Genomic DNA, 115,343 nt, shown 5'->3' on the forward strand with positions numbered 1-115,343 from the left:
AAGCGCCACTCCCTGTTTCCGCCCTGACGGCTACAGGTCTGGCCGCTTTCACTAGCCCAGAAATAGAGCAGTTACCCAAGGCCGTTTTGATCAGTAATTACTTGGGAAGACCCGGTTTTTAAGCCCATTTTGGCTTGGACGCCCCATGTCTTTTTTGTATCTTTAAAGGAATAGGAAGCAGCTTATTTTGCTTCGTAACCCCTTATTAATCAAGCTATGTCAGCAGGAGTGAACAAAGTAATCTTAGTTGGAAATCTGGGTAAAGACCCGGAAGTGCGCCACTTGGAAGGCGGCGTAAGCGTGGCCAATTTTACACTGGCCACCAATGAGTATCACAAGGATAAAAGCGGGGCCCGTATTGAGCGTACTGAGTGGCATAACATCACTGCTTGGCGCGGCCTGGCGGAGGTGGCCGAGAAGTATCTGCGCAAAGGCCACCAGGTATATATCGAAGGTCGCATTCGGACGCGCCAGTATCAGGACAAAGACAATCAGACCCGTTACATCACGGAAATCGTGGCTGATGAGATGACCATGCTGGGTGGTAAGCCCCACACCGATGGAGCCGCAAACCAAGTCACACCAGCTCCTGAGCCGCAATCCTTCCGTCAGGAGCCAGAATTAGACCAGTTACCATTTTAAAAATGCCCCCAGCGGGTGATACTACCCGAAAGCCCCGGCTTCGTGCCGGGGCTTTTGCGTTTCTAGGCTTCCGGATCGGACCGGTAGATTAAGACAACATCTTCATTTCCGCCTACCTTTGATTATCATCTTTGCATTGTTTCAAATGCCTGTTTTTCGACTTTACCACGGTTTGAGTGCGGTTCTGCTTTTTGTGGGGGCCATATTTACTTCCTGCACCTCTTCCGGGGGCGACTATACGCCTAAGCCTAAGGGGTATAATCGTATTGATTTGCCGCCCCATAGCTACCAGCAGCTCCCGGCGGGCCGCCCCTACACTTTCGAATACTCGCAGCACGCCCGCGTACTACGCGACTCGTCATATCTGGCGCAGCCCAACTGGATTAACATTTATTATCCAAAACTGGGCGCTAACGTGCAGATCACTTACACCAATGTGCAGCAGAATCCGAAGCTGTTTAATAAGATGATGGAGGATGCGCGTAAGCTCACCAGCAAGCACCAAATAAAGGCATCGGCCATCGACGAGAGCATCATGCGAACGCCGAGCGGAATGAAGGTGGCCGTATTTGAGCTAGCTGGTGACGTGCCCAGCCAGTTTCAGTTTTACACCACTGATAGCACCAAGCATTTTTTCCGCGGAGCGCTTTACTTTCCCATCGCGACGGCCAATGATTCACTTGCCCCGATCATTGACTATGTCAAGAAGGATATCGTTCAGATGCTTAATACCTTAAAATATCAATAACGTTTTGCTTAGTGAGCAATGCAGGGACCAAGGACGCAGTCATCTTACCTCGGCATTGCTCATTCCCATGAATGAGCAATTTCTTCAACACCAAAATAGAATATTTGCGGGGGTAGGTACCCAGCGGGCTCAACTTCTGCAAAAGGAGTTGAACCTCTTTACCTACGGCGACCTCATTCAGCGCTACCCTTTCCGCTACCTCGACCGCACTCAATTCTATAACATCGTCGATCTGCACGATGACCTGCCTTATGTGCAGGTGAAGGGTGTATTGCGCAACCGTGAAGTGTTAGGCGAAGGCCCTAAGCAGCGCTTGGTAGCCAAAATTGCCGACGAGAGTGGCGAGTTGGAGCTGGTATGGTTTAAGGGCGTAAAATACCTACAAAACGTCGTCAAGAATCATCAGGAATACATTGTTTTCGGTAAGCCGACGATGTTCAATGGCAAGCCGCAAATGGCCCACCCAGAACTGGAGGAAGTCACGGAAGCAAAGCCGGGTCAGAGCTTTTTGCAGCCCGTTTACAATACCACCGAAAAGCTCAAGAATTACCATCGCATTGATAGCAAGGCACTGGCCCGCATCGTGGCCGACTTGCTCAAAATTGCCCCCCGCACATTTCGGAGTCCTTATCGCCGGCCCTGATTCAGCACTATGCGCTTATGGGGAAGGCAGATGCGTTGCAGCAAATTCACTTCCCGCAGAGCCCTGAGTTGTTGCAGGCAGCACGGTTTAGGCTCAAGTTTGAGGAGTTGTTCTACGTTCAGCTCAAGCTGCTACGCCAGCGCGACCAACGCAAAGTAGAGCTAGCGGGCCAGATTTTTCGAGAAGTGCCGTCGTTGGTTGATTTCTATAAGAACCATCTACCCTTCGACCTCACTGGTGCCCAGAAACGTGTTATTCACGACATCTACAAGGATTTTTGCGCCGGCAAGCAGATGAACCGCCTCTTGCAGGGCGACGTGGGCTCGGGCAAAACCATCGTGGCCTTCATAGCCATGCTCATGGCCGCCGACAACGGCGCCCAAAGCTGCCTGATGGCGCCCACTGAAATTCTGGCCGACCAGCACTATGTGGGCCTTAAGGCTTACGCCGACCAGTTGGGTATAAGCATTGGCAAGCTTACGGGCAGCACGCGTACTGCTGAGCGACGGGTACTGCATGAAGCATTGCGGGCAGGCCAGATGCACATGTTAGTGGGCACTCATGCCTTGCTGGAAGACGTCGTGCAGTTCCGTAACCTAGGTCTGACCATTATGGATGAGCAGCACCGCTTCGGTGTGGCCCAGCGCTCGAAGCTATGGCAAAAGAACCCGCACGTTATTCCGCACGTGCTGGTGATGACGGCCACACCTATTCCGCGTACGCTGGCCATGACGCTTTATGGTGACCTCGATGTATCGGTGATTGATGAGTTGCCCGCCGGTCGCAAGCCCATCGTGACGGTGCATCGCTATGATGCTAATCGGTTGAAGGTGTTTCAATTTTTGCGCGACCAGATTAACCTGGGCCGGCAGGTATATATCGTGTATCCGCTGATTGAGGAATCGGAGACGCTGGACTATAAAGATCTTACGGACGGCTACGAAAGTGTAGCGCGTGCCTTCCCTGAGTTTCAAATCAGCATTGTGCACGGCCGCATGCGGGCTGAAGAGAAAGACTTCGAAATGCAGCGCTTTATTAAAAAGGAAACGCAGATCATGGTGGCGACCACCGTTATTGAGGTGGGCGTAAACGTGCCAAACGCCTCCGTGATGGTGATTGAAAGCTCTGAGCGGTTTGGCTTATCGCAACTGCACCAGCTGCGGGGTCGGGTAGGCCGCGGCGCTGACCAGAGCTACTGCATATTGATGTCGGGCTATAAGCTCAGCAAAGACTCGCGCACTCGCCTCGAAACGATGGTGCGCACCAACAACGGCTTCGAAATCGCTGATATTGACTTGAAGCTGCGCGGCCCTGGCGACCTGATGGGCACCCAACAGAGTGGCGTGCTCGATCTGCTTATCGCTGATTTAGCGAAAGATGGCCGCATTCTGAGCGAATCGCGGGCAGCAGCCCAGCAACTCCTCAGCGAAGACCCCAGTCTGAGCCGGCCCCAAAACCTCAACATCCGCCGACATATTGAGTCGTTGCCCGCAACGGCAGTAAACTGGAGCCGGATTAGTTAAAGCACTTTTAGCTAAGAAGCATAAAAAAAGCAACTAATGAGTTGCTTATCAAATAATTACCTTAATTATTGCTTACCTGTGCTGGTTCTTGCAACCACCACTGCTTGCCATCTTCCTGGGCAGCACCACCTTGCAGGGTAGCCTGACGCGAGAAGAAAGAGATCATATGCACAGGCAGTTCGTTAGCAGCAGCATCCTTAGCAGCAATATCTCCGGTAATGGGCTCTTTCACCAACTTACCAATAATGATGAGACTAAACAGTAATAAAAACTTTAGTAATGCTTTCATAATGAAGGTAATCTAATAAACGACTGCCGTAGAGGCGCACAAAGTTAAAGCCAAAGTTGGCAAAGAGGCAAGGAAACAAATGGGGAATAGTAGCAAACGTGATTTAGGAGGCTCAAAAGCGTTTTTTAATTTTTATTAATGCTTTTGTCCACCGTTTTTAAGGCAGCTAGCAGGAAGCGCTTATCGGTAATTTCATATTTACATACATTCCATCCACAAAGTAAGCATACTCGAATCCTGATACTGAACACCAGAATATTAAGGCTTCATCAAGAAATGATTACCTACTGTGTAGGTTACCCGACTGGTAGCGGCGCCATATACGAGATGCGGCTGGAGTTGGATACCTTTGATCCTATTTTTTTCTGATAACTATCATTTTTCCAACTTAACTGCCTTTCAACGTGCGATTTGCATTTCTTCATACCTACTGCCTTATCTGTGTTCTTAGTCTGAGCTTGACTGTACCGGCGCTAGGGCAACGAGTTAAATCAGTTGCTTTTAGCTATTTACCAGAAAAATCGGACGACCGCTATAACCAAAGGGTAGCCAAAAAGACGCTTCCTATGGCTGATGGCAGCTTTGTTATTCTGGCACACCGCACGGCTACCGAATACGCCGTGGAGCGTTATGACAAAGAGCTAAAGCGCTTATGGTCAACGCCGCTGCCGCTCACTGCCGAAGAGAGCATTGATGGTTTTGGGCAGAGCAGCCAGCAAATCACGGTGCTTATCTACCGCAAGGATGGGGCAACTCAAAGCTTAGCAGGGCAAGCCTTTGAGCTGGCCACCGGCAAAATTGCCCCCCAGAAAAAGCTTACCGAAACTGCTGCCCGCAACCGTAGACCCGGCGCCGCATTCTCCCTTGATGGGACCAAAATCGTGGCGTGGCAATACGTCACCCGCGACCAGCAGATTCGGTCTATCAGCGCCAGCGTGTACAATGAGAAGCTAACCAAGCTGAAGGACCGTGTCTACAATTTTCAGGATCTGGGGGGCTTTTTCTCGACTACTATTCACATCGACAACGAGGGCACGCAGTATGTAACGCTGCTGAGCGACGATATGAAGAAGCTCACCGTGCGTCGTTACCGCAATGATAACGCGGACATCAAAGTTATGTCGGTGGCATTAGGCGGCTCCTTTGAGGGCAAGGCCGTAATGGTATTCGACGCCAAATTTGCCCTTCGGCCAGACACTACACTTTACGCCGCCGCTATTTGCACCGAGCGCCTGACGGGCCTTTACTACAGCCTGAAAGTAGTAAAGTTCGATTTCAAGGGCGAGGGCACGATGAAATTTGTCCCCGAGTTTCGCTTCAAGCCCGAATACCTGGCCGAAGTCAACAAGGCGACGCAATCCACGGCCAAGCGCCTGGAAGACGTGTACCTGACCGACTTGCTATTCACGGAGGAAAAGCAGATGATAATCGTGGCGGAGAAAAAGTATGAGGAGGGCGGCGACGCTTCGCCGGTTCATGCCCGCGAGCTACACCTGTTTGGCTACAATGAGTTTCAGCTACCGGAGTGGCACAGCATCATCGATAAAAAGCAGGTGGCCTCGCCTGCCGAAGCCTTTGCTGGTATCGGCTACCGCGTGGGCGTTTTTGGCCCCGAGATTCATATCCTAACGCAGGAAAAACTGAAAGGCAAATCGGACCTGTACCTGCGCCGGGTGAACGCGCAAACCGGCGTAGTGCAGCCAGCTAAAGGCTTGGGCCTCAACGTAGCGAATGATCAGCAGCTGGCTTATGTAAAAGATTTTACGGCTTGGCTCGACCCCAAAACTATCGTAGGGGTGAGCCGGCCCAGCAAGAAATCAGCCGCCCTGCAACTCAATAAAATCGCGGTGAAGTAGATACAGATATATTGAATAAAAAAGCCCCCAGAATGTATCTGGGGGCTTTTTTATGCTTAACAATCTCTGTCAACTAGTACACGTACTCGTTTGCCTCAATCATCGCGGCGGCGATGCGACGGCGGGCTTCTTTGGTATTGAATAGCTCCGCTTTAGTGAAGCGCTTGAGGCCGGTAGCCAGCAGGCGCTGCTCGTCGCCTTCGGTCATGGCGGCAATAGCATCTTTTGCCGCTTTGGTTACGGAGTCAATCGTGTCGGCCAGATACACACGGGCAATATCGATCTGGTTGGCCAGAGCAGCTTCGTTGCTCAGACTGATTTCCTTCTCAACCCGTAGCAGCGTGCTCTCGGCCGTGTACACCTTGATCGACATGTCGGCGATGTTCATCAGCACTTCCTGCTCTTTGGCCAGGGAGTTCATGTACTTCTGAACGGCCGTACCGGCTACCATCAGGATTGCTTTCTTGAGGTTGGCAATGATCTTCTTCTCGGCGCCAAACAGCGAATCGTCAGCTTCGGCGAAGTCCGGGATGGCCAGCAGTTCCTGCTGCACCGCTTGAGCGGGGCCCATCAAGTCGAGCTCACCTTTCAGCCCCTTTTTCAGGATCATATCAACGGCCAGCATGCGGTTGATTTCGTTGGTGCCCTCAAAAATGCGGTTGATGCGGGAGTCGCGGTAAGCGCGGTCCATGGGATAGTCGGCTGAGAAGCCGTAGCCACCGAAGATCTGTACGCCCTCGTCGCACACATAATCCAGCACTTCCGAGCCTTCTACCTTTAGCATCGCGCACTCCACGGCAAATTCACGAGCGGCACCTAGCAGCGCTTCGTTCGTTGATTTGCCCTGGCTTAGCAGCTCCTGCTCCATACGGTAGATGTCCATGCCGGCGCGGTAGATAGCCGATTCGGCAGCGTACACGCGGATAGCCTGCTGGGCCAGCTTGTGGCGAATAGCGCCGAATTTAGAGATGGGCAGCTTAAACTGCACCCGCTCATTAGCATACTTAATGCTCAGGTTAAGCGCCATTTTGCTGGCGCCCAAGCAGGCAGCAGCCAGCTTAATACGGCCAATGTTCAGGATATTGAAGGCAATTAGGTGGCCTTTGCCAACCTCACCCAGCACGTTCTCCTTTGGCACCGTTACGTCCGACAGGAATACCTGGCGAGTGGACGAGCCGCGAATACCCATCTTGTGCTCCTCCGGTCCGAACGTCAGCCCGGGTGTGTTGCGCTCGATGATGAAGCCGGTGAATTTGTCGCCGTCAACCTGGGCGAAAACGATGAATACCTCCGCAAAACCAGCATTGGTAATCCACATCTTCTGACCATTCAGCACGTAGCTCTGGCCGTCTTCAGTCAGGATGGCCTTAGTTTTGGCCCCCAGCGCATCAGAGCCCGAGCCAGGCTCGGTGAGGCAGTAGGCACCAGCCCACTCGCCGCTCGTCAGTTTGGGCAAATACTTCGTTTTCTGCTCCTCGTTGCCGAAGTACAGAATAGGCAGCATAGCAATGCCCGTGTGCGCCGCAAAGGCTACCGGGAAAGAATGCCCCCACCCACGCCTTCCGTCACGCGCAGAGCCGTATTAAAGTCCATGTCGTAGCCGCCGTACTCGGCGGGCATCGACACGCCGAACAAGCCTAGCTCACCGGCTTTCTTCATCAATCCAGCCATCAGGCCTTCCTCGTGGTTGTCGAGGCGGTCCAGCAGCGGGTACACTTCACTAGTCACGAAGTCCAGACAGGTCTGGTACATCATATTTTGCTCCTCGGTGAATTCAGCGGGCGTAAACACATCTTGCGCATCCGTCTCTTTGATGATGAATTCACCGCCTTTTCTGAGTTTGTTTGATACTTCCATGACTATGTGAGGTTGAGAGTTGAGGTTAATTCAATGAGGGTAAACAGCAATGAAACTATTAGGCTTGCCGAGCATTAGGGGCAACACATCCCTTTGATTTCACTACCGAAATATACAAAAATATGTTAGGCTTGCCGAGTACTTAGCGGAAAGAAAACCCCGTTCGGTTTGGGGCTTTCCTTCCACTTATAGAAACAGGATATCTTCCTGTCAAGTTCTGATTCTGGGCTACTTCAGCAGCTCGTAAATACCAGCTACGCCTTGACCACCGCCTACGCATGCAGTCACCATGCCGTACTTCTTGCCCCGCTCGCGCAGTTCGTCGAAAAGCTGAATGCTGAGCTTGGCGCCAGAGCAGCCCAGCGGGTGACCCAAAGCAATAGCTCCACCGTTCACGTTCAGCTTGTTTTCATCGATACCAAGTTCCCGAACCACCGCGATAGACTGAGAAGCGAAGGCCTCGTTCAGCTCAATCAGATCTATGTCATCGAGCTTCATGCCGGCTTGCTTAAGCGCTTTTGGCACGGCCTTGATGGGGCCCATACCCATGATGCGCGGGTCAACGCCTTCGGCGGCGTACGTGATCATGCGGGCAATCGGCTCCAAGTTCAACTCCTTCACCATGCGCTCCGACATGACGATAACGAAAGCAGCGCCATCGGAAGTTTGGGATGAGTTGCCGGCTGTAACGCTGCCACCCGCCGCGAATACTGGACGAAGACGGGCCAGTGCTTCCACCGAGGTATCGGCCCGAGGGCCTTCGTCGGTGTCTACTACGTAAGAGCGCGTTTTCTTCTTGCCTGAAGCTTGATCGAGATAAGTCTCTTCGACCGTGATGGGCACGATTTGCTTTTTGAATTTGCCCTCCTTAATGGCTTTGATGGCCTTCTGATGGGAATTGTAAGCAAACATATCCTGGTCTTCCCGGCTGATGCTGTAGTCTTTCGCTACCGCTTCAGCCGTGAGGCCCATACCCAGATAGTAGTCCGGGTTTTTCTTTACCAAGTTGTAGTTAGGCACTGTTTTCCAGCCCACGGTCGGTACCTGCGACATATTCTCAGCGCCACCGGCGATGATGCAGTCGGCCATGCCGGCGGTGATTTTACTGGCGGCCATGGCAATGGTCTCGATGCCTGAGCCGCAATAGCGGTTCACTACCAACCCCGGTACGTTTATGGGCAAAGCCAACAGCGAAATCATCCGGCCGATTTGCAGGCCTTGCTCGGCTTCAGGTACCGCGTTGCCCACAATCACGTCATCGACGCGAGTGGGATCAAGCGCGGGCACGGAGGCCATCAGGTGTTTGATAACTTCAGCGGCGAGGTCATCGGTACGGGTGAAGCGGAAGCCGCCGCGGGGGGCTTTTCCCACGGCCGTACGGTAACCAGCTACGATATATGCAGTCATTAGTGTAAGTCTTGAGGAAAGTGATAGAGTTGAAACCAGCTTCCGGCGCTAGTTTCTCAAAGGCTTGCCAGTAGTGAGGATGCTCTGAATACGCTCCAGCGTTTTCCGCTCGCCAGTCAGCGACAGAAAAGCTTCACGCTCCAGATCCAGCAGGTACTGCTCACTGACTTCCGTGGGCTGCGACAAGTCGCCGCCGCACATGATGTATGCCAGCTTATTGGCAATTTTCACGTCGTGCTCCGAGATGTAGTTGCCTTCCTTCATGGCATATACACCACTCATAAACATGCCCAGCGCGCCTTTACCGTGTACCTTGATGTTGGTTTTCTGAACGGGCATGGTATAACCAGCATCAGCCAAATCAAGCGCCTCGGCTTTTGCTTGGGCAATAAGCCGCTGGCTGTTTACCACAATTTCGTCGCCACGACGCAGGAAACCCAGGTCGAATGCTTCGGCAGCAGAGGTAGATACTTTGGCCGTGCTTACCGTTACAAACGTGTTGCGCAGCAAATTAAATTCCGGCTCGCCTTCCTCGTATTTGGCTGCGGTGCGCAGAGTCATTTCTTTAGTGCCGCCACCGGCCGGAATCACACCTACCCCGAATTCTACCAAGCCCATGTACGTCTCAGCGGAAGCTACCACCTTATCGGCATGCAGGCAGATTTCGCAGCCGCCGCCCAACGACAAGCCGTGCGGCGCCGTCACGACGGGAATGCTAGAATAGCGCATCCGCATCATGGCGTTCTGGAACTGCTTGATCATCAGGTTCACCTCGTCGAACTCCTGCTCGATGGCATACATGTAGAGCAGGGCCAAATTGGCCCCCGCCGAGAAGTTAGGCGCGTCGTTGCCTACTACCAAGGCGCGGTAGCCAGCTTCGGCCATATCCACCCCTTTCATCAGGCCCTGAATAACATCGGAGCCGAGGGTGTTCATCTTGGAATGAAACTCAACGCCTAGCACCCCGTCGCCGAGGTCGTGGACGCTAGCACCGGCGTTTTTCCAGAGCACTTTGCCCGTTGCCCGCAGGTTGTCGAGAATAATGAAGTTCTCGACGCCCGGAATGGGCTGGTAGCTCTTGCTTTCGAGGTCGTAGTACTGCTTGGCGCCGGCTTCAGAAACTTTGTAGAAGGAAGTATGGCCAGCGGCCAGCATCTCCTGCACCCAGGCGGCGGGCTGCTTGCTTTCAGCCTGCATCAACTCCAGGCCCTGCTGCACACCTAGCGCATCCCAGGTTTCAAACGGACCCATGTCCCAGCCGAAGCCAGCCCGGAGCGCGTCGTCAATCTTGTACAGCGAATCGGTGATTTCGGGAATGCGGTTGGTGACGTAGGCAAACAGGCCCGCGAACATCTTGCGATAAAACTCGCCCGCTTTGTCTTTGCCGCTGGCTAGCACCTTGAAGCGAGGAGCTAACTGCTCGATGGTTTTGGTCAGCTCCAGCGTGGCGAACTTCACCTTCTGGCTGGGCTGGTACTCCATGGTGTTCAGGTCGAGAGCCTGAATCTCAGATTTGCCCCCGCGCCTTTTACTTTCTTGTAGAAGCCCTGACCGGTCTTGTCGCCGAGCCATTTCTTCTCGCCCATCTGCTTCAGGAAGTCGGGCAACTCGAATACGGCTTTGGCTTCGTCATTCGGCAGGCCTTGGGCGAGGCCGTTGGCTACGTTAATCAGCGTATCAAGCCCTACCACATCGGAAGTGCGGAACGTAGCCGACTTGGCGTGGCCGATAACCGGACCAGTAAGCTTATCGACTTCCTCCACCGTCAGGCCCAGCTGCTGCATGATTTGCAGCACATCCATGATGGCGAACACGCCCACGCGGTTGGCAATGAAGGCAGGCGTGTCTTTGGCTAGTACCGTGGTTTTGCCCAGGTACAGGTCGCCGTAGTGCACCAGAAAGTCAACCACGGCCGGGTCGGTGGCCGACGTCGGAATTATCTCGAGTAGCTTCAGGTAGCGGGGTGGGTTGAAGAAGTGCGTGCCGCAGAAGTGCTTCTGAAAATCATCGGAGCGACCTTCGGCCAGCAGATGAATGGGAATACCCGACGTGTTCGACGTGATAAGCGTGCCGGGCTTACGCACTTTTTCTACCTTTTCGTAGAGGCTCTGCTTGATATCAAGCCGCTCCACTACTACCTCAATAGTCCAGTCGCAAGTGGCAATATCCTTCAGGTTATCATCGAAGTTACCGGTCTTGATGCGCGAGGCGTCCTGCTTGCGGTACAAGGGCGACGGGTTGGAAGCCACCGCCGCCTGCAACGAGGCATTCACAATGCGGTTGCGCACGGCGGGGTTTTCCAGTGTCAAACCCTTGGCTTGCTCCTCGGGCGTTAGCTCGCGGGGCACGATGTCGAGCAGCAATACCTGAGCACCGATGTTGGCGAAATGGCAGGCAATGCGCGAGCCCATCACGCCGGAGCCGAGCACGGCCACTTTCTTGATAGTTCGATTCATAAAGCTGAAACAGGTAATCTGTTGGCAAAAAATAGAATAGGTAGAAGGCAAAACGCCCCAAAAAAGCCCCCTAGGCGGAGGTAGTTTCGGGGCGAAGCGGCTTAGGTGTGAAGTCGTCGAACAGGGATTTGCTTTCAATCATGGCGTTGATCTGGCCTATCACCTTGAAAAGCGTGTCCAGCTGCGCCTGCGGAATTTTCTCCCGCACCTTCTGATTGAAGTGGCGCACCGTCTGGCGCGAAATCTCCTTGCCGCGCAGGCCTTCTTCAGTCAGGAAGATGCGCACGGAGCGCTTGTCCTGAGTGTCGGCTTGCTTGTAGATGAGGCCACGCTCTTCCATGCTGCGCAGAATACGCGTGAGGCTGCGCGTCTCCAACCCCAGCAGGGGGCAATTTTGGTGGCGGGAGTGCCATTTTCCTGATCAATATTCAGGAGCACGAAACCGATGCTGGTCGTGATGTCGTGCTTGGCAGCCTGCGTATTATACATGCGCGAAATGGCATGCCAGCAGACTTTAACGTTATAATCGACGGTTTCTTCGGGTTTCATCGGGGAGAGGATGTCCGGTAAACATACAAAGAATATGTTAGGCTTGCATACTACTTTGCGATAAAAAAGTTGTGCCCCGTTGTGTTCAGTAATGCGCCCAAGCAAAACGGCCCCGCTATTTTATTAGCGGGGCCGTTTCGGTTAGCGAAGCGCGTTCTGATGATATAAGCTCTCAATCAAATCCCGATTATTCTCGGTAATGGCTTTGCGCTTCACCTTCATCGTGGGCGTCATCTCGCCGGTTTCCACGGTCCAGAGATGATCCATGAGACAGATTTTTTTGACCTGCTCCCACTGCGCGAATCCTTTGTTATAGCCCTTCACTAGGTCGTCATACATATCCACGATTTTAGGGTCCTTCACAATCTCTTGGTTAGAGGTAAAGGGGACATCGTGGCGCTTACACCAGTTCTTGAGCTCATCAAACGAGGGCACCACCAGCGCCGACGGAAACTTCTGGTCGGCGCCCACGACCATGGCCTGCTCAATCAGCGGCGACTCTTTCAGCTTGTTTTCGATGACCTGAGGGGCAATATATTTGCCCCCGAGGTCTTGAACATCTCCTTTTTGCGGTCCGTTATCTTGAGGAAACGACCATTCACAAACTCGCCAATGTCGCCGGTATGAAACCAGCCGTCTTCGTCGATTACTTCTTTAGTTAATTCGGGCTTGTTGTAGTAGCCTTTCATCACCGAAGCCGACTTGGTAAGGATTTCACCGTCAGCAGCAATTTTCACTTCCGTATTGTCAATCACGGGGCCTACGGCGCCGATGAAGTTATTCTCCCGCTCGAAGCCGCTCACGGCAATTACGGGGGAGGTTTCGGTGAGGCCGTAGCCTTCCATCACCGGAATGCCCGCTGCCCAGAACACGCGGGCCAGCCGCGGTTGCAACGCCCCACCGCCCGACACGATGCACTTCAAATTGCCCCCAGCGCCTCGCGCCACTTGTTGAAGATGAGCTTATTAGCCAGTGCTAGCTGGGTGTTGTAGAAGAAGCCCTGATTTTTCTGGGTGTCGAACTTCAAGCCCAGATCAAGGGCCCAGAAGAACAGATTTTTCTTCACGCCTTCCAGATCGTGGCCCTTGGCAACTATCTTATCATATACCTTCTCCAGCAGGCGCGGCACGGTGGTAAAAATCTGCGGCTTTACCTCGCGCAGGTTGTCGGCAATGACTTCCATACTCTCGGCGTAGTAAATGCTCACGCCGTTGATCATGTACAGATACGTCACCATACGCTCAAAAATGTGGCAGAGCGGCAGGAAGCTCAGGGCTGTATCATCCTTGGTAACGGGCACCGAGGGCTGCGAATTGCGGCAGTTGCTGAGCAGGTTGTCGTGGCTGAGCATCACCCCTTTCGGGTTGCCGGTAGTGCCTGAGGTGTAGATGATGGTCATCAGGTCGTCGGGCTGCACGGCGGCTTTCAGCGGCTCCAGATCGGCGGGGTTGCCCTTCTTACCCATAGCCAGCAGCTCATCGAAATGCCGGGCACCTTCTACTTTGTCGAAGGTGAAAATGTGCTGTACTCCAGGCAAGGCAGCTGTGGCCTCTTTCACCTTGGCGTACAGACCTTTATCGGACACAAACACGGCCTTTACGCCGGCATCGGTGAAGATGTACTTATAATCTTCAACGGTAATGCTGGGGTACATGGGCACACTCACGGCCCCAATTTGGGAAATACCAAAGTCGGCCAGCATCCATTCCGGACGGTTCATGGAGATGATGGCAACCTTGTCATCTTTTCCGATTCCCAGCTGCTGCAGCCCCAGGCTTACCTGATTGGCCGCTTCACTTACTTGCTGGGTGCTCATCTTTTGCCATTCGCCATTGACTTTGGCGGCCAGGCAATCAGATTTCGGATATTTCGCAAGCTGGTGAGGCAGAATATCAAACGCGCGACGAACTTCCATTTAATAAGAGCGAAAGGGTGGGAAATACTGGTTAAATAACTGGATTTTTTCGCGGAAAGCCAACTACTGTAGTGTGATTGAAACGCTGGGGGGCAAATGTGGTGGATGGCTGACACGATTTGCGTAATTTCGCCGGCCTGCCTTGCTTTTGCCCGATGAATCTGGCTATCTTCTTTGATCCGCTCCCTGAGGAGCTAGTACCCCCGCTCATTGCCCCTACCACGCTCGGGGCACATCTCACCTGCTTTCTGGATACGTTTCCGGATTGGCGGGATGCTGACATGGCCATTATCGGCCTGAACGAGTGGCGGGGCAGTACGGCCGGCGCTCCTGCCAGGCACGGAGCCAACGCCGTGCGCCAACGTTTCTACCAGTTGCAGAAGGGCGCGGCTCCGCTTCGCCTCACCGACCTGGGCAACCTGCGCCCCGGCCTTACCCTCGAAGATACCTACCGACGCCTGTGCGAGATAGTGGCCACGCTGCTCGAACACAACACGGTGCCCATCCTGTTGGGCGGCAGCCACGATCTGGATTACGGGCAATTTCTGGCTTACGAAACCCTCGATAGGGCCGTCAGCTTTGCCACCGTGGATGCCCGCGTGGACATGGCCGAGCACGACTCGGCCGCCGCGGAGGACTCGCATCTGCGGCGTATGCTCATGCACGAGCCTAGCTTTCTGTTCAACTTCGCCCAGCTGGCGCACCAGCAATATCTGGCGACGCCGGAAGTATTGGCGGCGCTGGAAAAGCTGCATTTCGAAACGTTGCGGTTGGGCGCTGTGCGTACGGATGTGCGCCAGGCCGAGCCGTTACTGCGGCAGGCCGATTTTGTGAGCTTTGATGTAGCCGCGTTGCGCTGGCAGGATGCGCCGGCTTATTCGCCGGCCAACCCTTTCGGCTTGACCAGCGAGGAAGCAGCACAGCTTGCCTGGTACGCCGGCCACAACGACCAACTCAGCAGCTTCGGCCTCTACGGCTACCGCCCCGACCACGACCCCCACGGCCTGGGCGCCGCCACCCTGGCCACCATGCTGTGGTATTTTGTGGAAGGATTTTATCATCGGCGCGGCGAAACTGATTTCCAAAGCACCCGCTTCAAGCGCTACGCCGTGGGGCTGCCCGGCACACCGGCCAAGCTGGTTTTCTACAAAGCCAAACGCACCGAAAAGTGGTGGCTGGAAGTGGAAAGTCTGGCCGATAGTGCCATTAAGCGAGTGGTGCCGTGCAGCTACGAAGACTACGTGTACGCCGCGCAAGGCGACTTGCCCAACCGCTGGATTCTGACGCAAGCGCTATTAGGCTAATCCTATTGGGGTATTGTCACCGCTTGATTAATATTATACCTCCCTATTGCTCTGCATGCATCCTATTTTGCCCTCAACAACCCAACATGACAGCTTACCAGAGTACACAAAAGCTCAGCTAGCGCTGCGTAATGGTCAAGACCGGGACGAAATATGGGTTTGTTATGAGGGGTTGATTTACGATGTTGGTCGGTCCCGGCTCTGGACGCGCGGCAACCACTACGGCCACTGGGCCGGCCAAGACTTAACTGACGAGCTGCACCGCGACGCTCCTCATACGGCCCATGTTTTTGATAAATTCCAGGTGATTGGGCGCCTAAAAATGCCCCCCAACCTCGTCACTGCCAACCAGACTGGCCGGTAACCGTAAGCGCCGTCATTCCACCCACCTATTCTGCCCTCTGCCATGAACTCCACCGAAAGCGCCTCCCTTTTCAACAACCTTGAAACCCTTTCCACGCACGATTTGCTAGCTGGCATGAACAGCGTCGACCAGACCGTGCCACAGGCCGTCGCTAAGTCGTTGCCCCAGATTGAGGCGTTGGTAGATGCTACTGTGGCTTGTATGCAGCGTGGGGGGCGTTTATTTTATATCGGTGCGGGCACGAGTGGGCGGCTGGGTATTCTGGATGCGTCTGAGTGCCCGCCTACTTTCGGGGTACCGCAGGGGTTGGTTATCGGCATCATTGCCGGTGGCGACACGGCTATTCGCCAAGCGGTAGAAAATGCCGAAGATGACCCTGAGCAAGCCTGGAAGGACTTGCAGAAGCACAGTATCAACCAGAACGATATGCTGGTAGGCATTGCTGCCTCGGGCCGCACACCCTATGTTATAGGAGGCTTGGAGCAGGCCCGGCGTCAGGGTATTGCCACGGGTTGTATTGTCTGCAATGCGGGCTCTTTGGTAGCCGCCGCTGCCGAGTTTCCAGTGGAAGTCGTGACGGGGCCGGAGTTCGTGACCGGTAGCACGCGCCTGAAAGCGGGTACGGCGCAGAAGCTGGTGCTCAACATGCTCACCACTGCTACCATGATTCGGCTGGGCAAAGTGAAAGGCAATAAAATGGTGGATATGCAGCTCAGCAACTATAAGTTGGTAGACCGCGGTGAGCGCATGCTTATGGATGAGCTTGGCATCGAACAGCCTGAAGCTGCGGCGCTTCTGCAACAGCACGGTTCGGTACGGGCAGCGCTGGCGGCTCATGCCAATCAATAACGGGAGTTAGTAGCGCTGAGCTCTGCTTTATACCTGGCCAATATTTTTGAGCGGTGTATGGAACAGAACGTCCGGTGGCACGTTTCTATCAAAAAACAGCCGCCTTCCCGTGCATACCATCGAGCCGCATTATAATTGGATTGAGCAGTATTCGGCCTCCGAAGACCCCCGCTCGCCCCTGTTCGAGGCCGAAAACAGCCTTGATTCCTTCACCAATACGATTTATGGCTATTACATTCACCCTCAATGGGATAGCCTGGAGTCGGACACCTTATTCCTCAAAATCCTCTTCGTAGATTATGAGCAGGGTATTGCGGTTATCGAGTTTATTGGTGAGTGGAATGACGCCATTGAGAACGATGTGATGCAGCTCAAGCGCAACATCATTGATCTGATGGTGCACGAGGGTATCCGCAAGTTCATCCTCATCGGGGAAAACGTGTTCAATTTCCACGGCTCCGACGACTCTTACTACGAGGAATGGTTTGAGGATGTAGAAGATGGCTGGATTGCCGGCGTCAACTTTCAGGAACACGTGCTGCGCGAGATGCGCCAGTACAACATCGACAACTACGTAAACTTCGGCGGCCAGCTTGATGAGCTGCCGTGGCGCACCTATGAGCCGCGCCGCCTTTTTGAAGTAGTAGACAGCATGTTGCAGCGCCGGCTCAATTGAAAAAGTATAACCAATAAAAAAGCCCCCAGAACAAGTCTGGGGGCTTTTTTTGCGCTTGTGCGCTACTCGAACTAGTGAGTAGTGGTAGCAGCAGGAGTAGTAGTAGAAGGCGTTGCGTCAGCAGCATCTTCCATAGCATCAGCCGAGTTCTCAGCAGCGTCGCGGGTCGAGTCAGCAGCCTCTTCCATAGCGTCAGCCTTCATTTCGCCAGACTCTTCTACGTTCTCAGCAGCATTCTCAGTAGCGTTTTCAGTCTTCGTGTCGCAAGAAGCGAAAGTGAACGAAGCAGCAGCAAGGGCGAGGAACAATACTTTTTTCATGATCAGGATAAATTAGAGAGGGGGGTTGAAAAATCAATTTTGGGTGAATCTCACTTCCTTCCGCAAGCGGCTTATTAGGAGATTCACAGCTTTATACCTCAACCAGCAATAGGTAACCCAACGGGACCAAGAATTTAATTAATTATTCATAGACGATGGTACTTTTAATCATTACACCACATAAAAAAAGCCCCCAGATATACTCTGGGGGCTTTTTTCGTGTGATCAGCCAACTCAATAAAATTGATAATTGCTTACCATTTAACCTTAGAATATAACTGATCTGGTTGGATAGGTGATTATTTCTTGCGGAAAATAATACCGATTGGCACACCCGTAAAGTCGAAATGCTCGCGCAGACGATTTTCGAGGTAGCGGCTGTAGCTGTCCTTCACGTACTGCGGCAGGTTGCAGAAGAAGGCAAATACCGGGTTGTGCGTGGGCAACTGAGTCACGTACTTGATACGCACCATTTTACCCTTCACCGACGGCGGCTGGTGGGCCTCAATCTCCCGTAGCATCACTTCATTCAGCTGGGAAGTGGGCACCTTCTTAGTCTTGTTATGATACACCTGCACGGCCGTTTCGATGGCCTTATGCACGCGCTGCTTGGTAAGCACCGACGTAAAGATGATAGGTGGATAGCTGATCGGAGCAATTTTCTCCTTAATCAGATCCTCAAACTCCTTTACGGTATTCGTCTGCTTATCCTCAATCAGGTCCCACTTGTTTACCACAATCACAATTCCCTTGCGGTTGCGGTCAGCCAAGCCGATGATGTTCACATCCTGCGCCTCAATGCCACGGGTGGCGTCGAGCATCACGATGCACACGTCCGACTCCTCCATGGCCCGAATAGAGCGCAATACGGAATAGAACTCAATGTCTTCGTGTACCTTATTTTTACGGCGCAAACCGGCCGTATCTACCAGAATAAAGTCGTTACCGAAGGCATTGTAGCGGGTCTGAATAGCGTCGCGGGTAGTACCGGCAATATCGGTCACGATGGTCCGCTCCTCACCGAGCAGCAAGTTGAACAGGCTGGATTTGCCCACGTTGGGCCGCCCCAGAACCGCAATTTTCGGCAGACCAGCATCAGGCTCCTCTTCCCATGGATCGTCGAAGTGGCTTACGATAGCATCGAGCAAATCACCAGTACCGGAGCCGTTTTGGCTGGAAATGGTGAAGATGTCGCCGTCGCCAATGCCCAAGGAATAAAATTCACCTGCCGCGTGCGCCCGAGCGTTGGTATCTGCCTTGTTAGCAACCAGATAGATTGGTTTTTTGCCCTGATAACGACGCATCACGTTGGCAAACTCCTCATCTAGGCCGTGCAAACCAGCGTCTACATCTACCATGAACAGGATTACGTCGGCCTCGTCAATGGCCAGCTTCACCTGCTTGCGAATCTCTTCCTCAAATACGTCGTCGGAGCCGTGCACGTAGCCGCCCGTGTCGATAACGGAGTAGTACTTGCCGGTCCAGTCGCCGTAGCCGTAGTGCCGGTCGCGGGTTACGCCGCTTTCGTTGTCCATGATGGCCTTACGCTGGCCAACTAAGCGATTAAAAAGTGTGGATTTGCCCACGTTGGGCCGCCCCACAATAGCGATGGTATTCTTCATGATACGATGCCCCAGCCGCCAGTCCGACCTACGTCTGGCAGTGCCCGGGGATATTAAGTGAAAGATGGTCGGACTTGATTTTAGAGGTGAGCAGTGTGAAACTGCTTCCTCTTACTTATTTATTGATAGCCAAACCGGCTCAACGCTTTCGGGTCGGTGCGCCAGTTTTCGTTGACTTTTACGTGGGTTTCTAGGAACACCTGCTTGCCGAAGAACTTCTCCATTTCTTCCCGCGCCCAGGTGCCTACTTTTTTTAAAGCTTCGCCTTTGTGCCCAATAATAATTCCCTTCTGACTCGCCCGCTCCACATAAATCGTGGCCCGGATGCGAATAATTTTCTCGTCTTCTTTGAACTCCTCTACACCCACTTCGCAGCTGTAAGGGACTTCTTTTTTATAGAGCTTGAAGATTTTTTCCCGAATCATCTCGGCGGCAAAAAAGCGCTCCGGCTTATCGGTTAGCTCGTCTTTGGGGTAATATGGCGGGTGCTCAGGCAAACGCTCCAATACCAGTTCCAGAACACGCTCGGTGCCTAAAGCATTCAATGCTGATATAGCTAATACTTCGGCGGCGTTGGGCAGCTGCTCGCGCCAGTAGGCAAGTTTGGCTTCCACTTCCACCTGCTCGGCCTGGTCAATCTTATTAACCAACACGATTACCGGCGTTTCGGCCCGGCGCAGGCGCTCCACTACGGGCTCTTCGTCATGCTTTTCATAGATATCCGTGACGAACAGAATCACGTCGGCATCTTCCAGCGATGAATACACGAAGCTCATCATGGCGTTGTGCAGCTCGTATTTGGGCTGAATAATGCCGGGCGTATCGGAGTAGACGAGCTGAAAATCGTCGCCGTTCAGGATGCCCATGATGCGGTGGCGCGTCGTCTGGGCTTTGCTGGTAATAATGCTGAGCCGCTCGCCCACGAGCACATTCATAAGCGTGGATTTGCCCACATTGGGCTTGCCAATGATGCTTACAAAGCCGGCGCGGTGCGGTTTAGGTTCGGGATTCACGAGGATGCTGCTGAAAATGAGGCTGCAAAGGTACGGCTTTCGTACGAGTGAACCGTGGTGTCCAATAGGTTAGGTATCAGAATCAGGCTGCCAGACTTTTAGTCCGATTATCTGTTCCTACTTTACGCCTTCCTAGTTAGCGCAAACCATTGGGGTTCTACCTTTGTATTGCGTCCGACGTTCTGTACTGTTTATGCCTGAAAATGCCCCCAGCGCCGTATCGGCGTTTTACTCGTCAATCTTGGTACGCCCGACTCGCCCCAAACCAGCGATGTACGCCGTTACCTCAACGAATTTCTCACTGATGGCCGCGTAGTAGATATGCCGGCCGCTGTGCGCTACCCCTTGTTTCAGGGGTTGGTAGTGCCGTTGCGAGCCCCGAAATCGGCCAAAATATACCAGCAGCTCTGGACCGAGCGCGGCTCTCCCCTGCTCTTCCACGGCCTCGATTTGCAGAAACTGGTGCAAGAGAAGCTGGGCTCACAATACGTGGTGGCCTTCGGGATGCGCTACCAGAACCCCAGCATCGAAAAGGCGCTGGAAGAGCTGCGCGAGGCGGCCGTCGACCGCATTATTGTGCTGCCGCTGTTTCCGCAGTATGCTTCGGCCAGTACGGGCTCAGTGCAGCAGAAGGTGATGGATATTGTGCGCAAGTGGTGGATAGTGCCGAGCATCAGCTTCATCAGCTCCTTCGCCGATGACCCAGGCTTTATCGACACCATTGTGGCCTTAGGCAAGGCTGAAATGGCTAAGCGCGACTACGACCATATCGTGTTCAGCTACCACGGAATTCCGGAGCGCCACGTGCTGAAAGGCAGTTTCAACGGCTACTGCCAGCTGGGCAAATGCTGCAATACGTATAATAAAAACAACCGCTACTGCTACCGCGCCCAGTGCTTCGCTACCTCGCGCCTAGTGGCAAAAGGCCTAGGATTAAGCCCTGACCAATATACTGTGGCGTTCCAGAGCCGCCTGCAAAGCCGCCTCCGCGACCCGTGGCTACAGCCCTACACCGATGAGGTTCTGAAACCGCTGCCCGCCAAAGGCTTCAAGAACGTACTGGCTTTTAGTCCCGCATTCGTGGCCGACTGTCTGGAAACCACTATCGAAGTTGGGGAAGAATTTAAGGAGCTGTTTGAGGAAGCTGGCGGCGAGCATTGGCAGTTGGTACCGTCCCTGAATACCCACCCGCTTTGGGTAAACGCTGTGACGGAAATGATTCGCCATAATTAACCTACTCTACTGCTTAAAGACCTAACCTCTATGCCCGAATAGCCAGTAATTATTCGGGCATAGAGGTTTTTAGCGCCTTAATCAAGCACCAACAGGACGTTTGCGATACTATTGAGTATGATTGGGTTGACGCTAGCTATTTCCTGGGAGCAGATATGGGAAGTGGTGAGCAGTGCCCAGACGTTCTACCTATTTGTGGCTATTGGGTTCGTGGCCCAGCTCCTTGATGGGCTACTAGGTATGGGCTATGGCGTGGTCACGGCTATCAGCCTGATGTCGTTGAATATGTCGCCGGCGACGGTGAGCGCGAGCATTCATACGGCTGAGATGTTTGCCAGTGGCGCTTCCGGCTACAGTCATTACCGGCGGGGCAACGTTAATCGGCGACTGTTCAAGGCGTTGCTGGTGCCGGGAGTGCTGGGGGCCGTAAGCGGGGCCTTGCTGCTTTCTTATTTTGGTCAGCATTTCTCCGCTTGGGTAAAGCCCACGTTAGCAGCGTATCTATTACTTCTTGGATTGCGCATTTTGCGACAGGCTTTTCAGCAGCCGGGCCCTTCTCGTCCCGTAAAGCATATTGGCTGGCTGGCCGGCGCGGGGGGCTTTTTAGACTCGTTTGGCGGTGGCGGCTGGGGCCCCTTGGTTACCAGCACGCTGCTTATGCGAGGGCGCGCTCCCCAATATGTCATTGGCTCCGTCAGCCTCACCGAGTTCTTTGTCACCTTCGCCAGTGCGCTTACCTTTTTTACTACTCTTGGCTTTTCGCACTGGCAGGTAGTACTGGGGCTGATTGTGGGAGGTATTGCGGCGGCTCCTTTGGCGGCGCGCCTTGCCGGGAATCTGCCCGTTCGTTGGATGCTCGCGGGTGTGGGCCTGATGGTTATCGTCTGGAGCCTTTGGACTCTTTACAAGGCCTTTGGCTAATCAACGCTTACGCCACCTAAAAAAGCCCCCCAGAGTCAGCTAAACAATGTTTCCGTGCTGGTCGCGCTTACGGAAGGCATTTAACTCAGCAGGCCGCCGATTCTGGTAGAAGCGCTGCTCATCGTAGGAAGGCTGATTGTAAAAAGCCGCAGAGCCGGCTTCAGGCAAAGGCAGCTTCAGGGCCCGTAGCATGGCCTCTTCGTAGTCGCGGCTAATTTGAATCTCGGAATAAGGCGGGTACTCCATTACCGATTCCATCGTCAGGGCTGGTACAAACACGTTATCACCCTCTTCGTCTAGGGCAGCCACGCCAATGGGCAGTAGAATATGGCGCTCGTTTTTGTTTAAGCGCAAATTGCTGCTCAGCTCAATATCGAGGTAGCGCACCTTCAACGCATCTTCCTCAACTATTAGCTCTGCTACTTCGCCAAATTTCTGTCCGTCGGCGCCGCGCACGCTCCAGCCGCGCACATCGGGGCTGCTATCTGCTACTTCAAACTCAGTTAAGTCGCGCAGACGCCGCAGGTGCATACCCTCAGCGGGTGGAATTGGGGCAGAAGTTGTTTCCATGGTTAAGCGAATGAAAGTCAGATAGATAAACAACGGTGATCCTGGGAAAACCCGTTGGACTACACTGGAAATGAAATCAGGAAGCAGGCTTACTTAATGTGCCAACCACATCGGCGGCCCGCACCAGAAACTCCTGTACCGCGGGCACTTCCGCCTCGGTAATCTGATTGGGCAACTCGTCAGCGCGCTGTACCAGTTCTGCAACAGGGCGCGCCAGGGCGGGATAAGCTTTTTGCTGCATTGCCTGCATTAAAGCAGCCGCTGCCACCAAACCCGGCCGTATACCGGCCTGGGAGGTCTCGCTCAAGCGGCTGGTGGCACTGGTCAGGTCGTTGCGCTTCTCCGTAATGTTGCTGTCGCGCAAGTCGTTGCGGTCAGTTAAGTCAACGAGGGTAGCTGTGAGCAGTTGGAGGCCACGACGCGCGTAATCGGGAGTATCATCCTCATCAGCCGCAAACCGAGCCAGCTCTTCGGCTGATGCCGGCGTTTCTTCAGCGGCCATATCCGTTACGGCTTGCGTGCCGCCATCGGCGGGCGGAGGCGTAGCGCGCGCTTGTGCCTCGGCCTCAGCATCTGTTGGGGCAACGGCGCCAGTTGCAGGCGGAGCAGTAGCGGTGGGCTCCGAATCGGCGCGCAGCAGGAAGTAAGCTCCTACGGCCAACGCCGCCAGCACCAGCAACACCAGCAGCCACGGGCTGAACGAGTTCTTTTTGCGTTGAATATTTATCTCAGCCATAAGTCAGGTTAAAGCAAGTCTGTGGAAAGCAGTACGGACGGCAGCCAAAATAGGTACTGAATGCAGCTGGCAGCCATATGCAGGGGCGTTAAAGGCACGTATTAAAACATTGTAATACATAGCTTTAACGCACCGTTTAGTTATTATTACAGAAGCAAAATAGCCCCCAGACTGGCCTGGGGGGCTATTTTATTTATATAGAACGCGCCACACTTAAGCCGGCACTTTCCGGTACATCTTGGCTAATTGCTCCACGGCAAATTTTACTTCCTCTGCCGTATTGTACTTACTCATGGATAAGCGGATAGCCCCACGCTTGGGGTCACAGTTTAGCGCGCTTAATACGTGCGAACCCGCGTTGGCGCCGCTCGAACATGCCGATCCTCCCGATACCGACACCCGATTAATATCGAGATTGAAGAGCAGCATCTCGTTGATGTCCGAAGGCGGCAGGCTTACATTCAATACCGTATACAGGCTCTGATCGGCGTCGGCGGAGGTGCCATTGAACTGCACATCCTCAATTTCAGCTCTTAGTGAGGTTATGAATAAGTCTTTCAAGCCCTGAATATGACGCTGGTGGTCCGCCATGTCCCGATAGGCAATTTCCATAGCCTTGGCCAGACCCACAATGCCATATACGTTCTCCGTGCCAGCCCGTACGTTGCGCTCCTGAGCGCCGCCATGAATAAGCGGCGTAACCTGCGTACCGGAACGGGTATAGAGGAAGCCGACTCCTTTCGGGCCGTGAAACTTATGCGCCGAACCGACCAGGAAGTGCGTTTTTAGCTGCTGCACGTCATGGCGATAATGGCCCATGGTCTGCACCGTATCCGTATGAAAAACCGCGTCGTGCTGCTGACATAGCTCAGCAATAGCCTCGACGTCGTTGATGTTGCCTATCTCATTATTGGCGTGCATCAGACTCACAAAGGAGCGCGGGTGCGCGGCCAAAAGCTCAGCCAGATGCTCCATATCAAACCGGCCGCGCTCATCGTGGCGCAGGTAGCTCAACTGTATATCACCGCTTTTTTCCAGCGCCTGCAATGTATGCAACACGGCATGGTGCTCTAAGGGCGAAGTAATTGCATGACGCAGCCCCAGCGTACGAATACTCCCGAAGGCAGCATAATTATCGGCCTCAGTGCCACCCGAGGTGAAGGAAATCTCTGCCGGCGCCGCATTTATCAGATGTGCAATGGTTTTGCGCGCATTCTCGATAGCTGCCCGCACCTGTCGCCCATGACCATGAATGCTGCTTGGGTTGCCGAAATGGTTTTGCAGAAAGGGCATCATAGCCTCCAGCACCTCGGGGTCGAGAGACGTGGTAGCGGCATTATCGAAATAAACGGCTTGCTGAGACATGAGGGCTAAGAGGTGAGTGCGGAAAGGGGAGAAGTGAGACTCGTCGGAGGCTCATACAAAGCCATAAAGTACAGAGAGTCTCACTTCTCACCTCTCCGTACTCATGTCTACTTTTATGCTTTCGTTGAGAGAATCTCTTTGATGTCTCCGATGATCTTGTTGGCCAGATGGTCGGCGGTAGCATTCGACTCAGACTCCGCGTAAATGCGGATAATGGGCTCCGTATTGGATTTACGCAGATGCACCCACTCTTTATCAAACTCTATCTTGACGCCGTCGATGGTATTGATGGGCTGCTTGGCGTAGCGCTGCTGCACCTGCTCCAGAATCTTGTCGGTGTTGATGTCGGGCGTCAGCTCGATTTTGTTTTTTGAGATGTGATAATTCGGATAGGACGCCCGCAAGCGCGTCATCGTCAACCCAGATTTCGCCAGGTGAGTCAAGAATAAAGCAATGCCCACCAACGCGTCGCGGCCGTAGTGCAACTCAGGGAAAATGATACCCCCGTTGCCTTCGCCCCCAATAATGGCGTTGGTTTGCTTCATCATATTCACCACGTTTACCTCGCCTACGGCAGCGGCGGCATAATTGCCCCCAGGCGCTCCGTCACGTCGCGCAGGGCGCGGGTACTGCTCAGGTTACTTACGGTGTTACCGCCACCGTTCTGCTTGAGCACATAATCGGCCACGGCTACCAAGGTGTACTCTTCGCCGAACATTTCGCCGTTTTCGCTTACCAGCGCCAGGCGGTCCACATCGGGGTCAACCACAATACCAAGGTCATAGCTGCCTTTTTCGAGCGCCCGTGCAATATCGCGCAGGTTTTCGGGCAATGGCTCGGGGTTGTGGGCGAAATCACCGGTAGGCTCACAGTGCAGCTTCTCAATTTTTTCAACACCCAGCGCCTCCAGCAACATAGGCACAGCCAAACCGCCGCTGGAGTTGACGCAGTCAATTACCACCCGAAAGTTTTTGGCGCGGATAGCCTCTGCGTCTACCAGGGGCAAGGCCAGCACGGCTTTTACGTGCTTTTTAAGAAAGCTGGAATCAGTGCTGTATTGCCCGAGCTTATTTACCGGCGCAAAATTAAATTGCTCTGCATCGGCTAAGGCTAATACTTGCTGACCATCCTGTTCAGAAATAAACTCGCCTTTGTCGTTGAGCAGCTTCAGCGCGTTCCACTGCTTAGGGTTGTGGGAGGCAGTCAGAATAATACCGCCACCGGCTTTTTTGGCGGGTACCGCCAGCTCTACGGTAGGCGTTGTACTCAGGCCTAGATCTATTACGTGAATACCTAAGCCCTGCAAAGTGGCTGCTACCAGCTTGCTCACCATTTCGCCCGAAATGCGGGCATCGCGGCCAATAATGATGGTGTTGTTCTGCGTAGTGTCCAGTACCCACGTTCCGAAAGCGGCAGCGTATTTTACTACATCGATAGGCGTAAGCCCGTCTCCTGCTGCGCCTCCGATAGTGCCCCGAATACCCGAAATTGATTTTATTAGTGCCACAAGCAATGATTATTTTAAGTCGCAAAAGTAGACAAACGCGCTGCTTTCTCTATGAAAGTAGTTTTAGGACAACGACAATTTTTAGTCCTTAAATCTTTTTTCAACGTTGATGACCGAGCGTTCTTGCCTGCGCCATCACTACTCTATGCAGAAAGAGACCGTATATTTGATTTAATGGAAATGTCTTCTCCTTCACGTCGTCCCGAGCAGTTAGCTGCCTTTAGCCGTCTACTGGACGTGCTTGAACGGCTACGCGCTGAGTGCCCCTGGGACCGTAAGCAAACCATGCATAGCTTACGGCACCTCACTATTGAAGAAACTTATGAGCTCTCTGATGCCATCCTGCGCGATGACTTAGCGGATGTGCAAAAGGAACTTGGCGATGTATTTCTGCATTTGGCCTTCTATGCAAAAATCGCCTCCGAAAGTGGCCGTTTTGATATTGCCGACGTTTTGAATACCCAATGCGAAAAACTAATTTTTCGTCATCCGCACATTTATGGCGACACGCAAGTGGCGGATGAGGAGGAGGTGAAGCGCAACTGGGAGCAATTAAAGCTGAAAGAAAAAGGAAACACCTCGGTGCTGGGTGGAGTACCCGTATCATTGCCAGCGCTGGTAAAAGCCATGCGCATCCAGGAAAAAGCACGCGGGGCGGGCTTCGATTGGGAAGAGCCGGCTCAAGTATGGGAGAAGGTACAGGAAGAATTAGGCGAGTTCGGAGCCGAATTTGCCCCCAGAACGCTGACTCTATTGATTCGGAGCGTGCGGCGAGCGAGTTTGGCGACTTATTATTTTCGCTTGTAAACTTTGCCCGCTTCGCTGGAATTAACCCTGAAGAGGCTTTAGAACGTACCAACCGTAAGTTTATTCAGCGTTTTCAATACCTTGAAACAGAAGCCGCCCGCGACGGACACCAACTCACCGATTTAACCCTGGCAGAGATGGATACGTACTGGGAAAGGGCCAAAAAACTACCTGCGTCAACTACCTCCAAGAGCGGTGGGAAATAGCTTTTTTTTAAGTTGCACACCGTTTTAAACCGTTTAAACCCATATTTCATTTGGCGGCGCGCTCGTTTTTATTTAGGTTTGCCAAGCATAGACCTTCTGAGAAACTAGGCCCGCGCACGAGCAGACCCATATTTTATCTCCATTATTGGGGGCCAAATATGAGGGTGAGCGGGGCCGCCGTCGTCTTTAGGCTATTCTTTTTTCACCAAATACCCCATTCATTTTCTCCTTTACCTCTCAACCTTTCACTACCAACCCCCTAATCCTCCGGCACAATGGAACAGAAGAATGCCATGAACAAGAACGTGCGGCCTGCCGCCGCTACCGCTGCTCCTAAGGACGACGCGAAAGGCGGATCAGCGTTCGCCGCCATCGTAATTCCGTTGGCACTTATAGTATCGATCATCATCTACCAGTTCGTATTCGGAAACGGTGCTAACTTCCAAGGCGGTAATAACGAGAACCACCCACTTGAGGGCAACTACCTTGGCATCGTGTACAAGGGGGGCTTTATTGTACCCATCCTGCTCACTTTGTTCTTGCTCGTTATTACGTTCTCCATCGAGCGTTACCTGACCATCGGTAAGGCCCGTGGCACGAAGAGCATCGAGAGCTTTGTACGCTCTATCCGTCAAAAGCTGAACGTGAATGACATCACGGGTGCATTGGCCGTTTGCGACCAGCAGAAAGGTTCAGTAGCTAACGTGGTAAAAGCTGGTTTGCTGAAGTACCAGGAAATGTCGCGTGAGCGTGGCATGGACAAAGACCAGAAGATCCTGTCAATCCAGAAAGAGATTGAAGAATCTACTGCCTTGGAATTGCCTATGCTGGAGAAAAACCTGGTTATTATCTCTACTATCGCCTCGGTTGCTACTCTGGTAGGTCTGTTGGGTACGGTAGCTGGTATGATCAAAGCCTTCTCGGCTCTGGCACAAGCCGGTAACCCTGATGCTACTGCACTTGCTAACGGTATTTCGGAAGCTTTGATCAACACGGCTTTGGGTATCCTTGGCTCGGCGCTGGCTATTATTGCCTACAACTACTTTACGAGCAAAATTGACGAGTTGACGTACAGCATCGACGAGGCTGGCTTCAGCATTATTCAGACGTTTGCCGCTCAGCACGGCGAAAAGGAAACTTACACGGCATAAGTTGCGGTTAACGCACTAAAGCTTAGGCTTCCTACGTTTCTGAATTCAAACTAACTAAGCCAGAAATGCCTAAAGTAAAGCCCCATAGAACGTCCCCCTCGTTGGATATGACCCCGATGGTGGACCTGGCATTCCTGCTGGTGACATTCTTTATGCTCACCACCAAGTTTGCCCCCGAGGAAGTAGTGATGGTGGACACACCATCCTCTACTTCAGATCTTAAGTTGCCGGAAACCAACCTTATTACCCTCTCGGTAGATAAGGACGGCAAAACCTATTTCGCACTGGACAGCGAGCCTGCCAAAATCTTGATGCTGGAAAAAGTAGGTGCCAAATATGGTGTCTCCTTTACTCCTCAGCAAAAGAAGCGCTTCGGCCAAATGACCAGTTTTGGTGTACCAATCCAGCAGCTTGGCTCTTTGCTCGACCGTAGTAAGGAAGAGATAAAGACTGTCAAGCAGCCCGGTATCCCAACTGACTCTACGAACAATCAAATTATTGATTGGGTGATACAGGGAAGAGCTGCCAACCAACAGCTCTTCAAGAAGCCGGTTTATATCGCCATCAAGGGTGATAATAACGCGGATGTACCGACGGTTCGCAAACTTATCAAGTACATGCAGGATAAGGACATCAATCGCTTCAACCTGATTACTGATTTGGAGATGAAGCCTAAAACAGTAGCCGGAAACTAACTGATCGTAGCGAAATGGCAGAAATACAACAACAAGCCGACTCCGGCGGAGGTGGGAAGAAACGGGCTAAGAAAATGTCGACCAAAATCGACATGACACCCATGGTTGACTTGGCCTTTCTTCTTCTTACCTTCTTCATGCTCACGACTACGTTCAATAAGCCGAACGTAATGCAGGTAACGATGCCGGTAAAACCAAAAGAGGGTGATCCACCGTCCGAGATTAAATCGTCGAACGCGATGACTATAATCTTAGGTGAAGCAAACAAGGTGTATTACTACGAAGGCCTATTGGCTGACGACGTAAAACCTGAGTTGCAGGTCACTAACTACGGTGCTACCGGTGTTCGTAAGGTGTTACTTGATCGGATGCGCCGCAATCCGAATACTGTAGTGCTGATTAAACCAGCCAGAAAATCAGTATACAAGAACATGGTTGATATTCTGGACGAGATGAATATCACGAACCAGAAGAAATACGCACTGGTGGATATTTCGCCAGCTGATACTGTACTTATAACGAAGTCAGGGCTATGATGGATAATGCGCAATTGGCCCGTGCTTCCTTCGACGATATCGTCTTTGAAGGTCGCAACAAGGCCTACGGAGCGTTTGTGCTCCGTCGCTTGTATAGCAAGCACCTAACCCGTGCCCTTCTCATTGGCATCGCAATCTTTGCAGTTTTAGTAAGCTTCCCCATTGTTGCCCGCATGTTTGAGAACAGTCGGGAAGTTGAGGATGCGAAGAACTTGAAGGTGAATGAGCTAATGGAAGCGCCGCCGCTTGATAAAGCGGTACCGCCACCACCACCACCACCGCCACCAGAGGCGCCACCACCGCCACCGCCAAAGCTCTCCACAATTAAGTTTACTCCTCCCGTCATCAAAAAGGATGAGGAAGTAGTAAAGGAGGAAGAAATTCCGGATCAGGAAGAGCTGAAGGATAAGGTGGTTGCCACTGAAACCGTAAAAGGAAACACCGATGAGGTGGACCTAAGCGGTCTGGAAGGCGACGGAGATGCAGCAGTAGCTGAAGTAGTAGACACGAAAGTGTATACCTACGTAGAGCAAATGCCGCAATTTCCTGGTGGTAATGATGCTATTGTTGGTGCCATTCAAAAGGCCATTAAGTATCCAGCATTGGCACTGCGCAACCAAGTAGAGGGCAAGGTTTTCGTAAACTTTACCGTAAACCCACAAGGTGAGGTAACGGATGTGAAAATCACCAAAGGCATTGGAGCCGGCTGCGACGAAGAAACCGTTCGCGCCGTGAAAACACTGCCAAGGTTCGCTCCTGGTAAGCAGAATGGCCGTGCAGTAAGTGTATCATTTACTGTTCCGGTAACCTTCGCTATCAAGTAAATTTCTTGCTTTCCGAAGCTTAAAACCCCAAGTAACCGCTGTGTTGCTTGGGGTTTTTATTTGTGAAAATATATTGATCGGCATGCATACTAGTTGAAATATATAGAGCGTTGAGGGTTTGAAAGCCAGAGCGGCAGTAATGGGAAGTGGATATTATATGGCTTGGGTAATGCGCGTTGCAGCCTCCTTTCACCTTTTAGCCTATACAACCCATGAAAACCCTCAATCTCCTCACTGCTACCCTCGACGATATCGTCTTCGATGGTCGCAACCAAGCGTATGGCGCCTATGTACTGCGTCGTCTATACAATCGGCACTTGGCGACGGCCTTAGCTGCCACATTGGCCCTTTGCTTAGCGCTGCTTAGCATTCCAATCCTGGTGCAACGCTTAGCTCCGGCTATTGCATACGCTACGCTTCCAACCGAGCCCGGGATCATCGAGCTTGAGCGCGTTATTTTGCCCCCCACTCCACCTCAACCAATCGCTCCCGTAGTTACGCCCCCCCCAACACGCGCAGTAGTCGTGGAGGCTAATCCAGCTGATGTAATCGCAAGAGTGGTACCGGATGAGCTGGTTACGAATCCCATCCTGATGGAAGAGGTTGTTGGTGAAACTACTCCTCCCGGAGCTATCGTTGGTCCGGTGCCTATTTCTGGCAGTAATACTGGCCTCATAACCGATATCCCAAGTATAGGCACTGATTCGGGCCAGACTGCCGCTGGATCAGTTACTAAGCCCTTCCTAACGGCAGAAGTAATGCCCGACTTTGTAGGTGGCCCGGAGGCGTTGCGCCGCTATATGCAGCGCAATCTGCGCTTTCCGAGTCAGGCGGCAAGTGCTGCGGTTTCCGGTCGTGTGTATATTTCCTTTACAGTAAATGCCGATGGCACCATCTCAGATATAGCCGTGATTAAAGGCTTAGGCTATGGGACGGACGAAGAGGCAGTGCGCGTAATAAGTAAAATGCCCCCCTGGACGCCCGGACGCCAAAACGATCATGCTGTCCCCGTGCGCTACACAATGCCTATTACCTTCCAGTATCAGTAAAGAGGTTCCTGAGCGACGAGCAAGCTTAGATCAGTAAGAAATGCAGCTTTTTTAACACGCAGCAAATCCAGGGGGCAAATCAGTGCTTCCTGGATTTTCTATATCTATCTGGCCTTAAAATATCCAGGATGATATATATTTTGGGCTGAGAGGCGAACAATCTACCTACTTTTATACGTTAAGGCACTAACTGAATAATTTTTCCCGTTAGATCACGCTTATGTTGAATCGCGAAACCACAGATGAACGCTTAGGAAAGCGCGGCGCTAATAATGTAATGCGCTACTTTTCTCTGTTCATGGCCTTAGCTTACATTAGCTTGGGCATCTTTCTTTGGTTTGCCTCGCCTGAGGCATTTTCGTTGTCGCCGGCCGTACAACGCACCCTGGGGGGCATTTTTGTCCTCTACGGAATTATTAGATTTGTCCGCACCTATCAGCAACATTTCAAGAAATCCAATGATACTTCTGCGCGCTAATTGGCGAGCAGCCGGCACCTTGCTTCTGCTCTCCGGCTTACTCACAACAGGTTGTAATCAAGGCAATCCGGCTGATAGAGATACACCTACCAGTGGCCGTCTCAATATCAGTGTAGATGAAACGTTTGAGCCTATCATGCGCTCACAGGTTGATACGTTTCAGAAACTGTATAAATCGGCTACTGTCACGGCGGTTTATAAGCCGGAAGAAGCCGTCATGCAGGATTTGCTAGCGGATAAGGTACGTGCCGTAATTGTTTCGCGGCCGCTGACAGATGCTGAAAAAGCAACATTTAAGCAGCAAACCATTACGCCTCGCGTAACCAAAATTGCTACTGATGGCCTGGCTATTATTGTGCACCCAAGCAACCCTGACTCGCTGCTGACACTAACCCAGCTTCGGGCTATTTTCACGGGTCAAACCCTGAAATGGACGCAGGTGAGCGGCAAAAAAGGACTAGGGGATATTAATGTGGTATTTGATGCGAACCGTTCCAGCACCACCCGCTATGTTCAGGACTCAATAACTCAGGGAACCCCTTTAACGAAACGGGTGTTCGCGGCAAAATCGAACCCTGAACTCCTCGATTACGTTGCTACGCATCCCGACGCAATCGGCGTGGTGGGTGCCAACTGGATAAGCGACCGTGACGACTCGTCGGTGCAGAGCTTTTTGCAAAAGGTGCGTGTAGTGGGCATCAGTGCTCTCGACAATCCTAAGTCACCTGACGATTACGTACAGCCATACCAGGCTTATCTGGCGCTCAAAACATATCCTTTGCGACGCGAGCTGTTTGTTATCAACCGAGAGGCAAGGACGGGACTCGGCAGCGGATTTGCTTCTTTTGTAGCTGGCACTAAAGGCCAATTGATTATTTTGAAGTCGGGACTGATGCCGGCCACAGGCCAAACGCGTATCGTGACAACTTCAACCAAGTAGACTTTAAACTCTTTTACTCACTCTTCTCCACTAACCCTTTTGCTCATGAACTTCAAGCCCTGGAAGCTTTCGTTCCTCGCTGCTTTGTCGGTTTCCGGCTCTGCCGCTTTCGCTCAGAGTGCGCAGACCGCCCAAAAGTCACTCGAACTGGAGCGCTATAGTGAAGCCCGTGCGGCGCTGACCCGTCAAGGCCAATCGCCTGAAGCAATGTATGAGTTGGGTCGCCTGTACCAAATGCGGGAAATGCCCGATTCAGCTGCTTTTTACTTCAGCAAAATCACCCCTAATGCCGATTCTCCGATGTCGTTGGTAGCCGCTGGTCGTGCTGCGCTGGCAAAAGGGAATGAGGCAGAAGCGGCAAGTCAGTTTGATAAAGCTGTGAAAGCCACCAAGAAAAAGGAGGCATTCAATACGCTGAAAATGATTGCCCAAGCTTATGCCGAATCTGACGTTAAGGATACGGCCAAGGCCATAGCCTATGTAAATGCTGCTCAGGCTGCCAACAAAGGCAAGGACGATTTGGGGCTTATGATTGCCCGTGGCGACATTTATCAGAAGTCTGAGAATGGCGGCGGTGAGGCAATGGGTAGCTACGACCGTGCATTGATCGTAGATCCGAACTCGGTGATGGCTAACTACCGCAAGGGCCAGCTGTATGTGCGCTCACGCAACTTCAACGAAGCCCGTACTTCTTTTGAGAAGGCAATCAGCCTCGATGCGAACTTCGCTCCTGCTTACCGCGACCTAGCTGAAATGTATTACTTCGCTAAGCAATATGACTTAGCGCTTTCTACCTTCCAGAAGTACATGTCGATAGCGGAGAAGACACCTAGCACGAACGCTAAGTACGCTTCTTTCCTGTACCTGACTGGCAAATACCCAGAGGCCCTGACCGAGATACAAAACGTATTGAAGACGGACCCGAACAACCTGACAATGAATCGTTTGCTGGCTTATTCTCTTTATGAGAACAAGCAGAACGACCTAGCCTTGCCAGCGATGGAGAAGTACATGAAGATGGCTCCTGCCAACAAGATTATCCCCGAGGATAACGTGTACTATGGCAAAATGCTGATGGGTGCTGGCCGTACGGATGAAGGCGTTGCCATTATCGAGAAGGCTATCCAAGCCAACCCAGATAAAGCTGGTGACCTTCAGAATGACTTAGCGCAGGCTTATATCGCGAAGAAGGACTACGCGAAGGCTATCGCTACGTATCAGGCTAAAATTGCCGCTCAAGGTGATAAGCCTGAGCTAGCTGACCAGATCTATCTGGCTCGTGCTTATGAGCAGAACAAGCAGTTCGCTGAGGCTGACAAGCTGTATAGCGCTGTAGCTACGGCTCGCCCGACCTACGTGCCTGTCTATCTGATGCGTGCTCGCGCTAACTTTGGTCTGGATCCAGATTCCAAGCAAGGTACTGCCAAGCCTCACTATGAGAAGTTTATTGAGGTAGCCAAAGCAAACGACCCGACCAAATACAAGGAAGGCTTGGTTGAGGCTAACAAGTACCTGGGCTACTACTATTATCAGAAAGGTGAGAAGGCCACTTCACTGCCCTACTGGAAGGAAGTAATCGCTCTTGATCCTAATGACACGCAGGCTAGCACCGCTATCAGCGAAATCACGAAGCGTAAGAAGTAACTCGTTTCAACGATCAACAAAAAAGCCCCCCAGCATATGCTGGGGGCTTTTTTGTTGATCGTTGAAGTGCAGCAGCTTGATTAGACCTGCTCATCGGCAGCAAACTTTTCCCACTTATCCAGCACCGCAGCAAAATCGGCCGGCAACTCCGACTCGAAGTGTAGGTGCTGACCCGTATCTGGGTGCTCGAAGCCCAAAGATTTGGCGTGTAGGGCTTGGCGGGGCATTAGGGCAAAGGCTTTCTCAACAAAGGCTTTATAAGCGCCCGTACGCTGTCCATACAGTATTTTATCGCCGCCGTAAGTGGCATCCGAGAACAGCGGATGACCAATGTGCTTCATGTGCACCCGAATCTGGTGCGTTCGACCGGTTTCGAGATTGCATTGCAATAGGGCTACGTGCCGAAAGGTTTTGAGCACCTTATAATGCGTAACAGCAGGCTTTCCCTGTTCACCATCCGGAAATACGGCCTGTACCTTGCGGTCTTTTACGCTGCGGCCTACATGGCCCCTTATCGTACCTTCCATCTCCTTCGGAACACCCCACACCAGCGCCAGGTATGTGCGTTCAATGGTATGATGAAAGAACTGCTGCGAGAGGTGCGTCATTGCCCACTCCGATTTGCCTATTACCAGCAAACCCGATGTGTCTTTGTCAATGCGATGCACAAGGCCCGGACGTATCTCGCCGTTGCGGCCTGTAGGCAGGTTTTGCAGGTGGTGCGCCAGTCCGTTTACTAATGTGCCCTGCCAGTTACCGAAAGCCGGATGCACTACCAACCCGGCGGGCTTATTTACAATTAGCAGCGCCGAGTCCTCGTAAGGAATATCCAGTTCCATCGGTTCGGGCACCACCTTGAACTCGCGCGGAGGCTCCGGCAGCGTGATAGTAATAACATCGTGCGGCTTGATCCGATAGCTGGCCTTTACGACCTTTTCGTTCACTTGCACCGCTTCAGCCAGAATAGCATTCTGAATCTTGGTGCGGGAGGTATGCGAAAGCCGATTCAGCAAGAACTTGTCTATGCGCAGCATTTCCTGTCCCCGATCTACCTGAATGCGGTGGTGTTCATAGAGTTCATCGCCGCCTTCGCTGAGTTCTTCGTCAGTTAAATCATCGGGGGCAAATTTTCAGTAAGCATAAGCTGATAGAATACTGGTGATTGCAAGCTTCAAAAAACAAGAAAGCCGGAACAACATGTTGTTCCGGCTTTCAAGATGAAAAGATGTTGAAGCCTTACTTCTTCTTGCCTTTTTTGGCTGGGGTAGTAGCCGGAGCAGCAGGCGTTGCCTTTGCAGGAGCCGGAGCAGCTTGTGCCGAGGCTTGGTTTGCACCAGGCGTTACGCCCATCTTCTTCAGGATCATGTCGGAAATGTCACCTTCTTTCGGACCGTGCAACAGCACTGGGCTAGCACCATCCGAATTCAGTACATATGTGTAGCCGTTTTCAGTAGCTACCGCGTCAATCGTCTTTTGCAGCTTATCCAAAGCTGGCTTCAGCAACGTTTGCTGCTTCTGCTGGAGTGAGTTGTCGGCGCTGCGCTGAAACTCCTGAATAGAGCCCTGCAGGCCAGTCAATTCCTTCTCCTTGTCAGCGCGTACCACATCAGTCATAGCACTGGCACCTTTCTGATAAGCCTCAGCCTTCGTCTGATAATCAGCAATCTTGCTCTTTAGCTGAGCTTCCAACTGCGAGCTGTATGCTTTCAGATCTGACTCGATCTGCTTGCTTTCAGGCATCTGGCTGAGCACATAGTCCACGCTAGTGTATCCGATCTTTAGCGAAGCCTGCTGCGCTAGGGTAGCCGTAGAAGTAGTGAAAATGAGGGCGGCCGCGGCCAAAGCAAAGCGGATTTTGTTCATGGTGGTCATTAAAAGGGAAGTTGCAAGTTAGAAAGTCAAAGTTAATTTTTTCGTTTTACCGGCTGAGCCGGTTGCCGGGTGCGGGGAGCCGGACGAGTAGTTGCCGGCACGTCGGTAGCTTCAGCATCTACTCCATCGGTGGGCGTAGCAGGTGTTTCTACCGTCTGGATTGAACCCTTAGTACCAGGTTGGTTTTTCTCTTCAGATGCCAAACCCAACTCCTCCAACACGAATTCAGTGTAGTCATGCACTGGATTTGTGTAAAGCATGGTTAAATCACCAGCCTTATCAAATACAATCGCCAACTGTTTTTTCTTAGCCACCCGTTCAATAGCTTCAAATACTTGGTCCTGAACAGGTTTGGTTAATTCTTGACGCTTTTTAAACAGCTGCCCTTCAAAACCAAAAATCTTATTTTGATAAGCTTTAATATCCTGTTCCTTTTTCAGAATTTCATCTTGCCGCTTCTTTTTTGCGGCTTCTGTTAGTAACACCTCTTCCGCCTGATAAGTGCGATATAGCTTATCAAGATCCTTCTTTTGATTCTCGATATCCTTCTGCCAGTTGCCAGACAGCGTATTCAACTCCTGCTGGGCAGCAGCATAGGCCGGCAATTTTCCCATCACGAATTCAGAATCTACATACCCGAATTTTTGCGCCTGAGCTGTAGAAGCCGTTAGCAGTACTGCTAGTGAAAGAACAAAAGAACAAAGTAGCTTTTTCATGGCGACGACTTTAGGAACCTAGCTAACTGGCTAATGAATTAGCGAATCTGCTGACCAATTATAAAGTGGAAAATACCTTCCTTTTTAGTCTGGCCAGGCACCGTATCAAGTGGCAGACCGTAGTCGAAACCGAGCAAACCGAATGCCGACATGAATATGCGGGCACCAACACCTACCGAACGATACAGCTTATAAGGATTGTAGTTGGTGTACTGGTCAAAAGAATTACCTGCTTCCGCAAAGCTCAAGACATATACAGTAGCCGCCGGATTAAGCGACACTGGATAACGCAGTTCCATTACGTATTTATTGTAAGCCACGCCCCCACTGGATGACTGCCGAGCCGTGGGAATTGCGGTGGCATCGCCGGGGTCACCATAGCCCCGCAAACCAATAAACTCGGTACCAACTAAGAAGTTGGCTGCTCCGCCGAAGCCCAATCCGGCACCACCCATCTTGAAACGCTCGAAAGGTCCTATCTGTCGGTCGGAGTAGGAGCCAATATAGCCGAAGTGCGCTCGTGAGTTTAATACCAGCTTGCCTACAATAGGCGTAAACCACGAAGCATCAAACATCCACTTATGAAACTCAACCCATTCATTCACGGAAGGGTGTGCTCCTTTGAACACCGAATAAGGAGGAGTCAGGTTGAGACTTAGTGACAGCGACGAACCGCGACGAGTGTACGTTGGATTGTCGATGCTATTGCGTGATAGGGTGGTATTCAGCGTGATATTGTTGGCATTACCCGTACCGTTCTGGAAAAACTCAGTGCCAAAAGCAGAGTAATTATTCAGCTTATATTGGCTAATGGAGAGCGAGTTAGTCAGCGTGAAGTAATCATCAGGAAAGCGTAACTGCCGTCCTAAGCCGATGGATGCACTATTTACTTTTATAAATCGATCTGAACTGGCATCTAACGCTTGACCCAGACGCTGAATGCTTTTATTCAAGCTAAAGGTGAGCGAATTACGCTTTCGGCCACCCAGCCAAGGCTCCGTGAAGGAAAAGGAATAAGCTTGGTACTGTAATCCATTGGCCTGAATATTCAGCGCTAGTCGCTGTCCATCACCGGCTGGCACAGGCTTCCAGTTGCTGAAATCCCCTGCTTTACGAAGCGAAAAATTGTTGAAAACCAAGCCTACTGTACCAATGAAGCCGGCAAAGCCACCCCAACCGCCCGAAAGCGTAATTTGGTCGGAAGGCTTCTCAACTACTGTGTAGTTAATATCTACGGTGCCTTCAGCAGGATTAGGGACAGGATTAATGCCGACTTTTTCTGGGTCAAAATAGCCAAGTGTAGAAATCTCCCGCTGTGAACGAATCAATAACTCCCGATTGAATTTATCACCCGGCAGCGTACGCAGTTCACGGCGCAATACATGGTCGCTGGTTTTGGTGTTACCAGCAATGTTCACTTCTTTAATACGAGCCTGAACACCTTCACTTATGCGCATCTCTAAGTCAATAGAGTCGCCTTCAATCTTGGTTTCAACCGCATCAATATTGAAAAACAGGTAACCGTCATTCATGTAGAGCGACTGCACATCCTGCCCAGTAGGGTTATAGCTGATGCGCTTCTCAAGCTCTTCCTTATTGTAAATGCTTCCCTTCTTGATACCTAGAACAGAGGCTAGCGTCTTATCATCGTACAGATAGTTACCGTTCCAAGTGATATTGCGGAAGTAATACTTTGGTCCTTCATCCACAGTAATCCGCAAGGCCAGACCGTCCTCCTGCCGAATTAAAGTATCCGAAACGATAACAGCGTCCCGGTAGCCTTCAGCATTATAGAATTCCAACAGTTTCAGCTTATCCTCTTCATATTCAGCGCGCTGGAATTTACCAGCCGTCAGCAGCTTATATGACTTCTTAGCCTTCGTTTTCTTTAGCTTCTTTTGGAGCTTGCCATCAGAAAACGCCTCGTTACCTTCGAAAGCAATGTCACGAATGCGGATTTTATCGCCTTTATCTACTTTAATTTTCAGTACTACACTATTCGACAAGCTCGAATCAGGTACCTGCGTGATGTTCACTTTGGCATCCAGAAAACCCTTATTCGTGTAGAATTTGCGGACCTGAGTGCGAGTGTTATTTAATAATGCGTCCGTAACCACCTTGCCCCGGATGAGCTTGATCTTGTCGCGTAGCTCATCACCCTGGCTCTTGCTGATGCCTACAAAATCGAACTTAGAAAGTCGAGGACGCTCACTCAGGAAAAAGTCGAGGAAAATACGCTGTCCGTCTATGCGGGTAATAGACACGCTCACATCACCGAGAATGCCCTGCTCCCATAAGCGGCGAATGGCTTTACCAATCTCCTCTCCTGGAATAGTTACCGGGTCGCCTACCCGTAATCCTGTTATTCCAATCAGCGTATTTGCATCCAGATAGCGCGCTCCACTAATAGTAATGCCCCCAGCTCGTAACGCTGAGGCTCGGCAGGTGCTGATGCAGGTGCAGGCGTTTGGGCACGCAATTGTCCAACGCCAACTAATCCGAGCGACAATGTGAGGGCTAACACTAACAGCCTGATAAATTTATTGAGAGAAGCAATCATTCTAAAAACTTACGAAACGGTTAGTTGCTCACTGGTTTTGCCAAAACGGCGCTCGCGCCGTTGATAGGACTGAATGGCATCATAAAAATGTTCACGCCGAAAGTCAGGCCATAACAAATCAGTGATATAAAGTTCAGTATAAGCCAGTTGCCAAAGCAAAAAGTTACTGATACGCTGCTCTCCGCTAGTCCGAATAAGCAATTCGGGGTCAGGAATGCCCCCCGTAGCAAGGTATTGGGCTATGGTGGCCTCATTTACAGCGGCAGGCTCCAATCGGCCAGCGGCTACCTCTTCGCTAATGCGGCGCATGGCCTGCGTTAGGTCCCAGCGCCCGCTATAGCTTAAAGCCAGTACAAGCGTCATACGGGTGCCAGCGCGGGTCAATTCCTTCGCTTCGGCTAGTTCACGCTGACAGGATGCTGGCAAACTATCAATCTGCCCAATAGACTCGAGCCGAATACCATTTTTAAGTAAAGTCGGTGTTTCTTGGCGAATGGTATGTACCAGCAACTGCATAAGAGCCGTCACCTCATAGGCTGGCCGAGCCCAGTTCTCAGTTGAAAAGGCGTAAAGCGTTAGGTACGCGATGCCCAGTTCGGCGGCAGCCTCCACGGTATCCCGCACAGCTGTAATGGCGCTCTGGTGACCAAAAATGCGTAGGCCACCTTTTTGCTTAGCCCAGCGGCCATTACCATCCATGATAACGGCTACGTGGGCGGGTAAATTCTGAGAGTCAATTTCGGACCGAGAGGCCATTGCTATTTTTTGCGTAAAGAGGCTGCAAGTTACGCAAATGGTTGCATTTGCCTTCCGTCGGTATGAGCGCTACTCCTCTGCGCTTTAGTCGGGGCAATAAATTTTATAGAAAGTATATGATATGCTTACACCATTATAGAAATACCAGTCTTTGGTATTTCTATTCGCTATGAATGCGTTTTCGTTGCTTAGATGATCTAACTTATCCGTAAAGGTTTTGCGGGCTCCAGCTTCCAGCCCCAGGTTCCACCTAGGTGATAAGGCATATTTTATTCCCGCACCGACTGGAATAGCAACGCCTAACATACCTCCGCTGGTGTTAGGAATATTAAAGTTTTGTCCCTCAAAAGTGGTTTTTGTGTTGGCATAAAATCCTGCAACTCCAATAAACACATAGGGCGTGAAGTGAATCTTATCCTTGCGGTTATGATAATTGAAAAAGTTGTATTCCAGTACGCCCGACACCTCAGCCAAGCCGCCCTTCATTGTAGCCTGACGATAACTATTTAACGGTGCCGTCGCGTCATTTACGCCTTGTACATTTTCGTCGTTCGCTTGGATCATGCCGCCCGTAAAAGCCCCCCGGAGCGTAATTGGCACTGAGATATCCTTTCGATAAAAAATAGTCAGCGCTGGTCTGTTATTCTCGAATTGATAATTGGGTGAGAGTTCACCTTTATAATTTAGCCCCCAATACCAATACCTAACTCGCTGGTATTTTGAGCGTTAGCGGAAGCAATAAAAAAAACACTCCCTACTTGCACAAAGCAAGTAAGGAGTGTTATGCGGAGAATCAAATGCAGCATCAGACTGACTCTTGAGTGGAATAGACAGCCAGATATGATCGGCTATCGGAATTTAGGGCTCTTCACGCGTGGCTGAAGAATGTAGTTGAGCGTGATACCCGTAACGATGTACCAATCATCTTCATTGCTCTTGCCACGCATAATTCCCGGATCATTGAAGCCAGCAAATTCACCATCGGTACGCAGAGTGATATCACGACCGAAGTACTCGGCGGCAGGGCTACGCAGATCAGCGTCGGCAGCAAAGTTACCGCTTACATCATCGAGGTAGTCGGTGAACGTCTTGCGCCAGCCTATTTCCAAGCCGATATCAAAGTCCTTATTGATTTTGTAACGAACACCACCGCCAAATGGAATAGAGATCTGGGTTTTGCTGTAGCCTTCTGTCTGGCCTTCTGTATTCAGGGGCTGAAGCTCTACATAATCACCAGGCGTCAAAGTCGTTGCATTATCCTTTACCAAACCCTTGGGATTATGATAGAAAGCAGCAACACCAGCAAACACATAAGGCACAAAATCAGGGCGCTTAACGTAGGTATTACGGTTTTCAATCAAATCGAAAACTCCGATAGCTGACAATTCAACTATGTCGTTGCGGAAAGCGAAGTTACGGTTGTAACGATACTTAGCATCCGAATCGTTTTGGTTAGCAGCTTTCGTGTCATCGCCGGTGATACGGCCATAAGATAAACCAGCACGACCAGATATGCGGGGGGCAAAACGGCGTGTGAAAGTCAGGCCTATGTTAGGCCGGGTAGCAGCAAAACGGAAGCTGGGAACACTGGCTTTCGGTACTATATCACCGAAATAGTTCATAGCGTTCAGGCTTACTCCTACGGAATTATACTGTTTCCGTCTGTTAAACTGCTGGGCGCTTGCCTCATTGGCTACCAGTGCAAGCACGAGCAACACAGCTAAGGTGTGGGTAAAGAAATGCTTCATAATCAAACCAGGGTTAGTAATATCAGATTTTGAGAAAGCGAGGTAGCCAATAGGCACAGGTAGCAGTCAGCGACAAAAGTAGGGTTTGTAAGGAACTTTAAAAACAAATATTACAAATAGCCTTTCACTTATACGGGGGCTCCGGCGGGGTTACGCCGATCTAGGCCCCAATTTAACTTACTACGCAGGGTGGTCAGAAAATTAACGTGGTTCAATTTGACCAGTCGTGCCCCAAAGTTTTCACGTCTTACAGCAATCTGCACATTAGCTTCTACCGGAACTGAGCGCGAGTCGAGCGACAGCAAGAAATTATTGCTTCTACCTTCTATTTCAAAGGAAATAACGCTACGATCCGACACGATAAGAGGACGCACATTAAGATTGTGTGGGCATACGGGCGCGATAATAAAGTTGTTGGTTTGTGGCAACATAACAGGTCCTCCACAGCTCAAAGAATAGCCTGTAGAGCCAGTAGGGGTAGCTACAATCAGGCCATCTGCCCAATAAGAATTCAAATATTCGCCGTCGATATAAGTATGCACCACAATCATTGACGACGTGTCACGCTTGAGAATGGAGAATTCGTTGAGACCAAAGTTGATCTTTCCAAAAACATCCGGATCGGTTTCTACGCGGATCAAACTTCGTTCCTCAATTACGAAATGTCCTTTATATAAGGCATCAATAGCCTGAGCTATACGCTCTGGCGTGATGGTAGCCAAAAAACCAAGCCGACCGGTGTTAATACCTAAAATTGGGATTTGCAGGCTTCCAACGTAGGTAACAGTGTCGAGGAGAGTGCCATCGCCACCAATGCTAAGAACGAATTGTACGCCTCGCAAAGAATCACCGCGCTGAAAAATCGTAATTTTTTCAGGCAAGCGAAGTCGAGATGAGAGGGACGAGTGAAATGACTCCGCAATGAGAATTTCGGTTTGCCGGGATACCAAATCATCTAGCAAAGCCTGAACAAAAGGCAAGGTAGAGTCGTCGAGAGGCTTACCAATTATGGCGATTTTCATAACAAAATAGTAACCTGCGGTAAACCGCCGGGGTAGAGTTTAGATAGGAAAATCGGTGCGGAAGAAGAACCCGCCTTCTCCTCGACCATTGCGGGTGTACTCCACCGTTAGCACCCGATCGTAGTAGGTGACGAAATGCAGCCCGACCCCGGCGGCCCCCAATAGTTGGTTGGGCAATCTGTTTTCTGGGAAAGTAGTACGGGCTAGCACATACCCGGCGTCGGTAAAGGTATTCAAATAAATAACCAAGGGTAAGCTGTTTATCTTGGAATTAGTTATGCCTTGCAGCTTGATTTTACCAGCATCGAACAGTCGGTAAGACACACTTTGCCGTGCTAATCCATAATGACGACCGTCTATAACATAGGCATCATAACCCCGCACATGCGCCTCGTAGCCAAGAGCTCGGTTATCGGCGTAGCTTATCCGCTGGGCAAGCCGCAGTTGGCCCTGCAAATTGAAATTGTAGTAAAAATTGCCCCCCAGCGCGAAATATTGAGAATACCGGCCTACGAGGGTGGTAAAATCGGCGTTGCCCGATGTTAGGAAGATGCGATGTGACAAGGCTACTTGAGCAAATCGGCCGGTAAGGGGATAGGCAAATGTATTCCGTTGATTCAGGGTGCTGGTGAGTTTAAGCTCCAGATACTCCCGCCGCGACCCATTCAGAAAATATACAGGATTGAGTTCGACAACCGAATCGGAAACCTGCTCTTTATAATAAGCCACATCGAAAGCAGAAAAACGCTGCACCGATTGGCGCCAGCGCAGCCCCAATGAGCCGTACTGGCGCATAAGCGGTAAGCCATCTTCGGGGCGAAACGTGACGAGTCGGTCGCGAACGGTGGCATAGTCGAGAGCACGGCTGCGGGCGTATGAGATGCCCGCTCCAAAACCGATGCGCCGACGCGGACCATAGCCAGGCGCTTCGTAAAACAACTCGTAGCGACGGTTGAAGCCTAACTGCACATTAGCGCGCACTTCCTCATTACGACCCCGGAAGTTCTTGCGCACAATGTATAGCCCATAGTTAACCCGGCGCCATCGGTCGGGGCGGTCAAGCCATGCGTTAAAATTGCGCTCAGCAAACGAAAGCGTTGGAATAGGAAAGGTGTACCATCGCTCTTGCACCGCAAACAGCACAGTAATTTCGCCGTCGCGACAAACTGTTTGCTGAATAACGCTGTGGAACAGCCGCAGGTTGAATAGTCGCAAGCGGTTACTTTCCAGCCGAGCAGCCAACGTAGCAGCATCAAGGGTATCTCCTTCTTGTAAATCCAGCTCAGCGCGCAGTACTACTTCCTTGGTGACCTCATTGCCCGCAAACAAGATAGTACCCACGCGCACCACGGCATACTGCGGACACTGCGCCTGCATCAAGCTATCAGCTGGAGCGAGTTTTAGAGAATCCGGAACCGGCCTGGGGGGCAAAATGCTGCTGCCCAGCAGTAAGGAAAGCAAACAGGCGAGCAGGCTCAAGTAAGTAGCATTAAGAATGGAGAATCGGGCGAAACGCAATTCTTGTTCCGCAACGCCAAGAATAGCTTAGAGCTTACAGCAGTGTACCGCTGAGCTATTATTCTTTGCGAATACAACTCTCTTACCCGAAAGAGGTTAGGCTTACAAACTCAAATACTTCAGCAGAGCATCGAAGCGGTCCTGCTCGCCTTCGCCTACATCGGTAGCGCCGCTAAACTGCGCGGTGATGACGTACCCAAACCGCTCCAGCGTAGCCACGATGCGGGTGAGCGAAGGCGTATTGAGCTTCAGCGTCAGCCGAATTTTATATGGGTCGCTTTCATCCTGCGCAACGTGGGCGCTCAGAATTTTGGCGTTGTTTTCCTCTACGTACCGGCTGATTTGGGTAAGGGAATAATCGCGCTCATCCATAGAAAGCACCAAAATGCCCCCCTGCCCTACGGCAATGGGCATTTGGCCAAGTGCGGCCAGCGTGTCACCTACCGTTACTACACCCATGTATTCGCGCTGCTCGTCGAGGACGGGTACTAGCTGAATTTTATTCTGGATAGCTATTTCCATGATGCTATAGAAATGTTGATCGTGCTGCACGTGCACATCGGCGTAGCCCAGCGTCAGTTGGCTGAGCAATTCCTCCGTCTGGTCGTAGTCCAGCAGATCAGATTCGGTAATAAGACCGCGGTACTGGCGGTTATCGACGACGGGCAGCTGCCCCACGTGAAACTCCTCCAGCCATTTGGCAGCCTTCCCGGTCGAGTCCGTCACCTGTAGCGCCGGAATCATGTGGTTGAGCAATTCTTCGGCAAGCATAGAATGCATGTGTAGGCTGAGAAACGGAAGTAAACGTGGATAAGCTACAAACCAAAAGGCAAACAAGCGCCAAGGAGCAAACTTTGTTTAGGTTTGTTAGCTCCGAGTTGCAAACAGAAATGCGATTTGCCTTCTATGATACGGAACTAACGACTGACTGACGCTTAGTGCTATGCAGAAACTGGCGGAGCCGGGCATTAAAAGCCGCAGGGCGCTCCATCATAGGCGCGTGACAACAGTGATCCAGAAAATGAAGCTCGGAGTTGGTGATGAGGCGGTGAAACTCGTGCGCTACTATCGGGGGGGTAATGGTGTCGTTCAGCCCCCAGACTAAAAGCGTGGGTACCTGAATACGGCCTAGGTCTTTCGCTAAATTATGGCGCTGAGCTGAGCGAGCTATGTTGATGATCCGCAGAACCTTGATGTTCGAGTTCGTAACGTTAAACACTTCATCAACTAAATCTTTGGTAGCTAATGTAGGGTCGTAAAATGTGTAGGCTACCCGCTGCTGCACGAAGCCGTAGTTGCCTCGCTTCGGAAAGGAGCTACCCATCGAGTCTTCAAACAAACCACTGCTGCCCGTGAGCACTAGGCGCTCTACCTGCTGCGGGTTGTGCAGCGTATAAACCAGTGCCACGTGCCCGCCCAATGAGTTGCCAAGCAAGGTAAATGGCTGGTGCAAACCCATTTCGGCAACGAATTCCTCTACGTACCCTACCAAGCCAGGCACGCCGGCTTTGGTGAGAGGCATCTCATAAATCGGCAGCATCGGAATGATAACGCGGTAGTCGCGCGCGAAATCACTTATGACGTCCTGCCAGTTGCTCAGGGCGCCAAACAAGCCGTGCAGGAGCAGCAGCACCTCGCCGGTGCCTTCCTCCACATACTGAAATTCTTTCTTTTCCTTAATCTGCAATTCCATCATCTCGGCTTCTCAGCGGGCAGACGCGGGCACGGCGGTTACCGACCGAGCGTCCTTTGCAATGATACAACACTTGACCCAATTGCCGAGCAACGCCAAGCCGTGGCTTGTCAGCAGCGCTTCGGGATGAAACTGTACGCCGTAGAGCGGCAATGAGTGGTGACGCAAGGCCATTATTTCCTGAAATTCATCTGTAGTGTAGGCCAGCGGCACCAGCACTTCGGGCAAGTGGCTGATTACTAACGAGTGATAGCGCGTAACCAGCAGCCTGGGGGGCAAATTTTCGAATAATGGCTCCTGGGGGGCAATTTCGATTTCTGAAACTTTGCCATGCATGGGCCGCACGGCACGCTGGAGCTTTGCCCCAAAAAAATCGCCCAGCGCCTGATGTCCTAAGCACACGCCCAGCATCGGTACCCGCTGATGATACGCTTGTATGACGTCGGGCATTACTCCTGCTCTGGCCGGTGTGCCGGGCCCCGGCGACAATACGATTCCATCAAAGTCGAGTTCCTGGATGACCGTCAGGGGAACATCATTGCGCACAACCTGCACCTGTACCTCCAACTGCTGAAAGTAGTCCAGCAGGTTGTAACTAAAGGAATCGAAGTTGTCGAGCAGAAGAAGCCGCACAGGTTGATGAGCTGGTTGAATAACTAAGAAACGGAGCTGTTCAGGAATTGAAAGGTTGCAAGACTAAAGCCTCAGCTGTTCACCTTATAAACGATCAACAACTCAGCCCCAGTAATAGCTCAGGTATTCAACGCTAAAATACCCCCCGCAAACGGGTTAGAAGCGTACTGGCGAATGGCATTACGAAACCTACTACTTCTAAGGCTACCGGAGTAGCCTGACGCACAACGGGCAGCACCTGCGAGTCGCCGGTCAGGGCGGGCGTGAGCAGATTTACACCCGCCAGGCCCAAGCCGTGCAGGAGCAGACTTAAGCCCAGTATCCACTTTAAGGCCCCAGCCGCGCCGCCCAGCAGGTTGTCGAGCAGCCCCAGCGGCGTCAGATGCACGGCGCTCTTCACGAAGCTGCCTAACAGATGAACTCCCCAGGCAATGAGCACGCACACCAGCAGGAATGACACGATGGGGAGCAGTCCGAAGGCCTCGCCTACATAATGCCGAACCAGCGGAATAGCATCATTGAGCAAGCTGAGCCCGCCCACCACGCCCAGCACAAAGGCCAGCAACGACGCTACTTCCAACACCAAGCCCCGCCGAAACCCCTTCACCGCGCCCACGCCCACTACCAAAAGCAGAAAGAGGTCGAAACCAGACATTTTGGAGGGGGCTAAAAAATCAGCAGTTGGGAGCTCGAAATAGGTTCAGGCAACTTCTAGCTCCCAACTCCTTAAAAATTACACGTTTGTATTATTCAGCAAGTGGCCCACAACCTGCGAAATCATGCGTCCGTCTGCTTGGCCACCTAACTCGCGAGCTGCTACCCCCATTACTTTGCCTAGGTCGGAAGGGCCGGTAGCGCCTACTCGCTGAATAATTTCGACCAGGCGCTCAACCAAATCAGCCTCGGAGAGTTGCTGAGGCAGGTATTCTTCGATGATAGCCAGCTCGGCCAGCTCAATTTCTTCGAGGTCAGAGCGAAACTGCTTCTGATACATTTCGGCGGCTTCGCGGCGCTGCTTGGCCTGCTTGGTGAGCAGCTTGATTTCGGCTTCGGGCGTGAGGGCTGCGCCGTGGGCGCCTTCGGCGGTTTCGGCCAGCAAAATCTGCGATTTGATGCTGCGCAGCGCAGTGAGGCGTACTTTATCTTTGGCAAGCATTGCTTGCTTGATAGCAGCGTCGATGGTTTCTTTCAGGGCCATAATAGAGGAATTGTAAAGTAAAAAAAGCCGCCTGTGACGAACGGGCGGCGAGCCAACGAACCAAAAAAGCTCCCGTAAAATCGGCGTACTTTCGCGGTGCGCTGGCTTCAGATCAAAGCCAATTTTCGCTTTCTAAAGAGATGACAAAACTAAGCGTAAACATAAACAAAATCGCTACCCTGCGGAATGCCCGCGGCCACAACCGCCCCGATGTGCTGCAAGTGGCCCGCGACTGTGAGCGGTTCGGAGCCCAGGGTATTACGGTGCATCCGCGGCCCGATGAGCGCCACATCCGCTACCAGGACGTGCGCGATCTTAAGCGGATTGTGACCACGGAGCTGAACGTGGAAGGCAATCCGACACCCGATTTTATCAATCTGGTGCGGGAAGTGCGCCCCGAGCAGGTCACGCTCGTGCCCGATGCGCCCGATGCTATTACCTCCAATGCGGGCTGGGACACTATTGAGCATCAGATTTATCTGCTGGGCGTCGTGACGGAGCTGAAGGCGCTGGGGTGCCGGGTTTCGATTTTTCTCGACCCCAATCCAGCCATGGTGAAAGCGGCCGTAGGTACCGGCACCGACCGTATTGAGTTATATACAGAGGCGTACGCCCAACAATTTCATGCTGATCCGGCCGCTGCTATTGCTCCTTATCGTACCGCGGCTATTCTGGCGCAGGAACTCGGTATCGGCTTAAATGCCGGCCACGATCTGGACATGGACAACCTAGCTTACCTAAAGCAGAATTTACCTGGCCTGGCAGAAGTGAGCATCGGACACGCGCTCATCTGTGATGCGCTCTATTTCGGGTTGGAAAACACAATTCAGCTGTACCGCCGGCAATTGCTGTAGGAACGCATCGCGCCCGCTATGGCGTTAGGCCTTGCGCTTTCGGCTTACTTTATCAGGCAGCGTTTCTACCAAATTCTACTACATGCCTCGTCTTTCTCTCTCCGATTTTCTGCAAGGCCCGCCCGACGTGCCCATTCTGGATGTGCGGGCACCGATAGAATATTCCCACGGCCACATTCCGGGAGCTGTGAGTTTGCCGCTGTTTACGGACGAGGAACGGGCCCGCATTGGCACTGCTTACAAGCAGGTTAGTCAGGAGAAAGCCATCCATATCGGTCTGGATTTCTTTGGCCCGAAGATGAGCAAGATGGTGAAGCTAGCGCAGAAAATTGCCCCCCAGAAGGAGGTACGCCTGCATTGCTGGCGGGGCGGCATGCGCAGCGGAGCCGTGCTGTGGCTGCTGGAGCTGGCCGGCTTTAAAGTGCATCTGCTGGACAAAGGCTACAAAGATTACCGCCGCTGGGCACTTGCTCAATTTGCCCAGCCGCGTCCCTTATTCGTGCTTGGCGGCCTGACGGGCAGCGGCAAAACCGACGTGCTGCACGAGCTAGCCCGTCAGGGTGAGCCTATTGTTGATCTGGAAGGCTTAGCCAGCCACAAAGGCTCGTCGTTTGGCAGCATTGGCTTGGCGCCTCAGCCTACGGCGGAGCAATTTGAGAATGACTTGGCTCTTGAGTTGGCAAATTTGCCCCCCAATGCCGTGCCGTGGTTTGAAGACGAGAGCCTGTCTATCGGTCGCGTGACGATTCCGAAGCCACTTTTCGAGCAGATGCGCCTTGCTCCGCTCGTGGTGCTCGACATCCCGCGGGCGGTGCGCACCCGCAAGCTAGCGGCCGAGTACGGTCGCGAGGACCCCGCCGAGCTAGCCGACGCTATTGAGCGCATTAGCAAGCGCTTGGGCGGTTTGGCAACGAAGGAAGCTTTGGCGGCCATTGAAGCGGGCGACATGGAGAAAATGGTGGATATCGCCCTCGATTATTATGACAAAACCTACGGCCATGGGTTAAACACCAAAATCAATAGCACTATCGTGCGCGTTCCTTCCAACACCTGTGACCCGATAGTGAACGCGGAACTGGTGCGGGCCGCAGCCAAAACAGTAGTCGCACAGTCTCTTTTTGCTTCCCGGGGCGTGGCCTAATTCCAGGGCCCACATCAAGCTGCGAAGCGCCACGGTAACCTTCTCATTGAATTTATGATCTCCGAAGAAATCGACCAGATTCGCCTTACTCAGTATAGCCACGGGGCAGGCTGCGGGTGCAAAATTGCGCCTAAAGTGCTCGACCAAATCCTGCACACCAGCATTCCTCAGCCCCAAAACGATAAGCTGCTGGTGGGCAACAGCTCCCGCGACGACGCGGCCGTGTTTGATATCGGCGGCGGTCAGGCCATTATCAGCACCACCGACTTTTTCATGCCTATCGTAGATGACGCCTACGACTTTGGGCGCATTGCTTCGGCCAACGCCATCAGCGACGTGTATGCCATGGGTGGGCGGCCGGTGATGGCCATTGCCGTGCTGGGTTGGCCCATCGACAAATTGCCCCCCGAGGTGGCGCGCCGCGTTATTGAAGGCAGCCGCAGCATTTGCGCCGAGGCGGGCATTCCGCTGGCGGGCGGCCACAGCATCGACTCGCCGGAGCCTATTTTCGGTCTGGCCGTGACTGGTATGCTCGATATTGCCAACCTCAAGCGCAACGATACGGCTACGGCTGGCTGCGAGCTTTATCTCACCAAACCTTTGGGCGTGGGCATGATGACGACAGCACAAAAACGCGCCATTCTGCGGCCTGAGCACGAGCAAATTGCCCCCAGCAAATGATGCAGCTCAACAAAATCGGCTACGAGCTGGGGCAGCTTGCCGCCGTGCACGCCATGACCGACGTGACTGGTTTTGGTCTGCTTGGGCACTTAGCGGAGGTATGCGAGGGCAGCAACGTGACGGCAGAAATTGAATTCGAGAAAGTGCCTTTGCTGAAGGAAGCAGAAGAATATCGTCAGCAAAAAGCAGTGCCCGGCGGCACCGTACGCAACTGGGACAGCTACGGCCATAAAATTGGGCCGGTCACGGATGAGCAGCGGCAGTGGCTCTGCGACCCCCAAACGTCGGGCGGCTTGCTGGTCTGCGTAGCGCCGGAAGGACGCGAGGCGGTGGGGGGCATTTTTGCCCAGTACGGCCTTGACCTGCAACCCTTTGGCACGTTGCGGCCACATACGCCGGGTGAGCCCTGGATTCAGGTTCGGTAAGCGGTGAAGATATTCCAGATACTACGGCCCTTGCTGGAAATTGGGGTGGTCGTGTTTGCTATTGTCTTCGGACTGCGCTTTATCACCAGCTTTTTCTCCCAGAAAAGCAAGGTTTACCGGCCTACCTTTCTGCGGCAATTCTACCTGCTGTTCTGGCCGTTGCTGTGCTTGGGCGTGGGCTTGCCTAATCTGGGCTTTTACTTTTACACAACTCACCTGGCTCCCCACGAAGCGGTGTTGCTGCTGGCCCTGGCGGCCGTACTGCTGGGCTTTTCGATGCCTGCGCTGCTATTGCATGCGCAGTATTACGCCCGCAACCTGCACACAACGCTGGTTTTCGACCCGAAGGAAAACAAGCTGGAAGTGTACGAGGGCCGGGTGCGTATTCCGTTTCGGCAAAGCGAGCTGGTGCGCGTGGAGCGCGTAACCTGCAAGTCGAACCGGCTGTTCTGGAGCAACTACGATTTTCTGCGCCTGCACTTGCAGACAGGCGAAGTACTCACGCTTACGTCCTTGCTGCTCAACCTCGCCCCCTCACGGAGTTCCTGCGCAGTACGCCGCTGGAGCACCGGCAGCGCTGGTTTTGCTGGACCTGAGTTACCGAATTTGCAACGCAACAGCCCCGAACGCGTTTGCTTATCTGAAGATTTGAACCTCGCTCCCTATGCTATTACACTACCGCGAACAAGGCCAGGGCGCACCGCTGGTTATTCTGCACGGCCTTTTTGGCACCCTCGACAATTGGCACACCCTGGCGAAGCGCTGGGCGGAGCACCACCGGGTTATTGCCGTAGATCTGCGCAATCATGGCCGGTCCCCCCACACGGAAGAGCACACCTATGAGTTGATGAGTGAGGATGTGCGGGAGCTTTTCGTCCAGCTTCAGTTGGATGCGCCTACCTTGCTTGGCCACAGCATGGGGGGCAAAGTAGCCATGCGCTTCGCCCTCGACTACCCCGATTTGCTGGCCCGCTTGGTAGTTCTGGATATCGCGCCCAGCTTCTCGGACATGCTCCACCAAGACAATATTTTGGCGGGCCTCCACGCTGTAGACCTGCCCCTTGTAGAGAACCGGCAGCAGGCTGATGAGATGATGGCCCAGCATATTAAGCAAGATGCGGTGCGGCAGTTTCTGCTAAAAAACCTTTACCGCCGCGAAGACCATTCGTTTGCCTGGCGCCTCAACCTGGATGCGCTCACTTCGCACATGGCACACGTAGGCGCTGAGATAAAAGCCCCCCAGCCTTTCCTGAAACCCGCCTTATTCGTTCGGGGGGCAAATCGGACTATATCACGACGGAAGATAAGCTCCATGTCATTCCGGCGCTTTTCCCCAATTCTCAGGTTGAAACCATCCCTGATGTAGGCCACTGGCTCCACGCCGAAGCTCCGGACAAGGTGTTTGAGTTGGTGAATGCCTTTATGCAGGGTTAAGTTAAGAGCCTCTTGCACCCTACCTTAATCTAGCATCTCTTGTCCGGCGTTCTCTACCTTATTCCCACCATTCTGGCCGATGATACGGCCGCGCAGGTGCTGCCAGCCCAGGTTGCTACGCACGTAGCTACGCTTTCCTATTTTTTGGTAGAAAACGCCCGCACTGCCCGTCGTTTTGTGAAAAGTGTAGCCCCAGCGCACGTCATCGAAGATCTGCGCTTTACGGTGATTGATAAAGACTCGTCGGAAGCGGAAATCAGAGCGGCTTTGAAGCCTGTAGCTGCCGGCCAGGATGCGGGCATACTTTCAGAAGCCGGCTGTCCGGGCGTGGCCGATCCGGGCGCAGAGTTGGCGCGGGTGGCACATCAGCTAAGTATCCGAGTGGTGCCATTGGTAGGACCTTCGTCCCTGCTTCTCGCTTTGATGGCTTCGGGTATGAATGGGCAGAGCTTTGCTTTTCACGGCTATTTGCCCATTGAAAAAGCCAAGCGAATCGCGGCGCTAAAGCAGTTGGAAAGGACAGCTATTACGCAGCATCAAACCCAGCTTTTTATCGAAACACCTTACCGCAATATGCTGCTGCTGGATGATCTGCTGGCGCATTTGCAGCCTGGTACCCGCCTGTGTATTGCTGCCAGCCTTACGGCGCCCAACGAGTTTGTGCAAACTCATACCGTAGCCGATTGGAAGGGCAAACTACCCGAGATTCACAAGCAGCCAGCCGTCTTTCTACTTGGGAAGTGACAGATAGTAAAATCTGACTCTACTTCTGATTCTACTTGAATACCTGATACACAATCAGCGACGACACATAGGCCAGGCCTGTCATGTATAGCAGCTGCATCAGGGGCCATTTCCATCCTTTGGTTTCGCGGTACACAACGGCCAGCGTACTCATGCACTGCATGGCAAATACATAGAACACCAGCAAAGAAAATGCGCGGGCCGGCGTGAAAAATGGCTGGCCATTTTCGTCTTTCTCAGCGGCCAGCTTCTGTTGCACCGTGCGCATATCCGCGTCTTGGCCTACGCTGTAAATCGTAGAAATGGTCCCCACGAATACCTCACGGGCAGCAAAAGACGTGATGAGGGCAATACCGATTTTCCAGTCGAAACCCAGCGGGCGAATAGCTGGCTCCAATGTTCGGCCAAACAATCCGGCATAAGAGTTTTCGAGCTTCTCGGACGCAATACGATTATCTGTTTCCTCCGGCGTAAGTTGCTGCTGAACGGCTGTAACGCGTGCCTGCTGCTCAGCTTTATCCAAGGCATCACCCGGACCATACGAAGCTAATACCCAGAGGATAACTGAAATGGCTACGATAACCTTGCCGGCCTGAAACACGAAGGTTTTTACCTTCTCGACTATAGTAATGCCCACATTCTTCCAGCGCGGCCAGCGATACACTGGAAACTCCATAATAAAGTAGCTCCGCTCCTGGGTTTTAAGCAGCAGCTTCAGCGCTAAGGCCGAGAATATAGCCGACAGAAAGCCCAGCAGGTATAATCCCATGAGCACTACACCCTGCAAGTTGAAGAAGCCCAACACCTTCTCATCGGGCACGACCAACGCCGTAAGCACCGTGTACACCGGAATCCGGGCCGAGCAGCTCATCAGCGGCGTAACGAAGATGGTGATGATGCGGTCCTTCCAGTTCTCGATGGTGCGGGCGCTCATAATAGCGGGCACTGCGCAGGCAACGCCCGAAATGAGCGGAACGACACTCTTGCCGTTCAGTCCGAACTTGCGCATGATGCGGTCCATCATGAACGTAACGCGGGCCATATAGCCTGTTTCCTCCAGCACCGCGATGAAAGCAAACAGCAGGGCAATCTGCGGAATGAAGATCAAAACGCCCCCCAGACCTGCAATTACCCCCTCAGTGAGAAGATTAATAAGAGGCCCGTTGAAGTTGGTTTGGATAAGTGAGTTGATCAGCGCAATGCCTTGATCAATCAGATCCATAGGATAGCTGGCCCAGGCAAATACGGCCTGAAACATCATAAACAGCACCCCGAAGAAAATCAGGTAGCCCCAAACCCGATGCGTCAGGACTTTGTCTAGCTTGTTGCTGTACGGCTCATTGCGCTCGGTGCGCGTCACCGATACCGCGTTGAGCAGGATCTCATTGATGCGGGCGTAGCGGGAAATGGTTTCATGCGCCTGGCGAGCGGTAGGCTCGAAGCCATACTGCTCAACCAGCTCCTGCACATACTGGCGCTGATCGGGCGTTAAAAAGCTGATATGCCGGAACTGGTGTGCATAGTGCAGCGCCAGATAATCGTTGTGCAGATTAAAATAGTACCGAATCTGCCGGATCATGGGAAGCAGTTCCTCGGTGGGCTCATAGAAGCTTACCGTGGGCGCGTCCAGATGTTGCGCCATCACAATCTTGAGTGCAGCCACGCCAATGCCCTTACGCGCATTCATGGGTATCACGGGGACACCTAACTCCTGCTGTAGCTCAGCAATATCGATGTGCACGCCATGCTGCTCGGCTACGTCCATCATGTTGAGAGCCAACACGGCAGGCAAGCCTAAATCGGCGAGCTGAGTAAACAGCAATAGATTACGCCGCAGGTTGGAGGCATCGACTGTGACCACCACGAAATCAGGATACTGAGCCGATTCACGGTCGTAAAGCAAGTCGGTGATTACCTTCTCGTCCAGGCTTTTCGGGTACAGCGAATACGTACCCGGCAAGTCGATAATTTCGGCGCGGTGCTGGGGCGTAAGCTGGCTGATGCCGGTCTTCCGGTCAACCGTTACACCAGGAAAGTTGCCTACTTTTTGGTTCAGGCCCGTGAGCTGATTAAACAGCGAGGACTTGCCTGAGTTAGGATTGCCCACCAGGGCAATACGCGTCAATTCACGACGGGCGTGAGGCGTAGGTATGCTATCAACGCTTGAGGCGACGGCCGCCGGAGCGGACACTGTAGGTATAGTTGCCAGGCGAGCCATCCGCGCCGGTTAGTTTTTCAATAAAATAGTAGCCGCCTCACTTACCCGCAGCGAAAGCGTGTAATCTTCGTCGCCGAGTACCAGCGTGATGGGGCACCCCAAGGGAGCGCGGCTATTAAGGCGCACTTGCGTGCCCGGAATGCAGCCCATTTCTAATAGTTTCAACGCCATCTCGGGATCCTGCAGGCAGCAAATCGTCCCGCTCTCACCCAGACGAAGGTCTTTCACACTACGTTGGGTCGTAGGGGCAGCGGTAGTAAAACGGATAGCCACAGGCAGGATTGGTTATTTAGACAGGATTCAAACAAAGGTACGCCCCATTTAGGTTTCGGCCAAAAGATGGTTTTCTTCAACCACTTATAAGATGGGCCTGGAAGCAGCTTAGAATTATTCCATCAGAAAATTGCACAGGTATAACTATTCAAGGAAAACAGGGAGCACATTGGCACATTCATTGTAGTTTTGGGGTACAACTACTCATTTCTACTATGTTTAAACGTGTACTTTCTTTAGTCGTCTTTGCTGTGATGCTGCCTTATTTCAGCTTCGCGCAGGCCGACCGAATTTCAGGTCGGGTAGTTGATAAAGAAACGCAGGAGCCTATCCAGTACGCTTCCATCGGGTTGAAAGAAGAGCAGGTAGGTGCTTTGACCAACGAATACGGCTATTTTCAGATAGCCATGCCAGAGAAAAATCAGAAGGACTCGCTGATTGTAATAGCGCTGGGCTTTAAGCGTACGGCCATTCTGGTAAGAAAAAGCGATAAGAATTTAGAGGAAATTATCCTTGAAGTCCCCAAACGCGAATACTTGCTGAGCGGAATCAAAGTTGAGGCCAGCAAGGTGAAGCCAATTGGATTGGGAGCGCGCTCCAACACGCCCGGCGATGGCATGATTCAGGGCATGCCTGGTACTCAATATGCCTTCTATGTCAAGAATGACAAAGGCAAGAAACTAGGCTTGGTACGTACCGTGTCATTCTTTATTGGGGAGCATGGCTTTCCGCGCGAGCCGTTCCGCATTCGCATTTATGCCCCCGACGGCAACTACAGTTCCCCAAACTCCGACTTGCTGACTGAGAACGTGGTGGTATCGGCTATAAAAGGGGGCGCCTGGTACACCGTCGATTTGACCCAGTACAACATCGTCGCGCCGGATGAAGGGTTCTATGTCGCCATGGAATGGATCGTGACGGGTGATAAGTTCTACACCACCAACTTCATGGACACCTACACGCCTTACGGTCAGATCCTGCGGCCGACGTTCGAATTCAAAGAAAGCCGCACCTGGAATTATACTATCGGACGCGGCTGGAGCTTAATCACCTTAGCTAACAATGGTATGCGCTACAATGCCATGATTAAGGCCGAGGTAGATATGTATAAATAAAGCTTAGGTGCTTTATCCTCCTTATCAAGCTGTTTTTAAAGCCGGTTTCTACTTGTAAGCCAGTATTTAATTATTAGAAATACCGCTTTACGCGCTTTTACAAAGCGTCATTAATAAAGTCCCTCTCACAGCCCTATCTCTCTTACAAACTTGTCTCCCGGTCTGTAAACCTCCCTTTATGTTCCAACGCGTACTATTCACCTTTACCTTCTGTTTGCTGCTTCCGGCACTAAGCATGGCCCAGGAAACTCGGCTATCCGGTCGTATCATCGACAAGAAGACGAAAGAGCCCATTCCCTTCTCTTCCATCGGTTTGAAGGATGAGCAAAGCGGTGCTCTTACCAACGAAATCGGCATCTTCCAGATGACCGGTCCTACCAAAAATGCCCAGGACTCTCTGATCGTTCTGGCCTTGGGTTACGAGCGCAAGGCTGTGCTGGTGAAGCGTGGCTCGAGCCAGGCCGATATGGTAATTGAGGTTTCCAAACGAGTGTATGAGCTGGCTGAGGTTAAAGTACAGGCCAGCAAGGTGAAAGACCTGAAGCTAGGCGCCCGCTCCAATACACCCGGTGATGGCATGATTCAGGGCATGCCCGGCAGCCAGTATGCGTTTTTCGTAAAAAACGAAAAGGGCAAAAAGCTGGGTAACGTGCGCTCCGTTTCGTTCTATATTGGTGAGCACGGCTTCCCGCGCGAACCATTCCGGGTGCGCATCTACGCCCCGACGGCAACTACAGTTCCCCAAACTCCGACTTGCTGACTGAGAACGTGGTGGTATCGGCACCGGGCGGCGGACAGTGGTTTACGGTTGATTTAACTCAGTATAACATCGTCGCGCCGGACGAAGGATTCTATGTTGCCATGGAGTGGATTGTAAGCGGTGACAAGTTCTACACCACCAACTTCGACGATAACTACACCCCCTACGGACAGATCATGCGTCCCACGTTCGAATTTAAGGAAAGCCGCACCTGGAGCTATACGCTCGGTAAAGGCTGGACGCTGATGACCATGTCGGGCGCTGGCGGCTTGCGCTACAACGCCATGATCAAGGCCGAAGTTGATATGATTAAGTAAACCATATTTCGTTAGATAGTAAGTTCAGGCTCATAAAAAAGCCCCCAGACGAGGTCTGGGGGCTTTTTTATGAGCCTGAACTCAGCAACTCTACTTACTTGTTGATCACGGCTATTTCAACGCGTCGGTTTTGCTGGCGGCCAGCAGCTGTTGCATTCGATGCTACAGGTTTGGACTCGCCCATGGGCTGAATAGCTACGCGCGAAGCCTCGATTTTACCATTGTTAACCAGCCAGTTTTTCACTGCTTCAGCGCGCTGCTCGCTCAACTCTTTGTTGTACGACTTGGTATCGCGCGAATCAGCATGACCAATGATGCGAAGCTGCTTGTCAGCCGACCGTTTACCAATAGACGCTGAGATCTGCTCCAGCGCTTTAGCTGCGCCTGGCTTAATCGTGGCTTTGTCGGTATCAAACAGCACCGTTTCCTCGATGCCATACACGCTATACTGATCATTGCCGCGCACAGACACGTCCGGAAGATTCACCTCAGGGAAATCGACGTCGGGCAAATTCAGCGCGTCGGTGTCGATTAAATCACCGTCAGCAACGGCGACAGCGGGGCCTTCTTGGCCTTCACGATAAACTACCGCTGTATCAGCGGTGGCTTCTTCGGGCTCGTTTTTGGTAGCCGGATTTTTCAGGTTGTCGCAGCTAGCCAGCAGGGCAGCGGCACTAAGAATCGTAAACAGGGTCTTTTTCATAGCAGATGAACCGTTGTGGAGCCCTGTTCTACGAACACGACCCCACAACGGTTCACCGAGACTATCGCCTTGTTTTTCTTTTACTTGGACTTCTCTGTGGCCTGCACTATAATCCACTGCCGAATCGCCTCCTGCGCCTGGGCCGAAAAAGTAGGCTGTGGCTGGCCGTTCACCACTGTCCACTCCGACGGGTCGGCCTGAAACATGTGGTTTACGCCAGTCAATTTGCGGGTATTCACCGAGGAGCTACTTTTCAGACCTCTCTGCAAGGAATTAAGATTAACGTCAGCTTCAATATACGTGTCGGCAGTACCAGAAAGCAGTAATACTGGGCACTTCACACTAGGCAGTTTATCGGCAGGGTTAAAATCCAGGAAGTAGCGATACCGATCAGTGGTTAACAAACTAGCGCTAATTTTAGCCGTAGCCATGTCGATAGATGGATTCGTTTCTCTTAGCATGATAGCCACCAGGCGCTGAGCCTTGGTATTATCAGGCGTTTGACGAATTACATCAAGAATAGCCTGCCGGCGCATAACCCCTATTTGCATTTGTGTCAGGCTGGCGCCCAAAGAGCGATGCAAATCGGCTTGCTGCTGCAGTACCAAGTCGCGGCCCGATAATCCACTGGCGGCCATCGTAACCACGAAATTGGGAGCTTCTTCCTCGGCAGCGGCTAGCAAAGCTAGATTACCTCCCTCGCCGTGTCCAACAACACCCACTTTGGCAGCATTAATCTCGGGGCGGCTTCGCAGCGCCTGCATAGCTGCCTGTAAGTCCGTTAATAAAGCCGGAGGGGTAGCCTCATTATAGTCACCGCCTGATTTGCCCACGCCCCGGTCATCGAAGCGAAGCACGGCAATCCCACGACGTGTCAGGAAGTCAGCCAACACTCCCATGGGGCGGTAGTCACCTACAGCGGCATCACGATCTTGGGCTCCCATATCCGAGATCAATACGACCGCAGGAAATGGACCTTCACCAGCCGGCACCGTGAGCATTCCCCCAAAGTCAAATTGGCTTCGGTGTTAGTCACAGCTACTTCCTCCTCGCGATAAGGAGGTGTGAGCCGTGCGCTTTTAGCTGTGCTTATCGGGGCCGACGTGTAGCCAAGCGTTAGGGCCACCTGGTAGCCAGGCTGTTGCCAGGTACCAGTCAATGCTTTACCATCGGCCGATACCAAGCCCATGAACTGACTGCCCGCTTCGGGAGCCATAAATACGATGGTATCGCCTCTTACTTCCACGCTGACAGCCATGCGGCTAATCTTTTGCTGCGGTACATCGAGCGTAGCAAAGAAAGAGCCTCCCGTGAGAGCTACCACTCTGAATACTACCTCTAATTGGCCGCCAGGCACAGGCAAGGGCCCCTTCCACAGACCATCTAATGCTGGAGCTGCTGCACGGGCTGGAGCGGATAGAAGCAACGCAATAAACAGGCAGAAGCTAAAATAAGGTGAGTAGAGAATTTTCTTCATGCAAAAGGAAGTGAGGAGTAAATAAGGGTAGCTGTAGGTATGCTTGTGGTAAGCCAAAGACGCAAGGCATTACCACATCAGATCGGAAAATGCGGCCTATACAAAACATGCACCAGAGGTACACAAAAATGGCATTAAGGCCAGAAAAAAAACTTTTTCTGGCCTTAATGCCATTTTATTCACAAATCAAGATTCTGAAATCGTCTTGCGTAGCTTATTTGTTCGTAAAAATCTGTGTCAGCGCATTAAAAACACTTTCTAATAAACCTTATACAGCGATTAATATTACATTACAACCTTTACTTTTTTGAGATATGTATGGAGACAATATTATTGCTTCTTGCTCATAATCTTAAATTATACCAAGGAACACCTATAGCGGCGCAAGGCGAATGGCCAAGGAATAACTATTCAGTTATGAATATGCGCTTTACTCGCTCGCTCACATTCGTCAGTAGCTCGTAGGGGATGGTGCCGATGCGGGAAGCCAGCTCCACCAGCGGTATTTGCTCACCAAACACGACTACGGAGTCGCCGGCCTGCGCGTCGGGAATGTGGGTGACATCGACCATAGACATATCCATACAAACGTTGCCCAATATGGGAGCACGCAGGCCGCGTATCACTACTTCGCCCACGCCATTACCGAAGCGCCGGTCGTAGCCATCGGCGTACCCGATAGCTATGGTGGCCGTGCGCCGCTCAAAGTTGGTGGCGACACCCCGGCGGCCGTAGCCAACCGTTTGACCAGCAGGCAGTTTTTTGACCTGAGAGATAACCGTGCGTAAGGCGCTGACTGGGCGCAGAGCCGCTGAGTCCTGGCCCGAAGCTTCTACTCCATACAAGCCAATGCCCAGCCGCACCATGTCCAGATGAGCCTCTGGAAAGCGTATGATACCAGCAGAATTCAGCGCATGCTTCAGGACGGAATAGCCAAGGGCAGCCTCTACAAGCGGAGTCATTCGCTGGAATGCGGCTAGCTGCTGGTGCGAAAAATCGTTGTGCTGCGCTTCATCGGCGCCGGCCAGGTGGGTCAGCATACTGGCCACGCGCAGTTGGGGGCTTTTTCGCGCAATAGCTTGCACAGCTCTTCCAGGTCCTCTTCCGCAAATCCTAGCCGTCGCATGCCCGTGTCGAGCTTCAGGTGAATGGCTGGCATAAGCTGAGTTTGGGCTGCCAACAGGTAATCATGCAGGCGCTCGAAGGAGTAGATTTCGGGCTCCAGATGATACTGGTGCAGCTTCTGGAAGCTGTCGGGCGACGGGTTCATCACCATAATCGGCAGACTGATACCGTGTTGGCGCAGCTCCACGCCTTCATCCGCATACGCCACCGCCAGGTAGTCGGCGCGGTGAAACTGGAGTAGGTTGGCCACTTCGTAGCTGCCGCTGCCGTACGCAAAGGCTTTCACCATCACCATCAGGCGGGTGCCGGGCGCGAGGCGCGCGCGGTAATAGTTGAGGTTGTGCACCAGCGCATCCAGGTTCACTTCCAGTACGGTACCATGAATCTTTTGCTGAAAAGCGGCCACAATCCGCTCAAACTCAAAGCGCCGGGCACCCTTCACCAGAATCGTTTCGTGGCGAAACTGCTCCGGCTGAAAAGCAGCCAGAAATGCTTCGGTGCTGGCAAAAAAAGCCCCCGCACCTCGCCAAACAGCTGCTGATGCGCACTTATGGCCTCGCCAACCCCGATAATGCGTCCTACGCCGTGCGCGGGCAGCTGGGCCGCAATGCGCGCATACAGCTCCGCCGCCGGCAAGCCCGATTCGAGCACATCAGAGAGAATGAGGGTGCGTTGCCCACGGCGCGGCTGGCGGGCCAGGGCATCGAGGGCCAGGGTGAGGCCGGCGAGGTCATTATTGTACGTATCGTCGAGCACGTAGCAGTCGTTGAGGGCCTGCTTCATCTCCAGGCGCATGGCCACGGGCAGCAGGCGGTCGAGGCGGCGCTGAATCTCGGCGGTGGGCACGGCGTACCACAGCAGCACGGCCAGGCAGTGCAGTGCGTTTTCTACCGAAGGCTCATCGGCGAAGGGCAAGGTAAACGTGTGCTCTTCCACTCTGGGGCGAGCCAAATGCACTTGCACCACCGTGCGCTCGGCACTGGCTTCCGTAACGGTGACGCTCAAATTTGCCCCCCGCTGCGCTTGCCGACTCCAAGTAAAGGTGCGCGCCGGATCAAGTATCTGCTGCGCCGCCGCGTGAATGGCTTCGTGGTCGCGGCAGTAAAAGAGCGTATCTACTGCCGCAAAAAGCTGCATTTTCTCGCCTACCTTCTCTTCCGCTGAAGCAAAGCCTGCGTCGTGGGCCGTGCCCAGGTTGGTGAAGATGCCGAGCGTGGGCTGAATGATAGCGGCGAGCCGTGCCATTTCGCCCCGCTCTGAAATGCCGGCCTCAAAAATGCCGAGCGTGTGCGTGGCGTTCAACTCCCACACGGATAGCGGCACGCCCACCTGCGAGTTGTAGCTGCGCGGGCTTTTGCAGATCAGCTCGTCGGAGCTAAGTAGCTGAGCCAGCCACTCTTTCACAATGGTTTTGCCGTTGGAGCCCGTGATGCCGAACACCGGAATATGGAACTGCCGCCGGTGCCAGGCGGCCAGCGCTTGCAACGCCGCCAGACTGTTTTCTACCAGTAGAAAGCCGGCTTCGGGAAAGGCCAATTTGCCCCCCGGAATCTCTTCCAATCTATCGACCACAAACAGGCGCACGCCGCGCTGATACAGGTCGGACAGGTAGCGGTGGCCGTTGTGCAGGGCCCCGCGAATAGCAAAGAACAGCGACCCGGCCGGCTGTCCCACGCGCCGGCTATCGAGCAGCAGGTGCTGCACGCGCGCGGCCTCGGGGGCGTTTGGAGCAAGGTACCGCCAATGAGAGCGGGCAAATCGGAGAAGAGTAGCATGGAGCACAAAGGTACGGCGTGTGGTATCTTTGCGGTCTTTACCGTTTGCTTCTTCCTCGTGCAACTCACTCGCTATCACCTGGCCGCCCTCGCGGCTTTTCTTATTTGGGGGTTTTTCCCGATTCCGCTCCGTATGCTCACCAGCTACAGCAGCGGCCAGATTCTGTTCTTCCGGGTGCTTATTTCCCTGCTTATTCTGCTGGTTATTAACCTGCTATTCCGTTTCTCGGCGGTGCGGGCGGCGTGGCGAAAGTGGCGCACAGCGCCGGTGAATGAGCGCCGCGGAGTGGCCGGCAGCACCTTGCTGGGGGCATTTTGCTGACCTCCAACTGGCTGCTGTTCATTTACGTCATCAATAAAGTGAGCGTGCAGGCGGGCTCGTTTGCCTACCTCATTTGCCCAATCCTGACGGCGCTGCTGGGGTTTCTGGTGCTGCGCGAGAAGCTGCGGCGCAATCAGTGGCTGGCCATCGGGCTGAGTGCGTTGAGCTGCGCGTTGCTGGGCACGGGCTCGGCGCGCACGTTGCTGATGAGCTTGGTCGTGGCGGCCACGTACGCGCTCTACCTTATCACCCAGCGCCGCCTGCAGGGCTACGACAGGCTGGTGCTGCTTACCGTTCAGCTGTCCTTGGCGGCCGCGCTTATTCTACCTACGGCCAGCCTGCTGGGCGCATCTCCCCTGGCCGGCTTCCACGACCTACATCTGCTCCTGATGACGGCCATTCTGAGTGCCGTGTTCACGGTGCTGCCGCTGTTTCTAAACCTCTATGCTTTGAATACGCTGCCTTCGGGCACGGTGGGCATTCTGATGTATCTGAATCCGGTGGTAAGCTTTCTGCTGGCTTTTCTGTATTTCAACGAGGCCGCTACCACTATTCAGGCCGTAGCCTACGCGGTGATTCTGGGCTCCGTTGTGCTGTATAATATGCGTTTTGGCGCCAAGCTGGCCAGTAAAGAGGTTATTCGTTGACCCTTTTTCGCTTCGCTTAAGTTAACCTCTATACGCTATCAACTACCCATTCGTAACGCATGCAGCAGCCCGCCAAGAAGTTTTATACGCCGCCCGAAGCGCTTCAGAAGATAGCCGCTTTCTGCACCTATCAGGAGCGCACATTCAAGGAAACCGAGGAAAAGCTGCGCAGCTACGGCCTGACGGAGGATGAAGCTGGTGAAATCATTATTCGGCTGAGCCGGGAGAAGTTGCTCGATGAGGAGCGCTACGCCAAAAGCTTCGTGCGGGGCAAATACCGACTTAAAAAGTGGGGCCGCCGCCGCATTTTGCAGGACCTTAAGTTCAAGGGCATCTCCGAGTACTGCATCAAGCAAGGCATGAAGGAGATAGATGGGGATGAGTACTACCAAAATCTGGTGGACGTACTGGAAAAGAAGGACCGCCAGGAAAAGGAAAAGAACCCGCGCATACGCCGCCAGAAGCTCCAGCTTTTCATGACCAGCAAAGGCTACGAGTCTGATCTGATAAAGATGGCCCTGGATGATCTGGGCAAGGAAAAGACCAACGACGAAGACGAATAGAATTGCCTTTAGCTACAACGTAAAAAAGCCCCCAGACTTGGTCTGGGGGCTTTTTTGTGCTTACTCTTTATTAATACGGCCGTGCGTCGTGGGCTATTGCCTCTGCTTGCTCTACGGCTTCGGCACTCTTGCTTTCGTTTGCCTGCGTAGCACCTTGGGCACCGCTGGCGGTTTGCTTCAGCCCTTCGGCCAAACGCTGCCCCCAATCCGGGTCGCAGTTGGTGCACAGCTCGATCATCTTTTTCTGAATGACCTCATTGGCATCGCTTAGCGCGCCCACCATGTTGCTAATCAAATCATTGCGCTCCCAATCTTCGTGCAGACGGTACCGCTCACCGGCTTGCTTGAAGTTGTTCTGGCGGTCAATGGTCTGACGAATCAGACGGCCCGTGTACTCCGGAGTATGGTCGGGAGCTGAGCGGGGGCTTCTTTCAGGCCATTGAGCGAGGAAGGCTCGTAGTTGACGTGCAGGTTCTGGCCGGGCGCCGAATCGACGTGGTAAGCCATCTGACCATCGCGCTGGTTGGTAGCTACGTGCTTCTTGGGCGCGTTGATGGGCAGTTGCAAATAGTTGGTACCCACGCGGTAACGCTGCGTATCGGAGTACGAGAACGTACGTCCCTGCAGCATTTTGTCGTCGGAGAAGTCCAGTCCATCTACCAGCACACCCGTACCGAAGGCCACCTGCTCCACCTCCGCGAAATAGTTATCAGGGTTCTTGTTGAGCGTCATCTTGCCCACGGGCAGATGCGGGAACTGATCTTCGGGCCAGATCTTGGTGTCGTCAAGCGGATCGAAGTCTAGCTCCGGATGCTCGTCGTCGCTCATGATCTGCACGCGCAGCTCCCACTGCGGGAAGTTGCCCTTCTTGATGTTATCGAACAGGTCTTGGGTAGCGTGGTTGAAGTTTTTGGCCTGAATAGCCTCTGCTTCAGCCTGCGTGAGGTTCTTGATGCCTTGTAGCGGCTCCCAGTGGTACTTCACCAGCACAGCCTCACCGGCTTGGTTTACCCACTTGTAGGTGTTTACGCCTGAGCCCTGCATCTGCCGGTAGTTGGCCGGAATGCCCCAGGGCGAGAACAGGAAGCTCACCATGTGCATGGCTTCCGGTGTGTTGCTGATGAAGTCGAAGATACGCTCTCCGGTCTGGCGGTTGTGCACCGGATCAGGCTTCTGGGAGTGAATCAGATCCGGAAACTTCATCGCGTCGCGGATAAAGAACACCTTCAGGTTGTTGCCTACCAGGTCCCAGTTGCCGTCTTCGGTGTAGAACTTCACCGCAAAGCCGCGCGGATCGCGCAGGGTTTCGGGCGAGTGACCACCGTGACCTACCGTGGAGAAGCGCACGAATACGGGCGTCTCCTTGCCTTTGGTATTGAACAGCTTAGCGCGGGTGTACTTCTCAATGGGCTCGTCGCCTACTTTGCCGTACGCTTCGAATACGCCGTGGGCACCGGCGCCACGGGCGTGCACCACGCGCTCCGGAACTCGCTCCCGGTCGAAGTGGCTGATTTTTTCGATGAACTGATAGTTCTCCAGTGTGGCGGGGCCGCGGCTGCCCACAGTGCGCGTATTCTGGTTGTTCGTGAGGGGATGCCCCTGACGGGTGGTGAGGGTCTGGGCGTTTTCGCTGGCCGCCGTACGCGTGTCGTGCGAAGTGCCAGCGCCGGTTACGGCCGTACCCGTACCGTTGCCAGACGTGGGATTCTGATCTTGGTCCATAGTAAGCTTTTATTAAGTGATTGGTTACCTATACGAGAACCGTTGGAAGACAATCTTATATAATTTCCACCAAAGATGCTGTTAGTGCAAGTATAAATCAAATCATTTGTTTTGATAACAGTATCAGCAACGCTTATAGTTTAGCTTTACATCGTGAATCTCCAACAGCTTGAATATCTTATCGCGCTCGACACGCACCGGCAGTTTGTGGGCGCCGCCCACCACTGCCATGTAACGCAGCCAGCCTTGAGTATGCAGCTCCAAAAGCTGGAAGAGGAACTGGGCGTGATGCTGTTTGACCGCAAGAAAAAACGCTTAGAGCCAACTGCTGTGGGCGTTAAGGTAATACAGCAGGCGCGCCAGGTGCTCCGCGAAGTGCAGCTACTGCGCGAAGTGGTAGAGGTGGAAAAGGGTGAGCTGATTGGCGAAGTGCGGCTCGGCATTATTCCCACGCTGGCTCCCTACCTGGTGCCCTTGTTTTTGGTGCCATTGGCTGAACGCCATCCGCAGCTGCGGGTACGCGTGGAGGAACTACAGTCCGAAGAATTGGTGCGCCAGCTCAAAGCGCACCAGCTTGACATAGGGCTGCTTATCACGCCCCTCAACGATGCGCAGCTCCGCGAAGTGCCGCTGCTGGAAGAGCCTTTTTTGGGTTATGTATCGGCATCGCACCCGCTGTATGCGCACGCCACCCTGCGCCCCACCGATCTTTCGGGGGCCGGTTTGTGGCTACTGCAGCAAGGACATTGCTTTCGCAACCAGGTACTCACTATCTGCGCGCCGCCGGCTGGCGTGCACACTTACAGCTACGAAAGCGGCTCCATCGAGACGTTAAAAGAGTTAGTTCGTCGCAACAATGGCTATACATTGGTTCCCGAGCTGTCGGTGCTGGAAGAGGCCGAGGAGAACCCCATGGTAAAGCGCTTCGAGGCTCCGGAACCGGTGCGCGAAGTAAGCCTAGTAGTGCATCATGGCTTCGTGCGCACCCAACTGCTCAGCAATTTGCGTCAGCTGATTCTGGAGCAGGTGCCTGAGCGGCTGCACGCGGGTCGGGTTATGCAGAAAAGAGGAGAAGTGGTTAAGTGGTGATTTTGAGGCACTTAAGGCGCACTCTGCGTTAATGGTGCAGCCAAACAAAACTTCGAACTCACCATTTTACCACTTCACCTCTTGGCCGGCCGCTGCGGCGGGGCCATTTGCTGGGTCAGTATTACGCGGCGGCCCGTCATGGTTTCGAGCATGGGCCGCAATATTTTCTCTGCATTCCGAGTGGTCTGGGGCAGAATACCCGATTGCAAAGCAGTTTGGCGCACGTTGCGCTCGGCGTAGCGGTAACCTTCATCGATAAGCTCGGCATCCTGAAAAAACGAGTTTTCGGTGCTGTATACTTTGCTTTGGCTATGGTCGACGCGCCAGGTGCACAGCTCAGGCGCGGGCAATGCCACTCTTATAATGGAGTCGCCCTCAAACACCACATCCTGGGCGCGCACTTTGGTCATGTCGAGGCAGCCAACTGCCTCACCAGCTACGATAATAGCTACTTTGGAATCAGGCAGGAAACGATAAGTGCTTTTGCGGTATTCCACCACATCCTTGAAGCGAAAGCGCACCAGCTCCATGCGGCCCAGGCTTTCTACCTTGGTTAGCACCGTGTTATGAGTCACGGTGATTTGGGGAGTGGGCCGCAACGGGTTTTGCAGCTCGGCCAGCGTGGGCTGCACTTTTTCCCACAAAAACCAGCCTAACCCCACCAAAAACAATAACGGTAATAAGCGGCGGAGCAAGCGAATCATTCAGGAAGGGAAAACGGTGGGCAGAAGACAAGGATAACAGCTGGTCTGAATACGTTCCCAGCTTCTATGTAGCACTGTTGAGTTACAACAAATATTTGCTTGCTTTTAATTCACCGCACCGGAAGCTGCTCCCCCTGGCCGGACAACTTTCGGCCACCATACACTGCGCCTTTCAAATCGGGCCCGAAACCCAGCCCAGGCTTGCAGGCCGCCCGTATGCACGGCCACTACGGTGCTACCAGGCGCGAAATAATCTTGCCGCAGCAAATCCAGGATGCCGTACAGCAGCTTACCCGTGTAGATTGGGTCGAGCAATACCTTGTGGCGCTGTTGAAACTGCTGGATAAATGTCATCAGCTCGGGTGAAAACCTGGCGTAACCCCCAAAATGATACTGCGTTTGGACCGACCATGGAGCCGTGATTATTTGCCCGGCGGCCGTTATTAACGCGTGGATATCATCTTGCAGAAAACCGCCATTCTTGAGGGCGGCCACACCTACGGCTTGCTGCTGGGGCTTCAGCGCTGTTAAAAAGCCCCCCAGCGTGCCGCCGGTGCCACAGGCTACGCACAGCGTGTCGAAGGAAGTTTGGGCGCTCAGCTCCGTCACCAATTCAGCGCAACCGCGCAGAGCCAGCTCATTCGTGCCGCCCTCGGGCAGTATATAAGCCGGACCTGTCTGCTGGAGTAGCTCAGCCTGAAATGCCGCTTCCTGCTTCTGACGGTACGTGTCACGGTCGAGGTAGCGCAAGCTCATGCCATCGGCTGCGGCCTGGGCGAGCGTCGGATTCAGAGGAATCGTGGGCTCGCCCCGCACTATGCCGATGGTGCGGAAGCCATATAACCGACCCGCAGCCGCCACGGCCGCCAGATGATTGGAAAAAGCCCCCCGAAGGTAAGCAACGTGTGGTGGCCCTGGGCGCGGGCTTCCAGCAAGTTGTAATTGAGCTTACGCCACTTATTTCCCGGCAGCTCGGCGTGCGTTAAATCATCGCGCAGCAAGATTAAGCGAATGCCACAGCGGTGTGCGGCGGGCTCGTTTAGCTCCTGCAGAACCAGCGGAATTGGTGTTGTCATGCGGCAATTACACCCAGCTGAGCTTAGCTGCGAGATTCTTTGGCAAGTATTACGCCGTCACCAAATCCTGATCAGCCAGCACCGGCCGCTTTTTCCAGATATAAAAAGCCACACCTATCAACCCCAGAATCAGGATGATGGACGACACCAGCGACACGGTGTTGCCGATAGTGTAGGACTGGGGCTCAAATTTGAACTCAATGGTATGCTGACCGGCGGGCACGGGCAGGGCGCGCAGCACGTAGTTGGCCCGCAGGTGCGGCACCAGCTTGCCGTCGATGTAGGCGTTCCAGCCGTCCTTATAATAGATTTCGGAGAACACGACGAAGCCGTCCTGAGCAGCATTGGCCTGATACTTTAGCGCATCCGGCGAATAGTTGGTGAGGCGGATGGTGGAGCCAGCGGCGTTGTAGGTGGTTTTTGGGAGCGGAAACTTGGAGGCATCCACGACGGCCGTGGTGGCCGGATTGAAGTTGCTGAGTGCCGCAATTTCCTGGTCGGGGCTCTGTACTTTCTGAATTTCGCTGACAAACCAGGCATTGCCCAGCGCCGCCGGATTGCGCTGTACCTGTGAGGGCTGATTGGCTTGCGGGTTGGGGGGCGTAATTAGGTAACGGGTGTTCAGCATATTGAGCACCTGCGTGTTATTCTGCGAAATCTGGCGCTCAATCAGATCCTGGTAGCGGCGCAGCTTAGCGCCGTGATAGCCACCGATGCTCTTGTGAAAGTAAGAAGTGTTGGCTTCGTTGAATGGGTTGTTCAGATTCAGTACACGGTAGCTCAGGTCCTTATCCTGCAGAATTTGCTGGTCCTGAGGCGTTGGCACAAACTGCTGCGTCACGGTTTCACGCTGAAAGTTGGAGTCGTTGAGGTAACGCTTATCAACCGCCCACAGGTCGACGAGGGTGAGCCCAGCCATAACTGCGGCCGCGGCTGTAGCGGAAAGCTTGCGTTGCAAAAAGAAGTACAAAACGCCCCCCGCAGCCAGAATAAAGAACAACGAGCGTAGCACATCGGCGCGGAGCAGGCTAGCGCGGTCTTCGCGAATGGCATCGAGCGGAAAGCCGCTTTGCTGCAATTGCGCATCGATAGGAGACGCATAATCAGCGCCTAAGCTGAGCAGCCAAGCCAGGATGCACAAACCAGCGGTACCAGCAACGGCATACAGCAGCTTGCGCTTGAGGCCGGTGGTTTCGGCGGAGTCGGCGGCTGGAAGCGTGAGAGCTGGGTGGCCAGCTACTGGCGCCGAAGCCGTGCGGTGAGCGCGCAGCACGCGGGCCAAGGCCAATATGGCCAGCAAAGGCATGGTGAGCTGGGCAATTACCAATGCCATCGACACCGACCGGAACTTGTTGTAGCCGGGGAAGTAGTCGAACATGAGGTTGTTGAAGGTCTCGAAGTTCTTGCCCCAGGCCAGCACAATGGACAAAATCGTACCGATCAATAGCCAGGTGCGTAGGCGACGGTCGGCCACAAACAGACCCAGCACAAACAGCAGGCAGACCACCGCGCCCACATACACGGGGCCGCTGGTGCTGGGCTGGTCGCCCCAATAAAGGGGAAGTTGGCTTAAATAATCGCGGAGTTGGACGGGGGGTACACCGAGTTGGGTGAGGGCTTTGCCGGTAGCCGAGCTTTCGCTTAGCGCCCCTTGGCTGGCGCCGCCGAAGTAATTGGGAATGAGCAAGGTAATAGTCTCGCCCACCCCGTAGCTCCAATTAAAAGCATAGTCGCGGTCGAGGCCGGAGCCGCCGGGAACATCATCAGAAGCGGCCGCGGCTGGCGCGCCGGGTGAAGGCGTGGTGAGTTCGGAGCGGCCGCGGATGGAGTATTTGCCGTATTCGGCCGTTACGTAGAGGCGCCCGAAGCTGACCCCAACGGCTAATAAGGCGGCGGCACCTAAGAGCGCCGTCCGACCGAGGAAGTCCGGTAAGCGCTTTTCGCGGAAGGCATAAATCAGCTCAACAATGCCGAACACCAACACCAGCAACAGCAGATAATACGTGATTTGGAGGTGATTGGAGCGCACATTCATGGTTAGGCCCAGGGCAAACAAAGCCGCACCGAGCCAGCGGTTGCGTCGAAATGTGACTAGCAGCCCCGCCAGCACCAGCGGCGCGTACGCAATAGACAACGACTTGGTATTGTGCCCAGCAGCCAGAATAACGAGGTTGTAGCTGGTAAAGCCCAACGCAATAGCGCCCACTACCGCCACTAAAGGCCGCACTCCCAACGTTATAAACAGGATATAGCCACAAAGCAGCGCCAGAAACAAGTTGGCTACCACCGCCGGCATATTCAGGGTAAAAATCTGGTGTATATACACCGATAAATCGCCGGGGAAGCGGGTGCTGATGAGGTAAGTAGGCATCCCGGAGAACATAGAGTTGGTCCAGAGGGCTTCCTCACCGGTTTCGGCCCGATAAGTGGCCGCTTCCTGCGAGCCGCCTCTGAACTGCACGATGTCGTGCTGAGAAAGCGTTTGATCATCCAGCACTAAGGGCGAGAAGTAAACGAAAACCAGCGCCAGGAAAAACAACACGGCCAGCAGGTGAGGCAACATCCGCCGCCACAAGGGCACGGCAACGGGAGAAACAGTAGTCATCAGCAAAAAGAAGAGTCGATTAACGGCCAAAAAGCCCCCAGGGCCCGGTAAAGCACGCCGAAGGTAGGCCGTTTATTTTATTCCAGGAAGTACGCTGTTATAGCCTAACGATTTTAGCGGGCACAGAAATGCCCCCAGCCGCCCGGTTTCTAAACCATGCGCTTGGGGGGCATTTCTGATGAGAGCTTATTTTACTTCCTCGTATTCCACGTAGTCACCGCCATTGAACTTGGTATCTGCGCGGGCTTTGGGCTGGGGTGGCACATACTCTACGCGCACTTGGCCGGGAGCCGGAGCAGGGCCGGGCGGCGGGCCAAAGGGCGAATCTTGTCCGAAAGGAGGCGCTTGGCCAAACTGCTGACCATAGCGACGAACTTGCTTTTTGATGAACATTCCTACCACCAAACGCAGCACCACGGGCAGCACGAAGCGCACGAGCAGCGAAATGATGAGCAGGGTTAGGAGGAACTTGGTCATGGGCGGGAAGGCGGGGAAACGGGTTGAAAGTAAAAATCGGCCGTGACGGCGCTGGTAAGTTGTTCAGCCGAGCAGGGTACAAGTTCAGAACGCGGCGAAAGCATAAATGGTTTATAGCCCAACTCCGCCAGCAAAATAACGACCGCCTGCCGGTTCTCCAGACCATTCAACTCTGTTTGGATAAGTGGCCTAAAGCGGCGCAAGGTGGCTTGTAGATGACGAAACACTTCGTGCTCGAAGCCTTCCACGTCGCATTTGACAAAATCCAGGCGAGGCAAATCGGCTAGTAGCTCGTCGGGCACGCGCATGGGCACCTCGTAGGTGCGGGCGTAGGTTTCGTTGGGGTTGGAGGCTGCTACCTTGGTCATGCCGTGGTGAAGCAGACCGTCGCGCTCGGGCGTACCCATTTGCACGGTGGTATTTTGCCCCCCAAGTGCGTAGGGCAGCAACGTCAGGTTGTTGTGGCCACTCAGGCGCACATTATCTCGCCAGATTTTTTGAAAATCCGGGATGGGCTCTACGGCTAACACCTGCCCCTCCGCTCCTACCAAGCGCGACAACGCCACGGAGTAATAGCCCAGGTTAGCGCCAATGTCTAGGCACACGAAACCAGGGCGAATAATCTTCTCCAGAAAAAACAGCTCAGGATATTTCGCCCGGCCCCAGCCCGCGCTCACCAACCCCAGATACACGCGGCTCACGAAGCGGATGTAGCGCTCGAAGCCGAGAGCCTGGACCAATAATTTGCGAAGCTGTTTTACCATAGCAGCGGCAAAGGTAGCACGTCCGATTACGTGGACGCACTACCCTGAGCATTGCTAGGCCCAACGGCTACTTTCGGCGCTTGCGTGTTGCTCGCGCCGCGCCCGCCGCGGCCAGTCCTCCGATCAGGTACCAGGCTACCGTCATCAGCTTGGTTTGCGGGGTGCGGTTGCTGGGAGCCTCGCCCAGGCCCATCGGGCCGGGAAGCACTACCCCACCTATACCAGCCGTCAAGCCAAGCACAATACCGCGTTGCCAGGCGTTTTTGCCAGCACCTACCAAGCTGTAGTACAGACCGTTGGAAAGCAAGTCGCCAGCCATGGTTAGGTTAAATAAGGTGTCATGGTCGGGCTGGGGGGCATTTGCTTTGCCTAGCAGCTTTCGCAGGCCGCGCATCCCCAGCACATCCATGCGCGGAGCAGTTTCGGGTATAATATGACGGACGGTTTCGTGTACGGCGGTTAGCACAACCGCGCCCGCGAAGCCATTACCCAAGGCGCGCAATACAGTAGCAGATTTCATTTGGCAGGTGGTTCAAATTGAAGCTAAATCCGGCTATTTGGGCCGGACGCTTTCTCCCAAACGCATAAGCGCTACGGCACGTTGCCTGGCTCTAGTTAGCGGTTAAGGTTAGAAAAAAGGCCCCAGCCTTGCACTAGTTTCCGGCGCCTGCCTATCTTTGTTGGCCTGAGCAGTTAGTGTTCAGCAGACGCCTCTTTAGCTCAGTTGGTAGAGCAGCTCATTCGTAATGAGCAGGTCGTTGGTTCGAGTCCAATAAGAGGCTCTTCATTGAAAAAGGCCCCAGAAGTCGCAGATGCTCTTTTGGGGCCTTTTTTCTTACAACACTTTTTTAGTTGCGCTATAACGAGTCTGGAAATCAGAGCCGGAAGTAAACGCGGAAGGTAGAGCCTACGCCAAGCTGGCTTTCTACCTCAATTTTGCCCCCCGCGTTCTCAATTATTTTCTTGACCATGTACAGCCCAATGCCTGAGCCCTCTACGTGGGTGTGGTAGCGCTGAAACATGGTAAACAGTTGGCGCTCCCGCGTCAGGTCGAGGCCCAGACCATTGTCTTGCACCTCTAAAACATCATACTCGGCCTCCGTATGGCAGTTAATCCGCACGAGGGCCGGACGGTCGGGGTGGCGGTATTTAAAGGCATTACTCAACAGATTATACACTATCGAGCGTAGATTTTTCTTTGAGAAGGAAAGTGTGGGGCACGTCTCCACATCCACTTCCAGCTGCGCCTGCGCTTGCTCCATCAGAGGTATCAGATCGAGGCGTACACCTTCAATAACTTCAGATAAATTAACGGTTATAGTGGGCTGGTCGTGCTCCTTTTGCAGCTTCGAAACATCAGTCAGGTGGTCGATGGTGGTTTTGAAACGGTCCACTGCACCATGCATCATCGACAGAATAAAGTTCACGTCGCCCTCCTGACTGCTGGAGGGCAATTGTTGTTGCAGCGCATGTAGCAGCCCCTCGATATTGGTAATAGGAGCTTTCAGGTCGTGCGAGGCAGTATAAATGAAGTTGTCCAGATCCACGTTTGTGCGCCGGAGCTGGTCGTTGATGCTGCTCAGCTCCGAGTTGGTTGTAGCCAATTCTTGCGCCATTGCCTGCGCCTGCTGTCTGCCGTCTTCTATCACTTGTCGCGCCTCCACCGACTCTGTGATGTCGGTGACCATGGTGTAGAATCCGACCACCTTACCCGATTGAATATCAGGCACGTAGCTAGTCCGAATATGCTTGACAAAATTCTCCCGGTACGGCATTTTGGCCTCAAAATCCAGGCGTTCCCCAGCCAGTGCCCGCTCGATATATCCTTTTACACCTCTGTAGGCATTTTCTCCTATTATATCGCGAACGGCCCGGCCTAATAAAGCTTCGGGGGGTTGATTAAACCAGGCTTTATAAGCCTCATTGGTAAACTGGTATTTCTCTTCCCGATCTAAATAGCCAATAAGTACAGGAAGAGAATCGGTAACGAGGCGCAGCTTCTCAGTGCTGGCCTCACTGGCTTTGCGGGCTTCCACCTGCTCTGTTACCTCAAAGGCAAATACCAGCACGCCATCCACCTCGCCGCGCTCATTGTAGCGGGCTTGTTGGATAAAGTTGAAATAACGGTCCTCCAATATGCCATCATCAGTCCGTGCGAAAGGAATGAGCAAGGCTTGCTCCTCGTGTGTGCCTCCCAATTCGTATATGCGACGAAACGTTTCGGCCACCCGATTATTCTTTATTTCTGATAATGCTTCATAAATGGACCGGCCTAAAAGCCGACGGTTAGGAAATAGCTGCTGGTAACTAGGGTTAACCAATTCAAAAACCAGATCAGGGCCGCTGAGGATGCAAATAGCGGCGGGAGCCTGCATAAACAGCCGCTCCAAGCGCAGACGCTGCCGTTCCGTTTCGGCTTGGGCACGCTGCAATTCGTTTGTGCGCCTTTTTACCCGCCCTTCCAACTCCGTATTAAGCTGTTCGAGCTGGTGTTGCGTACGGGATAGCTCGGCGTTGTTAGTCAAGAATTCCTCATTTGCGGCCTGCAGTTCTTCGTTCGCAGCTGCTAGCTCCTCATTCAGATTCTGCACTAGCTGGCGGCTCCGTTCCACCTGTTGGCGGGCTTTTACTTGCGCTGTAACCTCGTAAGCAAACACAAGGATGCCATTGATCTGGCCAGCCAGATTGCGGGTAGCCTGATAAATAAAGTTGTAGTAATTCTCTCCCAGGTCATAGGTGCCCGTGTTGGCATGGTCGAGCTGTACCAGCATTTCATGCGCGTAGAATGTTTCCCCGGTACGATAAACCTTATCGAGCAAGCCAAAGATTGCTTGCCCGGCTAGTTCTGGCATAGCCTCGCGGATAACCCGCCCTAGCAATGGACGCTCGCCAACAAGTTTCTGGTAATGAGGATTAACGAGCCGAAACCGATGCTCAGGCCCCTCAAATATGCAGATCATGGCCGGTGCCTGCATAAAAATATTGTGTAGTTGCTGGCGCTCAAGATCGGTTTCGGCTTGGGCAACTTCCGATTGATGCTTAGCGGCCACTAACTCCAGATTTGTAGCTGCCAGCTGCTGATTTAGCTCCTGCAACTTCGCTTCATCCTGTTCCATTTGCCGGCGCGTCTGCACCAGCTCGCTCACCTCGTAGGCAAAAACCAGAATGCCATCAATGGTACCCGTGGCATCGCGGGTAGCTTGGTTGATAAAGTTGAAATAACGTGGATTAACCTGTTCGCTAGCAGATTGGGAGAAATAGAAAGGTATTTCACTACCGTAGAAAGTCTCGCCGGTACGATAAACTTCGTCGAGAAAGCCAAAGAATGGCTCGCTTTCCAGTTCTGGCAATGCCTCTCGTATGGTTTTACCCAGCAGTTGTCGCCCACCAAAAAGTTGGTGGTAGAGCGGATTGGCGATGGTAAAAATGTGAGTCGGACCTGAGAGTCGGGCAATACAGGCCGGGGCTTGGCTAAACAACGTGTCCAGTTGCTGGCGATGCATTTCGACGTGGGCCAGCCCTTCCCGCTCCCTTAGCTGACTCGCGCGTAGGGAAAGCTCTACGGTGCTCCGGTCCTGATCGGCGGTATCGGTGAAGCTTACTACCAACAGCTCACCACTGCGCTGGGCGGCCAGATGAAAGTAGTTATCAAGCCCGTCGGCTTGGTAGTTCAACTTATACTGGTCGGGTTTGCCACTTGCAAATACCTGTTGGTAGAAAGCAAGAACCCCAGTAGGTAGCGAAGCGGGGAAGCGTTCCCCAACGGTACCATAGGGCCGTTCGAGCGGCCCCACCATGCGCTGTCCGGCCGGATTGATATAGTCAATAGTAAAATCTATTATTTCATTGCTGCCCGCTTTATACACCGGGGAAAGCACATTGACAGCCGTAAGGGATATGTCCAGAAGCGTGTGAAGCAGGTCGCTTGGGTCAGATAAGGCGGGTAACGGCACAGGCAAATAGGGCATAGCAAATGCAGGGAGGGTTAAGCTGACCTTATAAATAGCGATACTATGTAAAACTGATCAGGTAATACGGCGGGATGCATCACCTCAGATGAGTTAAATAACAAACGCTGTAGGAAAGCTTTTACCAAGATAGCATTTGGGCTGCGGGGGGCTTTTTTCACTTATCAGCAAGCAGATGCAGCGCTCATTGGCTGACACTGCTGACAAACGCCCGTCATCAGATACTCCCGCGATGCTGCCTGAAAGCCCCCCGGCAGCGCTACAGCCGGAATAGCTACCTGGTTGAGGCAATAGGTATGCTGACAGGCAGAGCACTTAAAGTGCACATGATCATCGGTGTGCGCGTGGCGGGCACATTCGCGCGAGCAAAGTGCATAGCGCAGAATATCGGTGTTGTCGATAACGCGATGAATCAGCCCTTTTTCCTCAAAGGTTTTAAGGGTTCTATATAAGGTGATACGATCGGTGTTGGAATCCAGGCTTTGCTCCAGATCATGGCTGGACTGGGCGTATGTTTTTGCCAGGAACGCCCGCAACACAGCCTGACGCACGGGCGTTTGGCGCAGTCCGTGTTGGGCAAGCAGGGCAGTAGCAGAATCGGCAGCGGACATAAGGATTCGAAAACGTAAACGAATAAGCACTAATACCGGCAGATTCGTTCGGCTAGTGAATTGTAAAAATACAACCAACCGGCGTTCCAAAGCCTTTCTCCCAGATTGCACAACGGCTAATCGTGCGCCAGCATTACTAAAAAGGGGTCTGCTTCCATGAAGCAGACCCCTTTTACTTTCTATATAGAGCGCCTACTTAGCGGGCATCAAGACGGCATCGATGGAATGTACGGTACCGTTGGTGGCTTTGATATCGGGCGTGGTTACTGTAGCCGAACCGCCTTTGGCATCGCGAATCGTGACGGTGCCGCCCTCCAGGCTCACGGTCAGCGACTCGCCCTGCACCGTTTTGATGGTTTGGCCATCCTTCAGATCAGCCGCCATCACGTTGCCGGGCACCACATGATACGTCAGGATTTTGCTGAGTTGCTTTTTATTGGCTGGCTTAAGCAGATTATCTACCGTACCGGCTGGCAGCTTGGCGAAAGCTGCATTATCGGGGGCAAATACGGTAAATGGGCCCTTTGCTTTGGCCTGCTCGGCTAAGCCTGCCGCTTTTAGGGCCGTTAACAAAGTCGTATGCTCGGTTGAGAGAGCCGCACTGCCGGCCAGGTCCTTATTAGTGGAGGCAGCAGTGGAGGTGGCTGTAGCCGCCGGAGCTGGAGTCATCGTTTGGGCCGAGGCAACGCCAGCTAAACCAAGGAGAGCAATTGCGTGAAGGATGATCTGTTTCTTTTTCATAGATGAATGTGGGAAGTTAAATGCGGTGAGATTCTACAACCGCGCAACAGCTGAATGGTTGAGATTAATTTGTTTTAATCACCTACTAATCAACCTTTTCAGCCTTTCCTTTCAATGAAAAACGAGTGGTTTGTTGCTTCGAGACTTTTTGAAAAAGCCCCTAGGGGACAAAAAAAGCCAGACGTGAGAACGTCTGGCTTTTTTTGTCCCCTAGGGGCTTTTTACTTACAGCTTACAGGCTGCTATCGTAGTCGGAGGAACTGGATGAGCTGCTGCCCATGCCACCGCGGTAGCCTGACTGGCTGCCCGAAGAGGAGCCGTAGTCGCTGCCACTGCTGCTGCCTGAACGGTAGCTGCTGCCGCTGCTTGGGGCCGGACGGTAACCCGACTTCGATTTGTCGGAGTCGGAGGAGCCGTAGCTGCTGCCCGAGCCATAGCTGCCGCCTGCGCCGTAGCTGCTGGAGCCATAGCTACCAGTAGAGCCGTATTTACCCGACTCTGAACTTACGTTGCCGCGGTAACCAGATTTGTCTTTTTTGCCGCTCTTGCCTTTGTAAGACTTGTAGCCTTTGTCGCTGCTCTTAGAGCGCAACGCCAGCCAGCTTAAGCCACCAATAAGCAGCGCACCACCTACAATTTGCTGGGTAGTAGTCAGCTTGCCAAACTGGCTGGTAGCCTTGCTGCTGAGGTCTTTTACCGACTGGGGAAGCTGGTTGAGCGTGTCATTTAAGCCCAGCTGATCCACCCAGTTTTTTACAGCGCCACCGGCTCCGCCTTGCTCGCGGTTTTGGTCCTGATTGCTGCTGTCGTTCTGACGATTTTGCTCATTCGAGCTGCCGCTTGCAGTGCTGGCTGAGCCCGCAGCGCCCGATGCTTTGGTAGCTGAGCCTGGAGTCGAAGTAGATTTCTGGGAAGAAGCACCAGCGTTTGCGCCAGTAGAAGAAGGAGTAGATCCGGGGTTGGGTTGATTTGGCTTGTTTTCCATAGTAGTGGTGAGGGTAATAGAACGAATAATTACATGTAACCGGCAGGTTACACTAGGTCTATATCGTATTTCCTTGGAGCCGGGTTGCGAATAAGCCATACTTTTTCCGGCGGCCCGTTCCCAACTTTCTTTCGTAGTCGTCAGTAAGTTAGAGCGCATCTAAGCTGAACAATTAGGAGAGGTTGTCGCTTTTCCTTCGCGAAAGGCAGCTACCTCTTTTTTATTTTCTCCTGTCAAAAAAGCCCCCCAGCTCAGCGTATATGTCAAAACGGTTCGAGAATAAAGTTTGCATTGTGACGGGAGCCACATCCGGTATCGGACGCGCGGTGGCCGTGCAGCTTGGGCGTGAGGGCGGCTGCGTGGCGGTGCTGGGCCGCAATGCCGAGGAGGGCCGCGAGGTGGTACGCCAAATAAAAGCGGACGGGGGCGAGGCGCTTTTTGTGCGGACCGACGTGGGCAAAGATGCTCATCTGCAAGCTGCGGTTCGCAAAACCCTGGCGCGCTGGAACCGAGTAGATGTGCTGATCAACAATGCCGCCGCCATGACCTACGTGCCCTTGGTAGATTTGCCCCCAAGGAGTGGGATACACTCATGAACGTGAATATGCGGGCCCTGTTTCGACTCTGCCAGCTCTGCTTGCCACATATGAAGCACGGCAGCATTGTGACGGTCAGCTCCGTGCATGCCCACCAAACCACGGCCAACGTGGTGCCTTACGCTACCAGCAAGGGCGCTATGGAAGCCTTTGTGCGCGGCCTCAGCCAGGAAATTGCGCATACCCAAACCCGTATCAATGCCGTGGCGCCCGGCGCCGTCGATACGCCTATGCTCTGGGAAAACCCCAACGTGAAAAGCGGCCGTGAGAAGATAACCGGCCAGGTAGGCAGCCCCGAAGAGCTGGCCGCCGCCATCTGCTTTCTGGCTGCCGCCGATTCCAGCTTTATCAACGGCACCACCTTAGTTGCGGACGGTGGCCGACTTGCCGCACTATAGCGTGCAGTAGTGCTGCATGGCGCTGAGGCTCTCCAAATCCAGAAAAAAGCCCCCACCCTCTCACTAGTATAAAGCGGCTGCCTATCCGCGGGCACCTTTGTGCATCTGCTCAGGGTCGGGCAGGGGGCGGTTGCCGGCGTAAAGGTGGGCATCGAGGCGACCAGCAAGGCGGGCTTCGGCCTCAAACTTATTGTTGAAGTACCCTACCCGTGCCGATTCGACCAGGTACTTCCACAGGAACTTGGCGGGGCCGTGCTCCCGAAACTGGCGGATGTGGCACATCTCGTGCGCTACCCAATAAGGATCCTGCAAAAACTGCTCGCGGGTAGCTCCACTGAGGTGAATACTGTTGCCCAAAACCATAGCCACACTCCGCGATTGCAGAACGATGCGGGCAATGCGAGCGAAGGGCGAATTCTCAATAATTCGGGGCGGCTTCATGGGGGATGATTTGGGCGGCGTAGTATACGCCAAACGTTGAGGTTATAGCCATGGTTAAGCTATAATTTTACTATTATAAATTTATACTATAATAAGTTTATTTGCCCAATTAAGGGGTAAAACTTGGATGCCCAAATTTTTATGGCTTAGCTTTAACCTATGGGGCTCGCTACAAACGGTCGGTTTTAGCCCCCATACCACCGCTTTTTTATCACTTTTTTTCTTGGATAAATAGTCCGGTTTTTTGCTCATACGACCCACCTTTTGGCCGCTTGCGGCTACGCCCGAAAATCGATTTTGCTCCCTTACGACGGACAATGAAACATAGCCTTCTCTATTGCCTCGCCGCTGCCTCACTCACGCTTTCCTTCTTCTACGACCGCACACCTGCTGAAAACAGTGCTGCTTCGGCCCCAGTCATAGCCGAAGCCTCCCTTTTCCCCTCCTGGACACCGGATATGCCGGCTCCTTATGCCGACGACCACACCACAGCTAATTCCCGCGACTCGCTGGCTTATAACTATTACGCCCAGACCCTCGGGCTGAAGCTTGATTTCGACGAGAATAAAGCCCTGCTCCGCACCGTCACCGATTGGCTCGGTACCCCTTACCGCTACGGCAGCAGTACCCGCCGCGGCACCGATTGCTCCGGCTTTGTAAGCCGTGTTTTTCAAGAAGTTTACGGCATTACCCTTCAGCGCAGCTCGCGCTCCATGTTTCAGAACGTGAAGCGCATCAGCAAGACGGAGATGGAGGAAGGTGACTTGGTATTCTTCCGTCGCGGGCCCGGCCAGCCTATCTATCACGTTGGTATTTATCTGAAAGATGGCAAATTTGCCCACTCCGCTACCAGTAAAGGCGTAACTATAAGTTCCTTACAACAAGGCTATTATAATCGAAACTTCTACGCCGCTGGTCGCGTTGAAACCAATTAACTGGCCGCCAACCGTTTTCCAGACATTAAGCCCTGCTCTTCGGAACGGGGCTTTTTTTGTGGATTACTGTTGAGGTGCTGAGCCAAAACCATTTTGAGCAGTTACAGTATAGAACAGGCAAGCGCCAACCCAATGCGGATTGGCAGCAGTTTACTCTCAACTTCGCTTTCCTATGAATACTCCGAACCCCAAAGGCGAGAATATCGCCTCTTCTCCCCTCTTCAAAACCTTCCTCGGCAAGGCCGAAGAATACCTGAAAAAGCCCCTGCGCATCAAACAGCTTCTGAATGATGCCTACCAGAAAGCCAGCGAGAAAAACGACTTAGGTACGCTTGCTCACGAGGCCTGGGAAAGCTTGCAGGTGCTGTTCCGGTTGGTGCGTACCTCCGTATCGGGCGAGTACACAGGCGTACCTACACCTACTATCGTGGCGGCGGTGGCAGTGCTCATCTACTTCCTGAGCCCTATCGACCTGATTCCGGACTTTATACCCGTGATTGGCTTGCTCGATGACGTGGCCCTGCTGGCTTGGTTTACTACCAAATTGAAAGAAGAAATGGACCACTTCGTAGCGTGGGAGCACTCGCGGCCGACGGTGGTCCACACCAGCGGCGCAATGGCCAGTACCAACGGTCCGGTAGATAGCCCTTCCGGCGCTGCCGTGTCCCTGACGTCTACGGATGGCACCACAGCCGAATCGGGCCCGAAGCCGCAAAATGCCCCCAGACCTCACCCGACCATACTCTGGATCACGGTGTGGAAGCGCCAGAGTCGGCGAAGCGTATGGGCACCGTTGATTTAAACCATCCAGCGGCTGGTTCCAGCCACCACCAATCGAACACTGATTCAGGCATTTCTTCGCCCGATAGTAGCAACCCCAATCCCAGCCTGACGGGTCCGAACGACACCGAGCCAAAAACCAATGTGCGGCCTCACGCCGATGATACCTACAACACCGACGGCAGCCGCACGCGCAACGATAGCTCGAACGATACGGGCGGCAATGTGCGCTAGCACGTCATGCAGAGCAAAGCGAAGCATCTCGCGTGTTTAGTCTGATTACTAACCTCACATCAGCAAGCGAGATGCTTCGCTCCGCTCTGCATGACGGTCAATGTTAGAGCACATAAAAAAGCCCCCAGCTCAGGCTGGGGGGCTTTTTTATGCCATTAGTAAAACTATCAACCTACGCTACCTGCCGAATTTCGGGCGTGTGGGAGGCTACGTAGCTTACAAAATCGCCTACGGTGCTTAGGGGCACTTCATCGGGAATAGTGATTTTGAAGCTGCGCTCGAGTTCAAGGATAATATCTACTACATCAACCGTGTCGAAGCCAAGCTCACGACTCAGGTTGCTGCCGATACGCAGGCGCGTGGGCTTAATAGCCTTACGCTTGCTGATGATGCGCAGCACTTGCTGCTCAATGGTAGAAGGGACAGAGGTAGATGAGGAAATCATAAAAAGGGGAGGTATACAGAAAGAAGACTGTAAGACCTGAGAAGTGAGATTTAGTTTACCAGGGCGGCTGCTCTAACGTCTCACTTCTCAGTTCTCGTGTCTCAAAGTTTAAGCTTCAGCTAAAACAGGTGGGCGAGTGGCGCGAATTTCTTCCGCGTCGGCGGGGGGCGTTACTGGGGCATCAGGGTCGTTTCCGGTAATCTTAGCCCGGAGTCGTTCGTTGATCAAATACATCACAGGGACTACCACCAGGGTGATAATGGTTGCAAAGCTAAGACCGAAAATTATGGTCCAGGCTAGTGGTCCCCAGAACACCACCGACTCGCCTCCGATGAAGAAGTGTGGCTCAAATGAGTTGAACATCTCATAGAAATCAATATTCAAGCCAATTGCAAGTGGGATAAGTCCTAGAATAGCCGCAGTAGCCGTCAGCACTACCGGATTCAGACGCGTGCGGCCTGCCAAAACGATGGCTTCGCGTAGCGGCATGCCCTGAGAACGAAGCATATCCGTGAATTCGACCAGTAGAATACCGTTTTTCACCACGATACCAGCCAAGGCAATAATTCCTACACCAGTCATTACAATACTCACATTCATACCCGTAATAGCCAGGCCCAGCATTACTCCGATGATGGAGAAGATTACCTCCGTCAGGATAATGATCGGCTTGCTCACCGAGTTGAACTGCGTTACCAGAATAATAAAGATCAGGGCCAAAGCACCCACCGCAGCTATGCCGAGGAAGTCGCTGGTCTCTTTTTGATCTTCCTGCGCACCACCCATCTTAATGGTATAGCCGGCGGGAGTTGGGAAAGCTTTCAGCGCCGTCTCAATCTCGCGCACCACGTCGGGGCCGGTGAAGCCGTTGAGTACGTTCGACGAAATAGTGATTACACGCTTCACGTCTTTGCGCTTAATTCCACCATAGGTAGTGCCGTACTTCACCTCAGCCACCGACGAAATCGGCACCTGACGGATCTGACCAGTAGCATCGCGGAACGTGAGCGGCGAGTTCAGGATGGCGTTCACATCTTCGCGGTAAGGCTTGGCGTAGCGCACCTGAATCGGGTAATCGTCGTCAGCGGTTTTGAATTTGCTGGCTTCGTAGCCGTAGATGGCCGTCCGCACTTCCATACCGATCTGGGCGGTGCTGATGCCTTCGCGGTTGGCCCGCACCCGGTCGATGTTCACAGCAATTTCAGGGTTGCGGTCTTCCAGGTTGGAGCGTAAATCTTCGATACCGCCAATGTTGGCTGAGTCGAGGTAGCTGATCACCTTCTTGGAAAGCTTAGCAAGCTCCGGATAGTCATCGCCGGACACTTCAATGGCAATCGGTTTGCCCGTGGGCGGACCGCTGGCTTCTTGGTCAACTGAAATCTCGGTGCCGGGAATGCCTTTTACCACTTCCCGGATCTTGTCCATGTAAGTAGAGGTGGCCGGACCCGTGCGCTCGCTTAGCTCCTTGAACGCCACGCCTACTTTAGCCAAGTGCGACTGCGATACGCCCGTAGCCGTAGCTTCGCCGGGGTCACCGGCACCTATAGCGACGTTTGAGATAACCGATTCCACGTCGGGGTTATTGCGACCGATGACACCGTAGATACGCTTCTCCAGCTCGCGGGCCACTGAGTCAGTAACTTCTACCCGCGTGCCTACTGGCATTTTCAGGTAGGTGTACACGAACTTAGGATCACCTTTAGGGAAGAAGTCAACTTTAGGCTGGCGGGCGGCAACAGCGAAGAACGAGCCTACAAACAGCACCACCATACTACCCATTACCAGCGCTGGATGGCGAAGTGCCCACGTTACAATGCTCGCGTAGCCATTCTGGAAGCGGGGCAGAATCTTGGTCTGGAAGCCCGCAATCATGTGTACGAACACGAACTTGTTCAGGAAGCAGAGCACGATAACAGTGATCACCAGGTTGCCCACGAAAGGCGAGCCCATCAGGTAACCAATCATCGCGATGAGCAGCAACACACCCATTCCTATCAGGAAGTTCTTATCCAACTTCGGCCGCTCGGCATTGTGATGGTCTTCGCGCTTCATGAACGACACGGCAAACACCGGGTTCATGATGAAGGCCACGATAAGAGAGGCCATCAGCGTCAGAATAAGCGTAACGGGCAGGTAAAACATAAAGCTACCCACGATGCCCGGCCAGAACAGCAGCGGCACGAAGGGCGCTACCGTGGTCAGCGTACCAGCCAGCACAGGCACGAATACCTCCCCAGCCGCGTATTTGGCCGCCTGCTTGGTGGTCATCTCGGGGTGCTCGTGCAGCAGGCGGTGCGTGTTTTCAATAACCACAATCGCGTCGTCCACCACAATGCCCAGCGCGAGCAGGAAGGCGAACAGCACAATCATGTTCAGCGAGAAGTCGAAGGTCGGCAGCAGCACGAAGGCCAGGAACATGGAAAGCGGCACCGACAAGCCTACGAATAAGGCGTTGGTGGTTCCCATGAAGAACATCAGAATCAGCGTTACCAAAAGGAAGCCGATAATGATGGTGTTGATCAGGTCGTGTAGGGTTACGCGGGTGTCGTTGGACGTGTCGCCGGTTACGGTGATGTCCAGTTCCTTGGGCAGCGTCTTCTTCGAGTCGTCGATGATCTGCTTGATCTTGTCGGACGCATCAATCAGGTTTTCGCCTTGGCGCTTTACCACGTTCAAGGTAATAGCAGGCTTGCCATCGAGGCGAGCGTAGCTTTCGCGCTCCTTGAAGGCATCTTCTACCGTTGCGATGTCGCCAAGGCGAACAGCGGCACCATTCAGGTTTTTGATCTGAATGTCGGCAATGTCGGCGGCACGCACATATTGGCCAGCCACACGCACCGCGCGTTTCTGGTTACCTACATCGATAGAACCACCTGATATAGTGATGTTCTCGCCGGCAATAGCCCGCTGAATGTCTGTAAAGCCCAGACGTGAAGCGCGGAGCTTGTTCAGGTCTACGTCTACGTTTACCTGCTGCTCCAAGGCACCAACGATGTCTACACGAGTGATTTCGGGCAGCGCCTCAATCTTGTCCTGGAAGTCATCGGCGAACTTCTTCAACTGAATCACTGACAGATTACCTGCCAGGTTGATGTTCATGATGGGTAGTTCGGAGAGGTTAACCTCCTGCACCGTGGGGGCGTGGGCAGGTCACTGGGCAGTTCCGAAGACGCCTTATCGACGGCGTCCTTGATGAGCTGCTTGGCGTACTGCACGTCCACGTCGGAGCTGAACTCCACGTCTACGATGGCGTAGTCCTGGTTGGAAGTAGAGTTGATTTTCTTCACTCCATTCACCGACTTGATTTCCTTCTCGAGCTGGCGCGTTACCAGGTTCTCGATGTCGGTGGGGGAAGTGCCGGGATATACCGTAGCTACAATAATGCGCGGAATCACGATATCCGGAAACTTCTCCTTGCCTAGCTTGATATAGGCAAACACCCCAGCCACGCACAGCAGCAGCGTGATAATATAAATGCTGGTCTTATTATCAATAGACCAACTGGTGGGCTTGAATTCTTTTTCGATGTCCTGCATGGCTTAACTCCTAACTTCTTACAGGCTTACAACCTGTCCTTCGTTGATATTCTGATAGCCCGCTGAAATAACTTTATCATTGGCGCTCAGGCCGCTGGTTACTTCTACTTCGCCATTATAAGTGGCACCGGTCTTGATGACGCGCTTGCGAGCCACTGGCTGGCTGCCCTTTTGCTCCACCACATATACATAACTATTTTGCTCGTCACGTTGCACCAAATCCACTGGAATTACCGTGGCGTTGGGGCGGTTGTAGTTCAGGATGCGCACAGTAGCTACCATGTTAGGGCGCAGCTGTAGCTTCGACTTGCTATCGAGGCGCAGCTCCGTGGTGAAAGTGCGGCTCGTAGGGTTGATGGAACTGCTCACTACACGCACGGTAGCTGGGAACTCTTGGTTGCCCAAATCGGGAATGGCAACTACGGCCTTGTCACCGGCCTTGATGCTGCCCGAATAGCTTTCCGACACGTCGGCCAGAATTTTGCCCCCCGTACCACTCACAAGGCGCACCACCGGCGTACCTGGTGCTACTACTTCGCCCAGCTTTGGCAGAACTTCATCGGCAGTGCCTGCGAAAGGAGCCGTTACGTTATACAGCTCGCGCTGACGGCCGAGGGTGCTCAGGTTGCGCTGCAGCGCTTCGTAGTTGTTCTTAGCCTGCAAAAACTGAATCTCGGTTCCAATTTTCTGGTCCCAGAGGCGCTTTTGCTTTTCGTACACCACACGGGCCAAGTCCAGGCGGGTGCGCAACTCGGCAATGTTGGATTCGAGTACGCCAGCGTCGATGGTGGCGAGCACCTGACCTTTGCGGACTTGGTCGCCGCGCTGTACGCGCAGGCTAGTGAGCGAGCCGCCTGAGCGGGCCGATACGGTGGCATTCTGGTCGAAATCGACGCGGCCCTGCACCTCTAAGTAGCTCTTAAAGTCGGCGGGTTTTACGTTTAGCACGGATACCGGCACAATCTGCGCAGCGGCGGCAGTAGCGGCACTATCGGCCGGACCAGCTTTGGCTTCCAGAGCGGCAATCTTAGCCTGGTTTTCGGCCTGTTCTTTTTTCAGCGCGGCCAACTCAGCCTGCGGGTCTTTCTGCCCACAGGCAGCTAGCAGCGTTAGGGCAAGAATGGCGGGAGTGATGCTGTATTTCATGAGGGGAAGCGGTTCACTAACTAACTGAAAGGATGAAAAAAGGTGCGGCTGGGGGGCTTTTTTGTGCCCTGACAGGAGCAAAAAAGCCCCCAGCCGCAGCTATGATTATTTGTTGCTCTGATACAGGGTACCGGCAGCCTTATCGAAATCGACTTTAGCTACCAGCGCATCGTAAAGCGAAGTGTAGTAGTTGGTTTGGGCCTGGCGCAAGTCGGTTTCAGCCGTGATTACTTCCAGGTTGGAGCCTACGCCCTCCTGAAACTTGATTTTGGCAACCCGCGCTACTTCCGTGGCTAACTCGAGGTTAGCCTTTTGGTTAGCCAGCACATCGAGCGTGTTTTGCAAGCTGGTTTCGCTCTGGCGGCGCTCTAGGTCAATGCCTTGCTGCAGGGTGGTGAAGCCCTTTTGCACCTGCTCCAGCGCCAGTTTGCCTTGCTGAATAGAGGCGCGCTTGCGGAAGCCATCGAACACCGGTATTTGCAAAGCCAGGCCGTAGTTGCCAAAGCCAAACCAGTTCTGATTCAGGACTTGCCGCCCACTGGGCGTGGTAGCTCTGGAGTTAGGTCCGCGGAAATCAAGCAGCCCGCCCAGGCGCGGATCAGAACCGATGAAGCCGTAGTTAGCAGTAAGGTTGAGCGTAGGCAGATACCCTGCCCGGCGGTTGCGCACGTCGAGCGCGGCCAAGTCGCGCTGAGATTCCAGCACCTGATATTCAATGCGGCGGCTATAATCAAACTCATTGCCGGCGCTTTGCAGGCGGTTGCGCTCCGCTTCTACCACGGCCGCGTCGAGGCGGTCGGTGAGGTTGACGGCCTGGCGCTGGTCCAGACCCATCTGAAACTTAAGCAGGGCCACACTCAGATCAATCAGGCGAGTAGCGTTTTGCTGCTCAATGCGCAGGTTATTAAGCTGTACCTGCAAGCGCTGCACGTCCAGCTTTTCAACAAAGCCTTCCTTAAATGTCTGCTCCGTTTGGTAAAGCAGCGTGTCGAGGCGCTGTACGTTGCGAGCCAGCAACTGTAGCCGCTCACTAGCCACCAAGGTGCTGTAGTAGGCTTTCGATACCTGCTCCACTACCTCAACTTCTGTTTGCTGGCTTTGGCGCACGGCAAGCTTCTCGTATACTTTGGCCGCTTTCAGCCCCAGAAAAACGGAAGCGTTGAACAGGGGCTGCGAAGCATTAACCGCAGCATTGCCCTGGTAGCGCAAGCCAAACGCAAGCGGCTGAGGCCCAGCCGATTCTACCTGCGTGTACGCGGGCTCCAACACCACACTCTGACCGCTTTGCACGTTGCGCAGCTGATCGGGGGTGAGCGTAGTGCCATTGAGCGTGCCCGCTCCGCCCGCAAAGGCGCCAAAATCGACGAGCTGGCGCTGGAGCTTGAAATTGTCCGTCACGCCGCCCCAATGTTGATCTGGGGCAAGCCGCTAGCCTTTACTTCATTCACCCGAGCCGAAGCAATCTGCTCGTTGAGGCGCTGAGATTGGAGAGTCGACTTGTTCTGCAAGGCGTAGTCGATGGCCTGCTGTAAGCTCAGCGCCATGGGCGCACTAGAAGCCGGCGATTGGCCCGTGGAGGGCGTTTGGGCTAGTAATTGGTGCAGCCCTAGAAAGCTCAGCACCACGGCGAGCATTAGAAGGCGAAACGTGTTTTTCATAAAAAGCGGGAAGCAGTATGCGAATCGTTGTTCTTATTCCTGTTCCGTCACCTGACGGTATTCGTTAATCAGCTTGTGGCCCCGGAGCGTAGCCGAACCAATCATAAAGTGCTCGAGGCAAATGCTTTGCACTCGACCTAGATCAAACTGGCGGGGTGGATAGAGTTCAGCGTTGAAGGCTAGTTCTATTTGGGCTAACCGAAGGCGGGAAAGCACTTCTATATCGAGGTCGGCGCGGTAAAGGCCCTCGCTGATACCACGACGTAGGTTGTCGGTAATCATCTCGAGGATAAACTGGTTTTTGTGGTCGACCCACACTTGCCAGGCTTGGGGATGATATTTCTGGAGGTCGTAGAAGATGCTGGGGTGAATGTTGGTCATGAGCTGTTTGCTCCACTCCATCATCTCGAATAGTTCTTCTAGGGCATTGTCGGCTTTGGCAGCCATCCCAGCGCAATCAGCTTCTTCATGCGCTAGAAAGTGAACCATGACGGCATGCACGATCTGATCTTTATTCTCAAACCATTTATAAAGCGTCTTTTTCGACATAGCCAAGTGCGTAGCAATGTCGTCCATCGATACACTCTTGATACCGTTGCGCATGAATAGCGCTTTAGCTGATTGTAAGATGCGGTCTTTGATTTCCATAATTCCGGCACAAAGATACACAGGAAACTTTAACTGAATCCAAAGTTTCCATTAATTTTTTGTGATCTTTTCTCCGGCTATTTTTTAGCTATGCAGACGCTGGGGGGCAAATCTTACTTTACACTTCGCCAACTTTATTTTTCGGGCCGGCAAATTTGCCCCCACGCCTTCCTTTAGGGCGTCGTTTCTACTTTAGCGTACCTTAGGCTTCCCAATTATTTCTCCGCCCTATTTCCTGCTTCCATGAAAATTCGTACCGGCTTCGGCTACGACGTACACCAACTCCGCGAGGGCCTGCCCTTCTGGCTCGGCGGCATTCAGGTGCCGCACACCCACGGCGCCCTGGGCCACTCCGACGCCGACGTACTAATCCACGTTATCTGTGATGCGCTGCTGGGCGCGGCCAATCTGCGTGATATCGGCTTTCACTTCCCCGACACCGACCCGCAGTACAAAGGCATCGACAGCAAGCGTTTGCTGGCCGAAGTGGTGCGCCTGCTCCGTGAGCGCGGCTACAGCATCAGCAACATCGACTCTACCATTTGCCTGGAGCAGCCCAAAGTCAATCCGCACATCCCGGAGATGCAGCGCGTGCTGGCCGAGGTGATGGGCGTTGAGACCGATGACATTTCCATTAAAGCCACCACTACCGAAAAGCTCGGTTTTGTGGGCCGGAATGAGGGCGTTGCGGCTTACGCTTCCGTCCTTATCAGCAAGTCTTAAGAAGCGGTTTTTAGCTGAAAGCAATTTTTTCGCACTTCCTGCGTCATTCCCTTCCCGATTCATTCACTTTTTCCACCCCATGCAGAAAAACACGTTCTACGCCCTGTTGTTGGCGGCCTGCTGCGCTACCTCCGCGGTAGCCCAGGATGCGCCCACCAAGCGTAAAGTCAAAGTAAAGCGCAAGCAGAAGACCGAGGCCCCAACAAAGGAAGGCGCTAACCCCAGCAGTGCCAGCGCCACCACTGCCGCCACCACCGATTGGGCTGCTACCTACGGTCCCACCATCACGCAGGCCGATTTGCGCCAGCACCTCACCATTCTGGCCTCCGACGCTTACGAAGGCCGCGAAACCGGGGAGAAAGGTCAGAAAATGGCCGCTGAGTACATCAGCAAGCAGTTCAAAGATTTAGGTCTGACTGGCCCCGTACAAGGCTCCGACAACCCGTACTTGCAGCACTTTACCATGGTGCGCTCTACCTGGGCCGATGGTGCCACGCTGAAAGTAGGCGGTCAGACGTACAAGTGGCTGACGGATTTCTACGCGGCGGGCACTTCGCCCTTCCAGCAGGAAACCACTATTCAGCCCGTATTTGCCGGCTACGGCATCGAGCAGGAAGGCTACTCCGACTACGCCAGCCTGGGCGACGTGAAAGGCAAAGACCTGATCATTCTGTTGGGTGAGCCGATGAATGCGCAGAAGCAGCCAGTGCTCGGCAAAGATGGCGCGCCCAGCAAGTGGGGCACCGACTACCGCGCCAAATCAGCTCTGGCTACGCAGAAAGGTGCTCGCAGCGTGTTCTTCGTTGACACCGACCCGAACGGCAACTTCACCAAACTGGCTGCTCGCATGGCACCCTACATCAGTCGGCCGAGCATTTCGTTTAAGGAAGCGCCGACCTCGGCTAACCCGCGCGCAGCTACTTTCTTCGTTTCACCGGCCGTGGGGGGCAAAATGCTGGGCACTACTGCCGCAGCGCTCACCCAATATCAGACCTCAGTAGGCAAAGCCGGCAAGCCGGTAGCGGCCACGTTTAAGCCCGCCAAGGTGAGCATCAACGCCGCCAAGAAGTTGGAAGACTTCACGACGGAAAACGTGCTGGGCTACCTGGAAGGCACCGATAAGAAGGACGAGCTGCTGGTGGTATCGGCGCACTACGACCACATCGGTATCATTGACGGCGAGGTAAACAACGGCGCCGACGACGACGGATCAGGCACGGTATCAGTTATCGAAATGGCGCAGGCCTTTACCCAAGCCAAGAAAGACGGCCACGGCCCGCGCCGCAGCATCCTGTTTCTGACCGTGACGGGCGAGGAAAAAGGCTTGCTCGGCTCGGAGTATTATACCGATCATCCGGTATTTCCGCTTGAGAAAACCATTGCTGACCTGAACATTGACATGGTTGGCCGTACCGATAAGGAGCACGAAGGCAAAGGCGACTATGTGTACGTCATTGGCTCCGACAAGCTTTCCTCGGAGCTGCATGCCATCAACGAGGCGGCCAATAAGAAATATACGAACATCGACCTGGACTACCGCTTCAACGACCCGGAAGATCCAAACCGCTTCTACTACCGCTCCGACCACTATAATTTCGCCAAGCACAAGATTCCGGTGGCGTTCTACTTCAACGGCGTGCACGACGACTACCACGCCGCCGGCGACGAGGTAGAGAAAATCGAGTTTCCGAAGATGGAAAAGCGCGCTCAGCTGGTGTTCTACACCGCTTGGGAGCTAGCCAACCGCGACAATCGAATCGTTGTCGATTCAAGCAAGCCTTAATTTTTTAGTTGGTGAAAAGCCCCCGGAGTTTCTCTGGGGGCTTTTTTTGTGATGTTTCAGACTACATGCTGCGCTCGGCTAAGAGTATTCAAAAAGCCTTTTAATGCTTGGATAGCGGACGTAAGACGTAACTTTAAGGTAGAATTCAGAGTTACCAGTTGCTTCCTCTGTTGGCTTCGGCCTACTGCTTATCCTTTTGCCGCCATGACTAAAGTCATTCAATTTCTCGCCGATTCGGAATCCAAAGCATTCGATTTAGAGCATCGGCGCAAGATTCGCTTCAACATTGGCAAGTACAACGCGGCCGTCCAGACAGGCCTTACCTGGTACTACGACCACGAGCTGGCGCGGGAGCGGGCATCGTACCTGAAGGCGAAAGTGATTAACAACCTCGACCAGTATCTGCTGGAGTTTGAGCGCAACTTCACTGAGCGCGGCGGCAAGGTTATCTGGGCCCAGAATGCGGAAGAAGCCTTGTATGAGATTGGCAAAATCATGGCTCGGCGCCACGCCCGCACGGTGGTGAAGGCCAAGAGCATGACCACTGAGGAGATTCACCTTAACAAGTTTCTGGAGAAAAACGGCATCGAGTCGGTGGAGACGGACCTAGGCGAGTACATTGTGCAGCTCAACGGCGAGCGGCCCTACCACATCGTTACGCCGGCCATGCACCTGAGCAAGGCCGATATTGCCGCCATCTTCGTCAAGCACCTCGGCATCGAGCACACCGATGACGCCCAAAAACTCGTGCTCACCGCCCGCCACTTGCTGCGCGATAAGTACACGTCGGCCGAAGTAGGCATTACGGGGGGTAATTTTCTGATTGCTGATACCGGCGCCGTGGCCGTGACTGAGAACGAAGGCAACGCCCGCCTGTCGGCCACGTTTCCGCGCACGCACATTGCCATTGTGGGCATTGAGAAGGTGATTCCAACCATGCAGGACTTGAACTTGTTCTGGCCCTTGCTCAGCACAAGCGGCACCGGCCAGCAAGTGACGGTGTACAACACCATCTATACAGGCCCGCGCCAACCGCTGGAAAAAGACGGCCCCGACGAGATGTTCGTGGTACTCCTCGACAACGGCCGCACCAACCTGCTGGCTCAGCCCGACAAGCGCGAAGCGCTACACTGCATTCGGTGCGGCGCTTGCCTGAACGTGTGTCCGGTGTATAAAAACATCGGGGGCCATACCTACGAGGCCACCTACTCCGGCCCCATCGGCTCCGTGATTACGCCCCACTTATCGGGCATGGCCGAGAACAAGCATCTGAGCTATGCCAGCAGCTTGTGCGGGGCCTGCACGTCGGTGTGTCCGGTGAAGATCAATATTCATAATATTCTGCTCAAAAACCGGCAGCAGAGCGTGGCGGAAGGCCACACGGACAAAGAAGAGCGTATTGCCATTCAGCTATGGATGCGCACTATGAAGAGTCGGCGCTTGCTGAACTTACTGCCCGCAAAAGCCAAAAACTGGGTACTGATGCGCATGCTGAGCCAGGTAGGCTGGAACAAGCGCCGCGATGCGCTGGAGGTGGCGCCTAAGTCGTTTAATAAGATGTGGAAGGAGCGGAAATAAGCTCATTTCTAATAGAGCAGTAATCTTTTATAGTCGCAACCAACCCTGCGAGCTGAACCAGAGTAGAACAGCGGCATACCGGTGTACTATTCTATTTTTATGCTCGATGTAGTATTGCGTGTTCTGGCTTTCGGAGCCGGAGCGGCCTTGGTAGTGTATACCGTGATGGGGGCCATCCGCTCCTTCGTTCTACCGCGTAACGATCTGGTAATCATCAACAAATGGATGTACTGGGTCATTCGGAAGCTATTCACCGCCCTTACCTCCCTATTCAAGACGTTTGCCGCGCGCGACCGGATAATGGCCATGTATGCGCCCGTAAGTTTGGTGGCGCTAGAAATAGTTTGGCTGGTGCTGGTAGCGCTAGGCTACACAGCCATTTACTGGGCCATAGGAGAAGGCTCTTTGATCGACTGCTTTAAATTCAGTAATAGTTCACTGCTTACCATCGGCTCCGAAAAGGCCGACTCATTAGCGGGCGATATCCTGAGCTATTCGGAGGCCACGCTTGGCTTGCTGCTGATTACGCTGCTGATTTCTTATCTGCCGACTATTTATCAGGCTTACTCGCGGCGCGAGTTGGTGGTGGCCCGGCTGGAGCGTCGGGCGGGCACGCCGGTGTCGGCGCTGGGCTTGCTTGTGTGGCTTCAGCGGACCAGTTTGCTCGCAGATGAAGGGCCGCAGTGGGAGCAGTGGGAAGAATGGTGCATGGAGTTGGAGGAAACGCACACCTCTCTGCCCGTCTTGGCTTATTTCCGCTCGCCCCAGCCGGGCCGCTCCTGGGTAACTGCGCTGGGCACCATCCTCGATACAGCAGCCCTGCGCATTAGCACGGTCGATAAGCCCCGCGACGCCCGAATTGAGCTTTGCTTTAAAGCCGGCTGCATTGCCCTTACCCGCATTGCGCGCTTTTTTCAGGAGCGCACCCGTTCGAAGCCGGCTCCTTACCTGGGCCCCACTGACCCCATGCAGAACCCCAGCCATGAGGAGTTTCTCAGGGCTTATGAGCTTTTATCCGAGACAGATGTGCCCGTTGTGGCCGATAAGGAAGCTGCTTGGAATAAGTATCATCTTTTGCGAAGCCGCTACACGCACGCTGTTGAGTACCTGGCTAAGCTCACGATGGCGCCGGCCATTAAGCCCGTTGCTCCCCATAAGGAAGATGTGAAGGAAGCCAATCAATAGAGCATAAAAAAGCCCCCAGAAGCTTCTGGGGGCTTTTTTTATTGACAACTTAACTCAATAATTATTTTCCTCGTCGGGCAGAATATTGATGTCCTGCACCAATACCCGCTGCTCAATCTCGCGGCCGCGGGGCGTGTTGGCCAAGCCGCCGAGAGCAGTTTCCTTATAGCGCGTTTCCATGCTTTGGCCCACTTCACCCAGCGCCATCACGCACTGATCGACGGGAATAACCGGATTGACGCCGGCAATGGCAATCTGGGCGGATGAGAAGGCAATAGCCGCCGCCGAAGCGTTGCGCACCACGCAGGGCACTTCTACCAGGCCCGCCACGGGGTCGCAGATGAGACCCAGCATACATTGAATGGTGATGGCTACGGCCGCGAAGGTTTGCTCTACGTCGCCGCCGAGGCAGTACACAATAGCACCGGAGCCCATAGCCGCCGCACTACCCGTTTCGGCCTGACAGCCACCCACAGCCCCAGCCAACGAAGCATTCTGCTCAATAATCAGGGCAATGCCGGCCGCAACGAGCAAGCCTTCGTGAATCTTGCGGTCGTCGAGCTTATGCAAATCCTGGAGCGTGACCAGTACACCGGGCAGAATACCGGAGGCGCCAGCTGTAGGCGCGGCCACTACCCGGCCCATGCAGGAGTTCACTTCTTTGGCGCCCAATGCTCTGGTAATTAGCTGCTTGAACTCAGGCGACAATACCGTAACCGGCGAGGCGGCAATCTTCTTCGCGCCGTTGTTTACCATGCCCGAGCGGGAAGTCATGTCCTCAGTGAGGCCCGTGTGCACGGCTTCGCGCATCACATCGTAGGCCCGCTGCACGCCAGCCCAGATTTCCTCTTCGGTGCGGCCTTTCTGCTCAATCTCGTAGGCCAGTACGGGCTGATACAGCGCTTCCCCGGTACGGGCGCAATGCGCTTCCCAGCTGGCAAAATCGGTGAATAATAAGGACATGGTGGGTGGGGGGCAAATGTGGGTGGAATCTCGCTGTTTCAACGCGAAACAGAAGCGAGGGGTGCAAAAATCGCGATAATTTCGGCAGCAGCTTCAGCGGCCTTTGCACAAAAAAGCAGCTATCCGATTAAGATAGCTGCTTTTTGAATTTGAGTAATCAGAGGCTACAGTTCTTATGGGCAAAGTCAGGCCTTTTGTGGCTCCTGTACCAGCTGAACTGAGGCCGAATTAATGCACAAGCGCAGGCCGCTGGGGGGCGGTCCGTCGGGAAATACGTGGCCCTGGTGGGCATCGCATACGTTGCAGAGCACTTCCACGCGGGTCATGCCGTAGCTGGTGTCTTTTTTGTATTTGATGGCGTTTTCCTGCACCGGCTGCGTGAAGCTCGGCCAGCCCGTACCCGATTCGAACTTGGTGCGCGAGTCATAGAGGGGCGTGCCACAGCACACGCAGGCGTACAGGCCAGCCTCGTGGGCTTCGCAGTATTCACCACTGAAAGCGCGCTCCGTGCCGTGTTCGCGCGTAACGTGGTACTGCTCAGGAGTGAGCTGGGCCTTCCACTCGGCGTCGGATTTTACTACGCGGCGCTCGGGGGCATATTGCCATTGTTGGCGAGGCGAATGACGTCGTTCCAGGTTTGCATAGTCTTGGGTCTTGCAGTTGGGTTCAGAGAATAGTATTAATGTGCAAACGCCGTGGGTGCCTTGTAAGTTTAATGAGGCCGGCAGCCAATGCGTGCGTAGCAGTGCGGGTAGCTTTCCTGATTTCGCTACAATTAAAATAAGCAGAAAGTGCGGGCACAATGAAACGCGCCATTGATTTTCACGCTACACCTTACGTATGAAAATCTTCACCGCCGCCCAAACCCGCGCCGCCGATCAGGCTACTATTCAATCTGAAGGCATCAGCTCCGAAGCCCTCATGGAGCGCGCCGCCACCGCCTTCACCGATTGGCTTACCGCTCGGCTGTCGCCCAAAGAAGCCGGCGAGATCCTGATACTCTGTGGCCCCGGCAACAATGGCGGCGACGGCCTAGTGGTAGCACGCCGACTGTATGGCCGCGACTACACGGTGCGAGTGGCCGTGTTACCGTCGGAAAATAAGTCGGGTGATTTTCAGCGGAACTTCCAAAAATTGCCCCCCGAGGTCATCGTTACCGAGCTATCAGCCACAAATTTGCTCCCCATCCCGGCGGGCGCGCTTGTAATCGACGCGCTGTTTGGCACTGGCCTGACGCGGCCGCTGGAAGGCTTGGCCGCCGCCGTAGTGCAGCATCTGAACGCCGCGCAGGCGCGGGTGGTAGCCGTGGATATTCCGTCCGGGCTTTTCTCCGATGCGCCCCAACCAGCCGACAGCATCGTAGTGCGGGCCCGGCACACGGTCAGCTTTGAGCTGCCCAAGCTGGCTTTCATGCTGCCTCATAATGCCGAGTACGTTGGCCAGTGGCACGTACTGCCCATTGATCTAGACAAGAAGTTTATCGAGGAAACTGCGACCAAACTTCACTTCCTTGACGCCGCTCTACTAGCCGGACGGCTTCAGAAGCGCGCGCGCTTTGCTCATAAGGGCACCTATGGTCACGCGTTGCTGCTGGCCGGTAGCAAGGGCAAAATAGGTGCTGCGGTGCTGGCCGCGCAGGCCTGCCTACGAAGCGGCGTGGGCCTGCTTACCCTGCGCGTACCGGCTGTGGGCTACGATGTGGTACAAACAGCCGTGCCCGAAGCCATGTGCCTCACCGACCCAGCCGCCGATTTTGTATCTGAGCTACCTGACCTCACGCCCTACTCCAGTATCGGAATCGGGCCCGGCCTGGGCAAAGAAAAAGCCCCCCAACAGGTGCTCGCGCAACTTTTGCGCGAGGCAAAAGTGCCGCTTGTGCTGGACGCCGATGCCTTGAATATATTGGCCGAAAACCGGGAGCTGTTGGCCACGCTTCCCCCCGATTCGCTGCTCACGCCTCACCCTAAAGAATTTGAACGCCTCGCAGGCCCCGCCCGCGACGACTATCATCGGCTCGATTTGCTGCGCGATTTCTGCCAGAAGCATAGGTGCTATACCATTTTGAAAGGCGCAAACACCTGCCTTGGCACGCCCGATGGCACGCTCTACTTTAACAGCACCGGCAACCCCGGCATGGCCACCGGCGGCTCGGGCGATGTACTCACGGGCATCCTCACCGCGCTCCGTGCCCAGCCGCTTTCCCCCCTTGACGCAGCCTTGATTGGTATCTACGCCCACGGCCGCGCCGGCGACTTGGCAGCCCAGGTTACCGGCGAAGCGGGCTTAGTAGCGGGAGATATCGCGCGGTTTATCGGGCCGGCGTTGGAGGAGCTAACAACGAAAGAATCCTTTTAATCAGGTTCGCTAAGTCAGCGCCGAGGAGAGTTCAGGACACCCAATACACCGCCAGAAACTGCACCAGCATCACGCCATCGGCCAACACAGCAAAGTAGTAGTCCGGACGAGTTTCGTCGGCATACCAAATGATGAGGGCGGCCAGCGCTGTGGGAATGGTGAGCACCAACAGATAGAGCAGGGTAACCCCCTGAGGAATAAGCACTCCGGAAATAGCGAGAGCTAACAGCGCTAATACTTTGGTGGATTTTACCCCAAAAATTCCCGGAAACGTGTGTGTGCCGCTCAACAGGTCTTTGGTATAATCCCGAATGTCAAATACAAAAGCCAGGGCCAGAATAAAGAAAAACCGGCGCGCGAAGAGCACGAGCACCACGGGCGCTGTCAGGCTTTTATGCATGTAAAGAGCCGGAATCCAGACGGTGACGGCGGCCCAGACATAGGCAATCAAAAAAACCTTGAGCAGCGGCAAATCGCGGAGGGCGCGCCAGCGGCCTCTAATGCGCACGATGGGCAATGAGTACAGCAGCGAAATGGCGGCCAGATGCGCCAGAAACCCAGTCATTGGCTGCCAGCCATCGAGCCAAAAAAGCCCTCCAGCTACTGCCAGCGCCGCCAAAGCCAGCATAAACAGCTCGCGGCGGTGCTGAATCATCCAAAGCTTGCGGCCCGACAGCACGAGCTGTTGGCGGTGCTTGTAGGGCAGTACGCTGTCGATGTTGTAAAGGAATAGCGTAGCGGCAAAAATCATCACCCCCAACCGTCCCGGAATATGGACGCGCCAGAACAGAAACGTGGCCCACGTAAGTCCCGCCGCCGCCGCCGACACCAGCACGCTGCTGTAAAGCACGGCATCAGTCCACCGCTTCAGGCCAGTGAAGGCGGAAGCAGGAGCAGTAGCCGGCGATTTGTCGATACTATCGTGCATGGCAGCGGGGGCAAGCGGGGGCAAAAAACGCAACGCTCAGCCCCAAAGGTACGGTTCCCTCCTATTTGCCCGTTTCGGCGTAGCTCGCATCCACGGGCTTCGATTCGGGGGAGCCTTTATGGCGCAGAAAAATGGATAAGACCACGATGGAAACGATGGACAGGAACTCGCTCTGCCAGTTTTGCAGCGACTCAAACCAAAATCGGGAGGTTTGCATATAGCCCCATACGCTGACCAGTGGCTCACCCTCATGCGCCTGCTCAATATTGTAGACCTCGGTTCCACCCAAAGCGTGCAGGTACAAGGCGCCCAGAAACAGCAGAAAAAAGGCTAGGCTCAGCGAATTCTGATACAGCTTTAACACCCAGCCGCCACGCTTCACCGCGCTCGGCGCATCCAGCTTATTAGGGTCTGGATCCTGGTCTACTTCTTCTTTCTCGTAAAGCTTTTTCGACTCGGAAGAGCCCCGTTGGCGCAGCCACACAGTGAGCAATACGTACAGAGCCATTTGCAGAAACTCGCTTTCCCAGTTCTCAAAGGTGGCCTCGATGAAGTGGCCCGATTGAACATACTGGCTTAGCGTGAGCGGAGCCAGTTCCATTTGCTTTAGCTCGTCGTTGTAGTCGTGCCACCCTGTAAATAGCTGGCCTACAAGTGTAAGCAAAACTAAAATCGTTACGATAACCGAGAGGCTGTTCTCGTAGAGCCAGCGCCATACTGACGATGCGGGTGGGTGGGTAAGCATACACCGCCTTACGACGGAGCCCTAAAAAAGATAAGCGGTCCGCCGGCAAACTACCAGCGGACCGCTTTACGGCACAGAAATATCCCTTTTTTATAGCTCTACGCCAGCCGGGCGAGGCTTTACGGGCGGTGTGGCGCCGCCCAGTGGAAAGGTATCGTTGTAGAGTTTGATGCTGTCGCCGATGATGCGGTAAGCATCTTCGCGGCCCATAAAGCGCTCCACCGATACTTGCTTGTTCTCCAAAGCTTTATAATCCTCGAAGAAACGGCGCATCTCGCGCAGGGTGTGGGGGGCAAATCGGCGATGTCGTTGAAGTGGTTCACCGAAATATCGTTGGCAGCCACGGCAATAATCTTGTCGTCTTCCTCATTCTGGTCAATCATCTGCATCACGCCAATGACTTTGGCCTCAATGATACACATGGGCACCACATCGACGGAGCAGATAACCAGGATATCAAGCGGGTCTTTATCGTCGCAGTAGGTCTGGGGAATGAAGCCGTAAGCAGCAGGGTAATGCACTGCCGAAAACAGCACGCGGTCCAGCTTAAGCAGGCCGCTGGCCTTATCCAACTCGTATTTGCCTTTCGAGCCCTTCGGAATTTCGATGATGCCATTTACAACGTTCGGAGCGTTATCACCGCGCTCTACATCGTGCCAGGGGTTAAAGTGAGTCATTATTGTGAAAGAGAAAGTAAAATCTTGAAATCAGAAGTAAAACTTTGCCGCTGTTACAAACGCGAGTTATAAAGAAGCAAAAAATTATCAGGCCGCAGGTGCGTACGGATTAGCTGGCATGAAGATGCCGCGAGATGATAAAAAGCTGATTCTAACCATTAAAGCCAGCTTTTAACTTATAACTAACGCAAAACTTCCACTAGTGGCTTCCCCGTACAGCCATCGGGTTCCTGAATACGGAGCCAACTGGCAATTGTAGGTGCAATATCGGTAATAGCAGCCGGAGTGCGCGATTCGCCGTGGCGAACGTGCCAGCCCCAGAACACTAACGGTACATGGGTATCGTAGTTGCCCGACGAGCCGTGGGTAGTGCCTTTGTTAACGGGATAAGCATACGACTCAAGCCAACCTGGCTCTAGTACTACCAGCACATCACCGCTGCGCTTCGGAAAAAAACCATTTTCCAAGAACATCAGCATGCCACTTTCCCAGTGCGATTTCTGCAAATCGTCGGAGGTGATGGCGCGCGTCACGCCCGCAAAGTTCAATACAATATCAGCTACCTCGTCCTGAAACTGACGAAGGTTTTGTTTGCGCTCGGCGATAAGCGGCCGGTTGAGATATACCTGTTGGTTGTCGTAAGCTAGCACCCAATTACCTGCCCCATGACGGCGCTCCAACTCGCGCTGCACCGAGTCGCGCATGATGCGCGGCCCCACTGAGCCAGCGGGAATGCGGTGGCTCCGCAGGAAGTCGGGCGAGTGCGCTGCGCCATGGTCAGCTGACAGGAAAATCAGGGCATTGCCCTTGCCTACTGTTTTATCCAGATACTCCAGCAAACGCTTTATTTCCAAATCTAGCCGCAGGTAAGTGTCTTCCGCCTCAATCGAATTAGGTCCAAACTGGTGACCAATATAGTCGGGCGAGGAAAAGCTCAGGGCCAGAAAATCGGTCACGCCACGCTGGCCCAGCTGCTCCGCCCGAATTGCCTCCATGGCAAAATCTAGGGACAGCGTATTACCGAAGGGGTAGAGCGAATAAGGTCAAGGTTGCGGGCGGCAGCCACGGGGGGCTTTTCACCGGCGGTTTGTAGGGCTGCTTTCGTCTGCGTAGCAGGAGCGGCACTTAGAGAGGGCAAGTCGTGCGGAAACACAGGCTTAGTTTCCCCTCTGAAGGCACTTTCCCAAGGCACATCGTCAGCGGTGCTCTCAGTATATTGAGCAATAGGCAGCAGCGTATTCCAGGGCTTGTCGAGGTACTGAGCCGGCAGGTTCCGTTCGTTAAACTTGGTCACCCACTCCGGCAAACTGTTTTGGTAGAAAGTGCTGGTAATGAAAGCGCCGTTCACGCCATCGTACCAATAAGCACCGGTAGCGGAGTGACCGGCTGGCAGAATGGAGCCCCGGTCCTTGACCGAAACCCCAATCACCTTCGCTTGAAAATTGGTGGCCAACCGCAGCTCGTCCGTAATGGTGCTCGTGAGCATATGACGCGGCGACTGTTGACCAGCCTCAGCGGTTCCGCCCACCGACTGCACCGTTTTATCTTCGGTTACATACGTGGCCCGGCCCGCCTCACGTACGTACCAGTTATTTCCCACAATGCCGTGAACGGAAGGCGTGGTGCCTGTATAAATACTGGCGTGGCCCGGTCCGGTATAAGTCGGCACGTAGTTGTAGTGGGTATTCTCATAGCTAAAGCCTTCACCGAGCAAGCGTTTAAAGCCGCCATTACCATACTTATCCCAGTAGCGATAGAGATAGTCGTAGCGCATTTGGTCTACCACTATGCCTACTACCAGCTTAGGGCGGTCAAGGGGTTTACCTTTTTTCTGGGCAAAAGTCGGCGCTACCAAGGTAATGGCCAGCAACAGGAATAGGCTCTTTTTCAAAACAGTAGCATGTGTAACCGCCTGGCTTCTTGCGGTTGGCGACAAAAGCCAGCGTTTGCGGGCGCAAAGATAGCCGCCCGCACTCGTAATTCAGGGAGCCGGCAGCCGAAATAGCCTACGTGCCGTACACCAACAGATTATTCTTTTATTAAAACTACTTTCTCCTTGTATGCCTAATGCTTCTGACTACGCACTCATCTTTGATATGGATGGGGTTTTAATTGATAACACTGCTTACCAAGCTCGTGCCTTTCAGCTATTGTTTCGCGAACATAGTCTGACCACTAATGCGCGTCGGCTGCTAGAGCGCCTGAATGGCATGCCGGCCACCAATATTCTGAAAACAGTTTTTCGGCATCCAGTGCCCGAAAAGGAGCTCAAGAAGTACGCCGATCAACGCGAGTTTCTGTACCGGGTACTCTACTGGAATAAGCGCCGCGAAGCGGCTGGCCTCACCAAATTCCTGACAGCAGCCCGAGCAGCAGGCTTCAAAATAGGTCTCGGAACAGCTTCGCCTCCCGAAACGATCGAGTACATCATCGACCACTTAAACCTGCGTCACTTGTTCGATACCATCACAGGCAAGGCTGATGTAGAGCGGGGTAAGCCGCACGCCGATACTTTCACCGTTGCCGCTAAGCAGCTTAGCGTACCACCGGAGCGCTGTATTGTCTTTGAAGATGCAGTGTTGGGCGAACAAGCAGCTTATAAGGCCGGTATGCGTTGTATTTGTCTTAGCACCAGCGTGAAGGCCAGCAAGTTTCAAAACCCTATGAAAGTCATTAAAGACTTCACCGAAATTGCCCCCCAGGATGTGCTTAACATGATCGAACAGTATCCGAAAGCACCGAAACCTGATAAACAGACTGCCCAACGTCAGTACGCCAAGCTTTAGCGACAAATCCAGCGTATGTATGTGTTACATAAAAAAGCCCCCCAGAATGTTTCTGGGGGCTTTTTTATGTAATAATAATCCTTTTTAACGACTTGCAGCCAGTGCTTCGGCACCACCCACAATTTCGAGAATCTCAGTAGTGATAGCAGCCTGACGCGTACGGTTGTATGTGAGCTTCAGTGACTTTAACAATTCACCAGCATTTTCAGTAGCCTTATCCATCGCCGTCATGCGGGCACCATGCTCTGAGGCATTGCTCTCCAATACAGCTTTATACAGTTGCACTTTCAGCGACTGCGGAATCAGGGTTTGCACGATTTCCTCTTTCGACGGCTCGAAGATGTAATCAACGTTGGCGGTTGGAGTTGCCGTCACAGGTGCCTCAACGGCTACAAGTGGCAACAACTGCTCAGCGCGTACTATTTGCGTAGCCACGTTCTTGAACTCATTGTATACCATCGTCACCTCATCGAACTGCCCAGACCGGAAACCTTCCATCGCTTCCTCAGCCGCCACGCGCACCGTGTCGAATGACAAGGAGCCAAAAACGTGGTTGTAATTGCCAAGCATTGGCAGGCGGCGACGCACGAAATACTCATGAGCACGCTTACCAATGGCTAACACCGTTACGTTTCCAGCCGCGGCCTGAGTGCTATAGCGGCTTGCCAACAGCTGATTTACACCTTTAAAAATGTTGCTGTTGAAGGCACCAGCCAAGCCGCGGTCAGAAGTGATAGCGATTACAAGCACGCGGCGCACTTCGCGTTGCACACTGTACTCGCTTTCTACTCCACTTTCAGCAGAGCTAGTCAGATTGTTCAGAATGCTATTTAACCGCTGGGCATAAGGGCGCATACGCAGGATATTATCCTGCGCGCGGCGCAGCTTAGCCGCCGCCACCATTTTCATGGCTTTGGTGATTTGCTGCGTGCTCTGCACCGATATGATGCGGCTCCGGACTTCTTTTAAGCTGGCCATTCTTGATTATCAACTTGTTGAATACCTGAGAACTGAATGATTAGCTATAAGAGCAACTTCATTCAATACTCAGGTATCTAACTATTTATTTTGCGTAAGACGCCGACAAGTCCTTTGCCACCTGACGGATAGCGTTCGTGATGTTGTCGTCGAGCTTACCTGCTTTCAAAGCTTGCAGAGCCTCAGGGTGACGGGTCTGCATAACCTGACGGAACTCAATTTCGAAGGCGCGAACCTTTTCAACAGGCACGTTATCCAGCAAGCCGTTGGTAGCCGCGTAGATAATAGCGACTTGGTCTTCCACTTTTACCGGCGAGAACTGAGGCTGCTTCAGAATCTCTAGGTTGCGACGGCCACGCTCAATTGTGAGCTTGGTAGAAGCGTCAAGGTCCGAACCGAACTTGGCGAAAGCTTCCAATTCGCGGAACTGGGCTTGATCCAGCTTCAGCGTACCAGCTACCTTCTTCATCGACTTGATCTGGGCGTTACCACCTACGCGTGACACCGAGATACCTACGTTAATAGCAGGACGCACACCAGAGTTAAACAAGTTGGTTTCCAAGAAGATCTGTCCGTCCGTAATCGAAATTACGTTGGTCGGGATGTAAGCCGATACGTCACCAGCTTGAGTCTCGATCAGGGGAAGAGCCGTTAGTGAACCACCACCTTTTACCAAGTGCTTAATGCTCTCGGGCAAGTCGTTCATATCGCGAGCGATGGTGTCGGAAGCGTTGATCTTCGCGGCACGCTCTAGCAAGCGGCTGTGCAGATAGAATACGTCACCAGGATAAGCTTCGCGACCTGGAGGGCGACGTAGCAACAGCGACACTTCGCGGTAAGCTACTGCCTGCTTTGACAAGTCATCGTACACAACTAGTGCGGGACGACCAGTATCGCGGAAGAACTCACCGATAGCAGCACCTGTAAAGGGAGCAAAGAACTGCATCGGAGCTGGGTCAGAGGCCGAAGCGGCTACAACTACTGTGTAGTCCATGGCACCACCACGCTGCAGGGCGTTTACTACCTGAGCAACAGTAGAAGCCTTCTGACCTACGGCTACATAAATGCAGAATACAGGCTCCCCGCGCTCGAAGAACTCGCGCTGATTCAGGATAGCATCGAGAGCAACCGTAGACTTGCCCGTCTGACGGTCACCGATGATCAATTCGCGCTGGCCACGGCCAATCGGAATCATGGCGTCGATAGCCTTGATACCCGTTTGTAAAGGCTCGTTTACTGGCTGACGGTAGATTACACCGGGAGCTTTGCGCTCTAGAGGCATTTCATACAACTCGCCAGCAATAGGGCCACGACCGTCGATAGGCTGACCGAGCGTGTTTACCACGCGGCCAATGATGCCTTCACCCACTTTGATGGAGGCAATTTTATTTGTGCGGCGTACCGTAGCTCCCTCGCGGATTTCGCTGTAGTCGCCGAGCATTACGGCACCTACATTGTCTTCTTCAAGATTAAGAACTAGGGCTTGCAGGCCGTTTTCAAATTCCAGCAATTCCCCCGACTGGGCATTACCCAGTCCGTAGATGCGGGCCACACCGTCGCCCACCTGCAGCACCGTGCCGACTTCTTCAAGTTCGGCTGCGGTCTTGAAATTGGACAACTGCTCCCGCAGGATGGCGGATACTTCATCCGGACGTACTTCTGCCATGATGCTGAGTTATAGTTGGGGTTGGTAGGGGTTCTTCGTGAACTCGCCGCGCAGCTTGCGCAAGCGGTTGCGCACCGAGTCGTCAATCTGCTGGTCACCTACGCGCAGCACAAAACCGCCAATAAGTGACTCATCAATTTTCTCAGTGAGCGTAATGCTCTGGAGGCCGGTTTGGCGGCGTACCAGTTGGGTTACTTCCTCGCGCAAAGCTGGCGTCAGGGGTTGAGCCGTAGTGACTTGAGCTACCTGAATACCGCGGAGGCGTTCGTATTGACTCTGAAACTCGGTAGCTACCCATTCCAAAGCACTTTCGCGGTTGTGCTGAGTAATGATGGTGAAGAATTTCTCCGTCACCTCCGACACTTTGCCGCCGAAAATGGCACGCAGAATAGCCAGCTTCTTATCGTGCTTCACAATGGGGTTGCGCAGCAAGAGACGCAGGTCACGGTTCTGCTCCAGGGTTTTGGCAAACAGATCCATATCCTCTTTTACTTGCGGCAGATTGCCTCGCTCCTGCGCCAAGTCTAGCATAGACTTAGCATAGCGGGAAGCAGCTCGTTGTTCAGACATTTTTGTAGGGTTTGAAACTGATAGCTTAAATCATGAAGGAAGAAGTACCGCTGAGTATGATTCCTTCCAGCTTATAGCTACCCGCTTCTTTAGTTAAGCTTAACGTCCTTCAGGTACGAGTCTACGAGTTGCTGCTGGGAGCTGCTATCGGTTAATTCGCGGCGGAGGATACGCTCAGCAATATCGATAGAGAGCTGAGCAGCCGTGTTCTTTACTTCGGCCAGCGCGGCGTTCTTCTCGTTCTGAATGGCTTCGCGTGCCTGCACAATCATGCGGCCGCCTTCTTCATTCGCTTTGGTTTTGGCTTGCTCGATCAGCTGGTTAGCCATTTGATTTGCTTCCTGCATAATCTTGTCGCGCTCTTGACGCGCCTCAGTCAGCAGTTTTTCGTTGCCGGCTTTCAGCTGCTGCATTTCCAGCTTGGCTTGGTCGGCCATGCGTAGAGCGCTTTCAATGGAATCTTCCCGCTCCTTAAGAGAGGCAAGAATGGGACGCCAGGCAAACTTGGCCAGCAAAAGCAGCACCAAGCCAAAAATCACCAACTGCCAGAAAATCAGGCCTAATTCGGGGGTTACTAAGGGAGGCATAAAGCGGTAGTTAGTATGGGGTAGTCAGTATGTAATTGGTAGTTAGTGCTGCTCGTTGATAAACTGGCAGCACCTCAGATGCAGTGGGTGGATTCTATATTCAGTGCCAACTACCAGCTCCTAAATACTCACTACTAAAAAGCCAAGTCAGCCCGCCGCGCCGTGCGCCGAAGCGACGCGCAGCGGGCTGCCCAGGCGGGTGCCCCTATCTCTAGAGGTTGAAGGAAATCAGCAAGCAGACTACTACTGCGAACAGACCCAGACCTTCGATCAGAGCCGCTACGATCAGCATAGCAGTTTGGATGCGACCTGCAGCTTCGGGCTGACGGCCAATGGCTTCCATGGCGCTACCACCGATGCGGCCGATACCCAGACCAACACCAAGAGCAACCAGACCGGCACCGATACCGGCACCCATTACGGCTAGACCAACCGAATTGGAAACGTCACTGACAGCCTGCAAAAACAGAGAAAGAAGCATAAAACAAAAATTAGAGGGAAGTGAAAAACGAAAAAATCAGGGTGAGTAATGTAAGCTGAATGGCCTAGTGGCCGTGTACTGGAGTAGCAGAGTTATCGCCTCCAATTTGGAGGTCAGCATCGTGGTGGTGCTCCTCTACGGCACCGCCGATATACATGGCAGTGAGTAGGGTGAAAATATATGCCTGCAATATGGCTACTAACAGTTCCAGCATGTTGATAAACAAGCCGAAAGCCAGTGTCACGGGCTAATCAATACGCTTTGGAAGATGAAAATCAAGCTGATAAAGCTCAGGATCACGATGTGGCCCGCGGTGATGTTGGCAAACAGACGAACCATCAGGGAAAATGGTTTTACCACTACACCAATAAGCTCAACCGGAATCATGATGGGCAGCAACGCCTTCGGCACACCAGGGGTAGCAAAGATGTGGGCCCAGTAATTTTTGTTAGAGCTGAATAAGGTGATAAGTAATGTCAGGACCGCTAAGGTTAGCGTCACGGCGATGTTGCCGGTGAGGTTGGCCGCGCCGGGTAGCAAGCCTAGCAAGTTGCTGAACCAGATAAAGAAGAATACGGTGAGCAAATACGGCATGTAGCGCTCGTACTTAGGACCGATGGCTTTTTTGCCTACTTCATCGCGAATAAAGATGATGATGGGCTCGAAAAAGGACTGAATACCCTTAGGAGCACCGCCCCGGTTTTTCTTGTAGCGGCCGGCTACTGTGAAGAAGATACCCAGCAGCAGGGCTGCGCTCAACATCAGTGAGGCAACGTTCTTAGTTATAGAGAAGTCGTAGACTTTGCCGCCGTCTTCGGCTATGAGGTGCTCGTGCTCCAGCTTCAGGCCATTATAAGTTTTACCTTCAGCAAGCTGCGATGAAGAGAACACGCTCAGACCTTTTCCGGCTTGATACGCAATAATCGGCAGCGGAATAGTGAAGTGAATACCGTGCTCTTTCTCATCGCCCAGAGTAGCGAAATGCCACTCGTGGGCATCGCCAATGTGGTGCAGAATCATCTCGCCGGGGCTGAAGGCTTCCGAGTCGGTGGCTTCTTCAACGGTGGGCGCATGCTCTTGGGCAAAAACGGGAAGCGAAAGAATGCAAAAGAGAGCTATCAGTAAACGCTTCATTCAGAGTAATTTAGGTGGGGGCAGGATATTGGACTAACCCTGTTTTGAAAACGGGCGCAAGTTACTCAGGACGCTCCAGATTTCAAACCCAGCGAAGAGAAAATACAGGATAAAAAAGCCCCCAGAAATGTCCATAGCCCTGGGCGCTCCTGGGCGCCGCCATTATATAAGAATACAAGCACCAGTCCCACCGACAACAACAGGCGCACTACCATCGAACCGAAGTAGGCACCCATGAAGTTGTCGGGGTTGGCTCTTATAAGCCGGGAAGTGACCCAATAAGTAATAAGCGTCAGGAGAGCAAAGAACCCAAATACGTAAATGGTGAGCGGATGAATGACTGCCGTCCCAAACTGACTGGACAAAGCATAAAAAATGCCCCCCAGAAGTAAGCAGAAGAGAATAAACTGACGCAGAAAAATCATTTGAGTGTAGAGTTATGCCTTATGGGTGATACTTAGCGGTGAGGAATCGGACAAATTTATGAGTCACGAGTAAGGGAGCGAATGACTTGATACATAGCTATAAATACACCGAGCAGCATCAGGACAATGGTATACCAGGGCCGCTCGTTCTGAAAGCGCTCATCGAGCGCCGTGCCAGCCCACGCACTCAGACCAATGATGGCCAGCATCTGGAATCCCAAACCTGAATACTTGGCAAAAGCGCGCAAGCGGTCCGGATTGGAGTTGGTGGGCTTATCAGGGGGCGGGACAGCGGGCATTGCAAATAGCAGGATGGGGGGCAAAAGTATAACTTTTCAACACACAAATACCGGTAGCAATTCCTTAGAATTATGCAGATATGAAAAGCAGGCAGGGAAAAAGCCGTAATTTTACCCGAAGCCCAACGTTGAGAAGAAAATGCCCCCCAGCTTCGCCGAACGAATCGGCTACTTGGGCGCGTTAATTAGCCAACCCACCGCCTTGATCTGCTTTCTATTTTGACTACTACTCCGCTCTTTCGGCTGTTTTCAATTCCGCTGGCTTTGCTGCTGTTGGTAGCGGGCATGGGCGCTTGTTCCTCAGAGCGCAAATCAGTGTTGGGCCGCACGTACCGGAATATTGTGGCACGGGATAATGGCTTTTTTCTCGCCCGCGAGAAGATGCGCACGACGGAGGCCACGCTTTACGCGGCGCGCATCAATGACTACAACCGCTTTCTACCTCTCTTCCCAACCCTGGACGACGCGACTGTCACGAAAATAACGGCTGACCTCGACGACATTATAAAAAAAGCCTCTCTTCCCCTTCAGTACCAACCGGGCAGCGCCTGGTCGGATGACAGCTACCTCGTCATCGGAAAGGCACGCTATTATAAAAAGGAGTACGAGGAGGCAGCCAAGACTTTCCGTTATATCAACGGCAGCAGCGAAGACGCCACAGTGAAGCAGGAAGCCTTGATATGGCTTATGCGTACGTACTTAGCTCAGAAAGAGTACGATAACGCCGCGGCGGTGTCGGATGTGCTGGATAAGGAAGAAGGCCGCGAAAGCACTGCCCGGGAGTTGTTTCTGACCCGCGCGGAGTATCATTTATTGACCGATAATCCGAAGCTGGCTATTGAGAATCTGAACAAGGCCATTCCGTATATCAAGCCCAAAAACGAGCGCTCCCGTACCCGTTATATTCTGGCGCAGCTCTATCAGGCTCAAGGTCAGGATAAGGAGGCGTATGCTGAGCTCAACCAGATTCTGAAACGCAATCCACCTTACGAGCTGGATTTCTATTCCAAGCTGCTGCTAGGGCAGGTATCTGATCTGAATACCGATAGGGCGCGACTGGACAAGTATTTTGCTAAGCTGCTTAAAGACCCCAATAATAAGGAGTACCGCGACAAGGTCCTGTATGAGATGGCCCGGCTCGACTATCGCCAGCAGCGCTACCCGGAAGCGCTGGCGCTCGTGCAGCAGTCGTTGCGTGTGCCTACGCCCAATCGGGTACAAAAGTCTTATACTCATCTGCTGGCAGGTCGCATCTACTACGAAAACCTGCAACGGTATCAGCTAGCGGCGGCCTACTACGATAGCGCAGTGCAGAATTTGCCCCCCACGGCACCTGAGTACGCAGCTACCGCCGAGAGAGCCCAGATTCTACAGGAATTTGCCAAGCAGATCACCATCATCGAAACACAGGACAGCCTACAAGCATTAGCTCGATTAGATACTGCTGCGCTGCGCACGCGGCTTAGTGAATATGCCAAGATAGAAATTGCTTCTCGGCAGCAGCAAGCCGAACGACTGGCCGCCGCTGAGAAAGCGCAGGAAATACGACAGCAGCAAGCACAGGCCTATACTGGCGTCAGCGAAACCCGGGCCGGCAACCCTGATATTGATCCGGTGGCATTTGCCAATACGAGCACTGGCGCCCAGTGGTACTTCGACAATCCGGCGGCGCTTAGCACGGCCCGGTCTGAGTTTATTCGGCGCTGGGGCACCCGACAGCTACAAGACAATTGGCGGGTCAGCAGCCAGGTTAGCGGCACCCTTGCTACGAATCAGAGCGGGAGCGGGCCGGCTTCAAACTCTGGCGCGGCTGGCCCCGGTGCAAACCCTGGAGCTGGTGCTGCCCCCGCTGCGAATGATGCCGCTGCGTTCGAGCGTGGCTTAATTGCTCAATACCGACAAAATATTCCACTTACTGCTCCGCAGCTTCAGGCTTCACAGAAGCAGATGGAAGAGGCCTTATTCACGCTGGGGGGCATTTATAACCAGCAGCTTCGGGAGCCCGCTCGTGCCACCGAAACCTACGAGAAGTTGATAGCAGGCTTCCCTAGCAGCACACATTTGCCCGAAGTATATTACAGCCTGTATTTGATCTACAAAGATCAGAATGACCCAAAGGCCGAAGTATATAGCCAACGGCTGCGTCAGTCTTTTCCCAATTCATCCTACGCCCGCTTGGTGGGCGACCCGGAGTACTTACGTCGCACTTCACAGGCCAATGCGCAGGTAGGCGTCTTGGTAGATTCAGCCTTTGTCCTTTATAAAAAGCAGGAATTTAAAAAGGCAGCGGGCTTGCTGGACCAAGTGAAACGCCAGTACCCGGACAACGCCCTGAACGACCGGGTGGCTTTCCTCAATACACTGCTTACCATCCGAACCCAACCGCCGCTATCAGCGCAGGCAGCGGTACAAAAGTTTTACAAAGACTATCCCAGCAGCCCGTTGGCTCCACAAGCCGCCATTTTGCTCAAGTCATATCAGGACTATAAGGCGGGCAGCATTAGTGGCGCTCTGGCCTCCACAGAAAAGCCCCCCGTATCTGCCTTTCGGCCCGGCGAAATAGACAATCGGCGGCGCGTAGCAATAGCCCCTGATAACCGGCCGGTAGTACCTGTTAATCGGGTGCCGGTGCCGGCGCCGCCAGCTTCCGCTCCAACTTCTGTTTCAGCGGCCAATCCAACTCCTGCCAAGCAGCCAGCCACAACCGTTTCCAAGCCAGCAGAAGTGGGTGGCACAGCCAAACCTACCGCTCCAGCACCAGTTCCGACCAAAGAAGTATCAACTCAACCTACTATGCCAGTGCCGGCAGCGGCACCGGGGGGCAATTCTACGCCTGCCCCCGCTGAGCCAACAGCCACTCCTTACCTGAACAACCCAGCTACGGGGCATGCAGTAGTGCTCATTTTCCCCAAAGGCGCAGCACCTGTTGCTACCCTCCCAACTGACTTTGCCACTTACAATAACCGCTTTTACCGCGCCAACAACTTGCAAGTGCAGCTCACTGCCCTCGGCGATTCCGTGGAATTGGTAGTAGTACAAACATTGCCGGTCCAGAAAGCGGCGCAGAGCTACGCCCTAAAACTGCGCGGGCCGCAGTCGCCACTAAGCCGATTACGGGGCGCGGGTTACCAAATCTTGGTTATCGGTATTGATAATCTCCCACTGCTACTTCAAACCAAGGATTTAGCTGAGTATCAACGCTTCTACGAAAGAGAAATCAAGAATTGAAACTAGCTTGAGTTGGCTTAGTCAACTTATAAAGGCCACCGCGGCACTCAATACCTTTCCTGATTTCGCGTTCCTAGCTTATAATTTCCCTAAAGAATGGCTATTCCTGCCACTAAAACCAAAGTTCAGCCACGTAAGCCCCAACGGTCAGGGCGCTTTACGGGCATCACGCGCACGCTATGGATGCTGTTTAGCTTCGGGCTGATTGGCTTCGTCGTATATGTGTTGGCCGTGAGCGTCAACTTTATGAACCTGTTTGGGCGCATGCCCAACCTCAAAACGCTGGAAAACCCCAAGAGTGAGTTGGCCTCGGAGATCTACTCGGCCGATGGAGTGCTAATGGGTAAATATTTCCGCGAAAACCGCACGCCGGTAGGCTACGAGGAGCTGCCTCAAAACCTGATCGACGGCCTGATTGCCACTGAAGACGTCCGCTTCGAGAGCCACTCGGGCATTGACCTGAAAGGCCTGTTTGCCGTTCCGTATTATTATGTATCGGGGCGCATTCGGCGGGGTTCCAGTACACTTACGCAGCAGGTTGCTAAGGTGCTGTTCCGTACCCGCGCCGACCTCAACGACGGCACTCTTAGCCATGTGCCAGGCCTGCGTATGCTCATTATCAAGACCAAAGAATGGATAATGGCCATTCGGCTGGAGCGCAACTATACCAAGCGCGAAATAATGACGATGTACTTGAATATAAATGAGTACGGATCGAATGCATTTGGTATTAACGTAGCAGCCAAAACCTTCTTTAATAAACAGCCCAAAAATCTCACGCTGGAGGAGTCAGCCCTACTGGTAGGAGTGCTTAACGCGCCCTCTTACTTCAGTCCGGTAGAGCACCCGGAACGGGCAAAAACCCGGCGTAACTGGGTATTGAGTCAGATGCGTAAGTACGGCTACATTGATCAGGCATCATATGAAGCGGCGGCGGCTAAGCCTATCGCGCTAACCTACAATGTAGAAAATGCCAACAAGGGCATTGCCCCCTATTTCCGTCGGGAGGTAAGCAAAGCGCTTCTACAATGGAGCCGCGAAACCGACCATGACCTCTACGCCGATGGCCTGAAGATCTATACCACCATTGACTCGCGGATGCAGAAATATGCGGAATCAGCGGTAGCTGAGCATATGAAGCAGCAGCAAAAGCTATTTGCGCAGCATTGGAAGGGTCAGCAGCCGTGGCGCGATGAAACAGGCCGCCTGATTCCCAACTTTCTGCAAACAGCCATCAAGCGCACGGAGCGCTACAAGTCTCTCAATACCCGCTTTGAAGGCAACAAGGACTCTATCAACTACTATCTAAACAAGAAGTACAAGATGATGGTGTTCAGCTGGCAGGGGGAGAAGGAAATGACCATGTCGCCCATAGACTCCTTGGCGTACTACAAGCGCTATCTGCAGGCTGGCTTTATGGCGATGAACCCACTAAATGGGCAGATAAAAGCGTGGGTAGGCGGCACCAACTTTAAGTATTTTAAATACGACCACGTAAAGCAAGGCACAAGGCAACCTGGCTCTACGTTCAAGCCTTTTGTGTACACGGCAGCCATCGACCAGGGGTATTCTCCGTGCTATCAGGTGCAGGATTTAGCGGTTACATTCCCCGCCGAAGCTGGCCGGCCGGCCTACACGCCCCGCAACTTTGAAGGAGGCTACTCAGGTCGCACGTTCACTATCCGGCAGGCCATGGCCCGCTCAATGA

98 protein-coding genes, 1 tRNA gene and 15 pseudogenes (1 of these 114 cut by a window edge) are annotated in these 115,343 nt (G+C 53.4%); 44 read left to right on the forward strand and 70 right to left on the reverse strand.

What is annotated here, in order from left to right; translation table 11 throughout:
* Positions 1 to 216: 216 nt before the first annotated feature.
* The 3 genes and pseudogenes from H9L05_RS04810 to recG all read left to right on the forward strand — a co-directional run bounded on the left by H9L05_RS04810 (position 217) and on the right by recG (position 3,556).
* Complete coding sequence (locus H9L05_RS04810) at positions 217 to 642, forward strand: single-stranded DNA-binding protein (RefSeq protein ID WP_187733239.1); 426 nt, start codon at positions 217 to 219, stop codon at positions 640 to 642.
* Between the two features lie 145 nt (positions 643 to 787).
* Positions 788 to 1,390, forward strand: a complete 603-nt coding sequence (gldD, locus tag H9L05_RS04815) for a gliding motility lipoprotein GldD (RefSeq protein WP_187734184.1) — start codon at positions 788 to 790, stop codon at positions 1,388 to 1,390.
* 71 nt (positions 1,391 to 1,461) lie between these two features.
* Positions 1,462 to 3,556, forward strand: a pseudogene (gene recG / locus H9L05_RS04820) (ATP-dependent DNA helicase RecG).
* Between the two features lie 61 nt (positions 3,557 to 3,617).
* Here recG and H9L05_RS04825 read toward each other — a convergent pair.
* Entirely contained in the window at positions 3,618 to 3,845 is a 228-nt protein-coding gene (locus H9L05_RS04825) for a hypothetical protein (protein WP_187733240.1), read from the reverse strand.
* Between the two features lie 566 nt (positions 3,846 to 4,411).
* Between H9L05_RS04825 and H9L05_RS04830 the strand changes: the two genes are divergently transcribed.
* A complete protein-coding gene (locus H9L05_RS04830; protein WP_187733241.1) occupies positions 4,412 to 5,701 on the forward strand; it encodes a hypothetical protein in 1,290 nt (429 codons plus the stop codon).
* Between the two features lie 73 nt (positions 5,702 to 5,774).
* On the opposite strand, the pseudogene H9L05_RS04835 reads toward H9L05_RS04830, so the two are convergent.
* The 7 genes and pseudogenes from H9L05_RS04835 to H9L05_RS04865 form a co-directional block, all read right to left on the reverse strand.
* Positions 5,775 to 7,558, reverse strand: a pseudogene (locus tag H9L05_RS04835) (acyl-CoA dehydrogenase family protein).
* Positions 7,559 to 7,786: 228 nt separating this feature from the next.
* Complete coding sequence (locus H9L05_RS04840; RefSeq protein WP_187733242.1) at positions 7,787 to 8,965, reverse strand: thiolase family protein; 1,179 nt, start codon at positions 8,963 to 8,965, stop codon at positions 7,787 to 7,789.
* 48 nt (positions 8,966 to 9,013) lie between these two features.
* Positions 9,014 to 11,421, reverse strand: a pseudogene (locus tag H9L05_RS04845) (3-hydroxyacyl-CoA dehydrogenase NAD-binding domain-containing protein).
* Between the two features lie 70 nt (positions 11,422 to 11,491).
* Positions 11,492 to 11,970: pseudogene (locus H9L05_RS04850) on the reverse strand (MarR family winged helix-turn-helix transcriptional regulator).
* A gap of 141 nt (positions 11,971 to 12,111) precedes the next feature.
* Positions 12,112 to 12,504: a hypothetical protein gene (locus tag H9L05_RS04855; protein ID WP_455429303.1), complete on the reverse strand. Its 393-nt coding sequence runs from the start codon at positions 12,502 to 12,504 to the stop codon at positions 12,112 to 12,114.
* A complete protein-coding gene (locus H9L05_RS25835; RefSeq protein ID WP_187733244.1) occupies positions 12,474 to 12,917 on the reverse strand; it encodes an AMP-binding protein in 444 nt (147 codons plus the stop codon). The genes H9L05_RS04855 and H9L05_RS25835 overlap by 31 nt, the downstream gene beginning before the upstream one ends.
* A complete protein-coding gene (locus H9L05_RS04865; protein WP_187733245.1) occupies positions 12,890 to 13,885 on the reverse strand; it encodes an AMP-dependent synthetase/ligase in 996 nt (331 codons plus the stop codon). Before H9L05_RS04865 ends, H9L05_RS25835 begins: the two co-directional genes overlap by 28 nt.
* Positions 13,886 to 14,040: 155 nt before the next feature.
* Between H9L05_RS04865 and H9L05_RS04870 the strand changes: the two genes are divergently transcribed.
* The 4 genes from H9L05_RS04870 to H9L05_RS04885 all read left to right on the forward strand — a co-directional run bounded on the left by H9L05_RS04870 (position 14,041) and on the right by H9L05_RS04885 (position 17,078).
* The gene (locus H9L05_RS04870) at positions 14,041 to 15,189 is read left to right on the forward strand and encodes a formimidoylglutamase (protein WP_187733246.1); all 1,149 of its coding nucleotides are present in this window, start codon (positions 14,041 to 14,043) and stop codon (positions 15,187 to 15,189) included.
* 55 nt (positions 15,190 to 15,244) lie between these two features.
* Positions 15,245 to 15,553: a cytochrome b5 domain-containing protein gene (locus H9L05_RS04875; protein WP_187733247.1), complete on the forward strand. Its 309-nt coding sequence runs from the start codon at positions 15,245 to 15,247 to the stop codon at positions 15,551 to 15,553.
* 42 nt (positions 15,554 to 15,595) lie between these two features.
* On the forward strand, positions 15,596 to 16,402 hold the full coding sequence (gene murQ / locus H9L05_RS04880) for an N-acetylmuramic acid 6-phosphate etherase (RefSeq protein WP_187733248.1): 807 nt from the start codon (positions 15,596 to 15,598) through the stop codon (positions 16,400 to 16,402).
* Positions 16,403 to 16,511: 109 nt separating this feature from the next.
* A complete protein-coding gene (locus H9L05_RS04885) occupies positions 16,512 to 17,078 on the forward strand; it encodes a hypothetical protein (RefSeq protein WP_187312022.1) in 567 nt (188 codons plus the stop codon).
* 71 nt (positions 17,079 to 17,149) lie between these two features.
* On the opposite strand, the gene H9L05_RS04890 is transcribed toward H9L05_RS04885, so the two are convergent.
* The 3 genes from H9L05_RS04890 to era all read right to left on the reverse strand — a co-directional run bounded on the left by H9L05_RS04890 (position 17,150) and on the right by era (position 20,033).
* Positions 17,150 to 17,398 (reverse strand): hypothetical protein, encoded by a 249-nt coding sequence (locus H9L05_RS04890; RefSeq protein ID WP_187733249.1) that lies wholly within the window; start codon positions 17,396 to 17,398, stop codon positions 17,150 to 17,152.
* A gap of 299 nt (positions 17,399 to 17,697) precedes the next feature.
* Entirely contained in the window at positions 17,698 to 19,020 is a 1,323-nt protein-coding gene (der, locus tag H9L05_RS04895; protein ID WP_187733250.1) for a ribosome biogenesis GTPase Der, read from the reverse strand.
* Positions 19,021 to 19,139: 119 nt separating this feature from the next.
* Positions 19,140 to 20,033, reverse strand: a complete 894-nt coding sequence (gene era, locus H9L05_RS04900) for a GTPase Era (RefSeq protein ID WP_187733251.1) — start codon at positions 20,031 to 20,033, stop codon at positions 19,140 to 19,142.
* 219 nt (positions 20,034 to 20,252) lie between these two features.
* Between era and hemH the strand changes: the two genes are divergently transcribed.
* Both hemH and H9L05_RS04910 read left to right on the forward strand, forming a co-directional pair.
* On the forward strand, positions 20,253 to 21,266 hold the full coding sequence (gene hemH / locus H9L05_RS04905; RefSeq protein ID WP_187734185.1) for a ferrochelatase: 1,014 nt from the start codon (positions 20,253 to 20,255) through the stop codon (positions 21,264 to 21,266).
* Positions 21,267 to 21,383: 117 nt separating this feature from the next.
* On the forward strand, positions 21,384 to 22,187 hold the full coding sequence (locus H9L05_RS04910) for a sulfite exporter TauE/SafE family protein (protein ID WP_187733252.1): 804 nt from the start codon (positions 21,384 to 21,386) through the stop codon (positions 22,185 to 22,187).
* A gap of 39 nt (positions 22,188 to 22,226) precedes the next feature.
* On the opposite strand, the gene H9L05_RS04915 is transcribed toward H9L05_RS04910, so the two are convergent.
* From H9L05_RS04915 to glmM, 4 genes and pseudogenes are all read right to left on the reverse strand, one after another.
* Positions 22,227 to 22,757 carry a PRC-barrel domain-containing protein gene (locus H9L05_RS04915; protein WP_187733253.1) on the reverse strand — a complete coding sequence of 177 codons (531 nt, stop codon included), beginning with the start codon at positions 22,755 to 22,757 and terminating at the stop codon, positions 22,227 to 22,229.
* Positions 22,758 to 22,833: 76 nt separating this feature from the next.
* Complete coding sequence (locus H9L05_RS04920; RefSeq protein ID WP_187733254.1) at positions 22,834 to 23,493, reverse strand: hypothetical protein; 660 nt, start codon at positions 23,491 to 23,493, stop codon at positions 22,834 to 22,836.
* Between the two features lie 213 nt (positions 23,494 to 23,706).
* Positions 23,707 to 24,858 carry a cysteine desulfurase family protein gene (locus H9L05_RS04925; RefSeq protein ID WP_187733255.1) on the reverse strand — a complete coding sequence of 384 codons (1,152 nt, stop codon included), beginning with the start codon at positions 24,856 to 24,858 and terminating at the stop codon, positions 23,707 to 23,709.
* Positions 24,859 to 24,971: 113 nt separating this feature from the next.
* Positions 24,972 to 26,365 (reverse strand): annotated as a pseudogene (gene glmM, locus H9L05_RS04930) (phosphoglucosamine mutase).
* Positions 26,366 to 26,545: 180 nt separating this feature from the next.
* Between glmM and mazG the strand changes: the two are divergent.
* The 9 genes and pseudogenes from mazG (at position 26,546) to H9L05_RS04975 (ending at position 34,695) form a co-directional block, all read left to right on the forward strand.
* Positions 26,546 to 27,378 (forward strand): annotated as a pseudogene (mazG, locus tag H9L05_RS04935) (nucleoside triphosphate pyrophosphohydrolase).
* Between the two features lie 275 nt (positions 27,379 to 27,653).
* A complete protein-coding gene (locus H9L05_RS04940) occupies positions 27,654 to 28,529 on the forward strand; it encodes a MotA/TolQ/ExbB proton channel family protein (RefSeq protein ID WP_223284737.1) in 876 nt (291 codons plus the stop codon).
* 65 nt (positions 28,530 to 28,594) lie between these two features.
* Positions 28,595 to 29,224 carry an ExbD/TolR family protein gene (locus H9L05_RS04945; RefSeq protein WP_187733256.1) on the forward strand — a complete coding sequence of 210 codons (630 nt, stop codon included), beginning with the start codon at positions 28,595 to 28,597 and terminating at the stop codon, positions 29,222 to 29,224.
* A 14-nt stretch (positions 29,225 to 29,238) separates the two neighbouring features.
* On the forward strand, positions 29,239 to 29,760 hold the full coding sequence (locus tag H9L05_RS04950; RefSeq protein ID WP_187733257.1) for an ExbD/TolR family protein: 522 nt from the start codon (positions 29,239 to 29,241) through the stop codon (positions 29,758 to 29,760).
* The gene (locus H9L05_RS04955) at positions 29,757 to 30,584 is read left to right on the forward strand and encodes an energy transducer TonB (protein ID WP_223284738.1); all 828 of its coding nucleotides are present in this window, start codon (positions 29,757 to 29,759) and stop codon (positions 30,582 to 30,584) included. Before H9L05_RS04950 ends, H9L05_RS04955 begins: the two co-directional genes overlap by 4 nt.
* A gap of 212 nt (positions 30,585 to 30,796) precedes the next feature.
* Complete coding sequence (locus H9L05_RS04960) at positions 30,797 to 31,633, forward strand: energy transducer TonB (protein ID WP_187733258.1); 837 nt, start codon at positions 30,797 to 30,799, stop codon at positions 31,631 to 31,633.
* A gap of 220 nt (positions 31,634 to 31,853) precedes the next feature.
* Positions 31,854 to 32,111: a hypothetical protein gene (locus H9L05_RS04965; protein ID WP_187312035.1), complete on the forward strand. Its 258-nt coding sequence runs from the start codon at positions 31,854 to 31,856 to the stop codon at positions 32,109 to 32,111.
* Positions 32,092 to 33,051, forward strand: a complete 960-nt coding sequence (locus H9L05_RS04970; protein ID WP_187733259.1) for a PstS family phosphate ABC transporter substrate-binding protein — start codon at positions 32,092 to 32,094, stop codon at positions 33,049 to 33,051. The genes H9L05_RS04965 and H9L05_RS04970 overlap by 20 nt, the downstream gene beginning before the upstream one ends.
* Before the next feature lie 45 nt (positions 33,052 to 33,096).
* Positions 33,097 to 34,695: a tetratricopeptide repeat protein gene (locus H9L05_RS04975; RefSeq protein ID WP_187733260.1), complete on the forward strand. Its 1,599-nt coding sequence runs from the start codon at positions 33,097 to 33,099 to the stop codon at positions 34,693 to 34,695.
* Positions 34,696 to 34,775: 80 nt separating this feature from the next.
* Here H9L05_RS04975 and H9L05_RS04980 read toward each other — a convergent pair whose 3' ends face one another.
* From H9L05_RS04980 to H9L05_RS05045, 14 genes and pseudogenes are all read right to left on the reverse strand, one after another.
* Complete coding sequence (locus tag H9L05_RS04980; RefSeq protein WP_223284903.1) at positions 34,776 to 35,753, reverse strand: RluA family pseudouridine synthase; 978 nt, start codon at positions 35,751 to 35,753, stop codon at positions 34,776 to 34,778.
* 178 nt (positions 35,754 to 35,931) lie between these two features.
* Positions 35,932 to 36,567, reverse strand: coding sequence for an OmpH family outer membrane protein (locus tag H9L05_RS04985; protein WP_187733262.1), 636 nt, complete (start codon positions 36,565 to 36,567; stop codon positions 35,932 to 35,934).
* A gap of 32 nt (positions 36,568 to 36,599) precedes the next feature.
* A complete protein-coding gene (locus tag H9L05_RS04990) occupies positions 36,600 to 37,283 on the reverse strand; it encodes an OmpH family outer membrane protein (RefSeq protein ID WP_187733263.1) in 684 nt (227 codons plus the stop codon).
* A 38-nt stretch (positions 37,284 to 37,321) separates the two neighbouring features.
* Positions 37,322 to 39,823 carry an outer membrane protein assembly factor BamA gene (gene bamA / locus H9L05_RS04995; protein WP_187734188.1) on the reverse strand — a complete coding sequence of 834 codons (2,502 nt, stop codon included), beginning with the start codon at positions 39,821 to 39,823 and terminating at the stop codon, positions 37,322 to 37,324.
* Between the two features lie 29 nt (positions 39,824 to 39,852).
* On the reverse strand, positions 39,853 to 40,599 hold the full coding sequence (locus tag H9L05_RS05000) for an isoprenyl transferase (RefSeq protein WP_187733264.1): 747 nt from the start codon (positions 40,597 to 40,599) through the stop codon (positions 39,853 to 39,855).
* A gap of 84 nt (positions 40,600 to 40,683) precedes the next feature.
* Positions 40,684 to 41,280 (reverse strand): annotated as a pseudogene (porG, locus tag H9L05_RS05005) (type IX secretion system protein PorG); the annotation flags it as partial.
* A gap of 167 nt (positions 41,281 to 41,447) precedes the next feature.
* Positions 41,448 to 42,347 (reverse strand): DUF6089 family protein, encoded by a 900-nt coding sequence (locus H9L05_RS05010; RefSeq protein WP_187733265.1) that lies wholly within the window; start codon positions 42,345 to 42,347, stop codon positions 41,448 to 41,450.
* Between the two features lie 128 nt (positions 42,348 to 42,475).
* Positions 42,476 to 43,369 carry an NAD kinase gene (locus H9L05_RS05015; RefSeq protein WP_187733266.1) on the reverse strand — a complete coding sequence of 298 codons (894 nt, stop codon included), beginning with the start codon at positions 43,367 to 43,369 and terminating at the stop codon, positions 42,476 to 42,478.
* A gap of 39 nt (positions 43,370 to 43,408) precedes the next feature.
* Positions 43,409 to 44,848 carry a BamA/TamA family outer membrane protein gene (locus H9L05_RS05020; protein WP_187733267.1) on the reverse strand — a complete coding sequence of 480 codons (1,440 nt, stop codon included), beginning with the start codon at positions 44,846 to 44,848 and terminating at the stop codon, positions 43,409 to 43,411.
* A gap of 141 nt (positions 44,849 to 44,989) precedes the next feature.
* The gene (locus H9L05_RS05025; RefSeq protein ID WP_187733268.1) at positions 44,990 to 45,667 is read right to left on the reverse strand and encodes a CBS domain-containing protein; all 678 of its coding nucleotides are present in this window, start codon (positions 45,665 to 45,667) and stop codon (positions 44,990 to 44,992) included.
* A 124-nt stretch (positions 45,668 to 45,791) separates the two neighbouring features.
* Entirely contained in the window at positions 45,792 to 46,580 is a 789-nt protein-coding gene (locus H9L05_RS05030) for an alpha/beta fold hydrolase (protein ID WP_187734189.1), read from the reverse strand.
* Between the two features lie 12 nt (positions 46,581 to 46,592).
* Positions 46,593 to 47,213, reverse strand: a complete 621-nt coding sequence (locus tag H9L05_RS05035) for an anthranilate synthase component II (RefSeq protein ID WP_187733269.1) — start codon at positions 47,211 to 47,213, stop codon at positions 46,593 to 46,595.
* 133 nt (positions 47,214 to 47,346) lie between these two features.
* Positions 47,347 to 47,868, reverse strand: a complete 522-nt coding sequence (locus H9L05_RS05040) for a CvpA family protein (protein WP_187733270.1) — start codon at positions 47,866 to 47,868, stop codon at positions 47,347 to 47,349.
* A 78-nt stretch (positions 47,869 to 47,946) separates the two neighbouring features.
* Positions 47,947 to 48,411, reverse strand: coding sequence for a GatB/YqeY domain-containing protein (locus H9L05_RS05045; protein ID WP_187733271.1), 465 nt, complete (start codon positions 48,409 to 48,411; stop codon positions 47,947 to 47,949).
* A gap of 140 nt (positions 48,412 to 48,551) precedes the next feature.
* Between H9L05_RS05045 and H9L05_RS05050 the strand changes: the two genes are divergently transcribed.
* The 5 genes and pseudogenes from H9L05_RS05050 to H9L05_RS05070 all read left to right on the forward strand — a co-directional run bounded on the left by H9L05_RS05050 (position 48,552) and on the right by H9L05_RS05070 (position 53,690).
* Positions 48,552 to 49,265: a pyridoxine 5'-phosphate synthase gene (locus tag H9L05_RS05050; RefSeq protein WP_187733272.1), complete on the forward strand. Its 714-nt coding sequence runs from the start codon at positions 48,552 to 48,554 to the stop codon at positions 49,263 to 49,265.
* 82 nt (positions 49,266 to 49,347) lie between these two features.
* Positions 49,348 to 50,406: a tRNA 2-selenouridine(34) synthase MnmH gene (mnmH, locus tag H9L05_RS05055; RefSeq protein WP_187733273.1), complete on the forward strand. Its 1,059-nt coding sequence runs from the start codon at positions 49,348 to 49,350 to the stop codon at positions 50,404 to 50,406.
* A gap of 54 nt (positions 50,407 to 50,460) precedes the next feature.
* Positions 50,461 to 51,512: pseudogene (selD, locus tag H9L05_RS05060) on the forward strand (selenide, water dikinase SelD).
* A 664-nt stretch (positions 51,513 to 52,176) separates the two neighbouring features.
* Positions 52,177 to 52,878 (forward strand): alpha/beta fold hydrolase, encoded by a 702-nt coding sequence (locus H9L05_RS05065; protein WP_394368463.1) that lies wholly within the window; start codon positions 52,177 to 52,179, stop codon positions 52,876 to 52,878.
* Between the two features lie 107 nt (positions 52,879 to 52,985).
* On the forward strand, positions 52,986 to 53,690 hold the full coding sequence (locus tag H9L05_RS05070) for an SAM-dependent methyltransferase (protein ID WP_187733274.1): 705 nt from the start codon (positions 52,986 to 52,988) through the stop codon (positions 53,688 to 53,690).
* Positions 53,691 to 53,721: 31 nt separating this feature from the next.
* Here the strand turns inward: H9L05_RS05070 and feoB are convergent, their stop codons facing one another.
* The gene (gene feoB / locus H9L05_RS05075; RefSeq protein ID WP_187733275.1) at positions 53,722 to 55,908 is read right to left on the reverse strand and encodes a ferrous iron transport protein B; all 2,187 of its coding nucleotides are present in this window, start codon (positions 55,906 to 55,908) and stop codon (positions 53,722 to 53,724) included.
* A 9-nt stretch (positions 55,909 to 55,917) separates the two neighbouring features.
* Complete coding sequence (locus H9L05_RS05080; RefSeq protein ID WP_223284739.1) at positions 55,918 to 56,181, reverse strand: FeoA family protein; 264 nt, start codon at positions 56,179 to 56,181, stop codon at positions 55,918 to 55,920.
* Positions 56,182 to 56,396: 215 nt separating this feature from the next.
* Between H9L05_RS05080 and H9L05_RS05085 the strand changes: the two genes are divergently transcribed.
* The 3 genes from H9L05_RS05085 (at position 56,397) to H9L05_RS05095 (ending at position 58,373) form a co-directional block, all read left to right on the forward strand.
* Positions 56,397 to 57,296, forward strand: a complete 900-nt coding sequence (locus H9L05_RS05085) for a carboxypeptidase-like regulatory domain-containing protein (protein WP_187733276.1) — start codon at positions 56,397 to 56,399, stop codon at positions 57,294 to 57,296.
* A gap of 178 nt (positions 57,297 to 57,474) precedes the next feature.
* A complete protein-coding gene (locus tag H9L05_RS05090) occupies positions 57,475 to 58,056 on the forward strand; it encodes a carboxypeptidase-like regulatory domain-containing protein (RefSeq protein ID WP_187733277.1) in 582 nt (193 codons plus the stop codon).
* Entirely contained in the window at positions 58,050 to 58,373 is a 324-nt protein-coding gene (locus tag H9L05_RS05095; RefSeq protein WP_187733278.1) for a hypothetical protein, read from the forward strand. The genes H9L05_RS05090 and H9L05_RS05095 overlap by 7 nt, the downstream gene beginning before the upstream one ends.
* A 94-nt stretch (positions 58,374 to 58,467) precedes the next feature.
* On the opposite strand, the gene H9L05_RS05100 is transcribed toward H9L05_RS05095, so the two are convergent.
* From H9L05_RS05100 to H9L05_RS25850, 5 genes and pseudogenes are all read right to left on the reverse strand, one after another.
* Entirely contained in the window at positions 58,468 to 59,076 is a 609-nt protein-coding gene (locus tag H9L05_RS05100; protein WP_187733279.1) for an OmpA family protein, read from the reverse strand.
* An 80-nt stretch (positions 59,077 to 59,156) separates the two neighbouring features.
* The gene (locus H9L05_RS05105; protein ID WP_187733280.1) at positions 59,157 to 60,020 is read right to left on the reverse strand and encodes an alpha/beta hydrolase family protein; all 864 of its coding nucleotides are present in this window, start codon (positions 60,018 to 60,020) and stop codon (positions 59,157 to 59,159) included.
* Between the two features lie 8 nt (positions 60,021 to 60,028).
* Complete coding sequence (locus tag H9L05_RS05110) at positions 60,029 to 60,553, reverse strand: hypothetical protein (protein ID WP_187733281.1); 525 nt, start codon at positions 60,551 to 60,553, stop codon at positions 60,029 to 60,031.
* Between the two features lie 407 nt (positions 60,554 to 60,960).
* Positions 60,961 to 62,120, reverse strand: a pseudogene (gene alr, locus H9L05_RS26730) (alanine racemase).
* The gene (locus H9L05_RS25850) at positions 62,117 to 63,460 is read right to left on the reverse strand and encodes a Mur ligase family protein (RefSeq protein WP_317175112.1); all 1,344 of its coding nucleotides are present in this window, start codon (positions 63,458 to 63,460) and stop codon (positions 62,117 to 62,119) included. Before H9L05_RS25850 ends, alr begins: the two are co-directional and overlap by 4 nt.
* 51 nt (positions 63,461 to 63,511) lie before the next feature.
* On the opposite strand from H9L05_RS25850, the gene H9L05_RS05120 reads away from it, so the two are divergent.
* Genes H9L05_RS05120 through H9L05_RS05130 form a run of 3 tightly spaced genes read left to right on the forward strand, consistent with a single transcriptional unit; the run spans position 63,512 to position 64,985 of the window.
* The gene (locus H9L05_RS05120) at positions 63,512 to 63,775 is read left to right on the forward strand and encodes an EamA family transporter (RefSeq protein ID WP_187733282.1); all 264 of its coding nucleotides are present in this window, start codon (positions 63,512 to 63,514) and stop codon (positions 63,773 to 63,775) included.
* Complete coding sequence (locus H9L05_RS05125; protein ID WP_187733283.1) at positions 63,769 to 64,422, forward strand: EamA family transporter; 654 nt, start codon at positions 63,769 to 63,771, stop codon at positions 64,420 to 64,422. Before H9L05_RS05120 ends, H9L05_RS05125 begins: the two co-directional genes overlap by 7 nt.
* 59 nt (positions 64,423 to 64,481) lie before the next feature.
* Positions 64,482 to 64,985, forward strand: a complete 504-nt coding sequence (locus H9L05_RS05130; RefSeq protein WP_187733284.1) for a regulatory protein RecX — start codon at positions 64,482 to 64,484, stop codon at positions 64,983 to 64,985.
* A gap of 70 nt (positions 64,986 to 65,055) precedes the next feature.
* Here the strand turns inward: H9L05_RS05130 and H9L05_RS05135 are convergent.
* Positions 65,056 to 66,707 (reverse strand): annotated as a pseudogene (locus H9L05_RS05135) (catalase).
* 153 nt (positions 66,708 to 66,860) lie between these two features.
* On the opposite strand from H9L05_RS05135, the gene H9L05_RS05140 reads away from it, so the two are divergent.
* Positions 66,861 to 67,796: a hydrogen peroxide-inducible genes activator gene (locus H9L05_RS05140; RefSeq protein ID WP_187733285.1), complete on the forward strand. Its 936-nt coding sequence runs from the start codon at positions 66,861 to 66,863 to the stop codon at positions 67,794 to 67,796.
* Between the two features lie 74 nt (positions 67,797 to 67,870).
* Here H9L05_RS05140 and H9L05_RS05145 read toward each other — a convergent pair whose 3' ends face one another.
* The 7 genes from H9L05_RS05145 to H9L05_RS05170 all read right to left on the reverse strand — a co-directional run bounded on the left by H9L05_RS05145 (position 67,871) and on the right by H9L05_RS05170 (position 73,942).
* Complete coding sequence (locus H9L05_RS05145; RefSeq protein ID WP_187733286.1) at positions 67,871 to 68,500, reverse strand: DUF4230 domain-containing protein; 630 nt, start codon at positions 68,498 to 68,500, stop codon at positions 67,871 to 67,873.
* Between the two features lie 105 nt (positions 68,501 to 68,605).
* A complete protein-coding gene (locus H9L05_RS05150; RefSeq protein WP_262892624.1) occupies positions 68,606 to 69,361 on the reverse strand; it encodes a 1-aminocyclopropane-1-carboxylate deaminase/D-cysteine desulfhydrase in 756 nt (251 codons plus the stop codon).
* Positions 69,316 to 69,576, reverse strand: a complete 261-nt coding sequence (locus tag H9L05_RS23130; RefSeq protein WP_223284741.1) for a hypothetical protein — start codon at positions 69,574 to 69,576, stop codon at positions 69,316 to 69,318. The genes H9L05_RS05150 and H9L05_RS23130 overlap by 46 nt, the downstream gene beginning before the upstream one ends.
* A 49-nt stretch (positions 69,577 to 69,625) precedes the next feature.
* Positions 69,626 to 72,181 (reverse strand): YfhO family protein, encoded by a 2,556-nt coding sequence (locus H9L05_RS05155; RefSeq protein WP_187733287.1) that lies wholly within the window; start codon positions 72,179 to 72,181, stop codon positions 69,626 to 69,628.
* A 186-nt stretch (positions 72,182 to 72,367) separates the two neighbouring features.
* Positions 72,368 to 72,658 (reverse strand): DUF4834 domain-containing protein, encoded by a 291-nt coding sequence (locus H9L05_RS05160; RefSeq protein WP_187733288.1) that lies wholly within the window; start codon positions 72,656 to 72,658, stop codon positions 72,368 to 72,370.
* Positions 72,655 to 73,422 carry an FkbM family methyltransferase gene (locus tag H9L05_RS05165; protein ID WP_187733289.1) on the reverse strand — a complete coding sequence of 256 codons (768 nt, stop codon included), beginning with the start codon at positions 73,420 to 73,422 and terminating at the stop codon, positions 72,655 to 72,657. Before H9L05_RS05165 ends, H9L05_RS05160 begins: the two co-directional genes overlap by 4 nt.
* A gap of 67 nt (positions 73,423 to 73,489) precedes the next feature.
* Positions 73,490 to 73,942, reverse strand: coding sequence for a hypothetical protein (locus H9L05_RS05170; RefSeq protein WP_187733290.1), 453 nt, complete (start codon positions 73,940 to 73,942; stop codon positions 73,490 to 73,492).
* A gap of 189 nt (positions 73,943 to 74,131) precedes the next feature.
* Between H9L05_RS05170 and H9L05_RS05175 the strand changes: the two genes are divergently transcribed.
* Positions 74,132 to 74,204: transfer RNA gene (locus tag H9L05_RS05175), tRNA-Thr, on the forward strand.
* Positions 74,205 to 74,297: 93 nt separating this feature from the next.
* On the opposite strand, the gene H9L05_RS05180 is transcribed toward H9L05_RS05175, so the two are convergent.
* The 4 genes from H9L05_RS05180 to H9L05_RS05195 all read right to left on the reverse strand — a co-directional run bounded on the left by H9L05_RS05180 (position 74,298) and on the right by H9L05_RS05195 (position 79,727).
* Positions 74,298 to 77,390 carry a PAS domain-containing protein gene (locus H9L05_RS05180; protein WP_223284742.1) on the reverse strand — a complete coding sequence of 1,031 codons (3,093 nt, stop codon included), beginning with the start codon at positions 77,388 to 77,390 and terminating at the stop codon, positions 74,298 to 74,300.
* A gap of 164 nt (positions 77,391 to 77,554) precedes the next feature.
* Positions 77,555 to 78,001 (reverse strand): Fur family transcriptional regulator, encoded by a 447-nt coding sequence (locus H9L05_RS05185; RefSeq protein WP_187733291.1) that lies wholly within the window; start codon positions 77,999 to 78,001, stop codon positions 77,555 to 77,557.
* 192 nt (positions 78,002 to 78,193) lie between these two features.
* Complete coding sequence (locus tag H9L05_RS05190; RefSeq protein WP_187733292.1) at positions 78,194 to 78,742, reverse strand: fasciclin domain-containing protein; 549 nt, start codon at positions 78,740 to 78,742, stop codon at positions 78,194 to 78,196.
* Between the two features lie 232 nt (positions 78,743 to 78,974).
* Positions 78,975 to 79,727 (reverse strand): hypothetical protein, encoded by a 753-nt coding sequence (locus H9L05_RS05195; RefSeq protein WP_187733293.1) that lies wholly within the window; start codon positions 79,725 to 79,727, stop codon positions 78,975 to 78,977.
* 260 nt (positions 79,728 to 79,987) lie between these two features.
* Here H9L05_RS05195 and H9L05_RS26735 point away from each other — a divergent pair.
* Positions 79,988 to 80,721 (forward strand): annotated as a pseudogene (locus H9L05_RS26735) (SDR family NAD(P)-dependent oxidoreductase).
* An 81-nt stretch (positions 80,722 to 80,802) separates the two neighbouring features.
* Here H9L05_RS26735 and H9L05_RS05205 read toward each other — a convergent pair.
* Positions 80,803 to 81,162, reverse strand: a complete 360-nt coding sequence (locus H9L05_RS05205) for a hypothetical protein (RefSeq protein WP_187733294.1) — start codon at positions 81,160 to 81,162, stop codon at positions 80,803 to 80,805.
* 317 nt (positions 81,163 to 81,479) lie between these two features.
* Here H9L05_RS05205 and H9L05_RS05210 point away from each other — a divergent pair, with 317 nt between their 5' ends.
* From H9L05_RS05210 to H9L05_RS05220, 3 genes are all read left to right on the forward strand, one after another.
* Positions 81,480 to 82,097, forward strand: a complete 618-nt coding sequence (locus H9L05_RS05210; protein ID WP_187733295.1) for a C40 family peptidase — start codon at positions 81,480 to 81,482, stop codon at positions 82,095 to 82,097.
* A gap of 172 nt (positions 82,098 to 82,269) precedes the next feature.
* Positions 82,270 to 82,899 carry a YkvA family protein gene (locus H9L05_RS26740; RefSeq protein WP_394368465.1) on the forward strand — a complete coding sequence of 210 codons (630 nt, stop codon included), beginning with the start codon at positions 82,270 to 82,272 and terminating at the stop codon, positions 82,897 to 82,899.
* On the forward strand, positions 82,881 to 83,111 hold the full coding sequence (locus tag H9L05_RS05220; protein WP_187733296.1) for a hypothetical protein: 231 nt from the start codon (positions 82,881 to 82,883) through the stop codon (positions 83,109 to 83,111). Before H9L05_RS26740 ends, H9L05_RS05220 begins: the two co-directional genes overlap by 19 nt.
* A 172-nt stretch (positions 83,112 to 83,283) precedes the next feature.
* Here the strand turns inward: H9L05_RS05220 and H9L05_RS05225 are convergent, their stop codons facing one another.
* From H9L05_RS05225 to H9L05_RS05250, 6 genes and pseudogenes are all read right to left on the reverse strand, one after another.
* Positions 83,284 to 83,556 carry an acyl carrier protein gene (locus tag H9L05_RS05225; RefSeq protein ID WP_187733297.1) on the reverse strand — a complete coding sequence of 91 codons (273 nt, stop codon included), beginning with the start codon at positions 83,554 to 83,556 and terminating at the stop codon, positions 83,284 to 83,286.
* A 108-nt stretch (positions 83,557 to 83,664) separates the two neighbouring features.
* Positions 83,665 to 87,092, reverse strand: a pseudogene (locus H9L05_RS05230) (efflux RND transporter permease subunit).
* Between the two features lie 18 nt (positions 87,093 to 87,110).
* Positions 87,111 to 88,238, reverse strand: a complete 1,128-nt coding sequence (locus H9L05_RS05235) for an efflux RND transporter periplasmic adaptor subunit (RefSeq protein WP_187733298.1) — start codon at positions 88,236 to 88,238, stop codon at positions 87,111 to 87,113.
* Between the two features lie 105 nt (positions 88,239 to 88,343).
* Positions 88,344 to 89,636, reverse strand: coding sequence for a TolC family protein (locus H9L05_RS24810; protein WP_187733299.1), 1,293 nt, complete (start codon positions 89,634 to 89,636; stop codon positions 88,344 to 88,346).
* Positions 89,633 to 89,896 (reverse strand): TolC family protein, encoded by a 264-nt coding sequence (locus H9L05_RS24815; protein WP_187733300.1) that lies wholly within the window; start codon positions 89,894 to 89,896, stop codon positions 89,633 to 89,635. Before H9L05_RS24815 ends, H9L05_RS24810 begins: the two co-directional genes overlap by 4 nt.
* 33 nt (positions 89,897 to 89,929) lie before the next feature.
* Positions 89,930 to 90,544, reverse strand: a complete 615-nt coding sequence (locus H9L05_RS05250; protein ID WP_187733301.1) for a TetR/AcrR family transcriptional regulator — start codon at positions 90,542 to 90,544, stop codon at positions 89,930 to 89,932.
* Between the two features lie 243 nt (positions 90,545 to 90,787).
* Between H9L05_RS05250 and ispF the strand changes: the two genes are divergently transcribed.
* The 4 genes from ispF to H9L05_RS05270 all read left to right on the forward strand — a co-directional run bounded on the left by ispF (position 90,788) and on the right by H9L05_RS05270 (position 95,813).
* Positions 90,788 to 91,267 (forward strand): 2-C-methyl-D-erythritol 2,4-cyclodiphosphate synthase, encoded by a 480-nt coding sequence (ispF, locus tag H9L05_RS05255; protein WP_187733302.1) that lies wholly within the window; start codon positions 90,788 to 90,790, stop codon positions 91,265 to 91,267.
* Positions 91,268 to 91,346: 79 nt separating this feature from the next.
* Positions 91,347 to 93,050, forward strand: coding sequence for a M28 family peptidase (locus H9L05_RS05260; RefSeq protein WP_187733303.1), 1,704 nt, complete (start codon positions 91,347 to 91,349; stop codon positions 93,048 to 93,050).
* Between the two features lie 204 nt (positions 93,051 to 93,254).
* Entirely contained in the window at positions 93,255 to 94,628 is a 1,374-nt protein-coding gene (locus tag H9L05_RS05265; protein WP_187733304.1) for a LutB/LldF family L-lactate oxidation iron-sulfur protein, read from the forward strand.
* Between the two features lie 81 nt (positions 94,629 to 94,709).
* Positions 94,710 to 95,813, forward strand: coding sequence for a hypothetical protein (locus H9L05_RS05270; protein WP_187733305.1), 1,104 nt, complete (start codon positions 94,710 to 94,712; stop codon positions 95,811 to 95,813).
* Between the two features lie 54 nt (positions 95,814 to 95,867).
* Here H9L05_RS05270 and sdaAA read toward each other — a convergent pair whose 3' ends face one another.
* Positions 95,868 to 96,776, reverse strand: coding sequence for an L-serine ammonia-lyase, iron-sulfur-dependent, subunit alpha (gene sdaAA / locus H9L05_RS05275; RefSeq protein WP_187733306.1), 909 nt, complete (start codon positions 96,774 to 96,776; stop codon positions 95,868 to 95,870).
* 185 nt (positions 96,777 to 96,961) lie between these two features.
* Positions 96,962 to 97,419, reverse strand: a pseudogene (gene msrB, locus H9L05_RS05280) (peptide-methionine (R)-S-oxide reductase MsrB).
* Between the two features lie 197 nt (positions 97,420 to 97,616).
* Between msrB and H9L05_RS05285 the strand changes: the two are divergent.
* Complete coding sequence (locus tag H9L05_RS05285; protein ID WP_187733307.1) at positions 97,617 to 99,131, forward strand: NAD(P)H-hydrate dehydratase; 1,515 nt, start codon at positions 97,617 to 97,619, stop codon at positions 99,129 to 99,131.
* 31 nt (positions 99,132 to 99,162) lie between these two features.
* Here the strand turns inward: H9L05_RS05285 and H9L05_RS05290 are convergent, their stop codons facing one another.
* The 5 genes and pseudogenes from H9L05_RS05290 to H9L05_RS25860 form a co-directional block, all read right to left on the reverse strand.
* Positions 99,163 to 100,059: a UbiA prenyltransferase family protein gene (locus H9L05_RS05290; protein ID WP_187733308.1), complete on the reverse strand. Its 897-nt coding sequence runs from the start codon at positions 100,057 to 100,059 to the stop codon at positions 99,163 to 99,165.
* A gap of 61 nt (positions 100,060 to 100,120) precedes the next feature.
* On the reverse strand, positions 100,121 to 100,804 hold the full coding sequence (locus H9L05_RS05295; RefSeq protein WP_187733309.1) for a DUF6766 family protein: 684 nt from the start codon (positions 100,802 to 100,804) through the stop codon (positions 100,121 to 100,123).
* Between the two features lie 90 nt (positions 100,805 to 100,894).
* Positions 100,895 to 101,481: pseudogene (locus H9L05_RS05300) on the reverse strand (inorganic diphosphatase).
* A 182-nt stretch (positions 101,482 to 101,663) separates the two neighbouring features.
* Complete coding sequence (locus tag H9L05_RS25855; RefSeq protein WP_317175113.1) at positions 101,664 to 102,476, reverse strand: alkaline phosphatase family protein; 813 nt, start codon at positions 102,474 to 102,476, stop codon at positions 101,664 to 101,666.
* An 8-nt stretch (positions 102,477 to 102,484) separates the two neighbouring features.
* Positions 102,485 to 103,372, reverse strand: a complete 888-nt coding sequence (locus tag H9L05_RS25860; RefSeq protein WP_317175114.1) for an alkaline phosphatase family protein — start codon at positions 103,370 to 103,372, stop codon at positions 102,485 to 102,487.
* 169 nt (positions 103,373 to 103,541) lie between these two features.
* Here H9L05_RS25860 and H9L05_RS05310 point away from each other — a divergent pair, with 169 nt between their 5' ends.
* On the forward strand, positions 103,542 to 104,267 hold the full coding sequence (locus tag H9L05_RS05310; RefSeq protein WP_187733310.1) for an HAD family hydrolase: 726 nt from the start codon (positions 103,542 to 103,544) through the stop codon (positions 104,265 to 104,267).
* Between the two features lie 84 nt (positions 104,268 to 104,351).
* Here H9L05_RS05310 and atpG read toward each other — a convergent pair whose 3' ends face one another.
* The 8 genes and pseudogenes from atpG to H9L05_RS05350 form a co-directional block, all read right to left on the reverse strand.
* A complete protein-coding gene (gene atpG, locus H9L05_RS05315; protein WP_187733311.1) occupies positions 104,352 to 105,245 on the reverse strand; it encodes an ATP synthase F1 subunit gamma in 894 nt (297 codons plus the stop codon).
* 85 nt (positions 105,246 to 105,330) lie between these two features.
* Complete coding sequence (gene atpA / locus H9L05_RS05320; protein WP_187733312.1) at positions 105,331 to 106,911, reverse strand: F0F1 ATP synthase subunit alpha; 1,581 nt, start codon at positions 106,909 to 106,911, stop codon at positions 105,331 to 105,333.
* A gap of 9 nt (positions 106,912 to 106,920) precedes the next feature.
* Positions 106,921 to 107,481, reverse strand: a complete 561-nt coding sequence (gene atpH, locus H9L05_RS05325) for an ATP synthase F1 subunit delta (RefSeq protein ID WP_187733313.1) — start codon at positions 107,479 to 107,481, stop codon at positions 106,921 to 106,923.
* A gap of 89 nt (positions 107,482 to 107,570) precedes the next feature.
* A complete protein-coding gene (locus H9L05_RS05330) occupies positions 107,571 to 108,068 on the reverse strand; it encodes a F0F1 ATP synthase subunit B (RefSeq protein WP_187733314.1) in 498 nt (165 codons plus the stop codon).
* 211 nt (positions 108,069 to 108,279) lie between these two features.
* Complete coding sequence (gene atpE, locus H9L05_RS05335) at positions 108,280 to 108,549, reverse strand: ATP synthase F0 subunit C (protein WP_084443863.1); 270 nt, start codon at positions 108,547 to 108,549, stop codon at positions 108,280 to 108,282.
* Positions 108,550 to 108,613: 64 nt separating this feature from the next.
* Positions 108,614 to 109,683 (reverse strand): annotated as a pseudogene (gene atpB, locus H9L05_RS05340) (F0F1 ATP synthase subunit A).
* A 65-nt stretch (positions 109,684 to 109,748) separates the two neighbouring features.
* The gene (locus H9L05_RS05345) at positions 109,749 to 110,108 is read right to left on the reverse strand and encodes a hypothetical protein (RefSeq protein WP_187733315.1); all 360 of its coding nucleotides are present in this window, start codon (positions 110,106 to 110,108) and stop codon (positions 109,749 to 109,751) included.
* Between the two features lie 56 nt (positions 110,109 to 110,164).
* On the reverse strand, positions 110,165 to 110,407 hold the full coding sequence (locus H9L05_RS05350; protein ID WP_187733316.1) for an AtpZ/AtpI family protein: 243 nt from the start codon (positions 110,405 to 110,407) through the stop codon (positions 110,165 to 110,167).
* A gap of 219 nt (positions 110,408 to 110,626) precedes the next feature.
* Here H9L05_RS05350 and porW point away from each other — a divergent pair, with 219 nt between their 5' ends.
* Together porW and H9L05_RS05360 are read left to right on the forward strand one after the other, a co-directional pair.
* Positions 110,627 to 113,635: a type IX secretion system periplasmic lipoprotein PorW/SprE gene (gene porW / locus H9L05_RS05355; RefSeq protein ID WP_187733317.1), complete on the forward strand. Its 3,009-nt coding sequence runs from the start codon at positions 110,627 to 110,629 to the stop codon at positions 113,633 to 113,635.
* Positions 113,636 to 113,731: 96 nt separating this feature from the next.
* On the forward strand, positions 113,732 to 115,343 hold the 5' portion of the coding sequence (locus tag H9L05_RS05360) for a penicillin-binding protein 1A (RefSeq protein WP_187733318.1). It continues 722 nt past the right edge of the window; only the first 1,612 of its 2,334 coding nucleotides appear in the window; it begins with the start codon at positions 113,732 to 113,734; the stop codon falls past the right edge of the window.

The sequence above is a fragment of the Hymenobacter qilianensis genome (assembly GCF_014489555.1).
In the GTDB taxonomy this organism is placed as follows: Bacteria; Bacteroidota; Bacteroidia; order Cytophagales; family Hymenobacteraceae; genus Hymenobacter; species Hymenobacter qilianensis.

What these genes read in the sequence shown, in the direction of transcription:
- H9L05_RS04810 (WP_187733239.1), top strand. Translation starts at nt 217, where the DNA reads ATGTCAGCAGGAGTGAACAAAGTAATCTTAGTTGGAAATCTGGGTAAA.
- gldD (WP_187734184.1), top strand. Translation starts at nt 788, where the DNA reads ATGCCTGTTTTTCGACTTTACCACGGTTTGAGTGCGGTTCTGCTTTTT.
- H9L05_RS04825 (WP_187733240.1), bottom strand. Translation starts at nt 3,845, where the DNA reads ATGAAAGCATTACTAAAGTTTTTATTACTGTTTAGTCTCATCATTATT.
- H9L05_RS04830 (WP_187733241.1), top strand. Translation starts at nt 4,412, where the DNA reads ATGGCTGATGGCAGCTTTGTTATTCTGGCACACCGCACGGCTACCGAA.
- H9L05_RS04840 (WP_187733242.1), bottom strand. Translation starts at nt 8,965, where the DNA reads ATGACTGCATATATCGTAGCTGGTTACCGTACGGCCGTGGGAAAAGCC.
- H9L05_RS04865 (WP_187733245.1), bottom strand. Translation starts at nt 13,885, where the DNA reads ATGGAAGTTCGTCGCGCGTTTGATATTCTGCCTCACCAGCTTGCGAAA.
- H9L05_RS04870 (WP_187733246.1), top strand. Translation starts at nt 14,041, where the DNA reads ATGAATCTGGCTATCTTCTTTGATCCGCTCCCTGAGGAGCTAGTACCC.
- H9L05_RS04875 (WP_187733247.1), top strand. Translation starts at nt 15,245, where the DNA reads ATGCATCCTATTTTGCCCTCAACAACCCAACATGACAGCTTACCAGAG.
- murQ (WP_187733248.1), top strand. Translation starts at nt 15,596, where the DNA reads ATGAACTCCACCGAAAGCGCCTCCCTTTTCAACAACCTTGAAACCCTT.
- H9L05_RS04890 (WP_187733249.1), bottom strand. Translation starts at nt 17,398, where the DNA reads ATGAAAAAAGTATTGTTCCTCGCCCTTGCTGCTGCTTCGTTCACTTTC.
- der (WP_187733250.1), bottom strand. Translation starts at nt 19,020, where the DNA reads ATGAAGAATACCATCGCTATTGTGGGGCGGCCCAACGTGGGCAAATCC.
- H9L05_RS04910 (WP_187733252.1), top strand. Translation starts at nt 21,384, where the DNA reads ATGATTGGGTTGACGCTAGCTATTTCCTGGGAGCAGATATGGGAAGTG.
- H9L05_RS04915 (WP_187733253.1), bottom strand. Translation starts at nt 22,757, where the DNA reads ATGGAAACAACTTCTGCCCCAATTCCACCCGCTGAGGGTATGCACCTG.
- H9L05_RS04920 (WP_187733254.1), bottom strand. Translation starts at nt 23,493, where the DNA reads ATGGCTGAGATAAATATTCAACGCAAAAAGAACTCGTTCAGCCCGTGG.
- H9L05_RS04925 (WP_187733255.1), bottom strand. Translation starts at nt 24,858, where the DNA reads ATGTCTCAGCAAGCCGTTTATTTCGATAATGCCGCTACCACGTCTCTC.
- H9L05_RS04940 (WP_223284737.1), top strand. Translation starts at nt 27,654, where the DNA reads ATGGAACAGAAGAATGCCATGAACAAGAACGTGCGGCCTGCCGCCGCT.
- H9L05_RS04945 (WP_187733256.1), top strand. Translation starts at nt 28,595, where the DNA reads ATGCCTAAAGTAAAGCCCCATAGAACGTCCCCCTCGTTGGATATGACC.
- H9L05_RS04950 (WP_187733257.1), top strand. Translation starts at nt 29,239, where the DNA reads ATGGCAGAAATACAACAACAAGCCGACTCCGGCGGAGGTGGGAAGAAA.
- H9L05_RS04955 (WP_223284738.1), top strand. Translation starts at nt 29,757, where the DNA reads ATGATGGATAATGCGCAATTGGCCCGTGCTTCCTTCGACGATATCGTC.
- H9L05_RS04960 (WP_187733258.1), top strand. Translation starts at nt 30,797, where the DNA reads ATGAAAACCCTCAATCTCCTCACTGCTACCCTCGACGATATCGTCTTC.
- H9L05_RS04965 (WP_187312035.1), top strand. Translation starts at nt 31,854, where the DNA reads ATGTTGAATCGCGAAACCACAGATGAACGCTTAGGAAAGCGCGGCGCT.
- H9L05_RS04970 (WP_187733259.1), top strand. Translation starts at nt 32,092, where the DNA reads ATGATACTTCTGCGCGCTAATTGGCGAGCAGCCGGCACCTTGCTTCTG.
- H9L05_RS04975 (WP_187733260.1), top strand. Translation starts at nt 33,097, where the DNA reads ATGAACTTCAAGCCCTGGAAGCTTTCGTTCCTCGCTGCTTTGTCGGTT.
- H9L05_RS04985 (WP_187733262.1), bottom strand. Translation starts at nt 36,567, where the DNA reads ATGACCACCATGAACAAAATCCGCTTTGCTTTGGCCGCGGCCGCCCTC.
- H9L05_RS04990 (WP_187733263.1), bottom strand. Translation starts at nt 37,283, where the DNA reads ATGAAAAAGCTACTTTGTTCTTTTGTTCTTTCACTAGCAGTACTGCTA.
- H9L05_RS05000 (WP_187733264.1), bottom strand. Translation starts at nt 40,599, where the DNA reads ATGGCCTCTCGGTCCGAAATTGACTCTCAGAATTTACCCGCCCACGTA.
- H9L05_RS05010 (WP_187733265.1), bottom strand. Translation starts at nt 42,347, where the DNA reads ATGAAGCATTTCTTTACCCACACCTTAGCTGTGTTGCTCGTGCTTGCA.
- H9L05_RS05015 (WP_187733266.1), bottom strand. Translation starts at nt 43,369, where the DNA reads ATGAAAATCGCCATAATTGGTAAGCCTCTCGACGACTCTACCTTGCCT.
- H9L05_RS05025 (WP_187733268.1), bottom strand. Translation starts at nt 45,667, where the DNA reads ATGCATTCTATGCTTGCCGAAGAATTGCTCAACCACATGATTCCGGCG.
- H9L05_RS05030 (WP_187734189.1), bottom strand. Translation starts at nt 46,580, where the DNA reads ATGGAATTGCAGATTAAGGAAAAGAAAGAATTTCAGTATGTGGAGGAA.
- H9L05_RS05040 (WP_187733270.1), bottom strand. Translation starts at nt 47,868, where the DNA reads ATGTCTGGTTTCGACCTCTTTCTGCTTTTGGTAGTGGGCGTGGGCGCG.
- H9L05_RS05045 (WP_187733271.1), bottom strand. Translation starts at nt 48,411, where the DNA reads ATGGCCCTGAAAGAAACCATCGACGCTGCTATCAAGCAAGCAATGCTT.
- H9L05_RS05050 (WP_187733272.1), top strand. Translation starts at nt 48,552, where the DNA reads ATGACAAAACTAAGCGTAAACATAAACAAAATCGCTACCCTGCGGAAT.
- mnmH (WP_187733273.1), top strand. Translation starts at nt 49,348, where the DNA reads ATGCCTCGTCTTTCTCTCTCCGATTTTCTGCAAGGCCCGCCCGACGTG.
- H9L05_RS05065 (WP_394368463.1), top strand. Translation starts at nt 52,177, where the DNA reads ATGCTATTACACTACCGCGAACAAGGCCAGGGCGCACCGCTGGTTATT.
- feoB (WP_187733275.1), bottom strand. Translation starts at nt 55,908, where the DNA reads ATGGCTCGCCTGGCAACTATACCTACAGTGTCCGCTCCGGCGGCCGTC.
- H9L05_RS05085 (WP_187733276.1), top strand. Translation starts at nt 56,397, where the DNA reads ATGTTTAAACGTGTACTTTCTTTAGTCGTCTTTGCTGTGATGCTGCCT.
- H9L05_RS05090 (WP_187733277.1), top strand. Translation starts at nt 57,475, where the DNA reads ATGTTCCAACGCGTACTATTCACCTTTACCTTCTGTTTGCTGCTTCCG.
- H9L05_RS05100 (WP_187733279.1), bottom strand. Translation starts at nt 59,076, where the DNA reads ATGAAAAAGACCCTGTTTACGATTCTTAGTGCCGCTGCCCTGCTGGCT.
- H9L05_RS05105 (WP_187733280.1), bottom strand. Translation starts at nt 60,020, where the DNA reads ATGGGAGCCCAAGATCGTGATGCCGCTGTAGGTGACTACCGCCCCATG.
- H9L05_RS05110 (WP_187733281.1), bottom strand. Translation starts at nt 60,553, where the DNA reads ATGAAGAAAATTCTCTACTCACCTTATTTTAGCTTCTGCCTGTTTATT.
- H9L05_RS05130 (WP_187733284.1), top strand. Translation starts at nt 64,482, where the DNA reads ATGCAGCAGCCCGCCAAGAAGTTTTATACGCCGCCCGAAGCGCTTCAG.
- H9L05_RS05145 (WP_187733286.1), bottom strand. Translation starts at nt 68,500, where the DNA reads ATGATTCGCTTGCTCCGCCGCTTATTACCGTTATTGTTTTTGGTGGGG.
- H9L05_RS23130 (WP_223284741.1), bottom strand. Translation starts at nt 69,576, where the DNA reads ATGACAACACCAATTCCGCTGGTTCTGCAGGAGCTAAACGAGCCCGCC.
- H9L05_RS05155 (WP_187733287.1), bottom strand. Translation starts at nt 72,181, where the DNA reads ATGACTACTGTTTCTCCCGTTGCCGTGCCCTTGTGGCGGCGGATGTTG.
- H9L05_RS05160 (WP_187733288.1), bottom strand. Translation starts at nt 72,658, where the DNA reads ATGACCAAGTTCCTCCTAACCCTGCTCATCATTTCGCTGCTCGTGCGC.
- H9L05_RS05165 (WP_187733289.1), bottom strand. Translation starts at nt 73,422, where the DNA reads ATGGTAAAACAGCTTCGCAAATTATTGGTCCAGGCTCTCGGCTTCGAG.
- H9L05_RS05170 (WP_187733290.1), bottom strand. Translation starts at nt 73,942, where the DNA reads ATGAAATCTGCTACTGTATTGCGCGCCTTGGGTAATGGCTTCGCGGGC.
- H9L05_RS05180 (WP_223284742.1), bottom strand. Translation starts at nt 77,390, where the DNA reads ATGCCCTATTTGCCTGTGCCGTTACCCGCCTTATCTGACCCAAGCGAC.
- H9L05_RS05185 (WP_187733291.1), bottom strand. Translation starts at nt 78,001, where the DNA reads ATGTCCGCTGCCGATTCTGCTACTGCCCTGCTTGCCCAACACGGACTG.
- H9L05_RS05190 (WP_187733292.1), bottom strand. Translation starts at nt 78,742, where the DNA reads ATGAAAAAGAAACAGATCATCCTTCACGCAATTGCTCTCCTTGGTTTA.
- H9L05_RS05195 (WP_187733293.1), bottom strand. Translation starts at nt 79,727, where the DNA reads ATGGAAAACAAGCCAAATCAACCCAACCCCGGATCTACTCCTTCTTCT.
- H9L05_RS05205 (WP_187733294.1), bottom strand. Translation starts at nt 81,162, where the DNA reads ATGAAGCCGCCCCGAATTATTGAGAATTCGCCCTTCGCTCGCATTGCC.
- H9L05_RS05210 (WP_187733295.1), top strand. Translation starts at nt 81,480, where the DNA reads ATGAAACATAGCCTTCTCTATTGCCTCGCCGCTGCCTCACTCACGCTT.
- H9L05_RS26740 (WP_394368465.1), top strand. Translation starts at nt 82,270, where the DNA reads ATGAATACTCCGAACCCCAAAGGCGAGAATATCGCCTCTTCTCCCCTC.
- H9L05_RS05220 (WP_187733296.1), top strand. Translation starts at nt 82,881, where the DNA reads ATGGGCACCGTTGATTTAAACCATCCAGCGGCTGGTTCCAGCCACCAC.
- H9L05_RS05225 (WP_187733297.1), bottom strand. Translation starts at nt 83,556, where the DNA reads ATGATTTCCTCATCTACCTCTGTCCCTTCTACCATTGAGCAGCAAGTG.
- H9L05_RS05235 (WP_187733298.1), bottom strand. Translation starts at nt 88,238, where the DNA reads ATGAAATACAGCATCACTCCCGCCATTCTTGCCCTAACGCTGCTAGCT.
- H9L05_RS24815 (WP_187733300.1), bottom strand. Translation starts at nt 89,896, where the DNA reads ATGAAAAACACGTTTCGCCTTCTAATGCTCGCCGTGGTGCTGAGCTTT.
- H9L05_RS05250 (WP_187733301.1), bottom strand. Translation starts at nt 90,544, where the DNA reads ATGGAAATCAAAGACCGCATCTTACAATCAGCTAAAGCGCTATTCATG.
- ispF (WP_187733302.1), top strand. Translation starts at nt 90,788, where the DNA reads ATGAAAATTCGTACCGGCTTCGGCTACGACGTACACCAACTCCGCGAG.
- H9L05_RS05260 (WP_187733303.1), top strand. Translation starts at nt 91,347, where the DNA reads ATGCAGAAAAACACGTTCTACGCCCTGTTGTTGGCGGCCTGCTGCGCT.
- H9L05_RS05265 (WP_187733304.1), top strand. Translation starts at nt 93,255, where the DNA reads ATGACTAAAGTCATTCAATTTCTCGCCGATTCGGAATCCAAAGCATTC.
- sdaAA (WP_187733306.1), bottom strand. Translation starts at nt 96,776, where the DNA reads ATGTCCTTATTATTCACCGATTTTGCCAGCTGGGAAGCGCATTGCGCC.
- H9L05_RS05285 (WP_187733307.1), top strand. Translation starts at nt 97,617, where the DNA reads ATGAAAATCTTCACCGCCGCCCAAACCCGCGCCGCCGATCAGGCTACT.
- H9L05_RS05290 (WP_187733308.1), bottom strand. Translation starts at nt 100,059, where the DNA reads ATGCACGATAGTATCGACAAATCGCCGGCTACTGCTCCTGCTTCCGCC.
- H9L05_RS05295 (WP_187733309.1), bottom strand. Translation starts at nt 100,804, where the DNA reads ATGCTTACCCACCCACCCGCATCGTCAGTATGGCGCTGGCTCTACGAG.
- H9L05_RS25855 (WP_317175113.1), bottom strand. Translation starts at nt 102,476, where the DNA reads ATGGAGGCAATTCGGGCGGAGCAGCTGGGCCAGCGTGGCGTGACCGAT.
- H9L05_RS05310 (WP_187733310.1), top strand. Translation starts at nt 103,542, where the DNA reads ATGCCTAATGCTTCTGACTACGCACTCATCTTTGATATGGATGGGGTT.
- atpG (WP_187733311.1), bottom strand. Translation starts at nt 105,245, where the DNA reads ATGGCCAGCTTAAAAGAAGTCCGGAGCCGCATCATATCGGTGCAGAGC.
- atpA (WP_187733312.1), bottom strand. Translation starts at nt 106,911, where the DNA reads ATGGCAGAAGTACGTCCGGATGAAGTATCCGCCATCCTGCGGGAGCAG.
- atpH (WP_187733313.1), bottom strand. Translation starts at nt 107,481, where the DNA reads ATGTCTGAACAACGAGCTGCTTCCCGCTATGCTAAGTCTATGCTAGAC.
- H9L05_RS05330 (WP_187733314.1), bottom strand. Translation starts at nt 108,068, where the DNA reads ATGCCTCCCTTAGTAACCCCCGAATTAGGCCTGATTTTCTGGCAGTTG.
- atpE (WP_084443863.1), bottom strand. Translation starts at nt 108,549, where the DNA reads ATGCTTCTTTCTCTGTTTTTGCAGGCTGTCAGTGACGTTTCCAATTCG.
- H9L05_RS05345 (WP_187733315.1), bottom strand. Translation starts at nt 110,108, where the DNA reads ATGATTTTTCTGCGTCAGTTTATTCTCTTCTGCTTACTTCTGGGGGGC.
- H9L05_RS05350 (WP_187733316.1), bottom strand. Translation starts at nt 110,407, where the DNA reads ATGCCCGCTGTCCCGCCCCCTGATAAGCCCACCAACTCCAATCCGGAC.